Raw genomic sequence first — 115,343 nt, 5'->3', positions numbered from 1 at the left:
CATCACGCGTTCGAACAGGAGAACCAACGCTCCCTCCTCCAGCCCGTAGCGGCTGCCGATGGCGCGCAGCAGCGTGCCGGTCAGCACGGCACCTGCCAGGCCCCATAGCAGGCGTGAAGGAATATGTTTGTCAGCTGGGCTCTTCCTGCTGACGATCACCAGCAAAGCAACACTGCCCCACTGCGACAGCTCGGTAAGCAATTCCGGCGGAGCGACGGCGATCCCGCATGCAGTCAGAAGCGAGGCGAACATGCCGGCCAGCTGCGACTGCCAGTCGAAGCGGGTGATGTAGGCAATCGTGCGCGCCACTGCGCTCCACACCGCCCATAACAGGATGCTTGCAGCAAGCGTGGTCTGGTCGCGCAAGGCCATCGCATCGAAGGCGCGAACGAGTTCGATGTTTGCCAGCATCGGCACCAGCAACGTCGCCAGGCCGAGCATTTCCTGGTTGAGCCGAGACGGCGCCGCGGGGTCGCGGTTGTACAAGCGCATCAGCACCGCGCTGCCGGCCAGCCAGCCGATAAGCAGCATTTCCCGCAGATTCCAGCCGGCCGTGCTTGTATCGCTGAACGGCGCGGTAAACAGCACCAGACCGACCGGCAGCAGCCACAATGCGCTCACGCGCAATTGCAACCAGCGCAATTGACGACCCGCCAGCGTTGCAACAGCCGCCCACGCGAGGAACCACGCCAGCATGCTGGTCGGCTCGTCGGCATCGTGGCGCAGTAGCGCGATGCCGAGGACGATCGGCGCAATGGCGGCATAGAACCAGCCTATCCTGCGCGACCTGTTCACAAAGCCCGCGCCGAGCGCAACCAGTGCCGCGACTGCCAGCGGCAAGGTGCCTGCTTTTCCGCTATCCCAGGCATCGTAGGCCGCAAGCACCGAGACGAACCAATAAAGCGCAGCGCCGATATCCGCGCGTTCGTCGTCGAAGGCATGTGCCGTCAGGACAAGGCTCAGCGCAGAGGCGGAAAGCGCCATCGCTCGGCTGGCCCCATCCATCCCGACACCGATTGCAATCAGGCTCAGGCCGCCGCCGATGCCGAGCAGCCAGCCCTTCCATTCCGGCCGTGCCGATCGCATCGCAAGCAACTGCGCGAGCGCGGTCGCGCCGAGCATGGCCGCACACCACTCCGACGACACGCTCGCCTTCGTGTACAGGAAGCCCGCCATGACAAGCGAGGCGCCGGCAAGCACCGATACGATGGATGCCTTCTGCACGCCAGCCAGATGCTCCTGGCGGCGCGTCCACAGGACGGCAGCGGCGTTATAAGTGAACGCCATGCCGAGAGCAGCGAGGATGGTATAGAGGCGATTCCCGTCAGGAAGATCGAGCGCAACACCGAGCAGCAGCGAGGTACCGGCGAGGGCTACGCTGGCAAGAGAAGGTGCATGCAGGCGTATGCCGACGCCTGCGCTCAGCAGGCTGACCCAAGCCCCATACAGCGTCAGCGCGGCAAAGTTGCCCTCGTTGCTTGCGGCGACGACAGGCGTGAGCAAGGCGCCGGCCAGACCGATGAACGCGAACAGCACGCGCTCGGTGCGCAGCGACCAGGCAAATGCGAGTGTCGACAAACCGGCGAGCAGGACAAATGCTTCTGCCCTATCGATGAGCCGGTATCCCTGATATGCCCAAAGTGCGCACAGGTACTCGAGCGCCAGCGCGCCACCCTGCAGGTTCAAGCCGAGAAAGGTGCGGGAAGGCGCCTGCCGCAATCCCATGATGAACATCACAATGCCGGCCACCGCAACGGACAGCACGCGCACGACCGGCGGCAGGATGTTGTTCGCAGCGAGCAGCGCAAACAGGAAGCCGGCGCCGATCAACATCATCAGGACGCCGGCAGTCGCAAATGGATTCTTTTTGATCAGTTCGAACACCGACGCGGTAGCCTGCTCCCAGGTGCTGAGAGCGGCGTTTGCCTCCTGCTCGACGTCCGCATCCATGGGGTTGGCACGCGGGCGCAGTGTCTCGCTCATGTGTTCCGTTGCTGCCTGCGCGCGCATCGTCCGTTCGGCGTCTAATGCCGGACCGGGCGCTGCGATCCTGCTTTCCTGCGCCTCGGCAGCCACTTCCTGCATCACAGGTGGAGTAGCCGCGTGCGCCTCTTTGGACGATTCCTTGCGGGCTTCCTTCCCCGCTTCGGCAACCACGACCTTTTGCTCCCGCCAGTCCAGCCTTTCTTCCAGCCGGTCTATCCGCTTCTGCAAGCGATTGATTTTGCCGAGGAGCACGAAGTAAACGATCGCAGCGATGAGAAGGAAAAGAAGGAGCATGGTAGCGACGTAGTGCCTGCCTGATAGAAATGATTAACAGAATGCCACATTACCCACTGGAAAAATCAACCTATACAACGTCAGCCTGCTTGCAAGCAACGCTTGCACCAACTAAGCAGTTGCTCTCGCAACCCTGTATGCCGCTTCCGCGCCGATGCTGCACCAGCCGCCCAACCAGGACGCCGGCTGCAAGCGTTGCCAGCAGGTGCTTGAGCGTATGGCCGCTGACGAACCCGAGCGCAGCAAGCAACTCGTGATCATGCAGTTCGGCGAATTTGGCGAGTACATAAAGCAGGAGCGCGACACCGAAAGCGATGCGGTCCCTGCGCGGCGAACTCGCGGCCAGCTGCCAGAGCGGAATCAATATGATCGGCAGGAATTGCAGCAGCAGATAGGGGCGCAAGTCGTCCGTCACGGCCCACCAGCCAACGCTTGCAATGGCGACAAAGCCAAGCCACACGGCGTCGGCCTCCGCATTCCTCCCGCGCTTGGTCTCGGCGCGCACGGCGGCAAGCAGACCGGCGCACACCAAGGCAATCGGCAGCCGATCCCATACCAGCCGCCAGTTATCCGGAGCAAGGTGATAAAACCCGGAGCCAACAGCCGTGAGCATCAGCCCGACGAGAAACAGACGATATCCAGGCCATCCCTCGGCTATTGCGGCGTGGCGTGCATACGGACGCAGGCGCATGAAACCCCATAGCGCCACGAGGCCGAAACCGATATTGGAGATAACGTCCGCAGCATGGGGTATCCCCAGCAGCAGGGACTGATCCGCGAATTCATGGTATTGCGGTGGCTGTGCAATCGGGCCGTGCAGCAGCAATCCTGCACAGGCAGCCAGTGTCAGCAGCAGGGGAAGTATGGCGAGCAAGCGGTTCATGGCGATCCTCCTTTGTCAGACGCTCTTGTTGATATGAGAGCCTCCAGAGTGCCAAAGCGCCGTCCAATGCCAAGCGATCGCCGCCGATGTAGCACAGGGCGGTCTGCGAGGGAGCAGATCGCGATACTTTCTCCGTTGCGCGGCCAGCCCCGCCGCCGGCGCCATCTTTAAAAAGCGAATATGATCACCACCTCGAACATACGCCGGCATCCCGGCCCGTCTCCATCAACGCTTTTCCAGCCATGTCCGACCTGAAGAACGATCACGACCCTGCCCCGATCCCGCCGGTCCCGCCCGGCGATAACGAGTGCTGCAACAGCGGCTGCGATCCCTGCGTGCTGGATCTGTATGCGGAGGAACTCGCGCGCTACCGCGCGGCACGGCAGGCGTGGGAAGAGCGCCAGGCTGCGAAGGACAAAGGACCGCACACTACGTCTTCTTGATCGACTCGGCTTTAAGGTTACTGGCCAATGCGATCAGGTCCCGTAATCAGCAAGTAGCCGGCAAAAAAAAAACGAGGCCCCGGACCATGTCCGGGGCCTCGTTCATTACTACGTCGTTACTGCTTCAGTCTTTACGACTCTTGCGACGTCGATCAGACCTTGACGGTGTCCGCTACTTCACGGAACTCTTCGATCTGGTCAAAGTTCATGTAACGGTAGATGTCGGACGCGTTCTTGTCGATCACGCCGATATTTGCCATGTACTCTTCCTTCGTCGGGATCTTGCCGAGCATTGCACAGACAGCCGCGAGTTCAGCCGAGCCGAGGTAGACGCGGGTATCCAGGCCGAGACGGTTCGGGAAGTTACGGGTCGAGGTCGACATTGCGGTCGCACCCTTCCGGATCTGTGCCTGGTTACCCATGCACAGCGAGCAGCCCGGCATTTCCATACGAGCACCGCTGCGGCCGAGGTTGCCGTAGTGGCCTTCCGCCGTCAGGACTTGCTGGTCCATCTTGGTCGGCGGCGCGATCCACAGGCGGACCGGGATGTCCGACTTACCTTCGAGCAGCTTGGAAGCAGCGCGGAAGTGGCCGATGTTGGTCATGCAGGAACCGACGAACACTTCGTCGATCTTGTCGCCAGCGACTTCGGACAGCATCTTCACATCGTCCGGGTCGTTCGGGCATGCAACGATCGGCTCGTGGATGTCGGCCAGGTCGATTTCGATGACGGCTGCGTACTCGGCGTCGGCATCGGCCTTCATCAGTTCCGGGTTGGCGATCCATGCTTCCATCGCCTTGATGCGGCGCTCGAGCGTGCGCTTGTCTTCGTAGCCGTTGGCGATCATCCACTTCATCAGCGTGATGTTTGAGGTCATGTACTCGATGATCGGCGCCTTGTCGAGGTGCACCGTGCAGCCTGCGGCGGAACGCTCTGCGGACGCGTCGGACAGTTCGAATGCCTGCTCGACCTTCAGATCCGGTAAGCCTTCGATTTCGAGGATGCGGCCGGAGAAGATGTTCTTCTTGCCCTGCTTCTCGACGGTCAGCATGCCTTGACGAATCGCATACAGCGGGATCGCGTTGACCAGGTCACGCAGCGTGACGCCCGGCTGCATTTTGCCCTTGAAGCGGACCAGCACCGATTCCGGCATGTCGAGCGGCATGACGCCGGTTGCAGCAGCAAACGCCACCAGACCGGAACCTGCCGGGAAGGAGATGCCGATCGGGAAACGGGTGTGCGAGTCGCCACCGGTACCAACGGTGTCCGGCAGCAGCAGGCGGTTCAGCCAGGAGTGGATCACGCCGTCGCCCGGACGCAGCGCAACGCCGCCACGGGTGGAGATGAACTTCGGCAGCGACTGGTGCATGCGCACGTCGACCAGCTTCGGATAGGCTGCAGTGTGGCAGAAGGACTGCATCACGAGGTCAGCGGAGAAGCCGAGGCAAGCCAGGTCTTTCAGCTCGTCGCGGGTCATCGGGCCGGTGGTATCCTGGGAGCCGACGGTGGTCATCTTCGGTTCGCAGTAGGTGCCCGGACGGATGCCCTGGCCAGCCGGCAGGCCGCATGCCTTGCCGACCATCTTCTGCGCGAGCGAGAAGCCCTTGCCGGAATCCGACGGATTCTGCGGCAGGCGGAACAGCGTGGATGGCGCCAGGCCGAGCGCTTCGCGTGCCTTGGCGGTGAGGCCACGGCCGATGATCAGCGGAATACGGCCGCCAGCGCGCACTTCGTCGAAGATCACGTCGGACTTGACCTTGAACTCGGCGATGACTGCGCCGTTCTTCAGTGCCTTGCCTTCATACGGACGCAGTTCGATGACGTCGCCCATGTCCATTTTGGACACGTCGAGTTCGATCGGCAGTGCGCCGGCGTCTTCCATCGTGTTGTAGAAAATCGGAGCGATCTTGCTGCCGAGGCAGACGCCGCCGAAGCGCTTGTTCGGGATAAACGGGATGTCTTCGCCGGTGAACCAGAGAACGGAGTTGGTTGCGGACTTGCGGGAAGAACCGGTGCCGACCACGTCGCCGACGTAGGCGACCAGGTTGCCCTTGGCTTTCAGCGCTTCGATCTGCTTGATCGGGCCGACCTTGCCCGGCTCGTCGGGGTTGATTCCCGGACGTGCGTTCTTCAGCATCGCCAGCGCGTGCATCGGGATGTCAGGACGGGTGGTCGCATCCGGAGCGGGCGACAGGTCGTCGGTGTTGGTTTCGCCGGAGACTTTGAACACGGTCAGCGTCATGCTTGCCGGGACTTCCGGACGGGAAGTGAACCACTCGGCATCAGCCCACGATTGCAGCACGGCCTTGGCGTTGGCATTGCCCTTGTCGGCCAGTTCCTTGACGTCGTGGAAGTAATCGAACATCAACAGGGTCTTCTTCAGGCCTTCTGCAGCAACGGTGCCCACAGCGGCGTCGCCCAGCAGGTCGATCATCGGCTTGATGTTGAAACCGCCCAGCATGGTACCCAGCAGCTTGGTCGCGGTCTCGCGGGAGATCAGTGCGCAGGTCTCTTCACCCTTGGCGACCTTCTCCAGGAAGGCAGCCTTGACCTTGGCAGCGTCGTCCACGCCGGCCGGAACACGGTTGGTGATCAGGTCAACAAGGAACTGCTCCTCGCCCTTCGGCGGGTTCTTCAGCAGGCCGATCAGCTCTTCAGTCTGCTTGGCGGACAGCGGCAGCGGAGGAATACCGAGCGCGGCGCGTTCGGCGACGTGTTGGCGATATGCTTGTAGCATGGGTCGTTCTCACATGTTGGTGGGTTTAAGATTCGGTGCGCACTCGCATGAGCTGGCCGGTACTCCACAGCCAATGCGGTAATCGGCAGGCGATTATACCATTGCATGGCATCAAGTCTTCTATATGATATAAGACCAACATTGCATGGAGCTTACGAATTTTTCTTCTGTGCGCACCCTTCCCGGCATGCCCCTTCCGGCTCGATGCGATGCTCCAGAACGCCATCATCGGCCAGCAGCAAGCAACCTCTCCCAAAATTCAGCGATTTGGAGCTATTTCCGTCTGAACCTGCCAAGTGCGCAGATAGGCAATGACTGCATTGGCCGCCTGTTCCCGGATCGCCGTCGAAATCCTGTTTTCGCGGTAATAACCGTGCTTCATGCAGGCGAACGACATTTCGACGACAAGGGTGGCAACGTCCGGATCCTCCGGAAGCAGGAGTGGCAGCTCCTGTTGCCTCAGAAAGAGCCGGATGGCGTGTGCAATGTGGCCGATTGCCGCCTCCTGCGCGAGGTAGGACGCGCGGCTGAACGGGCCGCCCAGAATCAGGATGCCGGCGACAGGATTTGCATCGTAATAACCCGACACCGCGTCAATCAGCTGCCGGACCAGTTCCTCCCAGTCCCTTGATGTTGTTTCTATGAAAGCTTCCGCAATCACCCGTTCCACCCGGGACAGATGGATCTGTGCCAGGTGTGCAAAAAGCACGTATTTGTTCGGATAGAACTGGTACAGGCTGGCGCGCGGCACGCCGGATTCCTTGGCAATTTCCGGGATCGAGGCCTCTTCCGGCCCGACGCGGATCAGCAGGCGCTCGGCCGCTTCCAGTGCGAGAGCAACCCGTTGCCGGGAGCGCTCCTGCAGCGGCGGGCGGGCTGCGGAGCCCAGTTTTATTTCATCGGTTGTGAGAAATCCGATTGCAAGCGAAGCTGACATAAGTTATGTTTTTTGCAAAACCTGACAAATGTTGGATTTTAATCGGCAATGTCGGTTTAACAAAAGACAAGAGCACTGAACAAAATGCCGTTGGCGAGGTGCGCGAGGCAGCCAGTAAGCCTAGGGCTGAAGATCGCAGGCGGCGTTTTGGCAGGTGCTCAAAAAAACGAGGAGACAACAATGAAGGCAAACCAGCGTGTCTGCGTCATCGGCGCAGGCCCGAGCGGCATTACGGCCGCAAAGAACTGCGTGGCGGCCGGGCTCGACGTCGTCGTCTTTGAAAAGAACGACAAGGTCGGCGGCAACTGGGTGTTCAACTCGAAGACGGGCCACTCCAGCGTCTACGAAAACACCCACATCATCAGCTCCAAGGTCTGGTCGGAATACGAAGATTTTCCGATGCCGGACGATTACCCCGATTATCCGAATCACCGCCAGCTGCAGGCCTACTTCGAGTCCTACGCGAAGCATTTCGGCGTGATGGAGCAAATCCGCTTCAACCACACGATCCGGCATGTGACGCGGCTGTCTTCCGGCGACTGGAAGGTCGAATATCTCGATGCCGGCGGCCAAGAATGCGAGGAAACCTTCCCCATCCTGATGGTCGCCAACGGCCACCACTGGGATCCGAAATATCCGGAGTTCAAGGGCAAGTTCAGCGGAAAACTGATGCACTCGCACGACTTCAAGGGTGTGAATGAAGAATGGCGCGGCAAGAACGTGCTGGTGATCGGCGCCGGGAACTCCGCCTGCGACGTTGCGGTGGAAGCGGCGCGGATTGCCGGCAAGGTGTGCATGTCGATGCGCCGCCCGCAGTGGTTTGTGCCCAAGTTCATCTTCGGCCAGCCATCGGACGTGTTTGCCGCCAAGAGCGCATGGCTGCCGAAAAAAGTCCGGCAGGTGGCGATGGGCAAGCTGCTCCGTCTGCTGCAGGGCCCTTACAGTCAGTACGGCTTGCCGACGAATGTGCATCCGCCGCTCAGCCACCACCCCACCCTCAATTCCGACCTGCTGGATTTCATTCGCCACGGTCGCATCCATCCGCGCCCCGGTATCCGCCGGCTCGATGGGGAGATCGTGGAGTTCACCGACGGCACGCGCGAAGCCTTCGACATCATCTGCGCCTGCACCGGTTTCTGGACCACTTTCCCCTTCTTCGACAAGAGCTTCATCGACTTCAAGCATGCGGAAAAGGTGCCGCTGTACCGGAAGATGATGCATGCCGAATATCGCAACCTGTATTTCATCGGCCTGTTCCAGCCGATCGGCTGCATCTGGCCGCTGGCCGACTACCAGGCGCTGCTGGCGTGCATGGAAATCCTCGGAAAGTACCAGCGTCCCGCCGGCATGAAGGCCGCCATCCAGCATGAGATCGAGCATCCGCACTTCGAGTTTGAAGGCGGGCAGCGGCATGCGGTAGAAGTCGATTACCACCTCTTCCGCAAGGAGCTCGGAAGCGACCTGCGCGAAGCCGGCATCGATATCGGCAAGCCACCGGCCGGCATCAAGTCGCGCTACAAGAAAGCGCCGCCGATTCATCTGCGAAAGCAGGTACAGGCGGCCTGAACATGGATGCGACCATCCTGTTCGTGCATGGCATGTGGAGCCAGCCGTGGGTTTGGGACAACTGGATGAGAAGGTTCGAGTCCCGCGGCTACCGATGCATTGCACTCATGCTGCCCGGCCACCGGCCAGGCGACCCGGATGCGGCGCTGGAGCGGCTCGGCATCGAGGAGTATGTGTCGGCAGTGGAGCAGCAGGCGCGACAGTATCCCGCGCCTGTGCTGGTCGGCCATTCGCTCGGCGGGCTGATCGTGCAGCAGGTTGCCACGCGTATGCGGCTGTCGGCCGCGGTGCTGGTGAACACCGCGGTGCCCGCCCCGCTCTTTCCGCTGCGCCCGGCCATGCTGCCCGGGCTGGCGCGGCATTTCATGCGATGGGGATTATGGCGATCCTCCTTCCGGCTGTCGGCATGGGAGGCGAACCACCTGCTGTTCAACGCATTGCCGAAGCATGAGCGCCGCGCATGCCATCGGCGGCTGATTGCCGAATCTGGCCGCGTCGCTTACCAGGTCGGCTTTGGCCCGCTCAACCTTGCCGGATCGAACCGTGTCGATCGTGCCAGCATCCTCTGTCCAATGCTGGCCTTGTCCGGCGGAAAGGACCACATCATCCCGGTCGGGGCAAGCCGCCGCATGGCAGCCTGGTACGGTGCCCGGCTCGATTACCGGGAATACGCGCAGCATGCGCACTGGATGCTGGGCGAACCGGGCTGGGCGCAGCGCGCGGATGAAGTGATGGACTGGCTGGCGCTGTGTCGCGCACGGGGCATTGCCGAAGCAAGAATGCGCACACTCAACAGAAAAGCAGGATAACGGCGGTATCGATAGCCTGACAATCAACCCGCCTGTCATGCGGCTGGCCAAAGGAGGAAGGGCAATGAACAGAAAAACGATTTTCATCACCGGCGCAGCATCCGGCATCGGGCGCGCCACCGCGCTGCTGTTTGCACGCCGTGGCTGGCATGTCGGCATTACCGATCTGAACGAGGATGGCCTGGGATTGCTGGCCCGGGAAATCGGCGCCGGGAATTGTTTCGTTCGACGATTGGATGTCACCGATGCGGAAGGCTACGGCGCCGTTATCGACGACTTTGCGCGCAGCACACACGGCCGCATCGATGTCTTGTTCAACAATGCCGGCATCCTGTACATGGGGCCGTGTACCGAGATCGACCTGCAGCAGCAGTTCCGGCTGGTCGACATCAATATCAAAGGCGTTCTCACCGGCATCCACGTCGCGCTTCCCCACCTCAAGCACACGCCCGGCGCACGCATCCTCACCATGTGCTCTGCCTCCGCCTTTTACGGTACACCGGAGCTTGCCGTCTATTCCGCGACCAAGCATGCGGTGCGCGCGATCACGGAAGCGCTGAGCCTCGAGCTCGAGCGCGACGGCATCGTCGTCAGCGACATCTTTGCGCCGTACGTGAATACGCCGATGGTGACCGGCGCCGCGCGGCAGGCGCACAGCATTTCCGTGATCGGCGTGAATGTAAAAGCAGAGGATGTGGCGGAGACGGCGTGGCGGGCGGCGCATGGCAAGCGGGTTCACTGGCGCGTCCATTACCTCACGCATGCGCAGGCGGCATTCTTCTGGGCCTTCCCTTTCCTGAAACGTCCGCTGATGAAATACCTGTGCCTGCCGCGCAAACCGCAGCAGGCGGACTTGCGCGCTGAGAGCTGACGAGGCAGGTTGTGAAAAGCATTGCGCATTGTGCGGTCCGGATGCTGAGTTCTCCGGCTGCCGCGACAACGCCCGGTCAGCAGGCGAAAACATCGAGGTTAGTTGTTGCTTCGCTGCAAGCAGGTTTAATAAAATCAAATACTGTGTTTTTGTACAGTATAGACTTACTTCATGCCTGCCGATCTGCCTCCTCCCGCGCTTCCTGCTTACGCCGAGCTCCAGTGCGTCAGCAATTTCACCTTCCTGCGCGGCGCCTCCCATGCGGAGGAACTGGCGATGCGCGCCGCCAGGCTCGGCTATTCGGCGCTGGCCATTACCGATGAATGCTCGCTGGCGGGCGTCGTGCGCGCGCATGTGGAAGCGAAGCAGCTCGGGCTACACCTCATCATCGGCAGCCAGTTCGAACTGGTCGACGGCAATGGCAGCCCGGCCTTTTCCCTGATCCTGCTGGCGAAAAATCGCGAAGGCTACGGCAACCTGTCGGAACTGATCACGCTCGCGCGCACCCGCGCGGACAAGGGTTTCTACCGTCTTACGCCGGAGGACTTTACCGAACCGGAATCCGGTTATACCCACCTGCACAGCATGCCGGACTGCCTGGCGATCCTGACGCCGCGGCATGGCATTGCCGCCGATGAACTCGCCACACAGGCTGCGTGGATGCGCAGCAGCTTCCCCGGTCGCGCATGGATCGCGATGACGCTGCTGCACCGGGCCGGCGACGAACAGCATCGCGCGGTGGTCGAACAGGCGGCGCAGGCATCCGGACTGCCCGTTGTGGCAACCGGCGATGTCTGCATGCATGTGCGCTCGCGCAAGCCGATGCAGGACACGCTGACTGCCATCCGGTTGCGCAAGCCGATTGCGGAATGCGGTTACGACCTCGCGCCGAATGCGGAACAGCACCTGCGCTCGCGACTGCGGCTCGGCAACATCTATTCAGCAGAGGCACTGTCGGAAACAGTACGCATCGCGCAGCTGTGCACGTTTTCCCTCGATGAATTGCGCTACGAATATCCGGACGAGCTGGTGCCGCCGGGCGAGACGCCCGCCAGTTACCTGCGCAAGGAAACCTATATCGGAGCGCAATGGCGCTACCCGGCCGGCATTCCGGCCAAGGTGCAGGAACAGGTCGAGCATGAATTGGCGCTGATCACCGAGATGTCCTACGAGCCGTACTTCCTGACGGTGTACGACATCGTGCGCTTTGCGCGCAGCCAGCACATCCTTTGCCAGGGACGCGGCTCGGCCGCCAACTCGGCGGTGTGTTACTGCCTCGGCATTACCGAGGTGGATCCGTCGCGCAGCCATTCGCTGTTCGAGCGCTTCATCTCGAAGGAGCGCAACGAGCCGCCGGACATCGACGTCGACTTCGAGCACCAGCGTCGCGAGGAAGTGATCCAGTATGTGTACAACAAGTACGGCCGGCTGCGCGCCGCGCTGACCGCCGTCGTGATCAGCTACAAGCCGCGCAGCGTGCTGCGCGATGTCGGCAAGGCGCTCGGCGTGGACTTGGCCATCGTGGACAAGATTGCGAAGTCGCATCGCTGGTGGGACGGCAAGACGGGGCTGTCGGAACGCTTTACCGAATGCGGCATGGATCCAGGCTCGCCGATTGCGCAGCTATGGGCGGACATTGCGGAGAAGATGATGCGATTTCCGCGCCACCTGTCGCAGCATCCCGGCGGTTTCGTGATTGCGCGCGGCAAGCTGTCGCGGCTGGTGCCGATCGAAAATGCATCGATGAAAGACCGCAGCGTGGTGCAGTGGGACAAGGACGACCTCGACGCGCTCGGCCTGCTGAAGGTGGACATCCTCGCGCTCGGCATGCTGTCGATGATCCGGCGTGCGCTCGACATGATCACCGAGCAGCGCGGCGAGCCCTTCTCCCTGCAGGACATTCCGGCGGAAGACCGGGCGACCTACGCGATGATCAGCCGTGCCGATACGGTCGGCGTGTTCCAGATCGAAAGCCGCGCGCAGATGACGATGCTGCCGCGCCTCAAGCCCAAGAAGTTCTACGACCTCGTGATCCAGGTCGCGATCGTGCGCCCGGGGCCAATCCAGGGCGGCATGGTGCATCCTTACCTGCGTCGGCGACAAGGTTTGGAGCCGATTATTTATCCGAAGGAAGAGCTCAAGGCAGCGCTGGAGCGCACCTGCGGCGTGCCGCTGTTCCAGGAACAGGTGATGCAGATCGCGATGGTGGCGGCCGACTTCACCGCCGGCGAGGCGGACCAATTGCGGCGCTCGATGGCTGCGTGGCGGCGCAAGGGGGATCTCGGCCGCTTCCAGGAAAAACTGAAGAACGGCATGCGTAAAAAAGGCTACGAGGACGCGTTCATCGACGCCATCGTGCGCCAGATCGAAGGCTTTGCCGAATATGGTTTTCCCGAAAGCCACGCCGCCAGTTTCGCGTTGCTCGCGTATGCCAGTTCCTGGCTGAAATGCCATGAGCCGGAAGCCTTCCTCGCCGCACTGCTCAACAGCCAGCCGATGGGTTTTTATTCGCCATCGCAACTGGTGCAGGATGCGCGACGCCATCGCGTCGAAGTACGTCCGGTGGATATTCTCAGCAGCGCATGGGAAGCCGCACTGGAACCCGGAACCGGAAGCCGCCCGGCGGTGCGCCTCGGCTTCAACATGGTGCGCGGGCTGTCAGCCGATGCCGCGTACCGGATCGAGGAAGCGCGTGCCGTGCGCGTATTTTCCGATCTGTCGGATCTCGCATTGCGCGCGCAACTGACGCGCCACGACCTGCAGATGCTGGCCAATGCCAACGCGCTGGCCGCACTCGCAGGCAACCGGCGCGAGGCGTTGTGGCAGGCGATTGCCGGCCAGCCGGACAAGGGCTTGCTAAAGAAGGCGGTGATACAGGAAGACGCCGTGCAATTGGATGCGCCTTCCGAAGGCGAAGAGATCGTGGCCGATTACCATGCGCTCGGCCTGACGCTGGGCCGCCATCCGCTGGCGCTGCTGCGTAACTTGCTGCTGAAGAAGCGCTTCCTGCCGGCCGAGGTGCTCAATACTTTCGGCGACCGCGCGATTGCGCGCGCCTGCGGCATCGTCACCGTGCGCCAGCGCCCGTCCACCGCCAGTGGCACCATGTTCGTGACCATTGAAGACGAAACCGGGCTGGTCAATGTCATCGTGTGGCCGGCATTGGTCGACAAGTACAGGAAGGAATTGCTCGGCAGCCGCCTGCTTGGCGTGTTCGGCATCTGGCAATGCGAAAGCGGCGTGCGCCACCTGGTCGCGAAAAGGCTGGTGGACATGACGCCCTTGCTGGGAAGCCTCAATACGCACAGCCGGGATTTTGCTTGAATCAATGAAAAGCCCGCTTTGACAACGCCGGTTGACGTCATGACCGCGAATCGCTGTGAACCGCCGCGATCACACTTCCTATTTGGCGAGCTACTGAAAAATGGATAAATTACCGCAATGAAACCGACCCTCGACATCGCCATCCACCTGCTTCACTCGGCCTCCTCCGGCACGCTTGCCACGCATTCGCTGCAACTGCCCGGCTATCCGTTTGCGACTACCCTGCCCTTTGCGCCGGACGAGCATCACCGCCCACTGTTTCTGGTCAGCGGACTGGCCGAGCATACGAAGAACCTTGCCGCTGACGGCCGCGCAAGCTTCCTGGTCAACAGCCCGAACGGCAGCAACGTGCTGACCGGCGCCCGCATGACGCTCGTCGGCGATGCCGAGCGCATCGACGCAGCGCCGGAACTGGTCACGCGCTATCTGCGCTACCAGCCGGATGCGGAGCAGTACCTCAGCCTGGGCGATTTTGCTTTCTTCCGCCTGACACCAAAGCGCGTGCGCTACATTGCCGGCTTCGGCCAGATGGGCTGGATCGAAAGTGCCAACTGGACACAGGCGGCGGTACTGCCGCTCGCCGATGAGGCCACCTGCCTGCGCGAACTGACCGGCAGCCATGCCGTGGGCGTGCGCGTACTCGGACTCGACTGTTATGGCGCGGACATCGAGCATCACGGCAAGCGCGACCGCCTGCGACTGCCACAGCCCGTCGAATCGGCGGAAAAAATCGTCGGCAGCATGCAGCGATTGCTTGCGGCCCTGTAACAACGCCCGTCACTGCACCCGGAACGGGGCAACGCCAGCACGAAAAAATCCGAGAAATTCCGGCCGCACGCATAACTATCTTCCTTGCCCGAGTGTCTAACCCTTGTTGAAAAAAGCAAGGAGCAAGGACTTGGCCAGCATGCTGCATATCAGCGAAGAGTCGATTCGGCCGCTGGCGGATGCCAACCTCATCGGCATGTTTTTCTGGGATATGGAAGGCAACATCCTGGATGCCAATGACGCGTTCTGCCGGATTGCCGGTTATTCCCGGCACGCATTGCTGTCCGGCGAGATCAAGGCTACCGACCTGACCGCCCCGGAGTCGCGGCGGATGGATCTTCAAGCCCTCGACGAACTCAGGCGCACCGGCAGCGTCATGCCGCACGAGAAACAACTCCTCCGTGCGGATGACACACGCGTCACTGTCATGATCGGCGGCACATTTTTCACCGGTTCGCAGGAGCGCGGCGTTGCGTTCGTCGTCGACCTCAGCCAGCGCCGGCGCACGGAGCAACTGCCGCAAGACGAAGAGCGCTACCGCAAGGTGGCAGAGGCGGCAACCGATGCCATTCTCATCCTCGATGAACGCTGCCTCATCACCTATGCCAACCCCTCTTCCGAACGCACATTCGGCTATCGTCCGGAGGAACTCATCGGCCAGGACCTCGCGCTGCTGATGCCGGAATCGCTGCCTGAAAACAGCAGGCAAATGCTCCGGAACTGCATTGCCGACAAGAGTGCACAGGCCGGCTGGAACAGCCTTGAATTAACCGCGCGGAACAAGGATGGCAGTCCAATCCTGGTTGAGGTCTCGCTCGGCAAGTTCCAGCACTCCGGCGCCAACCTGTATGCCGCCATCATGCGCGACATTACCGAGCGCAAGAAATCCCAGCTGCTGTGCACCGGGCAGAACAAGCTTCTGGAAATGATTGCCTTGGGTGCACCGGTGGAAGAAGTGCTCGACAGGCTGATCCAGCTGATCGAGTCGCAATCGCCCGGCATGCTCGGCTCCGTCCTGCTGCTGGACGACGACGGCATCCATGTACGGCACGGCGCGGCACCCAACCTGCCATCCGGATTCATCACCGCCATCAATGGGCGGCCGATCGGCCCCACCGCCGGCTCCTGCGGCACTGCCATGTACACCGGCAAGGCGGTGATCGTGACCGACATCCTCACCGATCCGCTCTGGGCAAACTACCGCGACGTCGCACTACAACATGGACTGCGCGCCTGTTGGTCAACACCCATCCAGTCATCCACCGGCAAGATGCTCGGCTCTTTCGCGATGTATTACCTGGAGCCGCGCCATCCGCGCCCCGACGACTTGCGCCTGGCAGAACTTGCCTCTCATGTTGCCGGCATTGCCATCGAGCGCAAGGAAACCGAAGAGCGCATCCGCCACATGGCCCACCACGACGCGCTGACCGGCCTGCCCAACCGCGCGCTGCTGGAAGAAAACCTGAACCAGGTCATCGCACATGCGGCACGCCACAGGGAACTGGCCGCCGTGCTGTTCATCGATCTCGACAACTTCAAGCGCATCAACGATTCGCTCGGCCATCATGTCGGCGACCTGCTGCTGCAGGGCGTGACACGGCGGCTGCATGCCTGCCTGCGCCAGGATGACATTCTCGCCCGCCTGGGCGGCGATGAATTCGTGATTGTCCTTTCTTCATTGCACCATAGCGAGGAAGCGGCGCTGGTCGCCGGCAAGGCGCTGAAGGCGCTGGAAGCGCCCTTTGAAGCCGAGGGGCACGTGCTGCACGCAGGCGGCAGCATCGGCATCAGCCTCTACCCGGACGACGGGAGAAACGCTGCCGTGCTCATGCGCGCAGCGGACACTGCGATGTACCACGCCAAGGAGAATGGCCGCGGCAACTACCAATTCTTCACGCATGACCTGAATGTCGCTATCCAGCATCGCCTCGCGCTCGAGAACCAGCTGCGCCGCGCCGTGGCGCACGGAGACCTCAAGCTGCATTACCAGCCGCAGGTCGACCTGCAGAGCAGGCGCATCTTCTCCGCCGAAGCGCTGCTGCGCTGGCACCATGCGGACCGCGGCATGGTGCCGCCGGAGCAATTCATTTCCATCGCGGAGGAAAGCGGTCTCATTCTGCAGATCGGCGAATGGGTCCTGCGCGAAGCCTGCGCGCAACTCGCCCGCTGGCGCGAAAACGATCATGAAGACATGCACGTATCGGTCAACCTGTCCGCGCGCCAGATCTTCCAACCCGGTTTCGCGAAACTGGTCGAGCGAACGTTGCGCGAATTTAAGGTCCCGGCAAGGGCATTGGACCTGGAAATCACGGAAACCATCCTGATGCAGCCCAACGGAGAAAACATGGAGACGCTGATGCGCCTGAGCGAGATGGGAATCCGGCTGTCGGTCGACGACTTCGGCATTGGTTACTCCAGCCTGTCCTACCTGAAACGCTTCCCCATCCATGCGCTGAAGATCGACCGCTCTTTCGTCAGCGGCATCGGCCGCGACCAGAACGACATGGCCATCACCAGCGCCATCATGGGCATGGCGCAAGGCCTGCACCTGAGCGTCGTTGCCGAAGGTGTGGAAACCGCGGAACAGGCAGACTTCCTGAAATCCATCGGCTGCACATGCGCGCAAGGCTTCTATTTCGGTAAACCGGTTACGTCGGAAGACTTCTCAGAAATGCTGCATGGCTAAAGTGATGAGGCAGAAATTCGCTGAATGAAACCGTCCCAAACCGGCGAGATGGACGCAATCCATCGCTGCAAACGCTGCACATGGCAAGCCGACACACATCAAAACGACGAGCCGGGCTGCGAAAGGAAAACCACCTCCTCAGGCGTGGAATCCCGCCCGAGAATGCGATTGCGATGCGGGAAGCGCCCGAAGCGCGCAACCACCTCCCGGTGCCGACGTGCAAAGTCCAGAAAACCCTCGAAACCGGGCCTCTGCTGCGGTTCAAGTTCATCGACCAATGCCTGGAAATACGCCACCGCCTGCTCCTGGTCGGGGAGCGATTCCGAGTGCTCCAGCGGCAGGTAGAAAAACACCCGTTCAATCGGGCGCAGCTGTGCGTCGACATGCTGCTGCAAGCCCTCCTTGCACCAGCGCAGCGCGAGCGGATCGGATGCAAATGCACGCGGCGTGTCGCGGTACATGTTCCGTGAAAACTGGTCGGTCAACAGGATCAGTGCGAGACGGCCGGTTGGGGTGTTGTCCCATGCATCCAGCTCATGGTGGACGGCCCTATCCAGCCACGGCGCGAAGCGCTGCCGTATCAGCGCATCGGTATCCGGATGCTTGGTCCACCACAGGCGCGACTGCTCCCGCGCAATGACAACATCATCGGCACTTGTGCCAAACCAGAATTCGCGGATGGTATCGGGGTTTTCCATTCTTTCCTCTCTCGCTGATGCGGAAAGCATGCAGTCCGGGATCGATGCTGTCCAGACCCATCTCTGCATCGTTTGCGATAAAACGAATCGACATGAGACCCGCAAACGGCGTTTAATGAGAACTGTTTCATTCACGAGGAAACAACCCGGGATGTTGCTGAAGCTGCAAATTCCTGCCTCATGACAAGACTTTTCATTTTCGCTTGCCGTACTTCTTGACATCCGGCTTCCGTAAAAAGAATCTTCTCCTATCGCCTTTTTTCCGAGAGTCGAAAACGCAATGACCATCACGTGCAATGAAGATGATCAACAGGTCCGTACTGTCGTCGACCGCGTCGTCAACCAGTATGGCAACGATCCCACCTACATGCTGCAGATCCTGCGCGAGATCCAGGAGCAGACGACGTGGCTCTCGCCGGAAGTCATCGACAGCGTCCAGGCTGCGCTGAAAACGCCCCGCACCAAGGTCGAGGCCGTTGCCGGCTTCTACTCCTTCCTGTATACCGAGCCGTGCGGCAAATACCGGGTGCTATTCAGCGACAACATTACCGACCGCATGCTCGGCAACATGGAGTTGCTCGAACACATGTGCAACAAGCTCGGCATCGAGCGCGGCAAGACGTCAGCCGATGGACTGGTCAGCGTGGACACCACTTCCTGCACCGGCATGTGCGACCAGGGACCGGCGATGCTGGTCAACACACGCGCCATCACGCGTCTGACGACTGCGCGCATTGACCAGATCTGCGACCTGATCCGCAAGGAGGTGCCGGTCACGGACTGGCCGGCGGGCTTCTTCCAGGTGACGGACAACATCCAGCGCGCGGACATCCTGCTGAAAGACGGTTTCAAGCCGGGTGAGGCGATTGCCGCAGCGATCGAACGCGGCCCGGAAGGCATGCTGGAACAGATCAAGATCGCCAACCTGCGCGGCCGCGGCGGCGCGGGCTTCCACACCGGCCTCAAATGGGAGCTGTGTCGCAAAGCGCCCGGCGATGCGCGCTATGTCGTCTGCAATGCGGACGAAGGCGAGCCGGGCACCTTCAAGGACCGCGTGCTGCTGACGTCGTATGCGGACCAGGTGTTCGAAGGCATGACGATTTGCGCGAGCGTGATCGGTGCGAAGCGCGGCTTCCTCTACCTGCGCGGCGAATACCGCTACATGCTGGAACCGCTGACCACCGTGCTGCGCCGCCGCCGTGCGCAGGGTCTGCTGGGAAAGGACATCCTTGGAAGGCAGGGATTCGATTTCGACATCGAGATTCACCTCGGCGCGGGCGCCTACATTTGCGGCGAGGAATCGGCACTGATCGAATCGCTCGAAGGCAAGCGCGGCACACCGCGCAACCGCCCGCCCTTCCCCGTCACCAGCGGCTATCTGAACCAGCCGACGGTCGTGAACAACGTCGAGACGCTGCTCAAGACCTGCATGATCGCGCGCAAGGGCGGCGACTGGTACACGATGATTGGCACGCCGCAGTCCACCGGCACCAAGCTGCTGAGCATTTCCGGCGACTGCGCACGCCCGGGCATCTATGAATACCCGTTCGGCGTGACCGTGGCGCAGGTGCTTGCCGACTGTGGTGCGCATGACGTGCAGGCGGTGCAGATCAGCGGCGCTGCAGGCGTGTGCATCGCACTGGAAGAATTCGATCGCAAGATCGCTTTCGAGGACATCCCAACGGCTGGTTCGTTCATGGTGTTCAACCGCCACCGCGACATGTTCGAAGTGGCGCGCAACTTCACGCATTTCTTCGCGCATGAAAGCTGCGGCTTCTGCACGCCGTGCCGCGTCGGCACCTCGCTGCTGGTGAAGATGATGGACAAGCTCGACGCCGGCAAGGGATCGGTCGCCGACTTCGAGGAAATCAAGGACCTGAACAAGCACCTGTTGAAGCTCAGCCACTGCGGCCTCGGCCACTCGGCATGCAATCCGGTGCTGGAAACCGTCGCCAAGTTCCGACCCGCCTACGAGCGCCGGCTGGTGCAGAAGCATTTCGTGCCGTCCTTCGACCTCGATGGCTCGCTGGCGGAAGCGCGCCGCCTGACGCAGCGCGACGACGCGGCCGCCCATCTCACCCAGGACATCGGTGAAGCTCATGAGTGAACAGACATTTACCCTCGACGGCAAGACGATTCCGTTCAAGCCGGGACAGACCATCCTTCAGGCGGCGAACGACGCCGGCCATTACCTGCCGTACCTCTGCTATCACCCGGACCTGAAGCCGCACGGCTCCTGCAAGGTGTGCTCGGTGAAGATCGGCGAGCGCATCATCGCCTCCTGCACCACGCTGGCGCAGGACGGTATCGTGGTGGAAAGCGACACGGCGATGCTGCACGAAGAGCGGATGGCGCTGATCCAGATGCTGTTTGTCGAAGGCAACCATTTCTGCCCCTCCTGCGAAAAGAGCGGCAACTGCCAGCTGCAGGCGACAGCCTACGACATGAAAATGATGTCGCAGCACTATCCGCAATTTTTCCCGAACCGCGAAGTCGACGCGTCGCACCCCGACTTCCTGCTCGACACCAACCGCTGCATTCTGTGCTCGCTATGCGTGCGCGCGAGTCGCGACGTTGACGGCAAGAATGTATTCGGTCTCTCCGGGCGCGGCATCCACACGCGGCTGATCGTCAACTCCGCATCGGGCAAACTGGGCGACACCGACTTCTCGGCGGACGACAAGGCAGCGCATGTGTGCCCGGTCGGCGCGATCCTGCCCAAGCGCAAGGGCTTTGCGGTGCCGATCGGCGAACGTACCTATGACGAAAAGCCGATCAGCTGTTTCACCGCAATTGAACGAAAGGACAAGCAGTGACTGCTTCCGCAACAGACAAGGTGCAGAAAGTGCAGAAAGTGCAGAAAGTCCGTATTGCGACCACCTCGCTGGCCGGCTGCTTCGGCTGCCACATGTCGTTTCTTGACATCGACGAACGGCTGCTGCAACTGATCGACCTGGTCGAGTTCAATCGCTCGCCGCTGACCGACATCAAGCACTGCGGGCCGTGCGACATCGGCATCATCGAAGGCGGCGTCTGCAATGCAGAGAACGTGCATGTGCTCCGCGAATTCCGCGCCAACTGCAGAACGCTGGTTGCCATCGGCGCCTGCGCCATCAATGGCGGCCTGCCGGCGCAACGCAATTCCTTCCCGCTGGAGAGCTTGCTGTCCTCCGTGTACGTCGACCGGCGCAACCTTGCCAGGAACGGCATTCCGAACGATCCGGAACTGCCGCTATTGCTCGACAAGGTGTACCCGCTACATGAGATCGTGCACATCGACTATGCGATTCCCGGCTGCCCGCCGTCCGGCGACACCATCTGGAAGGTCCTGACCGACCTGCTGTCCGGCCGCGAGCCCAACCTGGATTACCCGCTGATCCGTTACGACTGAGGCGCCTTTTATGATTTCCAAGCTCGAAACAGCGGCCCAACCCGACAACCTGCGCCGCGTCGCCATCGAACCGGTGTCGCGCGTGGAAGGCCACGGCAAGGTCACGATCCTGCTTGACGACAACAACGAAGTGCACCAGGTGCGCCTGCACATCGTCGAGTTCCGCGGATTCGAAAAGTTCATCGAAGGCCGCCCCTACTGGGAAGTGCCGGTCATGGTGCAGCGCCTGTGCGGCATCTGCCCGGTCAGCCACAACCTGGCGGCCTCCAAGGCGCTCGACCTGATCGTCGGTGCCAAGCAGATCACGCCGGCCGCCGAAAAGCTGCGCCGCCTGATGCACTATGGCCAGATGCTGCAGTCCCATGCGCTGCACCTGTACCACCTGTGCTCGCCGGACCTGCTGTTCGGCTTCGACAGTGATGTCACGCTGCGCAACATCGTCGCGGTCGCGCGCCAGTATCCGGATACGGCCAAGCGCGGCATCCTGTTGCGCAAGTATGGGCAGGAAGTGATCCGCATGACGTCCGGCAAGCGCGTGCACGGCACCGGCTGCATCCCCGGCGGCATGAACAAGTCGCTCAGCATCGAGGAACGCAATGCACTGAAGAAGGACATCGACGACATCGTTGCCTGGGGCGTCGAATCGGTGAAGATGGTGAAGGACCTGCACCGCCAGAATCCGGGCCTGTATGACCATTTCGGCACTTTCCGTTCCGGCATGATGTCGCTTTCCGGCAAGGGCGGCGCGCTCGATTTCTATGACGGCGCGTTGCGGGTACGCGACGACAAGGGCGCGATCCTGTTCGACAACGTGAACTTCCAGCAGTATGAAACGCTGATCGAGGAAGAGGTCAGGCCGTGGAGCTACATGAAGTTCCCTTACCTGAAGTCGATCGGCCCGGAGAATGGGTGGTATCGCGTCGGCCCGCTGTCGCGCATCCAGAACTGTGATTTCATTTCCACACCGCTGGCCGAGGCAGAGCGCAAGGAATTCATTGCCTATTCGGAAGGACCGATCCACGCGCCGCTCGGCTACCACTGGACGCGCATGATCGAGCTGCTGCATGCGGCCGAGGTTATCCGCGACCTGCTGGATGACGCGGACCTGCTGAGCCAGGACCTGGTGGTCAAGGGCGAGCGCGCGCATGAGGGCGTCGGCGTCATCGAAGCGCCGCGCGGCACGCTGTTCCATCACTACCAGGTCGACGACAATGACCTGGTCACGATGTGCAACCTGATCGTGTCGACCACCAACAACAACCAGGCAATGAACGAGTCCATCCGCACGGTGGCCCGCCAGTACCTGAACGGCAAGCAGATCACGGAAGGCCTGCTCAACCATATCGAGGTCGCAATCCGCGCCTTCGATCCCTGCCTGTCCTGCGCCACGCATGCGCTTGGCAAGATGTCGCTGACGGCTGAACTGGTCGATGTCGAAGGCAAGCTGGTGCACAGCCTGACACGCGAATAAGGGTTGGCGGTGGAAAACGATACGCGTCCTGCTCCCACCCTCATCATCGGCTACGGCAATCCCAGCCGTGGCGATGATGCGCTCGGACCTATGACCATCGAGGCTGTCGAACGTCTTGCGGCAGAGCATCCCGAATGGGGCGAGGTCGAAGTCCTGACGGACTTCCAGCTGCAGGTCGAATTCGTCACGGACCTCGTGGGGCGCGAGCGCATCGTGTTCATCGATGCGGCGGCAAGCGGTCCTGAGCCGTGCTCCATCGAACCGCTGCAGGCCGAGCGTGATGCCTCGTTCACGTCCCATGCGGTATCCCCGGCCAGCCTGCTGGCGGCCTTCAGTAGTTTTCAGGGTGAGGATGCGCCGCCAAGTTACCTGCTTGGCATCCGGGGCTACGCCTTCGAACTTGGTGCGCCGCTGTCGGCAGGCGCGCAATGCAACCTTGACGCTGCACTCGCGATGCTGGAACAATGGCTGGCCGCACAATGTGCAGCGCCCTACGATGCCTGAATGACAACAATTGGCGCAGCGTACTGCGCGGCGAATTAATCCCCATCTCCACGCAGCTGTTGTCCGACCACGATGATCAACGAGCAATCCCCCGCCGATACCGCGATGCGCTTGCGCGTGCATGTGCGCGGCCAGGTGCAGGGTGTCGGCTTCCGGCCTTTCATCTACCGACTTGCGGCCGGCATGTCATTGAGCGGCTGGGTGCGCAATGTCGGTGCGGGCGTTGAGATCGAAATCGAGGGTGCGCATGTCGATATCGACGCATTCGTGCATCGGCTGCGCAGCGAGGCACCGCGTGCGGCACGGATCGAACACCTTTCCAGCGCCGCGATCGATCCGGAAGGCAGTGGCGAACCGTTCCGCATCATCCTCAGCACCGACGACGCCACCAGCACCTCGATCGCACCGGACAGCGCGCTGTGCGATGACTGCATTGCCGAAATCTGCGATCCAGCCAATCGCCGCTACCGCCATCCGTTCACCCATTGCATTCAGTGCGGCCCGCGCTACACGATTACCGCGCGCCTTCCTTACGACCGCGCCAACACCAGCATGGCGGCCTTTGAGGAATGCCCTGCCTGCCGCGAAGAACGGGAATTGCCGAATGAGCGCCGGTTCCATGCACAGACCAATGCCTGCCGCGATTGCGGGCCGCGCCTGTGGCTCGCCGACAGCAGTGGCAAGGAGCCGCATGAAGGTGACGTGATCGCCGCAGCACTCGCGCGCTTGCTGCGCGGTGAGATCCTCGCGATCAAAGGTCTGGGCGGCTACCACCTCGTGTGCGACGCACGCAATGCCGATGCGGTGCGCATGCTGCGCGAGCGCAAGGCACGCGAGGAGAAGCCCTTCGCCATCATGCTGGCAAGCTTGGTATCGCTGGACGAGTTTGTTACTTGCAACGAGGAGGATGCGGCCCTGCTCAACTCGCCGCAGCGCCCGATCGTGCTGCTGCCGAAGCGTGCCGGCTGTGACGATAAGCTGGCCGGCATTGCGCCCGGCCTTGCCTCGCTGGGCGTCATGCTGCCCTGTACGCCGATCCAGTACCTGCTGTTCCACGAAGCCGCTGGTCGCCCGGACGGCAGCAATTGGCTCGAGAGCCCGCAGCCATTGGCACTGGTAATGACGAGCGCCAATCCGCATGGCGAGCCACTGGTCACTGGCAATGAACAGGCACTGGAACAACTGGCTGACATCGCGGATGCCTTCCTGATGCATGACCGTGACATCCTGATCCGCTGCGACGACAGCGTGATCCGCCCCACGGCTGCCGGACGCGCACCGCAATTCGTGCGGCGTGCGCGCGGTTATGTGCCGACGCCGATTGCACTGGGAATCGAAGGCGCTCCCGGTCTTGCCGTCGGCCCTTACCTGAACAACACGATCTGCGTCGCGCGCGCGGGCGAGGCATTCGTGTCGCAACACATCGGCGATCTCGACACGCGCGCCACCTGCGAGAGCTTTGATGCGACCGTTGCCCATCTGCTCGACATCCTGCAGGTAGAGCCGCAATGGGTGGCTGCCGACCTGCACGAGGATTTCTACAGCACGCGCTTTGCCCGCGCCTTCGCCGCCGAGCGGGGATTGCCGGTGATTGAGGTGCAGCACCATCACGCCCATATCGGTGCCGTGATGGCGGAACATCGCTTGTCCGGTCCCGTGCTTGGCGTTGCACTCGACGGTTTCGGTCTTGGCAGCGACGGTGCTGCGTGGGGCGGCGAATTGCTGCTGGTCGATGGAGCTAGCTCGCAACGTGTCGGGCATCTGCTTCCCCTGCGCCTGCCCGGTGGGGACCGCGCCGCACGCGAGCCGTGGCGCATGGCCGCCGCCGCGTTGTTCGACCTCGGCCGCCATGGCGAAATCGTCGGCCGCTTTGGTGCTCAAGCGGCAATGATCGGCACCATGCTGGAGAAAGGCCTGAACACGCCTGCGACCAGCAGCGCCGGCCGCCTGTTCGATGCAGCTGCCGGCCTGCTCGGCATCAAGCCGGTGACGAGCTTCGAAGGACAGGCTGCAACCATGCTGGAGGGACTGGCGACTGCTTACGGCCCGGTCGATCCCATGCCGCATGGATACAGCGTTGATGGCATGACGCTCAACATGCTGCCCCTGCTCGGGCGTCTCGCGGATATCCGGGATGTCGGCCACGCGGCGGCGCTGTTCCATGCGACCGTCGTTGCGGCGCTTTCCGACTGGATTCAGCGCGCCGTTGCAGCGCATGGCGTTGGCACGATTGCTTTTGGCGGCGGCTGCTTCCTCAATCGCATCCTCAGCAATACCTTGCGCGCGAAGCTGGAAGCGCAGGGCATTCGTGTTATCGAATCGGCACTGGTGCCGCCCGGCGATGGCGGCGTGAGCCTTGGGCAGGCCTGGGTGGCACTGCATTCCGCACGGGCGTAGCACGTTCTTTCGATCGCTATCTGTTCTGAAATTTTTCCACCCGGCTCCAATGCACCGTGGCGACGCTCCACGCATTAGACCAATATCAACAGTACGTTCTGTTGGCGCGTAAGGTTTCAATCAACCGATTGCTTTATCCCCCTGCGCGCGTAGCATCTTTTCAAAATACTCAACAACGAAAAGGTGCGCGATGGAGACTAGCAAACCCTGGGTGAAGGACTATCCGGCCGGTGTGCCCGCCGAGATCAGCACGGGCATTTACCGTTCGGTGAACCAGCTTTTCGAGACGGCGTGCCGCAAGTACAAGGACCTGCCGGCCTTCACCAACATGGGCCAGGCGATGAGCTATGCCGAGCTTGACCAGCAGTCTGCGCATTTCGCGACCTTCCTGCGTTCGCTTCCCGGCATGAGCCAGGGCGAGCGCGTCGCCATCATGCTGCCCAACCTGCTGCAATACCCGGTCGCGCTCTTTGGTGTCCTGCGAGCCGGGCTGGTGGTGGTCAGCGTGAATCCGCTCTATACCGAACGCGAGCTGGAGCACCAGCTGAAGGACTCCGGTGCGCGAGCAATTCTCGTGCTGGAGAACTTTGCGTCAAAGGTGCAGAACGTGATGGCAAGCACCGACCTGCGGCATGTGATCGTGACGCAGGTCGGCGACATGTTTGACCTGCCCAAACGCCTGCTGATGAACATGGCGGTACGCCATGTGAAGAAGATGGTGCCGCCATGGAAGATCGATAAGGCAATGCAGTTCCGCCAGTCGATTCTTCTGGGCCAGAAAATGCGCCGCCCCGACATCAAGGTGAAGTCTTCCGACATCGCCTTCCTGCAGTACACAGGCGGCACCACCGGTGTATCGAAAGGCGTGATGCTCACGCATGCCAATGTCGTCGCCAATGTGCTCCAGTGCAGCGCATGGATCGGCAAGACACTGCGAGTGCGGCAGGAAGTGGTGCTCACGCCGCTGCCGCTGTATCACGTCTTTTCGCTGGTCGCGAATTGCCTCACTTTCATGCCGCTCGGCGGACTGAATGTGCTGATCACCAATCCGAAGGATTTGCCTGCGTTCGTGAAGACGATGCGGACCTATCCGTGGACCGTGATGACCGGAGTCAATACGCTCTATAACGCGCTATCCAATACACCGGGCTTCAACCGCGAGTGCTCGCGCGCGGCAAAGCTCGCCATCGGCGCGGGTGCGGCGATGCTGCGCCCCGTGATGGAGCGCTGGACGGGCATGACCGGCGTGCCGATGGTGGAAGGCTACGGTCTCAGCGAGGCGACGGCGGGCGTGTGCATTAATCCGCTCGACCGCACGCGCATCGGCACGGTCGGCATCCCGCTGCCATCGACGGAAGTGCGGATATGCCGCGACGATGGCAGCAAGTGTCCTCCCGGCGAGCCGGGAGAAATCGTCGTGCGCGGCCCGCAGGTGATGAGAGGTTACTGGCGCCGCCCGGAAGAAACGGCCGAAGTCCTGTCCCATGATGGCTGGTTGAAGACCGGCGACATTGGCACCATGGACGAGAACGGCTGGGTCACGATCACCGACCGCAAGAAGGACATGATCATCGTGTCCGGCTTCAACGTCTATCCCGCAGAAATCGAGGCGGTCGTGTCGACTCATCCCGGCGTGCTGGAAGCTGCCGCTATCGGCATCGCGGATTCGCATTCCGGCGAAGCGGTCAAGCTCTTTGTCGTGCCGCGCGACCCGACGCTGACCGCAGAAGACCTGCTCGCGCATTGCGGAACCAACCTCACGCGTTACAAGATCCCGAAGCACATCGAGTTCCGCGCCGAACTGCCGAAGACGCCGATCGGCAAGATACTGCGCCGGGCATTACGTGATGCTGCGCCGCATTAAGGGCAGCGGACGCCTGCTGCGCAGCCCCCTTTACGCGCGAGCCAATGACGGAAGCAAAGGCCACTTCTTTTCTGGAGCACACAGGTCCGTCAATGAACTGATCGGGAAAATACCCTTGGTAATCAAGCCAGCGGCCAATGCACCGCACATGAAGGCACCGCGCCCTCGCCCGACCTTGCGCTCACCATCCGCGACGACAACCTGATTGCGATGCTCAAGGGAGGGTTAAGGCGACGCTGAAACTCGAAGGCGCCATGATGCTGGCGCAGCGCCTGCCGAATATGTTCGATACAAGCAGGCCGGCATAAATCTTTTCACTGCAATCCGGCTGTTGCGCCGGACTGCAGATCTGCTTCCACACCGCTCCCGCACACGTTGCAACTCTGATACTTTGCCGCCGCCGAAGCGGCTCTCCCATATTTTCGGGATGGCGCTGCGTCGAGGACTGCGCTTACCATCTTGCCTGACAGACATTGACCGTCACGCAGTCAGGCATCCCCGCTGTCAGATGAGAATAGATAGCCTTCACGGAAGGATGGTCCCTGCCTTATGTCGGCTCACATTCAGGATGCCCGTTCCCATACGCGCTGATCACCTCGCTTGCTTTCAGGACGCGGGGGAGCATACGCTCCTTCGTGCCGAGGAGCCCGGCAGGCGCGGACGGGAAGTAATGCCGTCCCGCGTCTGGATAACAAGAAGGAAAACCAATGAACCGCTACGTCTACGAAGGCCTCATCGGCCGGCTCGAAGCACAGGCAGAGCACAGCCCGGCGCTCTTCCGCACCAAGGTCCTGATGATCAGCGGCGCCGCTTATCTCGCGCTTTTCGCTTCGCTGGCCGGGATTGCGGCGTTCATCTACTTTGCCTTCCACTGGGCACGCGAAGGGCATCGCGGCAGCATCATCACCATCGCACTGTTCGGTTTCTCGATGATCCCGATCTTCTTCGTCGTGCTGCGGATGTTCTTCATGCGGCTTCCTCCGCCGGAGGGAAGGACGATCACGCGCGAAGAGGCGCCCCGGCTTTTTGCCGTGCTCGATAAGATGCGGCGCAAACTCAACGGACCGCCGGTACATCATGTGCTGATCGACGACCGGTACAACGCCGCCGTATCGCAGCTTCCGCGCTGGGGCTTCTTTGGCGGCCATACCAACTATCTGATGCTCGGCCTGCCCTACATGCTCGGCGTGCCGGCCAATGAAATGCTTGCGACCGTCGCGCACGAATACGGGCACATTTGCGGCAACCACGGCAAGCTGGGCGCCTGGGTGTATCGGCAACGGCGAACCTTCGGCGCCCTGTACCAGCAGGTTGCGGATGATCGCGACAACAGTGTTGCGCACGGTCTCTTCGCATCGGCGCTCGACTGGTTCATGCCCTACTACAACGCCTATACCTTCGTGCTGTCGCGGCAGAACGAATATGAGGCCGACCGCACTGCCACGCAGCTTGTCGGCGCAGAAGCGAATGCCACCGGACTGATCCGCGATGCGCTGCTGGGGCGCTGGTTTCACGAATCGTTCTGGTCCGCCGTCTACAGAGAAGTCGACACTGCGCCCCGCCCCGCGATGCTGCCGTATGCATCGATGCGCACAGCCTTCCGCATCTCGTATCCGGAGTGGGCAACCAAGGAGCGCCTGTCAGAAGCATGGCGCGAGCAGTCCGGCCTGCTCGATACGCATCCCGCCCTGCGCGACCGGGTCGAAGCGACTGGCGAGGCGCTGAAGATGCCTGACCCGATCACCACTACGGCTGCAGAGGCATTGCTCGGAGCAAGGATGACCAGGCACCTGATCGAGGAATTCGATCAGGCATGGTGGGCAAAAGAGAGCAAGGAATGGGAACGGCGCCATCGCCATGCGGTGCGGTCGAAGCAGCGGCTGCGGGAGCTGTTCACGCCGCAATGGCAAAACCTCCCGCCGCATGAGCTCCAGGAGCTGGCCTTGCTGAAAGCAGAATTCGATGCGCCGCAGGAAGCGAAACCGGTGCTGGAATACCTGATGGCGCAGCCCGGTGGGCCTTTTCCGAAGGCAGCCTATGTGTACGGCCGCATTCTCCTCGACGAGGACGACGAGCGCGGACTGAAGTACCTCAGGACGGCAGCCGAAAAAGATCGCAGCCTGCTGGAAAGCGCGGCAAACGCCGGCTACGACTACCTGCTTGAAAAGTGCGGGGAACCGGCAGCGCAATACTGGTGGGAGGAACTGGTGCCGCTGGAGCGGAAAGCGGCGTGATCGTGGCGTAGAATGCGCGACTTGCCGCCCTGCCCCGTGAATGATGTCCATGCTGACCTGCCGACCAGTCGAGAGCAAAGACCTCCCTTCTATATGCGCCTTTCCGCGCGATGAAGATGAACTGTTCTTCATGTATCCGAAGGCTGTTTTTCCTTTGACGCCGGACCAGCTGCAACAGTCGATCGCCGCACGCCGCGATTCCACCGTAGCGGAACTTGGCGGTGAGCTGGTTGCTTTCGCCAATTTCTATCGTTGGGGTGAAGAAGGCTGCGCCATCGGGAATGTGATCGTTTCACCATCGGCGCGGGGAAAAGGCGTTGCACGCTACCTTGTGGCACACATGGTGGAGCTCGCCTTCTCGACATACAGCGCGAAGGAAGTGAGCGTTTCCTGCTTCAATGAGAACGTGGCGGGGCTCCTGCTCTATCCCAGGCTGGGTTTTGCTCCCTATGCTGTCGAGGAGCGGAAAGACAGGAACGGCAAGCGGGTCGCGCTCATTCACATGCGCATCGGGCGGGACACGCGGAAGCCGGAATAATCAGCGACTGCCAAAGTTGCTATTCCTTTCATATATCGACCGCTGCAGAGCCTCCCTGCCGAACCCGCAACCGCCGCGGCGCCTCCCGTGGCGGGCTCGATACGCGATTCACCACTTGTTCGCAAATTTAAGATTCATCTTAAATGAATCTTATGGTAGAGTTTCCCCTACCGAAATCAGCCCCCTTATCCAGGAAGGATCAATATGAAATCTGAAACTCTCGAATTGACTCAAGCTTTGGACGAAGCCGCCGCGATGGTGATTGCGCGCGTCCTGAAATCGGTGAACGGCGTCAGCAAGGTTGCCATTTCCACGACCAACGCCAGCGTCGCCGTCGATTTTGACGACGAACTCACCTCCACCCAGGAAATCCGCACCGTCCTCAAGCAGGCCGGCGTTGGCCTCAAGAAAGCGGCTGGCGAAGCCGGCATGTGCTGCGGTAGCTGCGGCAGCTAAACACCTTTGGCGTGTGCACCATGTGACGCTGTCATCGTGGTGCATCTGCCGCAATGCTCGCGCAACACGCCGTTTCGGTTGTGCGAGCAATATCCCCACCATGGTTTTTCTCGATATCGAATGACCGTACAACGCCCGTTCTGCGTTGCGAACTTCGACGATGGCGCTTGTCCAAAAGACCTCCATCCGTTTGCAGCAAGGAACAATTCTCTCGGGAGCAAGAAATGAAACGTCTGGAAGGTAAAGTCGCCGTCGTCACCGGCGCAAGCAGCGGCATTGGCCGCACGATCGTTGAACGCTTCGTCGCTGAAGGTGCAAAGGTTGTCGCATTTGCACGCAACAACGATGGGCTGCAATCCCTTGTCGCAGCCAGTCCTGACCATGTCCTCGCCGTCACCGGCGACGTCACCCGGCACGAAGACCTTGAGCGCCTGCTGAAGGCCACCGTCGACAAGTTTGGCGCTATTGACATTCTCGTACCCAATGCGGGAATCGCGCGCGTCGTGTCGTTTGAGGACAGCAACGCCAAGGCATTCATGGAGCAGTTCTCGGTGAACCTGTTCGCTGCGGCCGAAACCGCGCGCCTGTTCGTTCCGCATATCCGCAAAGGCGGCTCGATCCAGTTCATCACCACCTTCCTGACGCAGGTCGGTTTCCCCGGCCTTGCGATCTACAGCGCCAGCAAGGCAGCGCTCAAGTCCCTGTCGCAAACGCTGGCCGCGGAACTGGCGCCCAAGGGCATCCGCGTGAATTCCATCGCGCCGGGACCGATCGCCACGCCGTTGTGGGGAACGGTCGGCCTGCCGCCGGAAACGCTGGCGGCGGTCGGTGAAAAAATCACTTCTCGCCTGCTGCCGGGCGCTTTCGGACAGCCGGAAGACATTGCGGAAACATCGGTTTTCCTCGCATCGGATGCGGCGAAGAACATTTATGGTCAGGAAATCGTGGTGGACGGCGGCTATACCGTCGGATAAGCAGTCGGACAAGCAGTCGGATAAGTCAACAAGACGAATTCTCCGAGCTTATAAATGGAGCAACCGGACGCATCACGCGTTCCGGATTGCTCCATTTTTTCGGCCATCATTTTCTTTCGTGCATGCGGTCAGGAACGCAACTCGACCGTATCGCCAACGGAGATATCGATCAGCAGGCGCCCCGGCGATACCTGGTCACCGACGCAGACGAGCAGCTCCTTCACCTGTCCGTCCACCTGCGCAATCACGCCGTGCTCCATCTTCATCGCCTCGATCACCATCAGCACCTGGCCGATCTTCACCTCGACGCCTTCCTCCACATGCACGGCCACCACCTGCCCGTTCATCGGTGCGGTGATTCGTCCGCTGCCCGCGCCACGCCGGTCGCTCTTGCCTGGGGCATAAGTCGTATCCAGGACCGAATGCTCAACCCCATCCAGGCAAAAGTGCAGGACTGATGCCTCGTGCGCATAAGCGAGTTTTCGGCTCATTCCATTCACAACCATGGTCAGTTCGTGCGAGCGAGCGTCGACGATGTTCATGCAAACGGTCTCGCCGTCCACCTCCGCCTGCCATGTGCTGGCCGGCAGCGTCGTCAACTGTGCCGAGACCGTTTCACCATCCAGCTCGAAGGAGCGTTGTTGCGGATACGGCACGCTGCTTGACCAGCCGCAGAGCTCTGCGGGATAGCGCGGTCTTTCCTGCTCCAGCTGATGAAATGCCAGCAAGGCGGCAGCCATGGCGCGCGTCAGCGCATCTGCCTTCCCGGACGTGCGCTCCGAAGACGGAAACCAGGCGTCGATGAACGCTGTCGTCGCCTGTCCCGCTTCAAACGCCTGATGATTCACGCAACGTGACAGGAATTGCCGATTGCTCTTCACGCCGAGCAGCACGCAATCTTCCAAACCGCGCGCCAGTCTGCGCAAAGCGTCCTCCCTGTCGTGGCCATGTGCAATAAGCTTGGCCACCATCGAATCGTAGTACGGCGGAATCGACAGTCCGTCCTCCAGTGCATGGTCGCAGCGCAACGCAGACGGTGGACGCCAGCATGCAACGACTCCGCTCTGCGGCAGGAATCCCTGCTGCGGGTCTTCCGCGCACAGCCGCACTTCAACGGCATGTCCGCCGCTGGCAAGCCGGGCATCGATTTCCGCTTGCGTCAGCGGAAGACAGCCGCCTTGCGCCACGTGCAATTGCCACTCGACCAGATCCACACCAACGACCGCTTCGGTGACGGCATGCTCCACCTGCAGGCGGGTATTCATCTCCATGAAATAGAAGTTGCCATCGCGGTCCAGCAGGAATTCCAGCGTGCCGGCGCCGATATAACCGATTGCCTTGGCCGCAGCAACCGAGACCTCTCCCATGCGCGCACGCAGGGACGGCGTGATCGCAGGCGACGGCGACTCTTCGATCAGCTTCTGGTGGCGCCGCTGCACCGAGCAATCCCGCTCGCCGAGATGCACGACATTTCCCTGCGTGTCTGCAAACACCTGGATCTCGATATGGCGCGGCTCGACAATGGCCTTTTCGAGGATCACTTCCGCACTGCCAAATGCGCTCTCCGCCTCCGACCGTGCCGAGCGCAGCGCAGCAGGGAAATCCTCCTCCCTATCCACTCTGCGCATGCCGCGCCCGCCGCCACCGGCAGCCGCCTTGATCATGACCGGGTAGCCGATCAGCGCCGCCTCTTCCTGCATGCGCGATTCGGACTGGTCCGACCCCTGATAGCCGGGCACGCAGGGCACACCTGCATCCATCATCAGGCGTTTTGCGCCGGCCTTGTTGCCCATTGCATGGATGGCATCCGCAGGTGGCCCGACAAAGACCAGCCCGGCCTCGGTGCAGGCACGAGCGAACTCCGCATTCTCGGCAAGAAAACCGTAGCCCGGATGAACCGCGTCCGCCCCGGACCGGCGCGCGGCATCGATCAATGCGGGAATGTTCAGATAAGAAGCCGAAGGCTGCGATCCGCCGATATGCACGGCGGCATGCGCAGCGCGGACGTGCAACGCGTTTTTGTCCGCATCCGAATATACGGCGACGGTACGGAATCCAAGCCGGTGCGCCGTGCGCATGATGCGCAGTGCGATTTCCCCGCGGTTGGCAATCAGTACCGTCTGAAAGCGCCGGCCGTTCATTTCTTTTTGCCCGGCAGGATGTTCATGTACTTGCAGATGATGCCAAGCATGACTTCATCCGCACCGCCGCCAATCGACGTCAGTCGGCCGTCACGGAAAAAGCGCGATACCGGGTTTTCCCAGGTATAACCCATGCCGCCCCAGAACTGCAGGCAGCTATCCGGCACGAGGCGCGCAAGACGCCCGGCCTTGAGCTTGGCCATCGAGGCCAGTTCGGTCACGTCCTGCCCCGCGATGTACAGTTCACAGGCGCGGTGCACCAGCGCGCGCAGGCACTCGACCTCCGTCTTGAGCTCCGCCAGCTTGAAATGGATCCACTGGTTGTCGATCAGGCGCATATCGAATGCCTTGCGCTCCTTCGCGTATTCGATGGTGAGGTCGATGCAGTTCATCATCGCCTGTGTCGCATTCGCGGCGCCCCACATGCGCTCTTCCTGGAACTGCAGCATCTGGTAGATGAAGCCCTGCCCTTCTTCGCCGATGCGGTTGCGCTGCGGCACGCGCACTTCGTCAAAGAAGATCAGGCCGGTATCCGACGAATTCATGCCGATCTTCTTGATCTTCTTCGCCACCGACACACCGCGCGTCTTCATCGGCACGATGATCAGCGACTTGTTACGGTAGCGCCCGTCATCGGAGGTATTCGCAAGCAGGCAGATCCAGTCAGCCTGCAGGCTGTTGGTGATCCACATCTTGCTGCCGTTGATGACGTAGTCGTCGCCATCCTTGCGTGCTGTAGTCTTGATTGACGCGACATCGGAGCCCGCACCGGGCTCGGATACGCCGACGCAAGCAACCGCTTCGCCGCTGACTGCCGGCGTCAGGAATTCGTGACGCAAGGCATCCGAGCCGAAGCGCGCCAGTGCCGGCGTTGCCATGTCGGTCTGCACGCCGATCGCCATCGGCACGCCGCCGCAGCGGATATGACCGAGCGCTTCGGCCATCGCTACGGAATAGGAATAATCGAGCCCCATGCCGCCGAACTCCGCCGGTTTCGACACACCGAGAAAGCCCTGCTCGCCCATCTTCCGGAACAATTCCTTCGCAGGGAAGATTTCCGCCGCCTCCCATTCATCGACGAAAGGATTGATCTCGTTGTCGATGAAGCGCTTCACGTTGCGTTGCAGCTCCTGGTGTTCGTGGGTGAATTGCATGCTTGTCTCCTGTGTATTGTTCTTGGCTTGAGAAGTACTTAGGGCCTTGCGATGGCGAACTGGATTGGATTGACGGTGCGCCTGCGCGCCTCGTCGCACACCGACAGCACGAATGCCAGCACCTTGCGCGTATCGCGCGGATCAATCACGCCGTCGTCGAGCAGGCGCGCGGAGATATGCGAGGCGCTGGTCTGTTTTTCGAAGGTGTCGATCACCATCAGGCGCATCGCGTCGATGGAGTTGCGGTCCACCTCCAGCCCCTTGCGGCGCATGCTGCCTTCCATCACGATCGCCATCGTGTTGGCCGCCTGTTCCGGCCCCATTACGGCGGTGCGGGCGTTCGGCCAGGTGAAGCAGAAATCCGGAAAGAATCCGCGCCCCGACATGCCGTAATTGCCCGCGCCGAACGAAGCACCGCAATGGATAGTGATGCGCGGCACTGTCGCATTCGACATCGCCTGGATCATCTTCGAACCGTGCTTGATCATGCCGGCCTGCTCCGATGCCTTGCCGACGATGAAGCCGGTGGTGTTCTGCAGGTACAGCAGCGCCGTGCCGGACTGGCAGCAAGCCTGGATGAAATGCGTTGCCTTGGTCGCGCCGGCCGGATCCAGCGGCCCGTTGTTGGTAATGATCCCCACCGGCATGCCGCAAATGGCCGCATGTCCGGTCAGCGTTGCCGGTCCGTAATCCGGCTTGAATTCAAGGAAGTCCGAACCGTCGACGATGCGTGCGATGACTTCGCGCATGTCGAGCGGCTTCTTGTGGTCCATCGACGCGATGCCGAGCAGCTCTTGCGCGTCATACAGCGGCGGGCTGAATTCGCGCTGCAAGGGCGGCATGTCGCGATTCCATCCGAGTGCGGCGACCAGCTCGCGCGCGATGCGCACCGCATCGGCATCATCTTCGGCAAGGTATTCGGCAAGGCCGGATGTCGTGGCATGCATTTCCGCTCCGCCCAGTTCCTCCTCCGTTGCCACTTCACCGGTTGCCGCCATCAGCAACGGCGGCCCGGCAAGGAAGGCCTTCGCATGCTGGCGCACCATCACAACATAGTCGGACAGGCCGGGCATGTAGGCCCCGCCGGCCGTGCTCGGTCCGTGCACCACGCTGATCACCGGCAGGCCGGCAGCAGACAGGCGCGCCAGCCAGTAGAAGCCGCTGCCGCCGTAGATGAAGGTTTCCACCTTGTAGTTCAGCAGGTTTGCGCCCGCGCTTTCGACGAGGTGAATGAACGGCAGCTTCTGCGCCAGCGCGATCATCTGTGCACGCTGGAACTTCTCGATGCTCATCGCCTGCACCGCGCCCGCATCGATGCCGGCGTCGTCAACCACAATCATCACGCGCACGCCGCTGACGAAGCCGACTCCCGCCACCATGCCGCCGCCGGGAATCGACTTGGCCGGGTCGGGCTTGTCGAGGCAGTAGCCGGCAAGCGTCGACAGTTCAAGGAATGGCGCACCGGGGTCGAGCAGGCGTCCCAAACGATCGCGCGGCAAGAGTTTGCCTTTGCGTTCGAATCGTTCACGCGAGGCGGCGGACTTGTCGCGCGTGCGACGCTCCAGCGCGCGCAACTCTTCCACCTGCGCGAGCAAAGCGTCACGGTTCGACTGGAAGGCCGCACTCTGCGGCACGACGCGGGATTCAATGGCGGGCATCAGCTTCCCTTCCCTTGCTGCAGCACCTTGGGCATGCGCGCCAGGTGAAAGCCGTTGTACGGCGCCGTCTCGCGCTGTATCTCCATGGGGAAACCGGTTCGCACGTTCGGCCGCCCGCCGTCCACGCGCAATACGGTGCCGGTGATGAAGGACGCCGCTTTCGACAGCAGGAAGACGATGGCGGCGGAAATCTCCGCTTCCGTTGCCATGCGCTGCAAGGCCGTTTGTTTGCCGGCCTGCATGATCAGCTGGCGCATCTCCGGCGGATAGGCATCGAGCCCGGATGAGGCGACGTATCCCGGCGCCACGGCATTCACGCGGACACCGTACGTCGCCCATTCGAATGCAGCGGTTTCGGTGAAGTTCACCATGCCGGCGCGTGCGGCACCGGAGTGCCCCATGCCCGGCATGCCGCCCCACATGTCGGCAACAATGTTGACGATGGCGCCGCCGGTGCGCTGCATGGATTGCAGGAGGCATTCGCGCGCCATCAGGAAGCCGCCGGTGAGGTTGGTCTGCACCACGGCTTCCCAGCCCTTCTTCGAGATATCTCTTAACAGTGACGGAAACTGGCCGCCTGCATTGTTCACGAGCGCATCGATGCCGCCATGTGCCGCCACGATCTGCGCGACCGTGGCCTTCACGGCTTCCTCGTCGCGGATATTGCAGGGATGAACGCTGGCGCGGCCGCCGCTCTCGGCGATCTCGACGGCGACGGTCTCCAGCTTTTGCGACGTGCGGCCGACGAGCGCGACTGTCGCGCCAAGCGATGCCAGTTCATGCGCGGTGCAGCGTCCGATGCCGCTGCCCCCGCCGGTGACCACGACCGTCTGCCCATCAAACAGGCCGGGAGTGAATATTGAGCGATACATGGTTGTCTCCGTTATTGTCTGTACTCATTGTTATGCCCAGCTCAGCTGGCGCGCTGCCAGTTCCTTCAGCACGTCCTCGGCGCCGCCGCCGATCATGTTGACCTTTACTTCGCGGTAAATACGCTCGGATTTCGTGCCGCGCATGAAGCCCATTCCGCCGAGCAGTTGCACTGCGTTGTCGGCGCAGAACTGCATGGTTTGTGTGGCGAAGTTCTTCAGCATGCAGATCTGCGCAACCGGCGATTCGCCGCGCTCCAATCGCCCTGTCATGTCTTCGATCATTGCGCGCGTGGCTTCGACCCGCATGGCCATGTCGACCAGCTTGTGCCGTACGACCTGATGTCCGACGAGCGGCTTGCCGAAGGTGGTGCGTGCCTTTGCCCAATCCGACGCTTCATCGAGGCAGACGCGCGCAAAGCCATAGGCCTGCATTGCCAGCGCCAGCCGCTCTCGGTTGAAGTTCAGCATGAAGATCGGGAACGCGCAGTTCTCCGGACCCAGCAGGTTGGCCACCGGCACACGGCAGTGATCGAAATGCAGGTGCGCGGTATCGGAACACCACCAGCCCATCTTCTTCAGCGGCGTGCGCGTCAGTCCCGGCGTGTCGCCATCGACCAGCAGTGCGGATACCCCGGCAGCCCCCGGCCCTCCGGTGCGCGCGGCCACGGTGATGTAATCGGCCCGCATGCCGGACGTGATGAACGTCTTTTCGCCATTCAGTACGTAGAAGTCACCGTCACGCTCCGCGCGCAACCGCAGGCTGGCCACGTCAGATCCGCCCGAAGGTTCCGTCACGGCCAGTGCGCAGATTTTTTGCCCGCTCAGAATCTGCGGCAGCACGCGCGCCTTCAGCTCAGCCGAACCGCCGGCGACAATCGGCGGTGCACCGATCGTATGGCTGAACAAGGAAGCGAGCAGGCCGCCGCTTGCGGTGCGCGCCAGTTCCTCGACCATCACCATGCCGTAATAGAGGTCGCCCGGCGTGCCGCCGTATTCCTCCGGGAAGCCGAGACCGAGCAGTCCCAGTTCCGCGGCGTGGCGGTAGATAACACGCGGGAATTCACCGGCTTCATCCCACGCGTCCACATGAGGCAGCAACTCCTTGTCGACGAACCGGCGCACGGTGTCGCGGAATGCGCGGTGATCTTCGGTGCAGTATTGCGGTGATGGCGGCAGTGCCTGGTACATGGCTTCCCTTGAGGTGAACTGACGCGAGCATTAGCGCCCGGTCCAATTGGGCTTTCGCTTCTGCAGAAAGGAGGAAATCCCTTCCTGAAAATCTTCGGTCAAGGCAAACAGGCCGATCTGACTCTCGGTGAATGCCATGGAGGCCTCGAACGGCATGGCCTCGATCTGCTTGAGCGTGTACAGGCCGCGGCGGATGGCGGACGGCGACTTGTCGAGCATCCGGTTGAGCAGCCAGTTGAGCGTGGCATCGAGATCGTCTTCCGCAAGGTGATTCACAAGTCCGTACGAAAGCGCCTGACGCGCATCGAGCGGCTCGCCGGTGATGCACATTTCTGTCAGCACGCGACGCGGTACCTGGTGCTGCAGCACCGAGAGCACCTGCGCGGGAAACACGCCAACCTTCACTTCCGGCAGTCCGAACACGGCATCCTGGCTCGCCACTGCCAGGTCGCACATTGCGAGCAGGCCCATGCCGCCGGCGAGGCAGGCGCCATTGACTCGCGCAATCAGTGGCACTGTTGAACGCCGCGCCTGCCGCAGCAGGTCAGCCAGCCACTGATACGGTTGCGAATAGTCGAAACGAAAGGAAGGTTCCTGCAAATCCGCGCCGGAGCAGAATGCGCGTTCACCCGCGCCTGTCAGGACTATGGCACGCATGCCCTCTTCCCGGTTGGCGCGTTCCAGCGATTCGCGCAGTCCGTTGAGGACATTGGCGTTGATGGCATTGCGTCGCTCGGGCCGGTTGATCGTCAGCCACATCACACGGTCCCGCACGTCCACCAGCAGATCTTTCTCCAGCTCCTTGCTCATCCGGCCTCCATAGCACTGTCGTCCTGAAGCGATCACATCATCCGAACCCGTCCTCAGCGTTGCACCTCACATAGCGAAAGTGCTGCAGGGTCGAATCGATACTAAGTCAATCGCTTGCTTTACTCCATACGACGCAAGCACCGTTTGTCCTGCGTTTGACCGACTTATGATGTGCATCAATCGACCGCGCAGACATGCCACCCACCACCAATCTCCCGTACCGCGGGCGCATTGAGCGAAAACAAGCATCCGGTTGATTTCGGTTTTTGCGGCAACTTCCAATCAATCGGTTGCTTTACTATCAGCCGCATCAAGGCACACCGCCACATTCCACACGCCGACAGGAAGGACCGACCATGTCTGATAAAGCCATCATCACCTGCGCGCTCACGGGCGTACTGACGGATCCGGCGCAGCACCCCGTGCCCGTCACACCGGAAGAAATGGCGCGCGAAGCAAAAGCGGCGTTCGATGCGGGCGCGACCGTCATGCATGTGCACTTCCGTAGCCAGGAGCCCGGCATGGGCCGCTTTCCGTCATGGGAGCCGCAAGTGGCGCGCGATATTGCACAGGCGATCCGCGAAGCCTGCCCCGGCGTGATCTTCAACCAGTCGACCGGCGTGGTCGGGCCGGACATCAGCGGTCCTGTCGCGTGCATGAATGCGATCCGGCCCGAGATCGCGGCGTGCAATGCGGGCTCGCTCAATTACCTGAAGGCGACCTCTTCCGGAAAATGGGCCTGGCCGCCGATGCTGTTCGATAACAAGGTCGACAAGATCGACGCCTTCCTCGTCGCCATGCGCGAGGCCGGCGCCATGCCGGAGTTCGAATGCTTCGATGTCGGCATCGTGCGCTGCGTCGATATGTATGTGAAGACAGGCATGTACTCCGGCAATCCGCATTACAACTTCGTGATGGGTGTCGAATCCGGAATGCCGTCCGATCCGGCGCTACTACCCATCCTGACCGGGTTGATCCCAGCAGGATGCGACTGGCAGGTCACCGCGATTGGGCGTGCTGAAATCTGGCCGCTGCACCAGCGTGCCGCAGACCTCGGCGGCCATCTGCGCACCGGACTGGAGGACACGTTCTACCTGCCGGATGGCACGCGCGCCACCTCCAATGCGCAGCTCATCGAAGCGATCGCCGCCTGCGCGCGCAAGGCAGGCCGTGACATCGCGGATGTTCACGAGGCGCGGCAGAGGATGGGTCTCGCTGCATATGCGGCGTAAGCATGCAGCGGATAGGTCGCGAGAATCAGGAGACGAAATGAAAGCTGCAAAGGAAGCGCCCGTAACTGCCAAGGCGGCTCGGACGCGCGGGGACAAGAATGCCGTGCCCACACGTGCAAGCAACGGCAACGGACTCACGCAACTGGAGGAAGACAGCCGCCGCAGCGAGCTGATTGCCAAATCAGCGAAGCTGTTCCGCGAGAAAGGTTATGACAGGACCACCGTGCGCGACATTGCCGCCGCAGTCGGTATGCAGGCCGGCAGCTGGTTCTACCACTTCAAGTCTAAGCAGGAAATCCTCGTCGCGGTGATGGAACAGGGCATGGCACGCTCGCTGCAGGAGATCGAGGACATTTCCGCACGATCGCTGCCGCCGCGCGATGCGTTCCGTGCGCTGGTGCTGACGCACCTGAAGACGCTGCTTGCCCCGCACAATGACTTCATACCAGTGCTGCTGTATGAGGCGCGCTCCCTCGATGAGGAATCGCGAGCAAAGATCATCGCGATGACCGACCGCTATGAGGCGGTGTGGGATGAAGTGATCGATGCGCTGCAGCAGTCCGGCGACTGGGTTGCGCCCACGAAACTGGACCGGCTGTTCCTGTTTGGGGCGCTGAACTGGACCGCGCAGTGGTATCGTCCCGGCGCCGGCATTACGCTGGAAGACCTCGCCGACCAGGCAGTGCAGTTCTTGTTGCGCACACCGGAGGCATCGCGCAGCACCAAAATCGAAAGAAAGAAACCAGCCGCGGCTGTCGCCGGAAAGCGGCGCTGACCGGGATCAGCAGCCGAGCTGCTCGGCAAGATCGAGGATGCTCTTCGCGTGCAGTGTATTGGCCGGATCGGGAGAGACGTCTTTGAGACGTGTACTGCCGAACTCCGACGCACGTTCGATATAGCCTGTCTTCAAGCCGCAGGCGCGCGCCCCAGCGAGGTCGTCCTGGTGCGCCGCCGCCAGCATCACCTCTTCCGGTGCGACATCGAAGATCTGTGCCACGCCGAGATAGGCCGCCGGATCGGGTTTGTATGCACGGAACACTTCCGCGGACAGGATGCAGTCCCATGGCAGGCCCGCATGCTTGGCCATGTCGGCCAGCAGGCCGATGTTGCCGTTGGAGAGCGTGCACACCATGTAACGCGATTTCAGGCGCGTCAATCCTTCGACACTGTCCGGCCATGCATCGAGCCGGTGCCAGACCTTGTTCAGGTGCTTTTTCTGTTCCTCAGTCAGCGACGTGATGCCAAACCGCAGGAGGATGTCATCCAGGATCATGCGGTGCAGCTCATCGATTTTCTTCCAACCCAGCTCACCCGACATCACGCGCTGCATCGCCGGCTTGTAACCGTCGCGCCATGCCAATGCAAATGTGCTGCCGTCCACCGGCAAGTCCATGGCGTCGATTTCACGCGCGATGCTGCCGTGCCAGTCCACGACCGTGCCAAACACGTCAAAGGCAATTACCTTGATGGATGCAGCAAGATCAGCGGCCATGTGTCGTCTCCTCTTTGTTGGAATGTGTGCATCATTCTAGGCTGTGTTTGACAAGTGTAGCGAGCGGTTCGGAGTGGTGTCGAGGAGCGCACGCGTACGACTGGTACGCCGAGCACCGCAGACATCAATTCGGGCCGCGCAGTAGCTTGTCAAACACGGCCTAGGCGAACCGGCCACCGCACGACGGCGTGCAGCTCAAATGAAAACAGGCTCCTTCCATCACTGGAAGAAGCCTGCATCAGAACGGCCGTCGGGAATCAGGAAAGCGTTCTGCAGAAGTGCTCAGTGGTCATGACCATGGCCTTTGTCCCTTCCTTTTCCTTCCTTGCCTTTGTCCTTGCCCCTGCCTTTGTTGTCATCCGGGCCATGCCCCTTCTTTCCGTGCTTCGATGGCGCTGCGTGCGAGCCATAGACATAGCCAGGCTCGTACTCTGCGGATTTCACGAAATAGACCGGCCGACCGCATGCATTGTATTTCCCACAATGTTTACCCCAGTTCTTTGCGTGACCGGGAGGCACATGCAGGTAAATCGGTGCCAGCGGCCGTGGTTGCTGCGCAATGATCACCGGCTGTGCATAGACCACCGGTGGCGGCGCATTGCCGATGCTGACACGGCCATAGACACCGGGCGCGACTTCCCCGGAAACGGTGACCCCCACCGCAACATCGGTGGCAAGGGCCGTCCCCTGCATGAAAAAGAAGGCTGCGGTTGCGGCGAATAGAGTGCGCATGAATTCTCCTGTGGCTCCTGTGGTGATGGGCATTTCGCTTCCGTCGCCAGCACGGCACCGTGCGGCGACATTTTCATTATGACAACGCGATGCGCCGGCGTGACGCCTTTGCAATGCCGGGATACTTGTCTTCGCGCAAGCTTCTCAAAAAAGTAAAGGCGAGGCAAACGGGAAGCCCGTTTTGGCGCTATCCGCGTGAAGACTGTGCGACAAAAACGACACCCTGCCGCAGTCGCGAACGCAAAGCAGCCATCGGAGGTGGCCAGAGCTGTAAAGAGGCGGCCGGAGGTGGCGGGCAGACCAACAAAAGATTCATTCGCTCTGCATGTTATGCCACAATGTCGGTCGCCGGGCGCCTGTGCGCCGGCATTGCAGCCCTTACGCGGGATACGTGGCTCAGGCCGACGTTGCCGCGTCAATCAATGCATGGGCTTTTTGTATTTGGATTCAGCGACAAGGAAGAATGATGCAATCAGAAACTTTTCAATTCATCGCCGCGACCACCCCGGACTCCATGGCCGAAGCGGCACGGGTTCTCAGCAGCGTCAATGGCGTCAGCAATGTCACGCCCTCAATCCTGCGCAATGAACTGAATGTGCAATTCGACGCGAACCTGGCGTCGAAGCAAAGCCTGCAGGTTGTGCTGGCCGATGCCGGTTATGCAGTCCAGACCGGCCCGCGCAAGGGTGGTGGTGGATGTGGCGGCGGTGGTGGCTGCACCTGCGGCTGACCATGACAGTCGTGCCGTCTGCGCCGGGGTTCTATCAAGCTGAGAAATCGCGCAACGTGCAGTAACCGTATGATGCGGCCTGCGCACTGCCCCTGCAGCAGCATGACGGCCCGACCGTTGAACATTCCAACATAACCCGCAACGCGCAATCTGTGCGTTGCGGTGTCACACTGCCCCACCCGCTTTCCCGCCCGGGAGAGCCGCTATCTGCGCGTCTATCTGAGCTTCTTGGCGCAGGATCTCCCTACATGTCGGAACTCAGATGCTTGATCGGCTCGCTCCGGTGGTCCTGCAGTTTGTCCTTGTATCGAATGACCTGCCGGTCCAGCTTGTCGAACAGGAGGTCAATGGCCGCGTAGAGATCTTCGGCATATTGGTCCATATGAAAAACCTGCCCCTTCACCCGCAGGTTGACTTCCGCCCTCTGGCGCTTATCCTTCTGCGCAGGCTGCTCGACTCCGAGAATGACCGCAATGTCGATGATCTGATCGAAATGGCGAATGACCCGGTCAGCCTTTTTCTCCACGTAGTCCCGGAGTGCGGGGCTGATATCAACATGATGTCCGCTAAGCAAAAGATTCATCTACGTACCTCCTTCATACGACGTTGTGCCCGCTCTGCAGCAAGGTGAATTGCGCCGCAAGCTGCGTACCGGGCTGGTTAAGATCTGACGCATAAGCATGCATTCGGTTCGCTGTATGCCGGCCGTGCCGGCGCAGGTGCGGGGGTTGATGCCGCGTCCACGCCCGACCATGGCGGTACAGCGCCGGAATGGGTAAATGGAAGAGTGCCAGCCGCCACATCTGGTGCTCCGGCACAGGCTGGCGGGCATGAGGGTGGAAGCGTTCCCTGCACTTTGCATAATTTTCAGTGAAGATTCCCGTGCCGCATTGCATCGAAGCTCATGTCGAACCAGTCGATCTCGTCCCCATTCTCGAAAAACACAGTGCCGAAGGTTTCTTCGTGGATGTACGGGACGACGATGTCATACACGGTGTTTGCCACAGCCAGGGTGGGAGCATAAATGGCCAGCGAACCGATTATCCATCGAGGGTGATTGTTTTCGCCTGACATGTTCGTTACCTCGCGCAGATCAAGATACCGGTCACTCATGATCGATTCGAGAAGCAAGAATGCGGCGAGGTAGCACCCAGTTTCTTTCGAAGTCTTCAGTCCTCCATCCCCTTCCACTTCTACGTGTCCGAAAACGGAGAGACTGCCGGACGAAACCGACTCTCAGCATTACCTGTCTAGCCCCTATTCGTCCTTATAGCGCCCTTATAGAAATTCATGCAGGACCGGCTTCGGTGAATGCATGGTCTTTGGGTCGATACAGAACTTGTTTGGCGGATGTTGCCGTGCTGCTCGATGTCTTCGCGCCCATTTCAACCTCGTGAATGTTTCCGTCTGGTTTAGATAGACGCAGCTCGAGATGGTTTCGCAGGGCTCCGCCTTGGAAAAGGTTTTTGCCGACCATTGAACATGGGGCGCAGTGTTCCCGCGTCGCAGGCGTGCGGGCGTTTCCGCCCCATGCCGCAATCGTCTGTCCCGAGAAATCAAGCACTAGTTACAGGCTGAGTCGCGGCAGTTTTTCCAAAAAGAATGAAATGACCGTGTTCAAGATTGCAGGCGAGTCATGCCGATTTTTTAGGTAACGAATTGACCGGCCTGCAAACGGGGAATGCCGCCGCCAGGCATTCCCCTTTCTCTCCGAACGCGACAGCAAGTGGATCAGAAACTGCGCGAGTAACTGACCGTCATGGTGCGTCCGCGGCCCGCGAAGTAGCTGTCCTGCGTCGTTTGCGACTGCGCATAGTACGCAATGTACTGACGGTCGAACAGGTTCTCGATGCCGAGGCCGAGGTCGCCCCACGCTGTCTTGTACGAGATCGCCAGGTCGGCAACGGTATAGCCGTCGAAGTTCTCTTCCAGGTTCGTGGTGCCGACGGTACGACCCTCATTGATATGACGCGACATGAAGCGTGCTGCCTGCAAGCGTGCCGCACCACGATCCGAGAAAATCCAGTTCACACCCGCAACCAGCTTGTCCGGCCCCTGAGAACGCGCGCCCAGCGACACGTCCAACGGTGCGCCCGTAGCGGTTGCGGTCTTGCCGTCCACCTGCGAGTAGGTGGTAAACGCGCTCCACTGCTTGTTGAGCTTCATGTCAGCGGTCAGTTCCCAGCCCTTGACCACGACCGGCACGCGATCGACATGCCCGATGCCGGTGTTGCGGTCAACACGAATCTGGCTGCCGAGGTCGGAGCGCGAGTCATAGTAGGAAACGGCAACGCTGCCGCGCGCACCGCGCCACGCAAAGCCGACTTCCTTGTTCTCGGTCACCACCGGCTTCAGGTCGAGCAGGCGCTCCACAGAGCTGCCAGAGGTATTAACCGCGCGCAGCACGAGGCCGACATCCGGCAGGCCGAAGCCTTCGTTGTACGACGCAAATACGGACCAGCCGGCAGGCAGGCGCCAGATCGCGCCGAGGTTCTTCACCGTCTCGGAGAAGCGCAGTGTGCCGCCTTCGACATTACGGCTGCCATAAACGGCAAGCGTGGTGTAGGTGTCAACGTCGAGCCGCGCCTTTTCGCGACGCAGTCCGCCGCGTACGGTGACCGGGCCGAGTTCATATTCCAGCTGTGCGAACGGCGCGGTGCTGGTGAAATCCAGCGGCGGCACCCAGGTGCGGCCGGTGGCGGCCAAGTGCTGGCGCGAATTGTCGTTCAGCCAGTCAAGGCCGGTGGTCAGTTCCAGCCCCTGCACGAAAAGGTCAGGGCGCAGGTAAGTTACGCGCATGCCCTTCTTGTCAGCCACGATCTCGGACTGGTCGACCAGGGTACCCGTTGGAGCGATAGTGACGTCCTGGAAGTTCTGGAAGATGCCGGCACCATAGAGCGCAGAGAAATTCTGCTTGTACACTTGGGCGGACAGCAGGCCGCCGGCGATGTCGGCATGGCGCCAGTCCACACTCGCCGTTTCTACCTCGTTGCGCGGCGGCGTGCCGGGGGGCGTGCCGCGCTCGGACGTCGTGGTCAGGCCGGCGGCACGGTTGCCATTGACGGTACGGTAGTCGCCGTCGCCTTCCAGCTTGAATCGGTTGTATGAGAACTGTACGCGCTGCTGGTCGAAATCGGTGCCCATCTTGAGAAAGACGTCATCAGCCTTGGAATCCATCGTGTCGCCTTGCGCCGCATCCATGCCGATCAGGCGGCCGTCCGCGTCATAGGCCATGCCGCGCTTGGTGCGGCCGACGTAGACCAGCGCATCGAACTTCTCGTTCTTGTGCTCCAGCGTGTAGCCGGTCTTCCAGGTCAGGCTGTCATCCTTGAATTGCGTCGTGAGCTTGCCGTCGACGGTGTGTTTGGTGCCGAGTTTTTTCGGCGTCTTCGAGATGTAGTTGATGATGCCGCCGGTCGCACCCAACCCCTGGATGGCAGACGCACCGCTGATGACCTCGATCCGCTCGATGACGGCCGGGTCGGCAAAGTAACCTTCACGCGCGCCGTTGCGCAGTGGATTGGACTGCGGGATGCCGTCAAACAGAATCAGTGCCGTACGGCCGCGCAGGCTTTCGCCAAACTGTGTCAGCTTCTGACGGGAGGGAGCATAACCGGGGACAAAGGTGGCCAGCGCCTGCGAGGGATCTTCCGCAATCAGTAGCTGCGGTCCCAGATCTTTCTTTGAGACGATGCTGACCGCACCGGGAATTTTTTCGACCGCCTTCTCGCTGCGGGTGGCAGTGACGGCGACTTCCTGCATCGTCGCTTCCTGCGGCTCGGCCGGCTCTGCCGCCTGCGCGTTGTTTTCTGCAGCAACGGCTGGGAAAGCGTATGCCAGCGCGAGCGCGGCCACGATCGTTTTGTACGGGGTTTTTATTTGCAGAAGTGATTTCATGATGTCGAGAGTGCTGGATGGTTGTTGGCTGGCGACGCACCTCGGCGTTGGCTGGCTGTGAATTGAATGCCTTGTCTTCGTTATTCCGGTGTGTCTTCCTTTACAGGCAGATTCCTGCCACGAACAAGCCGGGCGCCGCGGCAGCCGCCACTCGGAATACCCGTTCTAGCCATGCGCCGCAGTATGGCAAGCTGCAAATCATTGCCACGCCGACCAGACCCGCCTGACATAGCCAGAGAACGATGCCGAAGGAGAAACCCTGCCCGGCTGTCGCTCCCGCCAGCGAAATGGCGAGCAGCACGATTCCGGCGGAGACGAATCGCAGGCGCTGTGCTCGTGCAAGTTCCGGAAGCCGGTTGCGATGGCGCTGGTTAGGCGACTGGGCACACAGCATCGCCATGCCGCCGAGGGCCCCGAGCAGCGATGCGCCCGCCAGCAAATGCGTTGTCATGCCGTGGCCCTCTCTTGTGTGAGCGCGCCCGTCACGGTAGACGTTTCGCGCGGCGCCATACGCCTTGCGGCAAGGATCGACAGCACGGCAACGAGAAGCAAAACAACATCCGTGCCGGCGACAGCGAACTGATTGCGGGACAAGGACGACAGCAGGTGGTCCCCTGTCATCGCTGCATTGAGCAGCACTGCAACAAGGGCGAGAGAAGCCGCAAGCCATGCCTGCTCGCGCCATGCGGCACGCAGTGAGACGGTTGACGCATCGCGACTGCGGCCATAGAACGCATGCACCAGCGGATGGACGAGGCAGGCAGCCCAGACGAGAAAGAACACGTATTGTTCCGCGCCTGCCCGATGGGGCAGCGTCGCCGGCAACAGCTTGTTGGCGACCAGCATGGCGAGTGTGGAGACGAGCACGCCGGTGCTGGACGCCACGGCGATTGCATTCACCACGCGATAACTGCTACGGCCGTCCTTCATCTGTCGCGCGCGCCGCTTTTCTACCCACAGGAGCAACCCGGTTGCGATCATCACGCAAGAGACAAGGCCCATCATGAAATACATCCAGCGCAGTCCCCAGTGGTCAAACGGGATCATGTGCAGGCCGGAAAAGAAGCGTTGTACCTTCACCGCTGCAGACGGCGCCTGCCTGCCAAGCACCTCGCCTGTCGTGCCGTCAAAGGACACCGTCAGCGTCTCGTAGCCGATCTGGTCGTGCGGGCGGCGCAGCACATCGACGACGGCATTGCGGTCCTGCGGATTGCGGATGTTTATATTGCGCACGCGGCCGCCGCCCCAGCTCTCCTGTGCCTGCGCCACCATGGCATCGACCGAGGCCAGTGCGCCCGGCTCCCCTGCCGGTTTGCGCATCACCTGGCCGAGCGCCTCCTGCTGCACTGTTGCGGCTTCGGCTCCGTAAAGCAGGAATAGGCCGGGCTTCATGTAGATGAACACGAAGATGATGAGACCGGACAAGGTGACCACGAAATGGAATGGCAGCAGCAATACCGACGACACATTGTGCAGGTCGAGCGTCGCGCGCTGCATCGATTTGCCGGGACGGAAGGTAAAGAAGTCGGCGAAGATCTTCTTGTGGATGATCACGCCGGATACGAGCAGCACGAGCATCGTGATCGACACTACTGCCAGGATCCAGTAGCCGACATCATTCGATTTCAGGTGGAACGAGTAGTGGAACGGGAAGAAGAAACCGGTGCCGCCCTTGGTGCCGACTTCCGGCAGCAGCTCTCCGGTGTTGACGTCGACGTGGCGCGTCTTCAGTTCTTTCCCTTCGCGCCAGCCGATGCGCATCGTCTGCTGGCGGTCGAACGGGTATTCCGTGTACCACTGCGTCGCATTGGGAGCGAGCCTTTCCAGGTGCGGGCGTGCAACGGCGTCAAAGGAAACGCTTGCCGGCTGTGCGACGCGTGTAGTCGGCATCATCCATCGGTCGATCTCGCGGTCGAACACCGACAAGGTACCCATGAAAAAGACGAGGAACAGCAGCGTCGAGAACAGCACCCCTGCCCAGGTGTGCAGGTAATCCATGGCATGGCGAAGACCGTGCTTCATCGTCGTTCCTATGCCGCCGCCGAGTGCGTCGTCGCCCAGCCCAGCAGCGCAAATCCCGTGCCGCTGCCGAGCACCCACAGTGCCGCGCGGTGGACGGAGGCGGCACCAAAGGCGAACAACACTGCCGCGGCCCAGAGAACAAAGGCCAGCATGCCGGACATGACGACCGCATCCGCTCGCGTGGCCCAGCGCATGGCAACGAGGCTTGCCGTCGTGCCAGCCATGAAGGACAGCGCGAGCGCAAATCCACCGATGGAGCCGATGGCGGCACGCATCAATGCAGAGGGAAGCGAAAAGCGCGGTTGCGACATGGGATGTGCCCTTATCGTGGCCTTGATGCCGACGGTGCGAGGAATACCGGCCCATGGGCCGGGCAAGAACAGCGCGCAAGGGCTGCAGGGAACCAGGTGTGTTTCAAGATAGCCTCGGAAGCGAACGGTCCGCGTTTAAACAACGACTTGCTGGCTACCTGCCTGGGTCGGAAGGATTGGCTGGCGTGATCAAATGCGCGCCTTCCGCCGCGGGCGGGGTCTGGGAGAGACGAAGGTCTGGGTCCGCAGCTTCAGGCACGCCCGCATTGTAATGAGAATTGTTCGCATTAACAAGACGTAAAACGTGCTTTCATGAAATTCAACGGGTGCCGAAGCTTGTCCTTCTTTTCGGCTGTGCTTTGCTGCTCCCCTACCGAAACAGGATGTGCGGTCCCGCCTCCGCCAGGTTTGCACACCCGCACAGCGCCATCGCGATTTCCAGCTCGTCGCGCAACAGCCGGATCACGTGGGAGACGCCCATCGCACCGGCATTGGCCAAGCCGAAGACGTAAGGACGGCCGATCAGGACGGCATTTGCACCGAGGGCAATGGCTTTCAGCACATCGGTGCCGCGCCGGATGCCGCCATCGATGAGTACCGTGAAGTCGGCGCCGGCTGCGTCCCGAATGCGCGGCAGGACGGCCGCAGTCGGCGGTAGGGTGTCCAGCGTGCGGCCGCCGTGGTTGGAGACGATGATGCCGGCGGCACCGGCACGCATCGCGAGGCGGGCGTCGTCGGGATGCATGATGCCCTTGAGCAAAATGGGAAGCCGGGTGACGCCACGCAGCCATTCAATATCTGCCCATGTCGGTGCGGAAGCCAGCAAGCCATCGAACAGCGGGCTCTGATGCGACCCCAGCGCGGCGGCCTTGGGAACCGGCAGGCCCGCCAGGTTGACGGCGGAAATGCCGGGCGGAAGCTTGAACCCGGCACGGCGTTCCCGGTCACGCACACCGCTGCTGGGCGCATCGACAGTCAGCACCAGCGCTTCATAGCCGGCCCGCTCTGCGCGTTGGGCCAGTTCGCGGGTGAAGCCGCGATCATGCTGGAAATACAGCTGGAACCAGAGCGGGCCGCGCCCTGCCTCGCTGCGTATGGCCTGTGCGACATGTTCCAGCGGCGTGCTGGCCTGGCTGCTCAGCACGATGCCCGCGCCCTGCATGCTCGCCGCGTAGGCAGTTGCCATCTCGCCGTCCCGATGCGCCATGCGCTGGAAAGCAACCGGTGCAAGCAGGATGGGATGTGCCAGCGTGCGCCCCAGCAGCACGGTGCGCGTATGGCCGCCGGTCAGCTTGCGCAACACGCGCGGGGAAAGCTGAATGGCATCCCACGCGCTGCGGTTCGCGCGCAGCGTGATTTCATCCGCAGCGCCGCCTGCGAAATACGCCCACGCGTTGTCGTCAAGACAGATACGCGCATGCGCCTCGTGATCGGCAAGCGACACGACGCCCGGAGGTATGGGCGTGATGGCTGGTATGCCGCTCATGTGTCGGCCCACATGCGCAGGAGGTTGTGGTACGTGCCGGTCAGCTGCACCACCGACGGCTCCTGCTCTCCCAGCACATTGCGCAGCTTCAGCAGCGCCATGTCCATCTCGAACAGCAACTGGCGCTGGTCGCCGCCACGCACCATGCTCTCGATCCAGAAAAAGCTCGCCAACCGGGCACCGCGCGTTACCGGCGTGACCTGATGCAGCGTGGTGCCGGGATACAGCACGGCGTCGCCGGCCGGCAGCTTGACGCGCCGCTCGCCTTGCGGGTCGTGGATCACCAGCTCGCCGCCATCGTATTCATCCGGATCGGCGAGGAACACGGTGCAGGACAGGTCGGTGCGCACCCATTGCGCCGGATTGCGCGAGTGCAGCACGGCGCCGTCGATATGGGCGCCGTAGTAGTTGCTTTCCCCGCTGTAGCGGTTGACCAGGGGATTGAAAATCTTGCGCGGCAACGCCGCGGAAAAGAACAGCGGGTTGCGCTGCACGGCGCCGAGTATCAGCGCCTGCAACTGGCGCAAGGCATCGCTGTCCTGCGCCAGTTGCTCGTTGTTCTTGCGGGCGACCGCCTGGCCGCCCGCGCTGACCCGCCCGTCCACCCACGGGGACTCCGGTCCAAGCAAGGCACGGGCGGTGGCAAGTTCCTCGCGGGTGAGAACGTTTTTCAGATGCAGAAGCATTGCGGGTCCTTGATACAGGTTTTAGAACATCGCCTTGAGCGTCAGTTCGACGCGGCGGGGCGCACCCGGCGCGTAGAAGCCGCGGTACAGCGAATCCGCGTACAGCCTGTCGGTCAGGTTGGTGACGTTCAGCTTGGCCGCCCAGGTTTCGTTGATCGTGTACTCGGCCATGGCGTCGAACACGGTGAAGCTGTCAGCCTCCAGCAGGCGCTGACCATCCGGATTCTGCTTGCCGCGATAGGTCGCGCCCGCACCAACACGCAGCTCGGGCAGGACGCGATAGGTCATCCACAGACTGCTGCTGTGCTTCGGCGTCAGCGCAGGACGGTCGCCCTCAACCTGGGCACCGGTGCCGGTGCCGCTAAGTACGACATTGCTATTGTCGATCTTCGCGCTCGGGATCCAGGTATGGTTGAAGAACACTTCCCACTTCGGCGTGATGCGGCCGGCAAGATTGAACTCCATGCCGGTCGCATGCCGCTTGCCAGAGAGCAGTTCCTGCGCTGCTGCGGTATCCGGGTCGGTGTTGCGCTCGTTGTACTTCTCGCTATAGAAGGCAGCCACGCCCAGCAGTGCCCGGCGTTCAAACAACTCCCACTTGCCGCCGACCTCGAGGTTGCGGCTCTTTTCCGGCCCGGTGTTGGCTGCACGTACCGAATTGTCGTTAAAACCAGGCGTGAACTGATAGGTATCGCCCGAGGTGTTGTACGAAGTACCGTAGGACGCGTAGTACGACGCCGCATCGTTCGGCTGGTACAGCGCGCCGACGCGCGGGCTCCACAGATTGTCGGAGCGCTCGCCGGTGCGCGCCCCCGCGGCGTCGCGGTAGGAAGCTTCGAAGTGGTCAAAGCGCAGCCCGCCGACCAGCTTGACGGTCGGCGTCAGCGCAAATGTGTCTTGCACATACAGGCCGATGTCTTGTGCATCGAAGGTATTGAACGGTGCCGGACCCCGGTTGTCGGCGCGTACCGCACCATCGTTCGGATTGCCGACAGTGGTGTTCGGCGCGAGTCCGAGGCCGGTAGTGAAGTTGTTCACCCGTTTGGCATCTTCGTTATAGAGATCCACGCCGGCGAGCACCTGATGGCGGCCGAACGTGCCGGAGAAATCGCTGGTCAACTGCGTGAGTTCGCTCTCGCCGATGCGGGCCTTGATGTTGCCCGCAGTATTTCGCGTGATGACGGTGGAGCCATTCAGGTTTTGCGCCGTGGTGCCGGGCGCAAAACGCACGACGGTCGCCAGCAGATCGCGGTCGTAGCGGCCATGTCGCAATGTCGTTTTGATCTGGCTGCCGTCATCGAAACGGTGGATGTGTCCCACGGTGCCGTACGTCGCCTCGGTATCGAGATGGTCGCTGGCCAGGCCGTAGTAGTTCTTGGCCGGCAGCGTCTCGATGATCGTGCCGGTACTCGGGGCGGCGCCGGATGTAAACCACGGATGGTTGTACAGCGGACGGCCGTCGATGCGCAGGTGGTACAGCCCGACCAGGAATTCATCCCGCGTGCCGATGCCCCAGCTATAGGTCGGCGCAATACCGAACTTCTTTTGCTTGGCGCCCCAGTTTTCAGCGTCATGCACCATTGCATTCAGGCGCAGCGCCGCATCATCGCCGGTCTTGATGTTGAAGTCGCCGGTGAAACGGTGCAGGTCGCCGCTGCCGACGGTGTAGGTGACTTCGTTCTGGTTGAACAGGAAAGGCGTCTTGTTGACCTGGTTGACCACGCCGCCGGTGGAGCCCTTCCCGAACAACATCGAGGCCGAGCCCTTCAGCACTTCGACCCGGTCGTAGTTGAAGGTGTCGCGCTCATACAGCGCACCGTCGCGCAAGCCGTCGGTGTAAATGTCGCCCGCCTGTCCGAGCGAAAAACCGCGAAGGCGCACATCTTCCTCGCCCGTCTCACCGGCCTGGAAGGTGACGCCGGCAGTATTGCGCAGCACTTCGCGGAAGTCATCAAGGTTGCGGTCGTCCATCAGCCGCTCGGTCATCACCGTGACCGATTGCGGAATGTCGCGCAGTTCCTGCGTGCCCTTGCCGATACCGGTGGTGGTAGCACGCATCGAATCCTTGCTCTGGGTTTCGCGGCTGCCTTTGACCTCGACCGTCGGCATCACCTTGTCGGGCGGGGTCGAAGTCTGTGCCCAGGCGGACACGGAAGCGGCCAGCATCAATGCACCGAGGGGCAAGGCCGCCGGCGCACGCAGGGAGTCCGATTCCTGGCCGGATTGAATGGAGCAGATGGTATCGGGAATAGCCGGTCTTTCGTATTGTTTTTTCATTGCGTTCCTTTAGATAGCGATGGTTGCTCTCCCGGCTGGCTATCTGCAATGAGAATGGCTGGCTACGAAGAAATTCAGAAAGTTGTCATGCGGTGCCGCGCGCGCCGCACCGGGCGCGCCAATCCCCGCCATTGTGTGTATGGGGGTCTGAGCGTCCGGCGGTGCGGAATCGGGGTGCGAACAGTTATTTGTAGCCGGCGCGATCCAGGATCTTCTGTGCAGCGACCTGGTTCTTGCCGATGGCGGAAATCGGGACGTTCTCGGCCTTGAACTTGCCCATGGCCTTCAACGCCGGATTGCCGGTGGCGGCGGACGATACAACCGGCCACTCGTTATTGCCATCGGCGAAATACTGCTGCGCCTCGTCGCTGGCGAGGTACTCCAGGAACTTCACCGCTGCATCGCGATGCGGCGCATTCTTTGCCACTCCGCCGCCGGCGACATTGACATGCGTGCCGGAGCTCTGCTGATTCGGCCAGACGAAGCCGACCTTGTTCATGACTTCACGATCCTCGGATTTGGTGGAGCGCAGCATGCGTGCGTAGTAGTAGGAATTGGCGACCGTCACACCGCACTCGCCGGAGGCGACGCTCTTGATCTGGTCGGTATCGCCACCGCGCGGCGGACGTGCGAAGTTGGCCACCACGCCTTGCGCCCATTTCTCGGTCGCCGCCTCGCCATTGCGCTCGATCATGGAGCCGATCATCGACAGCATGTAGGGATGCGAGCCGGAGCGGGTGCAGACCTTGCCCTTCAGCTTAGGATCGGCCAACGATTCATAGGTCTGCACATCGTCCGGTTTCACGCTGACCTTGTTATAGACGATGATGCGCGCCCGGGTAGAAAAACCGAACCATTCCGCGCCCTTGCCTTCGTCGCTGGCACGCAGATGTGCAGGGATCCGCGCCTCCAGCACCTTCGACTGCACCGGCTGGAACATGCCTTCGACCTGCGCGCGCCACAAGCGCGCCGCGTCCACCAGCAGGATCACGTCGGCCGGACTGTTCTTGCCTTCATTGCGCAGGCGCTCCACCAGCGCCGCGTCGTCGGCCTCGATCCGGTTGATGCGAATGCCGGTCTGCTGCGTGAAGTTGCTGTACAGCTGCTCGTCAGTCTGGTAGTGGCGCGCCGAGTACAGATTCAGCACGTTTTCCTGCGCATGGGCCGGCAGCGCGCCAGCAAAGGTCATCACAGCGGCGGCAAGCTTGAGTCGAAGATGTTTTTTCATGGGCGGTTCGCACTCTTTGTTCAATACCGGCATCGGAAAGGCAGCCGGGGGATGGAAGAAGGAGAAAGAATCTTTACGAGTGCGAATAATAACAATTCTCATTTAAACTAGCAATTTTTTTGAGCTGAATCAATTTATTGCCTATGACGAAACAAGGGTTTCCTGCCCGCTCAAAGGCGATGCAATGGCGATGCAGCGGGTTTTCTGTAGCGCGCAAGCCGCCGGCAAGGAGAAAGAAAGCCTTGCCAGCCATCCCCTCATCCGCAATAATGGTAATGATAATGATTCCCATTAATAAAAATTGCCAGCATGCGTAGCACCTCTTTGCCCATGGCACACTCCCCTTCGCCCGCATTTCGCCAGTTCGCCGAACGCATCGGTCCGCTCGGCGTGATCATCCTGCTGCACGTCGGATTTTTCTATGCGCTGCAGAGCGGCCTGCTGCGCCACGCCGCACAAGTGGTCGTGCCAAAAGCCGTCATGGTCAGCTTCATCATCCCGGAACAGCCGAAACCGGAACCGCCGAAACCGCAGCCCGCACAACCAACGACGGTGCCGGTCGTGAAGAAAGCCGTTACGCCGCCGCCGGTGAAGCGAAAGATCAACAACACGCCGTCGGAGAAAGCGATCAGCGCCCCTCCGGAACCGCCCGCGCCACCCGCACCGCCAGAGCCGGCACCGGAGTTCGTTCCGCCAGCGCCACCGGCAGCCGCCGCGCCCGCCCCGATGGCACCGGTGCTGCCGCGAACCATTTCGTCCGGCATCGAATACATCGAGGCGCCGCAACCCGTCTATCCGCCCGTCGCACGCCGCATGGGCGAGGAAGGCAAGGTCATGCTGCGCGTGCTCGTCAACGAACGAGGTCGCCCGGAGCGCGTGGAGGTGCAGAAAAGCTCCGGCTCGCCCCGCCTCGACGAGGCCGGCAAACAGGCCGCCATGCGCGCCGTGTTCAAGCCCCATATCGAAGACGGCCGCCCGGTTGCCGTCTTCGCCATCATCCCGATCAGGTTTCAATTAGATAGTTAACAGGAGTCAACATGGAAGCAAGTCCGTACGGATTGTCGAATCTCTGGACGCAAGGTGACATGGTCACCAAGGGTGTCGCCTTTCTGCTGGTCGCAATGTCGATCGCCTCGTGGTACGTGATCGTGACCAAGGCGCTGCAGCTGTGGCGCTACGGCCGCGCCGCGCGTGCCGCCGGCCATGAGTTCTGGGATACGACCAACATCAACGACGGTCTCTCGGCGCTCGGCCATGGCAATCCGTTCTCCGAGATTGCGCATGCCGGCGTCGGCGCAATGCGCCACCACAATGCGCACAAGGGACACCTGCACGACCAGCTGACGGTCAGCGACTGGGTCACGCTGTCGCTGCGCCAGGCGATCGACGAGGCGTCCGGCAAGCTGCAGACCGGCATGGCTGTGCTCGCTTCCGTCGGTTCCAGCGCACCTTTCGTCGGTCTGTTCGGCACCGTGTGGGGCATTTATCACGCGCTGGTGGCCATTGGTACTTCCGGCCAGGCCAGCATCGACAAGGTGGCCGGCCCGGTGGGCGAAGCGCTGATCATGACCGCGCTTGGTCTGGCAGTGGCGATCCCGGCCACCTTCGGCTACAACGCGCTCGTGCGTGGCAACAAGGCCGTGATCGCCAAGCTCAACAAGTTCGGTTTCGATCTGCACGCCTTGTTCGTGACCGGCGCACGCGCTGCCCATTCGGGCGACGACACCGCCAACGGCGCGCGCCTCGTCGCCGTGCAGGGCAAGTAAGGAGCTGACCATGGCAATGGGTTCCCTGTCCGAATCGGAAGACGACTTCAACCCCGAGATCAACACCACGCCGCTGGTCGACGTGATGCTGGTGCTGCTGATCATCTTCATCATCACCATTCCGGTGATGAACCACAGCGTCAAGATCGACCTGCCGCGCGCAACCAGCCAGCCGAACGAGACCAAGCCGGAGAACATCAACCTGTCCATCGACGCCGAAGGCAAGCTGTACTGGAACACGGAGAACATCGACGCCGGCCAGATGCAGGCGCGCATCGCGGAAGCGGCAAAGCTGTCGCCGCAACCGGAGCTGCACATCCGGGCAGAACGCACCACGCAGTACGAGAAGGTGGCGCAGGTGATGGCCGCAGCCCAATCGGGCGGGCTGGGCAAGATCGGCTTTGTAACGGATCCGCAGGGACAATAAGATCCGCCTTGACCTGACGGGCACGTCTGCTCAGGCACGCTCGTCAGGACACCTGATAATACGCAACAGCCCTACCTTCCCCATCGGCCGGCACTGCCTTTCATCTGCACTCACGGCCGGCTCGCTCACTACCGGCTTCCGGTATCCCAACATCCCATTTTTCGCACAGCGACTATCCGCGCAAGCCGTTCGTCATCGGATGTCACGCACACAGATCAAGAAACCCGTGAAGAAATTCCGGAAGGCAAGTATCTGATAGATATTTCCGATTACAATCACATCGCTTGTTTTTAAGCAACATTTCACTGCTCCGGCCACGCTCTGACCAAGCCAAGTAATGGACATGCGCCGCAATGCATTTTTGCAGGCACCGGGAGAGGAAATGTTTTTCTGGAAGTTGGTGTGACCACGCAAGGGACTCCAGGCTGACGGCATGGCCGGAGGCCGGCAATACAACGAGGCGGGTTGGCTCCCCGCAGCCTTTGCGGTCACATGACAATCTCCATCAACACCAACCCCTGACTGCCTGTTGCGGTCGGCAGATTCCACCCCGGTGGATGCCGCCGACGGTCAATGTGCAGCCGCGTAGAAGGAAATGCGTTGTGCGCCTGAGCAATCTGAAAATCTGGATCCAGCTAATCGTCACCATCGGTGTCGCCCTTCTGGTCGTATGGACCGGGGTCATCATCTGGCAAGACTATGCGTACCGGAAGACGGCAGTGGATCAGGCAAGCAGCTTTTCCCTCAGCATGCATGACGCCACCATGGCCGGACTGACGGGCATGATGGTAACCGGCACGATACAGCAGCGCGACATCTACCTCGATCAGATCAAGCAGCTCAATGTCATCCGGGACGTACGCGTCATCCGCGGCGAAAACGTAATCAAGGCCTTCGGCGCCGGCGATGCCAAATCGGATGTCCAGCCCGATGCGCTCGAAAAGCAGGTGCTGCAGACCGGCAAGGAAGTCATTCGCGTCGAATCCGACGGCAGCGGCGAATACCTGCGTGCCGTGCGCCCCACCCTCGCGGAGAAAAACTATCTCGGCAAGGATTGCACGACCTGTCACCAGGTGCCGGAGAAGAGCGTGCTCGGCGTGGTCAGCATGAAAATCTCGCTGGAGGAAGCCAATGCCGCAGTCGCCCAGCAGCGGCTCAAATCCATCCTCGCTGCCATACTGACCTGCATACCGGTGCTGCTGGTGATCTATCCCTTTATTCGCAAGGTAGTCACCCAGCCGCTGGAACGCGCAATCGCTGTTGCGCGCGGCATTGCCGAAGGCGACCTGACGCAGCAGATCGACGTCAAAACCACCAACGAAACCGGCAAGCTGCTCCAGGCACTGAAAGACATGAACCAGAGCCTTGTCGGCATCGTCAGCCAGGTGCGCGAAGGGACGGATACGATCTACGACGCATCGGGCGAGATTGCGGCCGGCAACCAGGACCTCTCCGCACGCACCGAATCGCAGGCCAGTGCACTGGAAGAGACCGCATCAGCGATGGACGAACTGACCTCCACCGTAAAGCAGAATGCGGACAACGCCCGTCAGGCCAACCAGAGTGCCTTGTCGGCCTCGGAAGTAGCCGTGCGCGGTGGTGCCGTCGTCTCCGAAGTCGTCACGACGATGGAATCGATCAATGCCTCGTCAAAGAAAATTGCCGACATCATCAGTGTGATTGACGGCATTGCCTTCCAGACCAATATCCTGGCATTGAATGCCGCCGTGGAAGCCGCTCGCGCAGGCGAACAGGGACGCGGCTTCGCGGTGGTCGCATCGGAAGTCCGCAGCCTCGCGCAGCGCTCGGCCACGGCAGCCAAGGAAATCAAGGTACTGATCAGCGGCTCCGTCGACAAGATCGAGGCGGGCACGACGCTGGCGCATCAGGCGGGCGCGACAATGAACGCCGTCGTCGACAGCATTCGCCATGTCACCCAGGTCATGGGTGAGATCACGCAGGCAAGCAGCGAGCAGACGGCCGGCATCGAGCAGGTCAACCAGGCCATTGCGCAGATGGATACCGTCACACAGCAGAACGCCGCGCTCGTGGAAAAGGCAAGCTCTGCGGCACAGTCGCTGCGTGAGCAGGCAGGACAGCTGGAACAGGTCGTGCGGGCCTTCAAGCTGAATGCACATTCAGGCGGGAACGGCCCCGCGATCCTGGCGCGGGACGGTCTTGCCGAGCCGTTCCTGGAATTCGCGGAAGAGTCCGGCGACGAATCTGCAGAAGCGAGCGGAACGCTCAGCGGCCCCGGCCGGAGCCTGCCGTCCGTGTCATACGACGCAGCACGTCGGGCTTGATGGAGGACTGGCCGGGCGGATTCGCACCTTTGCGCACCGCCGGGCCGCATCCGCCGCAACTTCCGCAACCGGAGGCGCAGTCCGCCTCCTCCTGCTTCTTGCGCAGACGGGCCGCGAGCTTGCGCATGCCCATGCTCTCGAACATCTGCGCGCTGATCCTGCGCACCGCACGCCTGGCTGCCTTTGGTGTGTAGCGCACCAGGATCGACCAGGCGGCAAAAGCGACGATCAGGCCGACAACAAATTCCTGCATTTCAACCTCCCAGCAGCGCGCGGCTGACTTGATAGGTGACGAACGACGCCAGGTACGCCAGCGCGAACATGTAGCCTGTCATCACCAGTACCGGCGTCCATGAGTTCGTTTCCCGGCGCACGATCGACAGCGTCGAAATGCACTGCGGCGCGAATACATACCAGGCGAGCAGCGACAAGGCCGTCGGCAGGCTCCAGGTAGCGGCAATCATGGGCGTCAGTGCGGTGGCGAGATCGTCGCCGGTCGTCGACAGCGCATAGACCGTGCCCAGCGCACCGACGGCAACCTCGCGCGCAGCGAGGCCGGGAATCAGCGCGATCACGATCTGCCAATTGAAGCCGATCGGCGCAAACAAGGGCTGGAGCCAATGTCCCAGCTGGCCGGCAAGGCTGTACTGGATCGCCGCACCGGTCGCCCCTTCCGGCGCGGACGGGAAGCTGGACAGGAACCAGATCACGATCATCATCGTCAGGATGATCGTGCCGACGCGGGTGACGAAAGTCTTGGCGCGTTCCCACAGCCCGATGAACAGGTTGCGCATGTTCGGCCAGTGGTAATTCGGCAGCTCCAGCATCAACGGCTGGTAGCGGCCCTTGGCCGTCGTCAGCTTCATCACGTAGGCCACCGCCATCGCCGACACGATGCCGGCAACATAGAGGCCGAACAGCACCAGGCCCTGCAGGTTGAAGAGACCGACCTCGCGGTCCGGGATGAAGGCGCCGATCACCAGTGCGTATACCGGCAGGCGCGCGGAACAGGTCATCAGCGGCGCAATCATGATGGTCGCAAGCCGGTCGCGCGGATTCTGGATCGTGCGCGTGGCCATGATGCCGGGCACCGCGCAGGCAAAGCTCGACAGCAGCGGAATAAAGGCGCGGCCCGACAGGCCGACGCTGCCCATCAGGCGGTCCAGCAGGAAGGCTGCGCGCGGCAGGTAGCCGGAATCCTCCAGCACCAGGATGAAGAAGAACAGGATCAGGATCTGCGGCAGGAAGACCAGCACGCTGCCGGCGCCAGAGACAATGCCGTCCACCAGCAGGCTGCGCAGCACGCCTTCGGGCATGGCGGCGTTGATCGCCTCGCCGATGGCGGTGACGCCACTCTCGATCAGCTCCATCGGCGCTTCCGACCAGCTGAACACCGCCTGGAAGATCAGGAACAGCACGGCGGCAAGGATCGGATAGCCCAGCACCGGGTGCAGCACGACGGCGTCGATGCGATCCCCGGCGACATGCGCATTGCCTTCGTCGGTCACCACCGCGTTCAGGATGCGTCGCACTTCGCGCTGCGTGTCTTCCAGCGTGTCCTGGTTGCCGTCATTGAAGGACTCGGTGCTGCCGGCACTGGCGCGCTGCGGCAATGCCTGGAGCTGGTCGAGGTGCGCAACGAGCGCTTCGCTGCCGCCGGGTTTGACGGCAATCGTCTCGACCACCGGAATGCCCAGTTCGGCCTGCAGCCTTGCCGTATCCACCGTGATGCCGCGCTTCTTCGCGACATCCATCATGTTCAGCGCCAGCACCGTCGGGCGCTTCAGGCGCAGGACCTCGAGCACCAGGCGCAGGTTCAGGCGCAGGTTGCTGGCGTCGACAACCAGAACGATCACGTCCGGAAGCGCCTCGTCCTGCTGCTTGCCGAACAACACGTCGCGCGTGACGGCCTCGTCCGGCGTCATCGCGTTCAGGCTGTAGGCGCCCGGCAGGTCCACCACCTGGTAGGAGCGGCCGGCTGCGGAGGTGAACTGCCCTTCCTTGCGCTCCACCGTCACGCCGGCATAGTTGGCCACTTTCTGGCGGGCGCCGGTGAGGCGGTTGAACAGTGCGGTCTTCCCGCAATTGGGATTGCCCACCAGGGCAAGGTGCAGCGGCCTGGCTGTACTCATGGTTTTCAAATAAATGTGTTATGCGCGCTCGACGTGCTCGACGCGGATGAGCGCAGCTTCGTGGCGCCGCAGCGCAAAGGTTGTGTTGCCGATGCGCACAGCAATCGGGTCGCGTCGCGGAAAAGATTCGGCAACGATGCGGATCCTCTCGCCTTCCACAAAACCCAGTTCCAGCAAGCGGCGACGAGTGGCGACATGTTCTTCGGCTTCGCCGTGCGCCAGGCCGATCACGTTGGCATGGTCGCCTTTGCGCAGGTGGCTGAGGGAAAGTTTGTCCGACTGTGGATGCTGGTGATGCTTAGCGTGCTTGCGGGAGGTAGGGGACATCGCTAATTCTCCAAAAGGAATCCGTTGGCTGCCAGTTGCGACCGGCTTTCGCCTCTGCATGCATTGCTTCGAACGCGTTTCGCGCATATTTCTGGCACATATTTCTGGCACATATTTCGAGCGCGTTTTGAGGCGGCCGATTTGTTGCAATGGCTCAAGACAAGTATACACCTTAATGATAATAATTCTCAATATCGTTTTATCTTCTTAAAACAATTAGCCCTTCCGTATTTCGCAGCAAATTTCCTGTCGCGGCGTCAATCCCGCGGCGGGAGGATGAACATCGCCGGGGCATCCGACCGTATCGCAGGCTCATCCAGCGCAACGAGTTCAAACCGGATCGGATGCGCTCCCGGCTCACTCTTGCCCGCCCCATCCTCGACCCGCACCGGAACCGACCGCGTCGAGGCTGCACCGACTTCCACTGACGCGTCCGACGCCAGCGCCATACCGCGCTCGCCGGAGACGGAAATTCGGTACACATGGGGCTTTTCATCGGTATTCATGACCTGCAGGCGGTAGACGTTTTCCACCCGCCCCTCCTCGGTGAGGCGCGCCATGACGCCGCGGTCGGCGATGACATCAAGCTTGAGCGGGACGCGCATTGCGAGCGAGCCAAGGTAAAGGGCGGCACCTGCGCCAAGCAGGCCGGCATAGGCGAGAACACGCGGGCGCCACAGCCGCCGGCGCATCTGCTGCCGCGACAGCCCCAGTTTCATGGCGTTTTCCGACGTGTAGCGAACCAGTCCGCGCGGCTTGCCGATCTTGTACATCACCGCGTCGCAGGCATCGACGCATGCCGCGCAATCGATGCACTCGTACTGCAGGCCGTTGCGGATGTCGATGCCGGTCGGGCACACCTGCACGCAGACGGAACAGTCGATGCAGTCTCCGAGCACCGGCCCTGCCCCACGCCGCCACGTGCGGCGCACGCCCCGCGGTTCGCCGCGCGCAGGGTCGTAGCTGATCAGCAGCGTATCGCGGTCGAACATCACGCTCTGGAAGCGCGCATAAGCGCAGATGTGCTTGCAGAACTGCTCGCGCATCCACCCGGCATTCAGGTACGCCAGCCCGCCGTAGCACAGGATCCAGAACAGTTGCCAGGGGCCGAGCGACAGCGTGGCGATCTCCCGCAGCAGCGTGCGGACCGGCGTGAAGTAGGCCACCAGCGTGATACCGATCCAGAGGGAGACGATGATCCATGCGACATGCTTTCCCGCTTTCTTCGCCGCCTTCGCCAAGGACCATGCCTGCTTGTCGAGCCGGATACGGGCGCTGCGATTGCCCTCGATGCGATGCTCGATCCACATGAAGATGCCGGTATAGACCGTGTGCGGACAAGCAAAGCCGCACCACACGCGCCCGGCCAGCGCGCTCGACAAGAACAGCAGGCCGGCGCACAGCATCAGCAGGCCGGCAAGGTAGATGAAGTCCTGCGGCCACAGCACCAGTCCGAACACATGGAACTTGCGCACCGCAAGGTCGAACAGTACGGCGGGCCTGCCGTTCCAGCTCAGCCATGGCAGGCCGAAGTACACCAGTTGCGTCAGCCACACCGTCGCCCAGCGCCAGTTCGTGTAAGGGCCGCGGGCTTCGCGCGCATAGATCTTTGCGCCGTACGCTGGTAGTGCAGATACCGGTGCTATCGTCCCCGGGCCTTTTCCTGGCATTGCCTGCTGCATTAACTGCTTTCATCCGTCGAAGGCCGCATGTTAACTGATGGCATTCCCTGCCGGCGCCCGGAATTGACTAATGTCAATTTTCTGCATTGAAATCCGTCCGCAGCGCATAGCCACGAGCGCGCAATCCCGAGGTGTGGTCTGTTTGTCAATTTCTTGACGCTGCTCATTCAGTGGCGATCGGTCGCGGTCCTATTATCAAAGCGGGCGCACAACGAGCCCTTATGCATTGCGAACACTGGAACTGGCAGGGCAGCCAAACCATCAGTATGCAGTCAGCCCGCCAATCCTTTCCGCGCGCCATGCATGTGCGCGTGCGCTGCCGCCCTTCTCCGGCGGTTTTCCTCTTAACCAGAAGACGAAACGAAAGGATTGCGCGATGCGAACAACGACGATTGGAATAACCCTTCTTTCCGGCGCCCTGGCCCTGTCCGGCTGCGCCGGCCCTACCAGTCAGGAGCAGACAGCCATGGTCATCGGTGGCGTGCTCGGCGGCACGCTCGGCTCCCAGGTCGGCGGCGGGCGTGGCCGGACTGCGGCAACCGTGCTCGGTACGATTGTCGGCGCCTCGGTCGGCGGCGCCGTAGGACGCTCCATGGACGAAACCGACCGCCTGAAGGTCGCCCATTCGCTGGAAACAGTGCGGACCGGCGTGCCGTCAACATGGCGCAATCCGGACACGGGCAACCAGTACACCGTCACGCCGACAAGGACGGTCGAAACCTCAGGCGGGCCATGCCGTGAGTACACGGTCGACGGCATGATCGGGGGAAGAAAGGAAAAGATCTACGGCACCGCATGCCGCCAGCCGGACGGCAGCTGGCGCACAACGAACTAGCACGTGCTGGGAGTATGGGAATGCGAGGCTGCCGCAGGCATTGCCGGGCTCGCATTCCATTAACACATTCATTTCACGGCCTGATGCGGCGCTTGCCGTTGCCCGCCGCGCCGCACGCGCACTGAAAAGCCGAGAGCGGCGCACTGCCTCAGGCTGCGCGCATCTTCCGGCTCACTTCATGCACGGTGTCGACCAATACCGTTACCGATTCCGGCGGCGTGAATTGCGAAATGCCGTGCCCGAGATTGAACACATGGCCGCTGCCGTCGGCGTGTGCAGATGGCTTGCCGAACGATTCCAGCAGCTTCGTCGCTTCCGCACGGATCTGCTCCGGTCCGGCAAACAGCACGTTCGGATCGAGGTTGCCCTGCAATGCGACCTTGTGCCCGACACGCTTGCGCGCGTCGCCCAGGTTCACCGTCCAGTCCAGTCCCACTGCATCGGCGCCGATGTCGGCAATCTGCTCCAGCCACAGGCCGCCGCCCTTGGTAAACACGATCGCCGGGATCTTCACGCCGTTGTGCTCGCGCTTTAACTGGCTGACCACGTCGCGCATGTACGCCAGCGAGAACTGCTGGTAGATGCCGTCGGCCAGCACCCCGCCCCAGGTGTCGAAGATCATCACCGCCTGCGCGCCGGCGTCGATCTGCGCATTCAGGTATTGCGCGACCGCCTGTGCATTGGTCTTGAGGATGTGGTGCATCAAATCCGGCCGTGCATAGAGCATCGTCTTCACATGGCGGAAATCCTTGGAGCTGCCGCCTTCGACCATGTAGCAGGCGAGCGTCCACGGACTGCCGGAAAAGCCGATCAGCGGCACACGGCCGTTGAGCTCGGTGCGGATCTGCGTCACCGCATCGAACACATACTGCAGCGAACCAGACGGCGGCAACTGCAAGGCGTTGACGGCCTTTTCATCGCGCAGCGGATGGGCAAATTTCGGCCCCTCGCCTTCCACAAACGACAGGCCCAGTCCCATGGCATCCGGCACGGTGAGGATGTCGGAGAACAGGATCGCCGCGTCCAGCGCATAGCGGTCCAGCGGCTGCAGCGTGACTTCGGTGGCGAAATCGGGGCTCTTGGCCAGTCCCATGAAGGAGCCGGCGCGCTTGCGGGTGGCGCAGTATTCCGGCAAATAGCGGCCGGCCTGGCGCATCAGCCACAGCGGCGTGTATTCAGTCGGCTGGCGCAGCAAGGCGCGCAGGAAGGTGTCGTTCTTCAGGGGAGCAAATTGTGTGGACATGAAAGGGTCTTCTTGGGGTCTTCTTGGGATCTTTTTGATTAGGGCATGTGGTGTGCCGGACATTCCGGCCTGCAGCGCATGCTGCATGACCGGTGGCGCGGCGTAGGCAGTGCAGCGTTAACTGCCCCGCCGGCAACGAAAGCAATAGAAGCAACTGCAGCCATGGAAGCAATCAACGGATATTTCTCGCGTCCTGCGACAGTCAGCGCGATGTCTGGCGCGTCTCACCGTTGTCCTGCACCAAGCCGAGCGCTTCGTATTCTTCGAGCTTGCGATACAGGCTCGACAGGCCGATTCCCAGCTTTTGTGCTGCGGCACGGCGGTCGCCGCCGGCGTCCTGGATCGCCTTGCAGATCACGGCACTTTCGAAGCGGCGCACCTGCTCGCGCAGGCTGTCGCCGGATTCCGCCGGCGCAGCGCCATTCTTGCCGGCAGGCGCAATGCGCGCGATCTGCGGCGGGAGGTCGGCACGCGTAATGCGTCCTTCGTCCGCCAGGATCAATGCGCGGTCCACCACGTTTTCCATCTCCCGCACATTGCCCGGCCAGTCATAGGCAACCAGGATCTCCTCGACATCGGGGTCGATGGAAAGACCGCCGACATTGCCGAGACGCTTCGCGCCTTTCTGCAGCAGGAAGCGCACGAGGCCAGGAATGTCCTGGCGGCGCTCACGCACCGGCGGCGCGTGGACATGGAACACTGAAAGCCGGAAATACAGGTCTTCGCGGAACTTCCCGTCGGCGACCATCTGCGCCAGGTCGCGGTTCGTCGCGGCGACGATGCGCACATCGGCGCGCTTGGCCTGCTCGCCGCCCACCGGGCGCACGGTCTTTTCCTCGATCACGTGCAGCAGCTTGACCTGCAGCGCCAGCGGCAGTTCGCCGATCTCGTCGAGGAAGATGGTGCCCTTGTCCGCCTCCAGGAACAGGCCCTTGCGCGCCTTGTCGGCACCGGTAAAAGAACCCTTGATGTGGCCGAACAGCTCGCTCTCCATCAGGTTCTCGGGAATCGCGCCGCAGTTCACCGGAATGAACGGGCCATCGGCGCGCGTGCTGCTCTGGTGGATCTGGCGTGCGATCACGCCCTTGCCGGTGCCGCTCTCGCCGGTCACCAGCACGGTGCTTTCGGTCGGCGCCACCTTGGCGATCATGCGGTCGAGATCCTTCATCACCGGCGACGAGAAGGTAAACATTTCCTCGCGCGAACCGAGCACGAGGTTGCGCAGCACCCGGTTTTCGGAACTGAGCTTGCGCATGTCGCGCACCTTCATCAGGCGATGCAGCACTTCTTCATTGCGCACCGGCTTGATCATGTAGTCCGACGCGCCGGCCTTGATCGCCTCGATCGCCGTGTCGACCGATGCAAACGCGGTCATCATGATGAAGCTCGTGTCGATGCCCGCGGCGCGCGCGCGGCGCACCAGTTCGATACCGGTGAAATCCGGCATTTTGATATCGCTGATTGCAACGTCGATGTCGCCCTTTGACAGGCGCTCCAGCGCCTCCGTCCCGTTGCAAGCCTGGCTGACGCTGCATCCCGACCTGGACAGGTGGGCCGACAGGATCTGCCGGATGGCAGGTTCGTCGTCGACCACAAGGACTTCAAGCGATTTCATCTGTATGTCGTTAGGTTGTTTCATTGATTGGAAAATAAACTCGTACACGCGTTCCCGCGCCGGGTGCGGAATCGATGTCGATGCTGCCCCCTTGGTTATCCATGATGGAATAGCACAAGGATAAACCGAGCCCGGTTCCTTTGCCTGCCGGCTTGGTGGTAAAGAACGCATCAAAGGCGCGTTCGCGCACCGCCGGCTCCATCCCGGGGCCGTTATCCTCGACAACCATGCAGACGCGGCCGCCATCGTTCCGGGTTGAAATGATAATCTCCGGCTGCCTGTCCTTCACTGTTTCCAGCGCATCCATGGCATTGATCAGCAGGTTCATGACGACCTGCGTGTACTGGTCAGCCACGCCGTAGATTGCCGGCAACGTGGGATCGAGTTCCAGCCTGAGATCGACGCTGTGCGCCCGCTTGTCGTAGCGAATCAGGCTTGCCGTGCTGCGCAGTTGCGCATTCAAATCAAGAAACTGCGGTTCGGCCATCTGCGGCGATGCGAAATCGGAAATCTCGCGAATGATCGCTGCCAGGCGCTCCGTCTGTTCCTGGATCAGGTCTTCCCGGCACGGCTGGTCCTGCGCCCCGGCTTCGCCTTCGGTGCCGGCCTCCATGCCCGCCTCCCGGCGATCCTTCATTTCCTGCGCAATCCCCGAAATCGCCGCAATCGGATTGCCGATTTCATGCGCGACGCCGGCTGCGAGCGCGCCGATGGCCGCCATTTTTTCCTGGTGAAAATACTTCTGGCGTTCGACGATCAGTTCCTTCTCCCGCTTGTCGAGGATCTGCGTCATGTTATTGACCGTCCGCATCACGTCGCCGACCTCGTCATGGCGCCTGATCCTGAGCGGCGCGCCGCGATAGCCGTTGACGATGGCCAGCGCGCGTGCCTGCAGCAGATTCAAGTCCTTCACCAGCCTCTTGAAAAAGATCATCATGATCATGCCGAGCAGCGCAAGGCCGATCACGCCGAGCATCAGGGTGGTTCGCGCCACCGAGTTCGCCTTTTCCTCATAACGCTGGGACATCTGCGTGCGCGCCTCCTGCGACTGATCCGCAAGGCTGGTGAATTCATTCTTTGTCTTGACCAGCGCGGTGATCAGCCGGTTCATGGTCTCCCGCGACGGCGTCAGGCTGGCGTCATGCAGTGCTGCCTCGACATCATCCAGGTTGAGGTCGAATTCCGGCATCTTCGCGTGCAGTTCCGCATGCTTGGCCTTCAGGATCTGATAGTGCATCTGGATGCGCTGCATGCCGGCGGGGTTGACGGCGTCGACGTTGGCGAAGACCCCCATCATCGCGTGGAATGCCGCAGTGTCGGCCTGCTTGAGCAGGCTGTCGATTTCCAGCGATTCCTGGATCTGCTCGAAATCCCGCAGCAGCAGGTTCTTCTGATACGCCACGAACAGTGCAATCATGACGCCATAGACGAACAGCGCCGCCAGTACCAGCCAGCCCTTGGTCCGGACCGAGAAGACATAGCTGCCATTCGGCCTGGCTGCATCTTCGCCGGCCACCTTTGCTGCGGCCACATGCGCTTGCCCGGACGAAGGCCCGGGGTCGACCGCAACGGGCGGCGGCAACGCCGGGCCTTCAAGGTTTTCCATTTTCATCACAATATTCGATTGGATCGTCGCGTGCTGGTCGCGTTCAGCGAATCTCGCACGGAACATGTCGCTCTGCCATGACAGCCTCCACTGAGTGCAAACCCCACGCCTTGCATTCCACTTCCCGTGAGCCGGCCCCCGGATAGCCGGAAGAGCGACATCAGGTGCGCCAGACGAAACCTGAAGCACTTTCATCCTGGCAGCTTCAATCCCGGCGGGAGCGCAACACCTCCTTGTAACTCCGCTACGCGCGCCATTTGGCGGGCTGCGACGCGGTGCGCAACCCGTACGAGCCGTCTTCCCGGCACAAGGTCAGCGTCATTTCAGCACCGGTTTTGACTCTCTCGCCACGGTCTCCGGACAGGTTCGCAGACGGGTGTAGCGCTTTGCTAAAGCAAAATTAGTTCCATGCAAGAAAAACAGCTTCGCGGCGGGCTCGGGCAAGACATCTCGGACAAAAGTTGATTTGAAACAAATCCACCGTCGGCTTTTCCCGCGAATGGGAGCCGCCAAACTTTCCGATTCCCGGTTTTGGGAATACGCGTCATGCAATAAGCCGTGCGCCATGCCCGGTCCACGTCCGTTGAACAAACCGCCATGATTTGCCTGCGCATCCGCATGAGCAAGCCCGCGCTCCGGAGGGCACTCCTTTTCCGCCGCCTGTCTGATTGGCATATTAATTGCACTACAGCAAACCCAAGCCATGCCATGCGCGTTTCCGCGCATTGCTTGAGCGGTGTACCAAACCTTCGCTGCGAAGACTGCGCGATCCCTGCCTCGTCACGACCGCTCCAGGGAAGACCGGCGAAGCAATGTCCAGGGGCACCCGTGCCGTCGGCGGCATCAGCCGTGCATCAACTGTCTTTCCGCCCGACCCGGGTCCGAAGCTGCAGGCTCAACCAGTGCAATACGCCAGCAGGAAGTTCTGAACCAAAAAGGAAGCACCCGATGCACAAGAAGCTCATGTCCAACCTGCTGCTGATCATGTTCCTGGTCGGCGCGGCATCGGGCTTTTTTGTCAGCAGCATCGGCCTGTGGGGCCTGTACCAGAGCGCCCGCAACCTTGACCAGATTTACCAGCGTGGCAGCGAACTGGTCGGCCGTGCTCTTGATGTCGAAACACAGGCATTGCATTCGCAGGCGCTTTTTCTCGACGCATTGCGCAGGCAGCAATTGTCCCAGGCCGACAAGGACGCCCTGATCAGCGCAGACGATCAGTTGCAGCGATTGATTGCCTCGCTCCAGGGTGACGCCATGCAGCGCGCGAACTGGGAGGAGATCACCCGCCTCAGTACGCGCCTTGCGGAGAGCCACCAGCAGGCGTTGAACCTGCTGGAAACCCGCCCGGAAGATGTGTACCGATTCCATACCGGCAGCACCCTTCCCTTGTTCAACGACCTGATGGTCGCATTGCACCAGTCCGTTCCGCACCTCGCGCAGGAAGCCAGGAATGCCTATCTCCAGGCGGCAGACGCCAACCGCGGCACGCGCAACGCGCTGCTGACAATGACCCTGCTGGCATCCGTATTCTTCTGCCTGACCGCCTGGCTGACCTACCGCGAGTCCGCCGAGCGCCGCCGCAAGGAGGCCCAGCTCGACGAGGGGCACACGTTGTTCCGCACGCTGTTCGAAAGCAGCAATGACGGCGTGATCATGCTCAACCGCGGCAGCATCACTGACGCCAACCGCGCCGCGCTCAGGATGTTTGGCGTGCCGTCCCTGCAAACGCTCATGAGCCTTGCGCCCGGCCGGCTGCAGCCGGAGTGCCAGCCGGACGGACAGCCCTCTGCGACGACGTTTGCCGAGCACATCAATGCCAGCCTGCAGCGCGGCCACCAGCGATTTGAATGGCAGTTCCGCACGCTGGACGGCAAGGAGTTTCCCGCTGAAGTCGCGATGGACGTCGCCCACCTGGACAAGCACAGCGTGGTCCAGATCACCATCTGCGATATCACCCGCAGGAAGAAGGCGGAAACCTCCATGCGCCTGGCCAACCAGGCTTTCGAGAACTCCTTGGAAGGCATGGCGATCACCGACGCCAGCGCCAACATCCTGTCCGTCAACCACGCCTTCACCGCCATCACGGGATACCGGGTGGAGGAAGTCGTCGGCCGCAATCCGCGCCTGCTCAGCTCCGGGCGGCAAACGCGGGACTTCTATGAAGCGATGTGGCAATCGATCACCACCACGGGCAAGTGGCAGGGCGAGATCTGGAACATGCGCAAGAACGGCGAGATCTACCCGCAGTGGCTCAATATCAGCAGCGTCAAGGACGAGCATGGTGTCGTGACCAATTACGTCGGCGTGTTCAACGACATTTCCGAGCGCAAGTCGGCCGAGGAGCGCATCCTGCACCAGGTGTACTACGATCAGCTGACCGACCTTCCCAACCGGGCGCTGTTTACGGACCGCCTGCAGCAAGTGCTTGGAGCGGCCAGGCGCAACCCCGGCCGGCATTTCGCGGTGATGTTCCTTGACCTCGACCGCTTCAAGCTGATCAACGACAGCATGGGCCATGACGCCGGCGACAAGCTCTTGCAGCAGGTCTCGCACCGCCTGCGTGGCAGCGTTCGCGAGTCCGATACGGTAGCCCGCATGAGTGGCGACGAGTTCACGATCGTCCTGTCCGAAATCGCCAATCCGCAGCATGCCGCCGGCGTCGCACAAAAGATCCTCGAAGTCTTCCGCCCGCCCTTCCACCTGAACGGTGAAGAGGTATTTGTTTCGGCCAGCATCGGCATCAGCGTCTATCCGGAAGACGGCACCACGATCGAGGCCCTGCTCAAGAATGCGGACATGGCCATGTATCGCGCCAAGGGTGCCGGCGGCGCCTGGTATCAGCTCTACGATGAAGGGCTCGGCAGCCAGGCCACGCAGCGGCTTGCGACGGAGACCGCGCTGCACAAGGCGCTCGAACGCAATGAAATGGTGCTGCACTACCAGCCGCAGTTCGACTGCGGCAGCGGCAGGCTGCTCGGCTTCGAGGCACTGCTGCGCTGGCATCATCCGGAGCGCGGCCTGCTTGGCCCGGAAGCCTTCCTGCCGATTGCGGAAGAAACCGGCCTCATCGTGCCGATCGGCGAATGGGTGCTGCGCACCGCCTGCGCGCAGGCACAGGCATGGCGGCGCGATTTCCCCGGCCACCGCCTGATGGCGGTCAACCTGTCCGCCCGCCAGTTCAACTCGGCCGACCTCGCGCGACAGATTGCGGATGCATTGCGCCAAAGCGGCCTGCCCCATTTCTGCCTCGAGCTGGAAATCACGGAGAGTGTCGTGATGCAGAACCTCGACAGCAGCATCGCCATCATGCACCACCTCGCGGAGCTGGGCATTCAGTTCTCGATCGACAGCTTCGGCACCGGCCACTCCTCATTCGCCTTCCTGCGCAAGCTGCCCGTCCATGCACTGAAGATCAACCGGGCCTTCGTGCGGCACATCGATACCGACCAGGATGACGCTGCCATCGTCGGCGCGATCATCGCCATGGCAAACAAGCTGGGCCTGCGCGTCGTCGCCGAGGGCGTGGAAGAAAATGCACAGCTCGACTACTTCAAGAAGCACAAGAACATCGCCTGCCAGGGTTACCTGCTGGGACGACCGATCGCAGCGGATGCGGCAACGAAGCTGATCGCAGAAGGCAAACCGCAACTCGCCATTGCATGAAACACGAGCAAACAGAAAGGAAAGGGATCGCAGATGCAGATGACTCCGCAAGCAGACGAGGCCTCCATCACGGCATCCGCTGAAAGACGCGACTACCTGACGTTCCGGGTCGGGGAGCGCGAGTACGGAATTGCGCTGGAAAACGTCCGGGAGCTGACCACCTATTGCGCCGTGACGCCGGTTGCCGGCGCGCCGCGCACCGTCGCCGGCATGGTGACCCTGCGCAGCCACCGGCTGCCAGTATTGAACCTGCGCGAAGTGCTTGCCCTCGAGGATAACGATGAAAGCAAGCTCAATGACGTGGTCGTGGTGCAGAACGGCGACCGCATGAGCGGCATTGCCGTCGACTGCGTCCTCGACGTGCAGTCGCTCGGGCAGGAACAGGTCCGCACCCGGCTGCGTGCCTGCGACGCAGAGACAGGCTTGCTTGACGGCATAGCCACACTGGACCGGCGCGTGGTTTCCCTGCTCAATACGCGCAAGCTGATCAGGGACGACCTGACCGCCTCTGCCGGCCGCTTTGCCGCCTGACGCGGCGGCCGCCGATCGGCACCGGCACACTTTCATTCAGACACGAGGAATCGTCATGCATCGATCCCGATTGCGGCTCGCCATCGATTCCATCCTGCTGGCGGCCCAGGCAACTACGACACAACTTCTCCGCCGGAGCAGCAACGCATGAACGGAATGGTCACTGCCCTGATGAGCGGCACGCAGGACGAAGCCCGGCTCGTCCGCCGGCTGCGCCTGGTTACCGGCCTGTCATTCGTCGTCTCGCTGATCATCGCCGGCGCTTTCATGGCGCTGTACGGCAATGTCCACGCCTTGCGCCAGCAAAAGGATGCGGAGCTGGTCGCCGCCCACCAGGTGTCCGCGCTGGAGGGCAACCTCGGCCGCTGGCTGTCCGCCACCTATGCGCTTGCCTCGCTGGTCCGCCATGGCGGCGGCGATATTCGGGACTTCGACACCCTGGGCGCAGAGATGCTGCAAACCTACGACGGCATCCGCAGCCTGCAGCTGGCCAAGGATGGGGTCGTCACGCACGTCGCACCATTCGTCGGCAATTCCAGGGCGCTCGGCCATAACCTGCTGCAGGACACGGCGCGTGCAAAGGAATCGTTACGTGCCATCGAGACCGGAAAGCTGACCCTTGCCGGCCCGTTTGAACTGATGCAACGCGGCTACGCGGTCGTCGGGCGGCTGCCGGTCTTCCTGCCCGATGCCGGGCACGAGAACCGGTTCTGGGGCTTCACGACGGTGGTGATCAGCGTTCCCGACTTGCTGAAAAAGAGCGGCCTTGACCGCCTTGCCGACGCTGGCTATGCCTATGAGCTGGCGCATGTTCCGCCGGAGACCGGAAAACGGACCGTCTTTGCACGTTCCGGGCAGGAACCGCTCGACGCCCCGGTGACAAGGACGATCGAAGTGCCGAATGGAAAATGGTACCTGAGCATCGGCGCCATCGACGGCTGGTTCAACCCTGCCCTTACCTGGTGGGCCTTTGCCGGCATCCTGGCTTTCGCCTCGTTCGTTTCGACGCTGACCTACTCCGCCTTCAAGCGCCCCATCCTGCTGCGGCGCGAGGTGGCGCAGCGCACCCAGGAGCTGGCCGAGGCCAACCGCAACCTCAACGAGGAGATCGTCGAACGCAAGCGCATGCAGCAGGCGCTCGACCGCATGAACCATCTGCACAGCCTGCTCGGGCACGCCAACGCCGCGATCATGCGAATTGCGGAGCCGAAGAAACTGCTCGATGAAATCTGCCGCATTGCGGTCGAACTTGGCAACTTCCCTTTCGTGCGGATCGCACTGTTTGCGCCGGACACAGGTGCCTGGGAATGGGCTGCGAAATGCGGACAGGATGCCTCCATGCCGGATTGCCAGGGCAACATGCAAACATGTTTCTCGCACCTGCGGGAGATGCGTGCCGGGTCGATCCTGACGCTCTGCCCGTGTACTGCTGGCAGTGACGAGCAGCGGCCTGCGGTTTGCCCGCATGCCAGGGCCGCGGGATTTGCCTCGCACGTCTTCCTGCAATTGCGGGTGGAAGGAAAAGTGGCCGGCCTGCTCAGCCTCTATGAGAGAGAGGCCGACTTTTTCGATGCCGAACAGTTGCGGCTGCTGGAGGAACTGGCCGATGACGTGTCCTTCGCGCTTGAGAACATTGCCCGCGAGCAGGCGAGAAAGCACACCGAGAGCCAGTTGCGCAAGCTGTCGCGCGCCGTCGAGCAGAGTGCAAATTCGGTGCTCATTACGGACCGTGATGGCCGCATCGAGTATGTGAATCCGTGGTTTACGAAGATTACCGGCTACACATCGGAGGAAGCCCTCGGCAAGACGCCGCGCATCCTAAAATCCGGCAATACAGCCCCGGAAACCTACCGGGACATGTGGAGCACGCTGTTGTCCGGCAAGGAATGGTCCGGCGAACTGCACAACAGGAAAAAGACCGGTGAAAACTACTGGTGCCAGAAAGTCATCTCGCCATTGAAAGACGAAGCGGGCAACATCACCCATTTCGTGTCGGTTGCCGAGGACATCACCGAGCGCAAGCAGGCAGAGCAGACCATCCTGCATCTCGCATTCCACGACCCGCTGACGGACCTGCCCAACCGGCGCCTGTTCAACGACCGCCTGCACCAGGCGGCGGCGATGCGCCATCGGCGCGACAATTCCTTCGCGCTGATACTGCTCGACCTCGACCGCTTCAAGACTGTCAACGATACCCTCGGCCACGATATCGGCGAGGCCTTGCTCAAGGCCGTGGCAACTCGCCTGCAGTCCTGCACGCGCGAGGGCGATACCCTGGCACGCATCGGCGGCGACGAATTCGCGATGATTGCACTGGACATCGCCCAGCCGGAAGACCTCGCACGCATGGCGGAGAAGCTGATTGGCATTCTGAAGGAGCCGTTCCTGCTCTATGGGCATGAGATCTACATCACCGCCAGCATGGGGCTGACGCTCTATCCGGACGATGCCGCCGATGCCGAAGCGCTGATCAAGAATGCCGACATCGCGCTGTACCGTGCCAAGGATCTGGGACGGGACAATTTCCAGTTCTTTACGCGCGACATGAACGCCGCCATGTTGTACAGGCTGCGCCTGGACACTGCCATGCGATGGGCCATCGAGCGCGGCGAGTTCTCGCTCGTCTACCAGCCGCAGGTCAACGTCGCATCGGGCCGCATCTGCGGCACCGAGGCCCTGATCCGCTGGCGGCATCCGGAACTGGGCATCGTGTCGCCGGCGCAGTTCATCCCGCTGGCGGAAGAGACCGGCATGATCGTGCAGATCGGCGAGTGGATCCTGCGCACCGCCTGCAGGCAGGCAAAAGCGTGGGAAGAGGCCGGAACGCCGATGCGGGTCGCCGTCAATCTCTCCGCCCGGCAGTTCCATCATGGCGATCTGGATATCACCATCACCGAGATCATGAAAGAAGTCGGCCTCGCGCCGGAGCTGTTGGAAGTCGAAATAACCGAAGGAATCCTGATGGAGGATACGTCGCATACCGCGGCGACCCTGGAAAAACTGCATGCCATGGGCGTGCAGGTCTCGATCGACGACTTCGGCACGGGCTACTCGTCCCTGTCCTACCTGAAGCGCCTGCCCATCCAGGTGCTGAAGATCGACCAGTCGTTCGTGCGCGACATCCATACCGATGCCGACGATCGCGCGATTGTGACCGCCGTGATCGCACTGGCACACAGCCTGAAGCTCAAGGTCGTGGCCGAAGGCGTCGAAACCCGTGAACAGCTCGCGTTCCTGCGCGAGCACCGTTGCGACATCATGCAGGGCTACCTGTTCAGCCGGCCTGTTTCCGGCGACGAAGTCCTGGCGCTGTTGACGAAGGACAGCCGGCTTGAAGCGTGACGGAATTACAATGGAAAACCTATGCAAGACGCCCCAATCAGACTGGACGAACAGGAAGACCGCTGCGATCCGCAGTGGATACAGATGAACCACCTGTTTTCGTATTGCGCGAAATCACTGTCTTCTCCGTCTGCACCGCCATCCGGCAGTACGGACAAGCCTTCCGGCGACCGGCGCTGCCGGCGCGGCAGCTGCGTGTTCAGTTTCCGCAGGCACTGATCCGGGAGAAACCCGCATGGGGAGCCCCACAGACGACAGGCAACCGGACGCCGCACCACTGGCTCCAACCCCATCTCCCTCTCCGCCGCACGCCGGGCACACTGAGCATCATTTCCAGGCGGCAGGTGCTTCCGGCGTTTCCGGTGCTTCCGGCGCTTTCAGCGCCTCCCATCATTCGCATCCCCCGTCTTTTCCCTACTGGAGCCGCACTGCCGGCGAACTCTTCGACACCCTGGCCAGCCGCCTTGAAGGGCTGACCACGCAAGAGGCCGAGGTACGCCTGCGCAGGCTGGGGCCGAACGCGGTCGATGAACATGCCAACGGCAAGGTGCTGTCCCTGCTGTGGCGGCAGACGTCCAGTCCGCTGGTCCTGATCCTGGTCTTCGGCGCCATCGTGTCGATCGGCCTGGGCGACTGGACCGATGCCGGCATCATCCTCGCCATTGTCACCGGCAGCATCCTGCTGGGCTTCTCGCAGGAATATCGCGCCTCCAATGCCGTCGCGAAGCTGCGTCAGCAACTTGCGATCACGGCCCGCGTGCTGCGCAACGGCAGGCTGCGCACGTTGCCCGTTGCCTCCATCGTGCCGGGCGACATTGTCCGGCTCTCCGCCGGCAACCTCGTGCCAGCCGACGGGGTGATACTTGAGGCGACCGACTTCCTCGTGAGCGAAGCCAGCCTGACGGGCGAACCCTTCCCCGTCGAGAAACGGCCCGGTGTCGTCGCAGCAGACTCCCCACCGGGCGCTCGCAGCAACTGCGTGTTTGCCGGCACATCGGTACGCAGCGGCACAGCGAGCGTCCTCATCGCCGAAACCGGGCGACGGACGGCTTTCGGCGCCATCGCTGCGAGCCTGAAGGAAAACCCGCCGGAAACCGACTTCAACCGCGGCGTGCGGCACTTCGGCTACCTGCTGGTGCGCATCATGCTCTTCACCATCATTTTCGTGCTGGGCATGAACCAGTTCCTCGACCGGCCGCTGATGGAGTCGCTACTGTTTGCCGTGGCGCTTGCCGTCGGCCTGTCGCCAGAGCTGCTTCCCGCCATCGTCAGCGTGACGCTGTCGCACGGCGCGCGAGCGATGGCCGCATGCGGCGTGATCGTCCGGCATCCCGAGGCGATCGAAAACCTTGGCAGCATGGACGTGCTGTGCACCGACAAAACCGGCACGCTGACCGAAGGTGTGATTTCACTTAACGACGCCGTGGATCCAGCCGGCGTCACCTCTGCCGGCGTGCGCCGGCTGGCCTTCCTCAATGCCGCGCTGGAAACGGGCATCGACAACCCGCTCGACGCGGCACTCGTCGATATGGGCACACGCGAGGGAATGACCGCGGACGGCGTGCGCAAGATCGACGAAATCCCATACGACTTCATCCGCAAGCGACTGACCATCGTCGTCGAACTGCAAGATGCATCCGAACATCACATCATCACCAAGGGTGCTTTCGCATCAGTAATAGGCATCTGCAGCCATGTGCGCAGCGATGAGCAGGAGCAGCCGCTGGACGACGGCTGGCGCGCGCGGCTGGATGCGTATTACCAGCAGCAGGGACGCCAGGGCATGCGCGTGCTGGCGGTGGCAAGCCGCCGTAGCGAGCCGCGGGCCGACTATGGGCACGACGACGAATCGGCGATGTGCTTCGAGGGCTTCCTGCTGTTCTTTGACCCGGTGCGGCGCGGCGTGCGCGAAAACGTGGCGGAACTGGCGGCACTCGGGATCAAGGTCAAGATCATCACCGGCGACAACCGCCATGTCGCCGCGCATGTTGCTGCCGAGCTCGGCCTGGCGCATGAAAACGTGCTGACCGGCGCGGAGATTGCGGGACTCAATGACGAGTCCCTGTGGTATCGCGCCACCGAGACGGATCTGTTTGCCGAAGTCGACCCGCAGCAGAAGGAAAGGATCGTGCGCGCGCTGCAGCACGGCCGCCATGTCGTGGGTTATATCGGCGACGGCATCAACGATGCGCCGCCGCTGCACGCCGCGGATGTCGGCATCTCGGTCAGCAATGCGGTCGACGTGGCGCGCGATACCGCCGACATCGTGCTGCTGCGCCCGGGCCTGGACGTGCTGCGCGAGGGCGTCGTGCAAGGCCGTATGACCTTCGCCAATACCCTGAAATACATCTGCGTCACCACCAGCGCCAACTTCGGCAACATGATGAGCATGGCGCTGGCGACCTCCTTCCTGCCCTTCCTGCCCTTGAGCGCCAAGCAGATCCTGCTCAACAACTTCCTGTCGGACATTCCCTCGATTGCGATCTCCACCGACAAGGTCGATGCCGAGCGGCTGCGCCAATCGCAGGAATGGGACATGCGGGAAGTACGGCGCTTCATGATTGTCTTCGGCCTCATCAGCTCCGCCTTCGATATCCTCACCTTCCTCGTGCTGCGCATGGTGTTCGATGCCAGCGAAACCGTATTCCAGACCAGCTGGTTCCTCGTTTCGCTGCTGACCGAACTGGCCGTCGTGCTCGTGCTGCGCACGACGCGCCCGGCATGGCGCAGCATGCCGGGGCTCCTGCTGCTGACCGCCACCGTTCTCGTTGGGGTCGCCGCACTTGCGATTCCCTATATCCCGGGCGTGGCGGGCGCGTTCGGCCTCACCCCACTCCCGCCGCCGATCATGGCAAGCGCCATTGCCATCGTCATCGCCTACATCCTCACGACCGAAGCCGTGAAGTCGCGTTTTTACAGCCGTACGCGCCGCCGGGTATAGTGGGTCACAAACTTGCCTGTGCTTGCCTGCACTTGCCTTTTCCTCAATACTTTCGCGTTTATGTTTCCGCCAACCTCGCCATGTTTTCGATCCGCGAAGCCCAATTCCCCGCCGACGGCCCGGAGCTGAAAGCCGTTATCCGCGAATATGTCGCCTGGCTGGATATGGATCTCTCCTATCGCGGCTTTGCGCAGGAGATGGCGGAGTTTGATGCAAGGTTTACGCTTCCCTCCGGGATGTTCTTCATCGCCCGGGCCGGCACAGACATCGCCGGTTGCGCGGGCCTGCTCCGCAATTCCGGCGCCGTCGCCGAAGTGAAGCGACTCTATGTCCGCCCGCCTTACCGAGGCCACGCCCTCGGCGAACGGCTGATTGGCTGCGTGATCGCAAAGGCGCGTTCGCTGGGATTCTCAAGGCTCATACTGGATGCCGTGCCGCAGACGGTGGTCGCCCAGGCGCTGTATCGGGCGCTCGGCTTTGTGGAAACGGATCCCTATTACGCCGATCCTGTGCCAGGCACGAAGTTCTTTGCCCTGCCCCTGATGAGCACACCTGGTTACGAAGCCGGGCAAGCTGTCGGGTAGAAGGGACCGTCTGTCGGGCGAGCTTGTACAGGCTCCCTGAACACGGATAGACTTGACGCCCGGAAATATTGCATTAAAGCAATTTCGGCGCATACCGGCTTCTTCCTGCACAGGCGGTCAACGGTCATCGCGCCCTCATGTCTGTGACAAGGACCGCTTGATGGGACTGGCAAACAGGGTACGACGCATGGTTCGCGGGCTTCGCGCGGGGCAGGCACGGTGCCGCCCGTCCTCGCCCCGGCGGCGGCTTCTCTCCCTGCAGCTGGCATTCCTGTTGACGGCCCTGCTCTCTCTTGGCCTGCCCGGCATCGCCGCGGCGCAGGCACTCACGCTGCGCCACGATTCCGACAAATATCCGCTCGGCCATCATCTGGACTACCTCGAAGACCGCACCGGCCATCTTCGCCTTGCTGACGTCTTGGACGAGAAAATGGCGCCAGTCTTTATACGCGCCAAGGCCGATCGCCTCAGCTTTTCGTTCACCGAATCCGCCTACTGGTTCCGCATTCACCTGCGGAACGAGGATGGTCTTGCCAATCGCTGGATGCTCGAGGCGCAATATCCGCTGCTCGACGAGGTCGATGTCTATCTCGTCTATCCGGATAATCGTGTCGTAACGTACAACGGCGGCGATACCGTGCCCTTTCGCCTGCGCGAGGTCAGGCACCATAACTTCACCTTTGGCGTCCCCCTTCCTCGCGGCGAGGAAGTGCATGTGTATTTGCGCGTGAAGACACAGAGCGCGATGCTGATTCCGCTGGTGCTGTGGAGCGAGAAGGCCTTCCTCGCGCAGGACCGGGAGGAACAGCTCTGGCTGGGCGTCTACTACGGCATCCTCGCCGCAATGTTCTTCTACAACCTGATGATCTTCCTGTCGATCAGGGATGTGAGCTATCTCTACTACCTGCAGTACATCGGCGGCTGGATCCTGTTCCAGATGTCGCTCAACGGACTCGCGTTCGAATACCTGTGGCCGGACAACCCATGGTGGGGAAATCGGGCAACCCCGTTCTTCATCGCTTTCGTCGGGCTGGGTGTCATTCAGTTCACACGCGCATTCCTGCAGCTGAAGATCCACCTGCCGCGGCTCGACTTCGTCTTCCGCATCTTCCTGCTGCTGGCGATGGCGATGATGGCAGCGTCCTTCGTGCTGTCGTACGGCGTGGTGATCAGGGCGGCGAACACGCTCGCGCTGATCGGTCTTTGCATCATTCTCGTGACCGGCGTCCTGTGCCTGCGGCTGGGCCTGGCACAGGCGCGCTATTTCATGCTTGCCTGGGCGGTGCTGCTGGCGGGCAGCATGGCCTTCATCCTGCGGCTGATCGATGTGCTGCCGAGCAACGCGCTCACCGACTACGGCATGCAGGTCGGCTCGGCGCTGGAAGTTACGCTGCTGTCGTTCGCGCTGGCGCACCGCATGCGCATTCTGAAGGAAGAGAATGCGCGCATCCAGAAGGAAGCAACCGACATGCTCGAGGCCCGCGTGCAGCAGAGGACGCAGGAGCTCGACACCGCGCTGCGCAACCTGTCGGTGGCAAGCGAAAAGCTGAAGGACTTGAGCCGCACCGACGGCCTCACCGGCTGCAAGAACCGTACGTGCTTCAACGAGATGCTGGAAATCGAATGGCAGCGCGCCGTCCATTCGCGCAACAGCATCGGCCTCTTGATGCTGGATATCGACCACTTCAAGCGCATCAACGACAGCTTCGGGCATCTTGCCGGCGACGCCTGCCTGAAGCAGGTAGCGCAGGAAATCCGCAGCCTGATCCGGCGTCCGCTCGACGAAGCCTTCCGCTATGGCGGCGAGGAGTTTGCCATCCTGCTGCCGAATACCGACCTGACCGGGGCGATCCACATCGCAGAAACCATCCTTTCGCAAATTTCGTCGCTGATGATCGTGCATGAAGGCACGCCGATACCGGTGACGGTCAGTATCGGCGTGGCCTGCACGGTCGCCGAGGCGAACACCAGCAACGAAGTCCTGATTTCAACGGCCGACAAGGCCTTGTATGACGCGAAGCGGCTTGGCAGGAACCAGGTGCAATACCTCGTGCAGGAAGCAACGCAGCAGTCCGCCTGACAGGCAGTTAAGGGAACGGTCTGACGATCTGCACGTGTACTAATGGCGCGCGCCTGCCAGTTTCGACCGGCGCCATCTTTCTTTTCAGACATCCGTACGACGCCCTTTTCTCTTTGGGCAAGTGCCTTGTCTCATGCAAATCAAACACCATTTGTCACGAAACTAAGTCGCACCATCCAACCGGATGGTAAATAGATGGGAACCGGATGGCCTTGAGTGTGTCTGAGCTTTAAGGAGGCACATCATGGCGCACGAACTGGCAACGCAAGACCGCCGGCTGAAACCCGCGGAAACCGAAAAAATCACCATTAACCTGGGTCCGGTCGACCTCGGACAAATCGACCTGCTGGTGCAGGAAGGTTTTTATTCCAACCGCACCGACCTGATCCGCACCGCGATCCGGAACCAGCTCCAAATGCATGGAGATGTCATCCGGCAAACGGTGGCACGCAAGAGCCTCATCCTTGGTTTGCAGCATTACACCCGCGCCGACTTGGAGGCGGTGCGCGATGCGGGACAGATGCTGCAGATTCAGGTGCTGGGGCTGGCCAGCATCGGCACGGACGTTGCACCCGAACTGGCCCTGGCCACGATCGACTCGATCACCGTGCTGGGCGCCTTGCATGCGCCTCCCGCCGTCAAGGCCGCCTTGGCCGGACGGATTCATTAATGACGACGAAGGATATCCATGAAGATCAATGAAGGCTTCCTCGCGCAAATGCGCGAAGCCACCCGATTGCTGCAATCCGAAGGCCCGATGGCCGCCACCGCAGCCATTCAGCGCGCGCTCCACGGCGCAACCACCGCCTCGGATGCCACACCCGAGGCAACACCCCAGGCCGACTGGACGGCGTTCCTGCCCAAGATGCCGGAGATGCACGACATCAATTCGCCCTCCTCCCACGAAGAGGTGCTTGCACGCTTTGCCGAAGCCGGCCGCAAGTGGACTGGGTCCTCCGCACGGCAGCCTGTTGAGGATGTCGAGGTCACCGACATTCCGATTACCACCGAGGATCATGGCGAAAAGGGCCAGTTCATTTCCGGCACCTGCACCAACCGGAACGGGACACGCACGTACAAGCTGTATATACCGAGCGGATACAAGGAAGAACCGCTACCGCTGGTCGTCATGCTGCATGGCTGCACCCAGAACCCGGATGATTTCGCCGCAGGCACTGGCATGAACAAGCTTGCCGAGGAAAACAACTGCTTCGTTGTCTACCCCGCACAAGCCAAGGGTGCAAACGGATCGCATTGCTGGAACTGGTTCCAGCCCACCCACCAGCGGCGGGACCAAGGAGAGCCGTCGATCATTGCCGATATCACGCGCGAGATCATCCGCACACACAAGGTCGACACCAGCCGCATCTACGTCGCCGGCCTGTCTGCCGGTGGCGCCATGGCGGCCGTCATGACGGCGACCTATCCCGATTTGTACACCGCTGCAGGCGTCCATTCCGGCCTGCCCTACGGCGTCGCACAAGATATGCCGTCTGCGTTTGCAGCCATGAAGCACCGCAAGCCAAAAGGCGGCCTGCCGCACCTTCAGCCCCACGTGCCGAAGCCATTTGATACTCCCGTGCCGACTATCGTATTTCACGGCGACCGTGACACGACGGTTCATCCCGTGAACGGCGATCAGGTGGTGTCGCAATGCGTGCCTGCTTCCAGTGAAAGGAATGCGCGCATTGATGTCGAGAAAGGCACCGCAGCAAACGGGCGTACCTATACGAAGACGGTTATCCGCAATGCACAGGGCGGCGTTGTTGGCGAGAAATGGGTGGTGCATGGCGCGGGACACGCATGGTCCGGCGGCAGCACGCGCGGTTCGTATACCGATCCGAAAGGACCGGACGCATCGGCGGAAATGATGCGCTTCTTCCTCGCGCAGCGCCGCGCGAGCTGACAAAGAGCCGGCCCGGAAATGAAGAAAGCCCGTCATTGACGGGCTTTCATTTTCCACAGTGGCTGATATCGAGACCCAGGCTATCTGCTAGGTGCCCCGAAACCGGTGCACGCACCAACCCATGCTATCTGCATGGTGCCGGCGCCGGCTACCGCGTATCAATCCTGACCACCCAGTGCTTGCGCACTTGAAGGCGTGGAGAAAAACGGAGCGATCTCAGATGACTTGAATATTGATCGCCTTGGCACCCTTGGGGCTGGTGCCGCGCTCAAACGACACCCGCTGGTTCTCGGCCAGAGTCTTGAAGCCATTGGCCTGGATGTCACCGAAGTGCGCGAAGAGGTCTTCGCCACCTTCATCGGGTTTGATAAAGCCGAAGCCCTTGGAATCGTTGAACCATTTGACTGTACCGGTTTGCGTACCCATTGAAATTACCTTTCGAAGTGAAAACAAGGCTTGCGCCAAAAAACACTTGGAACCAAGGTACGACTAAGGGGGAATCAGACAGGAATGGCTCTGGAAGGAGCAAGACGGGAACGAGACCAACAAAGAAACAGCAACTTGATGCAAGTGCGAAGCGCCACTATACCCCCTGCGCGTCGAATCACCTAACACTTTCGGAATATATTTTTGACGCTGTCCGACACGAAGCGACCGGCCGGCCTCGATCCGGATGCATACCTTGCCTCCACACAATAACAACGTTGCCCACGCTAATGCCGTTGGCGGAACCCGCTGCGGTTAGGGTTTGGCACCGGCCAGTTTTCGCACGCTGGAAAAAGATCCTCAAGCGAAACCGGCTGTCCCGATTCTTCAATACCGCGGTAATAAATGGCGCCGCCAATCTGGATCAGTTCCGCCAGTTCGTCATCCCGCACGTGGTCGGAGATGGACTCCAGGCATGTGGCTAGCTTGGCCGCAAGCGTGAAGGCATCCACCTCGAACTGGCATTCCTTCCGCATGATCAGTGCCATGATCTCGAACTTGGTCATGATCCCCTTTCAAAAGAGAATCAGTAATGCATCAGACGTGCCAGCACGAAAAGCACAATGAACACCGCAGTGTTCGGGTGAAGAGAGGCAACGAAGAGTGATGGATGCGGATTGGCGTGGCAAGTTGCGTGCAGGACTGTTCACCAGCCGGAAGCTCGATTCCGTCGTATGCCGGGCGGAACCATCGAGACCGGTGCACCGACACCTCTTTGGCGTGGCCAGTTTTTCCGGGCGAAGGAGCTTAATCCTGCTTTCGGTTCGCTGCAGATTTCTTCATGATCGCTGCAACATCCGAACGGGCATCGAACTGTTCCAACCCTTCCTTGTAAAGCACGCCACCGATTCGCACCAAGGTTTCAAACGTTTCCTTGGACAAACGACCGCGAGAGTCTGCAAGTAATTGCGCAAGCTTCAGGATGACAGAATTCGATCGCGGAGAGGCATGCGGCATGCTGTCCGATTGCTGCCTGAACATAGCCAGAATTTCGTCCTGCGTCATGCGCCCTCCCCGGATATCAATGAATCTGCCCAGTGTACTCGTCCTGCAGCAGGGCAGCCATTCATCCTGCAACACCTTGATATTTCTTCCCACCCCGATGCGCTGCAATAGCCTGTGCTGGTCACGCATACCCTGACGATGAGAGCCGCTCCAGCTTCCTCACTTCGCCCATCACAGTTGAAAACGGCGTAAAAAAAACGATGCAGGGACAGCATCCCTGCATCGCCTGGATCCGCAACTTCCTGCGTCAGCCGTTACGCTTGTTGATCAGAATCTTCAGGTTCGTCGCGCCCGGAGCAACCGGTTCGGTCATGCCCTCGAGGTCGCCGGCCGCCGGCGTTGCACTGCCTGTTTTGGATATGCGTGCACCGACTACTACTTTTGGCGCGCCGGACAGCTTTGCTTCCGGCGTCATGCTCATGCTGTCGTCCAGCACAAACTCCAGCGGCAGGTCCTTGACCTGCTTGCGGATCACGGCAAGGGGCACGCGGGGGCCTTCCGCAGGTCGCGCAAAGATGAATACCGTATCGGTGTCAGCTGCCTGCGCACGCAATGCCGGATCGATGTCCACGGTACCGGCAACCTGCTTGCCGCTGGCCGCAGCCTGCTGTGATGCTGCTTGCGGCACCTGTTCTGCCGGTGCCTGCCCCATCAGGCTTTGCATCTCGGCCACATTGCTGGCGATCGCGCGCGCCATGTCAGAGTCCGGCGGTACCAGCGGCATGATCTTTTGCCAGCGTTGCGCCGCGCTCGCATAGTCCTTGCGCTCATAGGCAGCACTCGCATGCAGCGCCAGCGCCTTGACGTTCTTGGGATCGATCTCCAGTGCGCGCTCGATTAATTTCTCCGGCTCGCCCTGCAAGGTACGGTTCTGCGCCATGGCAAGCGAGTCGGCGTAATCGGCGTACACGTCAGCGTTATCCGGCATCAGTTTGACGAGCTTCGCGTAGGCATCGCTCGCCTCCGCGAACCGGCCGAGGGCATTATAGGACCGCGCCAGCATCTGCCAGCCTTCCGCATTGTCCGGGTCGTTCGCCATGCGCCGTGCCAGCTCTGCCACCATGCCTTCGATCTGCTCGGGAGTCACTTCGTGCGAATTCTCCTCCGACGCCACCTGCTGCGCGGGATCAAGACCTGCGGGCGAACCAACGGCAGCGTAGACAACCATCGCGAGAAGCGGCACCAGCACGCCAACAGCGATGGCGCTCTTGCGGCTCCCGGCGGAAGCCGGTAACGCCGCCTCGGGTTTGACCTCCTCTGCCACGCGGCGCTCGAGCTCGTGGCGCGCACTCTCATACGCCGCCTTTTCGATGACGCCCGCTTCCAGGTCGGCATCAAGCTCGCGCAACTGGTCGCGAAGGACCGCCAGGTTCAGCTGGTCGCGGTGCAGGTGTGCTCCGGCGTCCTGCTCCTTGCGCAGTAACGGCGGCAAAACAAATGCCAATGCCGTCGCCATCAACAGCACGGCGCCAATAAAGAATAATGTCATGCTTTTTCCTTCGTTTCGGTGTCGCCTTCAAGCAATGAGGCTGCACGCCGGAGTTCTGTTTCAGGCAAGGCTTCTTCCGCTGCGCGGCGGTTTCTGAGCTTGACCACGAGCGCACCGATGCCGACCACCAGCAACACGAACGGGCCAAACCACAACAGCCATGTGGCTCCCTTGACCGGCGGGCGATAGAGGACGAAGTCGCCGTAGCGTTCCACCATATAGTCGATCACGTCCTGGTTGGACATGCCGCTGGCGAGCTTCTCGCGCACCTGGTTCCTCAGGTCGATGGCGAGCTCCGCATTCGAATCGGCGATCGTCTGGTTCTGGCATACCAGGCAGCGCAGTTCGTGCGACAGATCCATCACCCGCTTTTCCAGCTCGGGATCGGCGGCCGCAGGCGGTGCTTCCTTCGCCTGCGCGCCAAATGCGGCCAGTGCCAGCATCAGGATGAAAAACAGTTTACGCATTCTTCAACTCTTTAATCAGGGGCATGATCTTGTTGGCGATCGCGTCCGGTGTCAGCGGGCCAATATGCTTCATGCGGATCACACCCTTCTTGTCGATGATGAATGTCTCCGGAACGCCGTATACGCCATAGTCGATGCCGACGCGGCCATCGTTGTCGAACGCCGACGTCAGGTATGGATTGCCGAAATCGCGCAGCCACTTGATGCCGTCGTCACGGCCATCCTTGTAGTTGAGACCGACGACCGGAATCGTGTTGGTCTTCACGAAATCCATCAGGACCGGGTGCTCGGCACGGCAGGACACGCACCAGGAAGCCCACACATTGAGCATCCACACCTGTCCCGCCATGTCCTGCGGCGAGATCGTCTTGTCCGGCTCGTGCAGCTGCGCCAGCTTGAAGGACGGCGCCGGCTTGCCGATGAAGGGTGACGGAATTTCACGCGGATTCAGGCGCAACCCGATGCCGAGGAAAACCAGCAGGGCAAGGAAAATACCGAGCGGCAGTAGGAATCTTTTCATGGTCCTTGACGATGTTTATGCGTTTGCAGTCTTGAGCGCGGCAGCCTGTTGCGCGGCCAGTTTCGCCTGACGCGCAGCAACCCGGTAGCGGCGGTCCGTTGCGGCCAGCAGCCCGCCGAAGGACATGATCAGGCAACCGCCCCAGATCCAGCCGACAAACGGTTTGTGCTGCACACGAACGATCCAGGCGCCGTCCTTCGTCGACTCGCCCAGCGAGACGTACAGGTCGCGAGTAAAGCCGCGGTCGATTCCGGCTTCCGTCATCGGCATCTGCTGCACGACGTACATGCGCTTTTCCGGATGCAGCGTGGTCAGCTTCTTGCCCTCGTAGGTGATGTCAAAGGTGCCGCGTGCAGCGACATAGTTCGGGCCCTTCACTTCCTGCAGGTCAGAGAAGGCAAAGGTGTAGCCATTGACACTCGTCGTGTCGCCGGGACGCATGTGGACGTCCTTGGCGTCATCGAAGCCATTGACCATGGTTACGCCAACCACGAACACGCCGATGCCGGCATGGGCAATCAGCATGGCCCAGTAGCTGCGCGGCTCACGCGACAAGCGCTTGGACAGCGGCATGCCGGCCGGCGCATGCCGTGCGCGCTCGACGATGTGCGAGATGGAGGTGAAAACGATCCAGACGGCGAACGAGATGCCGACCGTTACCATTGGCGATGCGGCAAGGACCACGGCAATCGCAATCGCCAGGCCGACCGATGCCAACGCCACCCAGCGCAAGCGACGCAGCAGATCCGACAGGGAATGCTCTTTCCAGCGTGCGAACGGGCCGACGCCAACCAGCAGCAATACCGGAATCATCAGCGGAACAAACACTGCCTCGAAATAAGGTGGACCGACGGAGATCTTGCCCAGGCCGAGCGCGTCGAGGAACAGCGGATACAGCGTGCCCAGCAGCACAGTGCCGCAAGCCACCAGAAGCAGCACGTTGTTGACCAGCAGCATAGACTCGCGTGAGATCAGCGCAAAGCGGCCGCCGAGGCCGACGCTCGGCGCGCGCCACGCATACAGCAGCAGCGAGCCGCCGATGACGATGGCGAGGAAGATCAGGATGAACGTGCCGCGCTCCGGATCGGTAGCGAATGCGTGTACCGAAGTCAGCACACCGGAACGGACCAGGAAGGTGCCCAGCAGCGACAGCGAGAAGGCGATGATGGCCAGCAGCACGGTCCAGTTCTTGAAGCTGCCGCGCTTTTCCGTCACGGCGAGCGAGTGGATCAGCGCAGTGCCGACCAGCCACGGCATGAAGGAAGCATTTTCGACCGGATCCCAGAACCACCAGCCGCCCCAGCCCAGCTCGTAATAGGCCCAGAAGCTGCCCATGAAGATGCCCAGCGTCAGGAACATCCACGCGATCGTGGTCCACGGACGCGACCAGCGCGCCCAGGCCGCATCCAGCTGTCCGCCCATCAGCGCCGCGATCGCAAACGCGAAGGCCACCGAGAAACCGACATAGCCCATGTACAGCAGCGGCGGATGGATGATCATGCCGAAGTCCTGCAGCAGCGGGTTCAGGTCGCGGCCATCCGGCGCGGCCGGCAGCAGCCGGTCAAACGGATTGGAGGTGAACAACAGGAAGGCAAGGAAGCCGACACTGACCAGCCCCAGCACGCCGAGTACGCGCGCCACGGTTTCGTCCGGCAACTGGCGGCTCAGCGCGGCGACTGCAAAGCTCCAGCCGGCCAGCATGTAGGCCCACAGCAGCAATGAACCTTCATGGCTGCCCCAGGAGGCGGCGATACGGTAATAGATCGGCAGGTTGGAGTTGGAGTTGGAGGCGACGTTATGCACTGAAAAATCGTTCGTGATGAACGAATACACCAGGCAAGCGAAGGCAAAGGTAATCAGTACGAACTGCCCGGCCGTTGCAGGCCGTGCGACCGCCATCCATTGGCGGTTTCCGTTGAACGATCCGGCGATCGGAAGGATGCCCTGTGCGAGCGCGATTGCCAGCGCCAGCATCAGTGCAAAATTGCCAAGTTCAGGAATCATTTATTTCACATCCTTTGCGGTTTCGGTGCCTGCCGCAGCGCTTGCAGGGGCGACCGCGCCTGCCGGCGACGCTGCGCCGTCTTTCGCTTCAGCGGCATTTTTGTGCGCCTGCTCGACCGCATAGGCAGCCTCGGGCGGCATATAGTTTTCATCATGCTTGGCAAGCACTTCGTCCGCCGTGAACTTGCCGTCTTCGCTCAGCTTGCCCTGCGCCACCACGCCTTTGCCTTCCTTGAACAGGTCAGGCAGGATGCCCTTGTACGTCACGGGAATCTGCTTCGCGGAGTCGGTCACGATAAAGCTGACGGTCACGCCATCGGCCTGGCGCTTGATGCTGCCCTCTTCGACCATGCCGCCGATACGGAAGCTGCGGCCCTTCGGCGCCTCACCGGAAAATACCTGCGTCGGCGTGAAGAAGAACACCATGTTCTGCTGAAATGCCGACAGTACCAGCCATGCGGCCAAGCCCAGGGTGCCAAGACCTGCAGCGACCAGAACCAGGCGCTTATGCCTTGTCTTCATTACGTTCCCTCCGAGAATTGCGAATCCAGCGTCCATACATCTTCAGCAGGGCGCTGCGGCGCATGCGCAGCGCCACAACCTCGCCTGCGATCAGGACGATCGTCATTAAAACCGAGCCCCATACGTAGAGCGCATAACCGCCCATCGCAAAGAAGTCGCTCCAGCTATTCCAGTTCATGCGTTTTTCTCCACATATTCCTTGACCCAGTCGGTATGCTTTTCGCGTTCGAGCATGATGCAGCGCACGCGCATCAAAGCCACCGCAATCGTGTAGGCCCAGGAGGCCAGCGCCATGATCAGCATGCCAAGCAGCATCGTCATCGCCATGCTCGGCGCCTTCGTCATACTGACAGACGAGCCCTGGTGCAATGTGTTCCACCACTGCACGGAAAAATAAATGATCGGTACGTTCACCACACCCACCAGCGCCAGCACCGCGCCTGCCTTGTCCGCGCGGCGCGCATCGTCGATCGATGCCTGCAGCGCCATGAAGCCGATGTACAGGAACAGCAGGATCAGTTCGGACGTCAGGCGCGCATCCCATACCCACCAGGTACCCCAGGTCGGCTTGCCCCACAGCGCCCCCGTCCAGAGCGCAACGAAAGTGAACATGGCTCCGGTCGGCGCCAGCGCGGTCGCCATCATCGATGACAGACGTGTATTGAGCACCAGCCCGACGCCTGCCCAGAATGCCATCACGATGTAAATGAACATCGACATCCAGGCGGCCGGCACATGCAGGAAGATGATGCGGTAGGACTCGCCCTGCTGGTGATCAGTCGGAGCAACGAAGAAACCGATATAGAAACCGATGATGGTCAGGATGACCGCTGCTGCCGCAAACCAGGGAATCATTTTTCCCGCAAGAGGGAAAAACGTTTGGGGCGATGCATATTTAAAGAATCCTGCGCCGCTGGATTCCAGCCTGCCGGACACAATTTGGTTGGTCGTAGACACTACTGCAATACTCCAATAAGTTTTCTTGCCACTTTCAGGCGCTAACCTGCGGAAATCCTGACTAAGCCATTCCCACTTCCGGGAAAAACCCACCACCGACTCTGGCCTACTGCGGCATCGGATTCGCACCTACAGCATTTCCGGCACAACATCCACTGCCACTCGCACAACGATGTACCACTCGGTCACCCCAAAAGCAATCGACATGCCATAAGGTTGCAACCTGTCACTTCTGCATTACTACATTGCTGCTATGCCAGCCACGCTGCACCGATATATCACATGTCCGTGCGTCGCCCGTATTGTCGGACAATTTCCGAAATTCATTGCAGCGGATTTCCGGAAGCAATCGACAGCATTTTCCGACAGGCGCTATCAGGCACATGCCATTTACTCCAATGCGATGCGCAAGCCCGCCGCAGTCGCCCAGGGCGTCAGTGCCACCGCGCCGGCCAGCGCACCGCCGAGCAGCAGGAGGTGCGCGGTCGCGCCTACACCGGAGGCTTCGGCCCCAACGGCACCGGCACCGAAGATCAGTACCGGCACATACAGCGGCAGCACCAGCAGCGACACCAGCACGCCTCCACCGCGCACGCCGAGCGTCAATGCGGCACCGATGGAGCCGACCAGGCTCAGCACCGGCGTCCCCAGCAGGAGGCTGACAAACAGCACTGCCACTGACGCTGCCGGCAAGTCAAACTGTACTGCCAGAACCGGCGCCAGCAGCACCAGCGGGAAGCCGGATACCAGCCAGTGCGCGATGACCTTCCCCACCACGATCACGGTCAGCGGTTCCGAGGACAGCACCATCTGTTCCAGCGTGCCGTCGGCATAGTCAAGTGCAAACAGGCGGCCGAGCGCGAGCATGGATGCCAGCAGCGCCGCGACCCAGAGGATGCCGGGCGCCATGGTGCGCAACAGCTGCTGTTCCGGCCCGACCCCAAGCGGGAACAGGCTGGCGACGATAATAAAAAAGAACAACGTCGTCAGCACATCGGAACGGCGACGGAATGCCAGCAGCAAGTCACGCCGGATCACGCACAACAATGCCTTCAGCATACCTGCCCCTCATTCAAGTCCAGCCGCAATGCGCGCCTGGCGTGCAGGTCGATTTCCTGGTGGGTTGTATAGACAACCATGCCGCCGCCGGCGAGATGCTTGCTGATCGTGCCGCACAAGGCAGTAACAGCACTCTTGTCGAGCGCAGTGAACGGCTCGTCGAGGATCCAGAGCGGTGCGGCCATGCCGAGCGACAGGCGAGCCAGCGCCACGCGCTTGCGCTGTCCCTGCGACAGTGCCCGCGTCGGCAGGTCCGCAGCACGGCCGAGGCCGAGCTGATCCAGCGCCTCATGCGCCGCGTCATCGGTGACAGAATGCCCCGCCAGCGTGGCCGAAACGACCAGGTTTTCCCATGCGAGCAGATCGTCCTTCACACCGTTGGCATGTCCCAGGTAAATCAGGTTGCTGCAGAATTCCTCACGCAGGCGGCGAATGTCGCGGCCGTTCCAGCGCACTTCGCCGGCGGCAGGCACCGACAGTCCGCACAGCATGCGCAGCAGGCTGGTCTTGCCGCTACCGTTGGTCCCTGCGACCCACATGGCGTCGCCCGGCTGGATTTCAAAGCTAAGATCGGAAAAAAGCTGGAGGTCGCCGCGGATGCAAGTAAGTTGATGAGCCTGCAGTGTCATTCGGGCCTTTTTTCGGGCTTGCCGGGCAAGGCCAGGCAAGAGCGGATGGAGTCCGCTGGAGATGATGATAGTGATTGCGCCATAAGATGATTCATTTGCAACAAATGTCTTTTTTGCGAAGCACAAAATTGCCTCACAGCACATATTCTATCTGTCGCGACGCCCCCATGTAGGAAGAATTGCAACTCCGCGAGCGGCATCACCGTTCTGAAACGCAATGCATCTCAGGCGCCGGTAAGATTTCCTGGTGTTCATGAAGTTCCTTCCTGCGCATGCAGCCGTTTTACTGGCCGGACGGAATGCATGCTTACGACGTCATCAGTGCGCCCATCTTTTCGAAATCGAGAATCTTGATGCGCCGCCCGGTCATCGAAATGATCCCGTCCGAGGAGAAATCATGCAGCAGGCGCGACAAGGTCTCCGGAGTTAGGCTCAGGCGCGAGGCAATCAAGGTCTTGCTGGCCACCAGTTCGATGGAATCCGAGCCCTGTTGCTGACTCTGGCGCAAAAGGTAACCACCGACGCGCTGTTTCGCAGTCTGCAAGGAGTAGCTCTCGATATCGCGCGTCAGCGTATAGAGCTGCCTGCCGACGCAGACCATCAGCTCCTGCGCAAATGTGAAATTGTTCTTTGCCACTTCCAGCACCCTCTCGCGCGTGGTATGCAGCAGCATCGAGTCGGTCGTGGTTTTCACGAAGGCCAGATGGGGCCGTTCAAGCAGCATTTCCCCGAGTCCGAAGCATTTGTTCTGGCCGAGAATGCAGAGCGTCTTTTCGCTGCCGTCCTTGCGGTCGAATCCGACTTTCACTTGCCCGTACACGACTAGGAAGACGCCGTTCGGCATATCGCCCGGATTAACCACGCAGGTGTTCGTCGCAGCGCGGATCGGATGGGTAGCAGCGGTGATCTCGTCAAGCTGCTGCTCATTGAGCGAGTGAAACAGCGAGGTGTTTGCCAGAATCCTCTTCAAATTCTGCACGGAGTCATCTCTCATCGACCTGGTGCGCTCTATTCTCATCTTGGAAACCTCGTCCTGATTCTGGGGCAATACTATTCAGTTCCGACGACGGCGCATTCTGTTGAATGTCTGTCATCGTCCATTCCTTGAGACCAGGCGCCTATTGCGAAACACCCTGGTGTCGGGTTTGCCGGGAAAAGCCGGCATCACCTTGCCGACTGAAGCAAAACCCTTTGAGGAACATCAATATCGTACGCAAGGATAGCGTTCTACACCGCAATTTGAATGATTTAGATCAAGTTGGCCCGAAGTGTGGAAAAGGAGTGGCCCAAACTGTCCAAAATATTTGTAAAGACTTGCAACGATGTGCCGGAAGCGCCGCAGGCCGCCAACTACTCCCCAACCGGGCCTCTTTTCGCGACTTGTCGCATCTTCATAACCTGGGTCAAAGATCTTTACCGGAAGAGTAATCAAAATTGCAATACCTCCTGAGGGCGACGTCATGGAAACAATTTGTGACCGGTTATTGCTCGATCATCAGCACTGCGATGCCTTGTTCATGCGCGCGACAGGTGCAGTCATTGACAGGAACTGGCAGGACGGCGAAACCAGCTTCTGCCTGTTCGCTGCCGCCCTCGAGCGTCACATGAGCATGGAAGAAGGAATACTGTTTCCTGCATTCGAGCAAGCGTTTCGCCACCCTGAAGGACCGCTCGCGATTCTGCGTAACGAACACGGCGAGATACGCGGTATGGTCGACCGCATGTCAGGTTCCATCGCTCATAGGGATGCTGTCGAGTTCCTGATTCATGCCGAAACATATACTCTTCTACTGCAGCAGCACGAAATGAAAGAAGGACAAATGCTGTATCCGCTACTGGACAAAGTCCTGCACCTGTCCGCAAAGCGCCAGCAGATCCTCCATGCGATGAACACGTTCCGGGAACCCGGCGCGCGCGTCTAAGTCAAGAAGCAGACTCTGTCTTTCGCTGCCGGCATGCGTTACATAACGCAGAACGATGCAGAACGTTCGTGCCTGCTCCCATCGGGCGCTGAGGCACACCGGGCGAGAGGCATGCTACTTGCTTGAGGCGCGACCTGGATTTTCTGCACCTGGGTCGGACGTTATCGCCTCCCCTATCGGACAACAAACATACCAATACGTTTGCCATGAACAACCCCACATCCAGCTACATTGAAAACGTCACGTACGACGAACTGTCGATCGGCCAGTCACAGCGCCTCGTGCGCACCCTGGCACTGTCGGACATACAGGCTTTCGCGGCAGTCTCCGGCGATTACAACCCGACCCACATGGATGCCGAGTTTGCGGTCCAGACCCTGTTCAACGGTGTCGTCGCACACGGCATGTGGGGCGCAACGCTGATCTCCAGCCTGCTCGGCACTACTTTTCCCGGCGCGGGCACCGTCTATGTCGACCAGACGCTGCACTTCGCCTTGCCGGTGCGCGTCGGCGACACCCTAACCGTCATCGCCACCGTCACGGCAAAGGACGACGCCACCAGGCGCGTGACGCTCGACTGCCAGGTCGTCAACCAGACCGGCAAGCTGGTCCTGTCCGGTACCGCCGTGGTGCTGGCGCCGACGGAAAAGGTCCGCCGCCATGCGATCCACGTGCCGCAGATCCGCACCTTCGATCCGCAAGCCCGCCTCGATGCGCTGCTGGCCAGCATGGCGCACCTGACGGCAGTGCGCTGCGGCGTCGTGCATCCCTGCGATCCGGAGTCGCTGCGCGGTGCCGTCAATGCAGCGCACTTCGGCCTCATCGTCCCGGTGCTGATCGCGCCAGAGGCGAAGCTGCGCGCCGTGGCGGAAGCCGCCGGCGTGGACCTCAAGGGCATGGACGTCCTGAACGTCGAGCACAGCGTCGCTGCTGCCCAGCGCGCTGCAGAGATGGCGGCCAACGGCGAGGTCGAGGCGCTGATGAAGGGCAGCCTGCATACCGACGAACTGATGAGCGCGGTGGTCACCACCCGCGCGCTGCGCACCAAGCGCCGCCTGTCGCACGTGTTCCGCTTCGACGTGCCGATGTATGACAAGCCGCTGCTGATCACCGACGCCGCCATCAACATCAAGCCGACGCTCGAAGAGAAGGCGGACATCATCCAGAACGCGATCAACCTGTCGCACGCGCTCGGCAACGAGCTTCCCAACGTGGCAATCCTGTCCGCGGTGGAAACCGTCAACGTGAAGATGCAGTCGACACTGGACGCGGCCGCGCTGTGCAAGATGGCCGACCGCGGCCAGATCACCGGCGCCAACCTTGACGGCCCGCTGGCCTTCGACAATGCGGTGTCAATGGAAGCCGTGCGCATCAAGGGCATCAAGTCCAAGGTCGCCGGCAATGCCGACATCCTTGCGGTGCCGGATCTTGAGTCCGGCAACATGCTGGCCAAGCAGCTTGAATACCTCGCCGGTGCGACCACCTGCGGCATCGTGCTCGGCGCGCGCATTCCGATCGCGCTGACCAGCCGTGCCGACAGCGCCAATGCGCGCGTGGCCTCCGCCGCGCTGGCCCTGCTGCTCGCCCATAAAAACCGCGAGGTCAAGCCATGAGGTCGGGCCTGGACGCCATCCTCGCGGTCAACGCCGGTTCATCCTCGCTGAAGTTCGCGCTTTATCCGCAGAACGGCCACGACATCGGCACGGCTCGCCTGTCGGGCAACATCGAGGGACTCGAAGCCGGCGGATCGCCCGTTATCAAGATCGCCGGCAAGGACGGCGACAGCACCGAGACGCTGGAGGCCGGTGAAGGCAGCCCGCACGAGCGCGCGCTGGTCGCGCTCGAGGCGGTGCTCGACAAGCATGCGCACGGCATCCGCGTCACCGCGATTGCGCACCGCATCGTGCATGGCGGCGAGCGCTTCGCAGAATCGGTGGTGCTCAACGAGGAAACGCTCGCCTACCTGACTTCGCTGTCATCACTGGCGCCGTTGCACCAGCCGCACAACCTTGCGGGCGTCCGCGCATTCAGGAAGAGCTATCCCGAGCTGCCGCAGATCGGCTGCTTCGACACCGCCTTCCATGCGACGCTGCCGCAGGCGGAGTATCTGTTCGCATTGCCGCAGGCGCTGCATGACGCCGGCATCCGCCGTTACGGCTTCCACGGGCTGTCGTACCGTTATGTAACCGACCGCATGCTGGAACGAACGCCGCGTGCGCAGGGGCGCATGGTGATCGCCCACCTCGGCAATGGCGCCAGCGCGTGCGCCGTGGCCAACGGCAAGAGTGTGGCGACCACGATGGGATTCTCCGCGCTGGACGGCCTGATGATGGGCACGCGCAGCGGCGCAATCGATCCGGGCGTGCTGCTGCACCTGCTGCGCCAGGGATGGACATGGGAGCAGCTGGAGCGCACGCTGTACCGCGAGTCGGGGCTGCGCGGCGTGTCCGGCATATCAGCCGACATGCGCACCCTTCAGACGAGCAATGCGCCCGGCGCCCGGCTCGCGATCGACATGTTCACGCATCGCCTGGTGCGCGAATGCGGCGCATTGACGGCCTGCCTGAACGGCGTGGATGCCATCGCCTTTACCGGCGGCATCGGCGAGCATGACACGGCGCTGCGAAAAAATGCCTGCGACGCCCTGTCCTACCTCGGACTCCACATCGATGACGAGGCGAATCGGACAGCCACGAAGGACGAGATCATGCCGATCCATGCGAAGGACAGCAGCGTCGAGATCTGGGTGGTGCCGACGGATGAAGGCCGCGTGGCTGCGCAAGATGCGGCGCGCTTGATCAGCTAGCTACAAACCTTTAAGAGCAACAACGGCGGCCTCGGCCGCCGTTTTTTCATTTGTCGCCGCCACCAGTCCGGAGTCTTATCCGCGATGGGCGTTGATGAACGCGTTGACCTGCGGGCAGATGCTCTCGCGCCAGCGGCGGCCCGAGAAAATACCGTAGTGGCCGCTGTCGGGTTCCTGGTAATGCAGTTTCTTCGAAGCCGGGATCGACTTGCACAGACCGTGCGCCGCCTTGGTCTGTCCCGGTCCGCAGATGTCGTCGCGGCCACCTTCCACCGTCAGCAATGCGACATCCTTGATGTCGTGCGGACGCACCAGCTTGCCGCACACCTCCCAGGCGCCCTTGGGGAGCGCGAAGTCCTGGAACACCACCTTGATCGTTTCGAGGTAGAACTCGGCGGCCATGTCGAGCACCGCGTTGTATTCATCGTAAAACTTCAGGTGCGCATCTGCCGCATGGCCGTGCAGGCGCTCCTCGTAGAAATGCAGGTAGCTTTCCATGTGCTTTTCCGGGTTCATCGCAATGAACCCGGCATGCTGCAGGAAACCCGGATATACGCGGCGCCCGGCGCCGGGATAGTTGAACGGCACGACGTCGATCACGGTCGTCTCGAACCAGGAATACGGCTTTTCCATCGCCAGCTTGTTGACCTCGGTCGGCGATATGCGCCCGTCGATCGGGCCGCCCATCAGGATCATCGTGCGCGGCTGGATGTCGCCCTCCGATGCCATGAGCGATACCGCCCCCAGCACGGGAACGGTCGGCTGGCAGATTGCCATCACATGCACGTCGGGGCCGAGCATGCGGATGTAATCCTGCACGTAGAACACATAGTCGTGCAGGTGGAACGGCCCTTGGGACACCGGCACCATGCGTGCGTCGATCCAGTCGGTGATGTAGACATCATGCTCGTGCAGCAGTACCCGTACGGTGTCACGCAGCAGCGTCGCGTGATGCCCGGACAGCGGCGCGACCAGCAGCAGCTTCGGCTGGTCGAGCTCCGCATGCTGCTTCTCGGTCAGGCGCTTCCTGAAATGGAGCAGGTTGCAGAACGGCTTGCTGCTGACCGTTTCTTCGTCAATGCCGATCACCTGCCCGCGGACGGTGGTCGAATCGATATTGAAGGCGGGTTTTTTATAGTCCTTGCCGAGCCGGTACATCAGTTCCGCACCAGCAGCGATGTTCTGTGCAAAAGGCGTGTAGGCAAGCGGGGAAACGGAACTGCTGAACAAGTGGGAAACCGCGTCTGCCCATTGCGCGAACGGGTTGATGGCGGCATGTTGGAGCTCATGTATTTGATAAAGCATCGCGTCGTCGCCTTGTTTGTCGATTCAATGTTCCGGCAGCCGGCACCTCGCCCTTCATCGCATGCAAATACGGAAGAGTTGGGGCTCTGCCTGCCGGCTACGGAGCACACGGTGGAGCACCGGAAAAGAGTACGTGCGCCCAAGATTCCTTTCGGAATTATTTCCAACAGGAATTGGCTTACAAGTTACATGCCAGCCTTCTGTAGGCGGATTGCGGAAAAAAAAGACCGCCTGCGAACAGGCGGTCAAGGAGGCTCCCAATTTCTTGGAAGGAGACAACACGGTTAAAACCATTACGGCCGGACGATCTGCTCTGCGCTTGCGCCATCAAAAGCGATCCTGCGCATTGACCGCATCTCGATCCGGAAGCGTCCGTCGCGAACAAAGGACGCAAGAATTCGGTGGATGTCGTTCCTCGGGCAAGCCAATACCCGGGGTGCGGCGTCATAGCCTGCGTACTGCATGCAAGCCATTTCACTTAAGCAAATTGCAGGCCAGCATCGAAATGTGGCTTGCGCCGCTGATTTATCGCGGGATTTCGTCGCCACGCGATGCAAAGCGAGTTTTTGCGACTATTTCCTTCCCGGAAATGAGAAGGCAGTCTTGTTTGCGAGAACAACCGTATCTGCGGGGCGCGTGCAAAACAAAGGCAGGCTGCGAATGCCTTCGTCATGGACGCCGCCATGCTCAACGCGAGCGACAACAAGGCAGTGACGGCAAGGCACGCCTTTGACCTATGCAGCAGCCCTACACGGTCGACAGTCGGAGATGGGTGACAGGAATTGTGATGCAGAAGGTGCCAAACAGAAGAACAGCTGAATCGTCGACGAGCAGATCAGGCGCGCTAGACGCCGGCTTGCGACCGATAGGCGCCCGGATTTACGCCGGTCCATTCCTTGAAGGCGTGGGTAAAGGAGCTCTGCTCCTGATAGCCGAGCATGAAAGCGATTTCCGCCAGGCTCAGCTTGTTTTGCCGCAGGTAGTCCACGGCCAGCTCGTGGCGTGTACGGTCCAGCAGTTGCTGGAAGTTGATCCCCGCCTCCGCCAGCTTCCTCTGCAGCGTGCGCGGGGTTATGCCCATCTCCTGCGCGATCAGTGACAGGCGGGCACAATCCTGCGACAGGTTGCGCAGGATCGCCGCACGCACGATCGCGACGATGCCTCCGTCGGCCTGGGCCCGCATCTTTTCCTGCAGCAGGCGCTCCGCATGCTGCTGCAGCACCGGATACAGGCTGACATCGGCATTGCGCACCGGCCAAGCCAGCAGTGCCGCATCAAAGCGCGCTGTGTGCGCGGCGGCACCGAAGGTGACGGCCTCGCCGAGAATTCGCCGATGCTCGCTGCAGTCCTCCGGCGCAGCATGTGCAAAAGCGACTTGCGCGGGCGGCAGTGTCGTTCCTGCCAGCCAGTTGCCGAACACCTTGATGCCGGCGAACACGCTTTCCACCAGATGCCGGCTGGCGGAAGGAATCGCACTGGTCCAGCCGTACTCCGCGATACCGTCCTCCAACCGCAATGCAGAGCGACCGAGGTCGTGCGCCAGCCCCTCGAAGCGCAGCGTCTGCTGGAACGCCTGGCCGAAGTCGCGGCAGCTGAGAAGGATCAGGCCGTACACGTTGTAGGTGCCGAGCTTGACGCATTCGCCCACATGCAGGCCGAAATGGGGGTCGCGCGCCAGCTCCGCGCCCTTGTCCAGGAGGCGCACATAGTCGATGGCGGCCAGCGACTGCGGCAAGGGATCGAGCGCGTCTTCCCGCAGACCGGCCGCCTGCGCCAGCTCCTTCACGGAAACGCCGCGCGCTTGCGCCGCCTCCAGCAACGGCTGCAGGTACGGACCGGAGACCCGGCCGCTTTTTCCGTCAATGTGATCGGGAGCAGGCATTGGCATATTTGAACAAGTCGGGTGTCATGAATCCGCAATACGTAGCGGTGAACGCTTCGCTAAGCTTCGATGCAGTATAAACAACAACCAAATGGTGGAGAAGGAGCAACATGGCACGACGCTGGAATGGTTGGGGAGACGACACAATCGACGTGGCGGTCAACGAGGATGCACTGGCCTTCCTTGAAAGCCGCCTTGGTCCCGGCGCCCCGCCGGACGATGCAACGCTGGAACAGGCCTGCGCCGGTATCCCGCCGGGCCGCCTGCCACATCACCCGTTAATTGATGCATCGCCGCAAACCCGCCTGCGCAACGGTTTCGGCCAGAGTCTGCCGGACTGGCTGAAACTTCGTTACGCCAAGCTCGGCCCCCTGCCCGACGGCGTTGCTTTCCCGGAGAGCAGCGAACAGGTACGCGAGTTGCTGACCTTTGCTGCCCGTCACAATATCGCCATCATTCCGTACGGCGGCGGCACCAGCGTGGTCGGCCACCTGACCGCACAGGCGGGCGACCGCGCCGTGCTCACCATCAACCTGTCGCGGCTGTCGCGACTGATCGATATCGATACCGAAGCGCAGCTCGCCACCTTCGGCGCCGGCGTGGCCGGACCGGACCTCGAAGCGCAGCTGCGGGCCCGCGGCTACACGCTCGGCCATTTCCCGCAATCCTTCGAATACTCGACGCTGGGCGGCTGGATCGTCACCCGCTCCTCCGGCCAGCAATCCTTGCGCTACGGCCGCATCGAACAGCTGTTCGCTGGCGGCAAGGTGGAAACGCCGCGCGGCACATTGACCATACCGACCTTCCCTGCTTCCGCCGCCGGCACCGACCTGCGCGAAATGGTGCTCGGCTCGGAAGGCCGCCTTGGCATCCTGACCGAGGCCACGGTGCGGGTCACGCCGCTGCCGAAGCATGAAGAATTCCACGCCGTGTTCTTCCCCGACTGGACACAGGCCGAGGCCGCCGTGCGCAGCCTTGCCCAAGCCAAGCTACCGCTGTCGTTGCTGCGCCTGTCCAATGCCATTGAAACACTGACGACGCTCACGCTCGCCGGCCACAAGCGGCTGATCGGCGCACTGGAAAGCTACCTGCGCTGGCGCGGCTGTGGAGAAGGAAAATGCCTGCTGCTGATCGGCGTCACGCGCCACCACGATGCGGGCAGCTCCACGTTGGCGGACGCGCTGCGCCTCGTACGCGCGCACCGCGGCATCCATATCGGCCAGTCCATCGGCAAGAAATGGAAACAGAACCGCTTCCGCAACGTGTACCTGCGCAATGCGCTGTGGCAGCACGGTTACGCGGTCGACACCGTGGAAACCGCCGTCGACTGGCCCCGCATTCGCACCATGATGCATGCTGTCGAACAGGCTGCCGCCATGGCGCTCGACGCCGACGGCGAACGCGTGCATACCTATACCCACCTGTCGCATGTGTACGCACAGGGCGCGAGCGTCTATACCACCTTCGCCTACCGCCTCGCCGGCGATTACGAGCGCGACCTCGCGCGCTGGCGCCGGCTCAAGTCCGCCGTCAGCCAGGCCATCGTCGCCAACGGCGGCACGATCAGCCACCAGCATGGCGTCGGCACCGACCATGCGCCCTATCTCGGCGCGGAGAAAGGCGAACTCGGCCTGTCCGCCATGCGCGAATTGTTCCGCCATTTCGATCCGCAGGGACTGATGAACCCCGGCAAGCTTGTTCTCGATACCAATCACACCGATGCGGAGGCAGTCCATCATGTGGCAAGAAAACTGGCGTGAAATGCTGCCGGCCGCGCTGCTGCGGCGCGACTGGGACATCGTCATTGTCGGCGGCGGCATCACCGGCGCCGGCATCCTGCTGGAAGCGGCACGGCGCGGCCTGAAGGCGCTACTGGTGGAGCAGCGCGACTTTGCCTGGGGCACGTCGAGCCGCTCCTCCAAGCTGGTCCATGGGGGACTGCGCTACATCAAGGAAGGCAAGCTGATGTTGACGCGCGACTCCGTGCGCGAGCGGCAGAACCTGCTGAAGGAAGCGGCCGGGCTGGTCGATGTGCAGAGTTTCGCCTTTGCCGACTATGAGGGGCGCAAGCCAGGCCGCCACCTTTTTTCCGCCGGCCTGGCGCTGTATGACCTGATGGCCGGCACGCGCTCACGGCACTACCATGCGCCGGACGACTTCCTGATGCTCGCGCCGCACATTCGCCAGCAGGAGCTGAACGGCGGCCTGTGCTACCAAGACGCCAAGACCGACGATGCGCGTCTGGTGCTGCGCATCCTGCAGGAAGCCAGCGAAGCCGGCGGCATTGCCGTCAACTACATGACCGCACGGCAGGTACTGCGCAAGGACGGCGTTGCCTGCGGCGTCGAACTGTTCGACGAAGTTGCTGGTGTCAGCTACGCAGTCAAGGCGACGCTGGTCATCAACGCCACTGGCGCGTGGGCCGGACGGTTGAGGCAGGACAGTGATGCAAAACACAAGCTGCGCCCCTTGCGCGGCAGCCACCTGCTGCTGCCTGCATGGCGCCTGCCGGTCGCGCAGGCGGTCAGCCTGATGCACCCGCGCGACGGCCGCCCGGTCTTCATGTTCCCGTGGGAAGGCGTCACCCTCGTCGGCACGACCGACGTCGACCACACTGCCGACCTGCAGAAGGAAGCTGCCATCACGCCGGACGAAGTGGCCTACCTGATGGAAGCGATCGCCTTTCAGTTTCCCCGGCTCGGCATCACGCTCGATGACATCGTCGCCACCTATGCCGGCGTGCGCCCGGTCATCGACACCGGCAAGGCCGACCCGTCCAAGGAAGGACGCGACCATGCGGTGTGGCTGGAAAATGGCCTGCTGACCGTCACTGGCGGCAAGCTGACGACCTTCCGCCTGATTGCGCTGGATGCACTCAAGCATGCGGCAACGATGCTCCCCGGCTGGAATGTCGACCTGCAGCCGAAACCGATCTTCAGCCACCATTCCCCCCTCAACACTTCCATCCCGCTGACGCGCCTGCAACGGCAGCGCCTGCAGGGCCGCTATGGCCGCCACGCGCAGGCATTGCTCGCCGCAGCATCGAAAGGCGAAAGCGAAGCCATCGCCGGCACAGAGACTCTGTGGGCAGAGCTGCGCTGGGCCGCCCGCAATGAGGCTGTCGTCCGGCTGGAAGACCTGTTGCTGCGGCGCACCCGGCTCGGCCTGCAGTTGCGCAACGGTGGTGCCGACCTGCTGCCGCGTATTCGCACGATCTGCCAGCCGGAGCTGGGCTGGGATGATGAGCGCTGGATGAGCGAGCAGGACGCCTACCTTGCGCTCTGGCAGCGCAACTACAGCGTGCCGCCGAGCCACTTGGTGCCGCAATGGCAGGCACAACATTGATCCGGGGAGCGAACATGTCCAACGAATACCTGCTCGCCATCGACAACGGCACGCAAAGCATCCGCGCCATCCTGTTCGACCTGCAAGGCCACATCGTCGCCAAATCGCAGGTGCATCTGGAGGCTTATTTTTCCGAACAGCCCGGCTGGGCCGAGCATCATGCGGAAGACTACTGGCAGGCACTATGTACTGCCTGCCAACGGCTGTGGGCGCAGTCTGAGATCCCGAAATCCGCCGTCAAGGGCGTGGCCGTCACCACCCAGCGCGGCACCGTGATCAATCTCGACAAGCATGGCAAGCCGCTGCGCCCGGCCATCGTCTGGCTCGACCAGCGCCGCACTACCGAGGTGCCGCCGATCGGTCCGCTGTGGCGCGCCGCGTTCAAGCTCGCACGCGTTGAGAATACGATCAACTTTTTCCGCGGGGAAGCAGAAGCCAACTGGATCAAGGCGCACCAGCCGGAGATCTGGGACATGACGGACAAGTACCTGCTGCTGTCGGGCTACCTCAACTACCGGCTGTGCGGCAGTTTCATCGATTCCGTCGGCTCGCAGGTCGCCTACCTGCCCTTCGACTACAAACGGCTGAAATGGGCCGGCGCGCACGACTGGAAGTGGCAGGCGCTCGCGGTGCGGCGTGACATGCTGCCGGAGCTGGTCCCGCCTGGCACCGTGATCGGCAAGATCACTGGCGCGGCCGCAGCCGACACCGGCATCCTGCCCGGCACGCCACTGATCGCCGCGGCCGCCGACAAGGCTTGCGAGGTGATCGGCGCCGGCTGCCTCGAGCAGAACATCGGTTGTCTCTCCTACGGCACGACCGCAACGATTAACACCACAAGCAGAAAGTATCTCGAGGTCACGCCCTTCATCCCGCCCTACCCGGCGGCGGTGCCGAATGCATACAGCACCGAGGTGCAGATCTTCCGCGGCTATTGGATGGTGAACTGGTTCAAGGAGCAGTTCGGCCATCAGGAGAAATCCATGGCGGCAGAACAAGGCGTCGCGCCCGAAGACCTGTTCGACAACCTCGTCAACGCCGTGCCACCCGGTGCGATGGGGCTGATGCTGCAACCCTACTGGACCCCCGGCATCAAGCAACCAGGGCCGGAAGCCAAAGGCGCGGTGATCGGTTTCGGCGATGTGCATAATCGCGCCCACCTGTACCGCGCGATTCTCGAAGGCCTTGCGTATGCGCTGCGCGAGGGCAAGGAACGCATTGAAAAACGCAGCGGCGTGCCGATCACGTCATTGCGCGTCTCCGGCGGCGGCTCGCAAAGCGACGCGGCGATGCAGCTCACCGCCGACATCTTCGGCCTGCCCACCGCGCGCCCGCATGTGTACGAAACCTCCGGTCTCGGCGCGGCGATCAACGCGGCGGTCGGCTTGCGCCTGCATCCGGACTTCGGCACCGCGATCGGCGCGATGACGCGCATCGGCCGTGTGTTCGAGCCGCAGGCGCATCACAAGCAGACCTACGACGCGCTGTACCACCGCGTGTACAAGAAGATGTATTCGCGCCTGCAGCCGCTGTACCAGCAGATCCAGGAAATCACCGGTTACCCGAGCCCGACATGAATCCGCACATTCGCCCTGCCAGCACAGCCTCGGCCCTGCCGCCCGCTCCCGCATCCATCCTGCATGAGGACGGCACACCTCGCTTCGGCCGCTACGCGGGCCACGTTGACAAGATCGACTGGACGAAGCTCGCGATGCCGTTCGCGCGCAGTGGCCTGTGGCGCCGTTTCCATCACAAGCGCTGGCAATACGTCGCGCTGGCAACAGAAGAACTGTTCTGCGGCATCGCGATCGTCGACATCGGCTGGACCAACACCGCGTTCGCCTATGCCTTCGATCGCCGCCAGAAGCGTGAAGTCGGCAGCTTCTCGCAGGACGGCATCAGCGGGCTGACGGCGCGCGTCAGTGACCGACCCGTTAACGGCACGGCGAGCCGTTTCCGCTTCCTGCAGAACCGCATCGCGTATTCGCAGGTAGACGGCCGCTACCGCCTTGCGCTGCGCTGCAGCAACTTCCAGATCGATGCCGAGTTCGATGCAGCGACGGCGGCGCCGCAGTTGCTCGCTGTCGGCCCGATTGCCGGCGGTGCCGTCCACGCAACGCAAAAATCTTCCGGCATGCCGCTCACCGGCGAAGTGCGCGCGGGTGGCAAGCGTTATGCGCTTGACGGCGGTGTCGCCAGCCTCGACTACTCCAACGGCCTGCTCGCACGCGAAACGTCATGGCGCTGGGCGTCAGCACACAGTCTGACGGTGGGATTCAACCTGCAGAACGGCTACTTCGGCGGACATGAGAATGCGCTCTGGCTCGACGGCGAGGTATTCCCGCTCGGCGCAGCGAGTTTTGACTACAACGCCGCCGACCCGATGGCACCGTGGCACATCCATACCGACGACGGCCTGCTCGACCTGCAGTTCCATCCGGAAGGCATGCGCAGGCAGGACAAGAACCTGCTGGTCGCCGCCAGCCGCTATGCGCAACCGATCGGTATCTTCCGCGGCTGGGTGCGTTCGGCACAGGGTGACGCGCCACGCCGGGTTGAACTGGTGGGCGTGACGGAGGACCACTATTCGCGATGGTGACACCGGGTTGAGACGGTGGTGAGGCCCTCGGCCACAGTGACCACTGTCACGGCTCGGCCTGTCCGTTGGTTCCTTACGCGCGGCAAAGGGCCCCTCAACAAGCGGTCCTGCTAACGCACCTTCTTCAGCAGCGACGTCCGCACCCCGGATGCCGACGTGCCGGGCTTCAGTACCGCAACGATATCCTTGCGCTCGTCGACGATCTCCACCTTGGTAATGGTGTTGAAGTCGTTGCGGTGGTAGCGCAGTGTCCCGATATAGACCGCAGCCGCATCCTTCGGCACATCGAAGTAATAGCCGCCCGGGAACCACAGCTTCGCACCCTCGCGCAGATCGAGGTGCGCCAGGCCGCCGTTGAGGAAGGTGCGCTGGCGCGGTGTCTTGACCATGAATGGCACGCCCCACTCCGCTTCGACGCTGTTCTGGAACTCGGACGCATTGAGCTGCGCCGTGTTGACCGGCTGGTATTCGCCTCCAGTTGCTATCCAGATGCGGCCGAGCATCCGCTTTTCACCAATGACGTTCCAGTGCGTTTTCTGCTCGAAGCGCGTATTGATCGGCGGGACCAGTTCAATCTTTCCGATGACAACCACCTCGGATGCATCGGATTTCAGATCGGTCGCCTCGGGCAGGATGCGCGGTAGCGTGCATGCCTGGAGCGCGAGGCAGAACAGGAGCAAAAGGACTTTTTTCATCGCAACTGGGCCAGTTCGTTTCGGATCCGCTCGGCCATGATGGGAACGTCCACGTCCTTCAGGATTTCCTCGAGCATTTCGCGCCTGGATGGCGCATTGGTGGCAGGCACGACGCCGAATTTCCCTTGTTCGAAAAAGCCGGTCTTCACGTTATTCAGGTTGTACGAACCCATGTGATAGACGCCGGGCTTCTTGATGATGATCGCGCCCACGTCATCGCCCTGCTTGCCGAAGGAATAGTTGTAAATGGTGTTACTGCAAAGGAAAGCCAGGCAGCGCTGGCCGGAGGCCGATACCGTCTTGTGCGAACCATTGGCAAGCGCATAGGAATAGTAGAGATAGCCGCCCTTGAATTCCTTGAGCGCTGCGTGATAGTAAGGCTCACTGGTGTGCGGACGGAATTGGTAGATTTCCACCGCATGCAAGCGGTTGGCATCCACGTCCTTGATGTTCAGCCAGCCGTAACCCAGCGACCGGTCGGTGAAATCCGTTATTTCAGTACTGCTGGCGCAACCGACCAGCAGCACCACAGACAGAACAAGCATGAAGCGTTTCAGCATCGCGTCCCCCCCCCTCAGAATCGGTTTGTTGACATGGTCGCGATCCTGAAGAACGGTGCCGAGAAGGCACGTAAGCCGATTCAGCTCGTCTACGAGGCCGCTTGAGATATGCTTAATGTTTCCATAAAGAAATTGTTGTAATTCTAATTTTGATAGAAAGAAAATCAAACCGAACATCGGCGATATCCCGGCGAATGGTGCAAAGAACCAACAGGTAACGCGCAAATGAAGAGTGCTCACCAGCTTTCGTTGTCCCGGATCGCATCAGATGTGAAAGAGGTTCAGCCTGCCCCCGCGTCTCGCTGCCGCTTCTCGCTGTATTAGCCTGCAAACCAGCTTAATCGTTGTGGCGGCGGTTGCAGCGCATTGCGTCAGCTCTGCACGGGTCCCGATTCACCGGGCGTGCTGGGAAAACCGGCGAGGCGGGATCAATGTTTCCTGTACACCCGCCACCAGAACCAGATGACGCTGAATGCTCCAATGCCCATTAACAACGATAAGGCCAGGATGCCGGTATTGATGGAGTGGCCTTCCGTCACCGGGGTGACTAGATTCTTGGCAAGAATAAAGCCGCCGGCAAAGAACGCCACCATGTAGGCAAAGATCGCCCTGGAACCGACGGTCTTCCTAATCCATTGGTCATAAGCGAGGATGAATTCAACCGGGATCAGCAAGACAAGGACGGCACCGCCAACAAGCAGAACCAGCGGAATGAGGTGGGAGAATTCCATCGATCTGTGCCTCGCGATTTCTTGTTGTGAACCGCCCTGCATTCAATCTGCACGTCATCAGGAGGAATGGCTGCTGATGCATCACAAACCGCCGTCCTTCCTAATTACAAACGGCAAGGATACGTTGCGCTGCAACGATGCCGGATGCGCCAATCCCGGGTTGATGGTTTTTGATCTTAGCGGAATGCTCAGGCAAAAGGAAAGTTTGCCCGTTTTGCGAGCCATTTCCGTTGCGCTAACGCACGTCAGGCTCCCGCGGAGGGAATTCCGGTACGAAGTAGCCAGCAAAGCCGGCCATTCACTTTTTCGCAGCCTTCGACGCAGTTTTCTTGGGGCTGACGGGCTTCTCCTTCTCGCCCGGATCGAGCGCCAGCAAGGTATCGGCGTAGGAGATAAACCGGTTGAGATAGTCGGGGGAGATGTCGCGCATCAGTACCAGCGAGCGCAGCACCAGCATGTGGGAATTGATAGGTCCGGCATTCTTCGGTGCTTGCTCGAGCGCCTGCGCGACCTGCCTGTCGATGCTGAGCTTCGACCAGGTGTCCCTGAATTTCCGTATGGTCTTGAGTTCGGAACGCGGTCCGGCGTTTCCTCCAGAAGGTGCGCCGTCAAGCGTCACAGCGTCTGCATTCTCGGGAGAATGCTGTTCAAGCTGACGGACCAGCGCGCCCAGTGATAAGCGCTGTTCGTTCGCTTGCAGGGTGGCGGCCAGTCGGCGCACTCCCTTGAAATCACCCGCAGCGGAAAGCTGCTCGAGTTCCTTGGCCGCATGCGGATGTTGCGGCGCACTCCGGGCGACGGTGTCACGGGCCTCGTGTTGCGCGCCTTCAAAGCGTTCCTTCAACACGGCCAGCGCCTGCGCCAGCCTGGCGTCGAGCAAGCGTTTGACGCTTCCCTGGTGGTCGGCCGCACGTTTGGCGAGCGCTTCGATATAACTCATGCGCACGGGATCAAACCGGCCCGCACCCGCCTCGCGCAGGGACGCGATCAGCGTGTTGGCGTCAGGGGCTGCATCGGACGGGAGGTCCGCAGCGTCCCTGCAATCCGGCTCACTCATGGCGCGGTGTTCCTGACGCGGCGTTGCCGGCATTGGACGTTTTCGGCACCGGCGCCATTTCCACCCGCCGGTTGAGCGCCCGTGCGGCGTCATCGATATTGGGGCTGACCGGCTGCTCGGAACCGAAGGCAGCCGCGAATACCATCGAGGACGGCATGCCCTCCTCGATCAAGGTACGCGTAACTGTCAGCGCACGCTGCGCCGACAGTTCCCAGTTGTCGGTGAAGGGGCCGCCGCGAATGGGTTTGTCGTCGGTGAATCCGCTCACCATCAGCAGTTCATTGCGCGATGCCAGGTACGCCTGCAGCGGCGCGACCAGGCTCTTCAGCAATTGCCGGCCGTCCGGCTGCAACTGGTCCGAATTGAGCGCGAACAGCACCTGGCCGCTGATGCCGATGCGCCCGTTGTTCAGGGTGATGCGGCCGGAGGCGAGCGGGACGGCGAGTGCCTTCTCCAGGCTCATGCGGCGCTGCTCTTCGAGCTGCCGCTTTTTCACTTCTTCCTGCAGGTCCTTGGTCAGTTCCATCTGGACCGCGACCACGCCGACCAGCACCAGCACGAATGCGCCGAGGAGGCTCGACATCAGGTCGCCAAAGACGGCCCAGACCGGTGCGGTGTCCTCGACACCTGCTTCCCTGTCGATCATTACCTGCCCTCTTCGGCCAACGTGGCCTGCCGGTTCGACAACTGGCGCAGCTCTTCAACCACTTCCTTCTGCGACGTCATGGAGAGGTCGATGATCTCGCGCGCCTGTGCCACGTAGTACGCGAGCTGTTCATCGCTGCGCGACATGGATTTGTCCATTGCGCCTTCGATGCGTTCCAGGTTCGCGATCAGCTTGTCATTGGCGTCATTGAAGGACTGTACTGCGACACCGAATGCTTCCGAAAGGCTTGCGACGTCGACCGCGCTGGTCGTGACACTTGCCGCAATATCCGTCAGTTTTGAGGCTTCCGCAGTCACATGCTCCGCAAACGCATTGGCAGTCGCATTGAGCGCCTTCTCCGAGGAAGCAACCAGCGAATCGATCACGCCTCGCTGCTCCTGCGATGCATGGTTAATGGCATCAAGCAGCGCGTTGAGCGTTTCCATGATGCGGCTGCGCTCTTCCAGCAGTGCGTTGTCGCGAGCTACGCTATGCGAGATTTCCTGGCGCAGTTGTCCGATCACTTCTGCCGCAGCGCGCGGCGCTTCCGAGGCGGTCTCAATGAGGCGCGTGATCGGTCCTTCCAGCGCCGTGCCCAGCGTCGTCAAATGCGTTGTCACCGCAGCCTGCAACTCGCCAAGACGTTCGACGGCGGCATTGCCGCGCGCGGCTTCGTCGTCCTTCAGCGCGCCCAGCTCGGCGCGCAACAGGCCGGCCAGCTGATCCATGCGCTCGCGGTGCTGTTCCACCCATTGTGCTTCGGACGCGATACGCGAACGCAGCAGTTCCTCGGCGGTGCCCACTAGGCGGCTCGTTTCCGCAAGCGACTTCTCTGTGCTGGCCTGCACATGGCCGGTGATGTCCCGCGCGGTCTGGCTCAAGGTGTCGCAAATCTCACGCTGCTGCGAAAGCGTCTGCGCGCCCGTCTGCTGCAATTCGTGCGTGAGCGCCGAGGCCGTGGCTTCCAGCGACTGCGCCCATGCCTGCTGGCGCTGCTTGTCGCGCTCCGCTTCTTCCTCCCTGAGCGCGCCGAACTGCGAGCGCAACAGGCCGGCGAGTTGTTCCATGCGTTCGTTGTGCTGTTCCATCCACTGCGCTTCGGAAGCGATGCGCGAACTCAGCAGCTCTTCCGCGGACGATACCAGGCGCGTTGTCTCGGCCAGCGTCGTGCGGGTGCTGGCCTGCGCGTGTTCCGTCATGTCGTGCGCGGTCTGTTTCAGTGTGTCGAGGATATGCTCCTGCTGGGAACGCGCCTGTGCGCCGCTCTGCTGCAATTCGTTTGCTAGCGCCTTCGCCGTGGCTTCCAGCGATTGCGTCCATGCCTGCTGCTGTTGCTTGTCACGCTCGGCCTGACCGGCCTGCAGGCTGGCGAATGTGTCACCGACTTGCGCCACCAGTGCGCCTGATCGCTGCTCGAATGTCGCGTTGAAATTTTCCAGTGTGCGGCCCATCTCAGCGACGACGGCGGCGCCCGCCTGTTCGTGATTCGTCAGTGCCGCCTTCCACGTGCCGGCCACGGCCGCCGCGGTGTCGTTGAACTGCGCAGAAAGCCCGTCGAGCTGCTTCTGCACCGTTTCCGCCATGCGCTCGTGCATGGTCCGCGCTTCTCGCGCGATCCCGTCCATTGCCGCTTCGACCACGGGTTTGATACTTTCACCCGCGGCATGCGCGCCCTGTTTCAGGCTTTCGCGCAGGGACTGGTCGACGGCGGACGCCAGGCCGGTATAGACGTCCTTGATATTGCGATGAAAATCTTCCTGGTTGCTGAGCAGGCGCTGGCTGAGCTGCTGCCCCAGCTGCTGGTTCATGCTCTCCATCTGCGTCATCATCGCCTGCAATTGCGCGGCCACCGCGGGCAAGGCTTGCGACTGCAACTGCAATGCCTTGAAGGTTTCCTGACGCTGATGGGTGAGCGAGAACGGGCGCAATGCCGTGGCGATCTTCGTATCGAGCAGCTGCGCCGTCTGCATGCGCTCGCGCCGGCTGAACGCGGACATCAAACCGAGCATCGCGGAGGCGGCAACGCCAGCGACCGACGTGCCGAACGCCAGCCCCAGTCCCGAAATGGGCAGCGCCAATGCAGAACGGATCGCCTGCAGGTCCGTGGTTTTTTCCAGCGCGAAGACCGCGCCCTTGAGCGTGACGACCATGCCCAGGAAGGTGCCGAGCATGCCCAGCATTACCAGCAGACCGACCAGATAAGGCGTCAGCGCAGGTCCGGGCAAGGCGACGCGTTCACCCTCGATGCGCAGGCGGACCGGATTCTGCAGCGAGGGATGCAGGCGGGACAGCCATTCGCCGAGGTCCGTCAGGTTGTCGGGAATCGCCGCCAGTGCGGATGCCAATGTGGATGTCGCGCGGCGAAACTGGCGCAATTCCAGTGCGCCGAAAACATAGACTGCACCGATGATGGCTGTCATCGCCAGTGCCAGCAGGCTGGAGTCGATAAAGGCTGCGCCAACCCAGATGATCGCGAGCGCGCCTACGATGAAGGCGACAGTAAATAGGTGTTTATTCATTGCGTATCTTGTTTGAATGCTTCAATGAGCCCCAGTGCCGGTTGCAGGCGAAGCTCCAGTTCGGCCAGCAGCAGTGTTTGCACGTCACTGTGAAAGCGCGCAAGCCAGCCGCCGGTTTGCGTCCAACGGACGGGGTTGTCAGTTTGCTTCGCTTCAGCAAGTTGCTGCTGGTGTTCCTTGAACAATTGTTCAAACCGTTTCTTTAGCAGCAGCGAAATCCTCGACAGCGATTTGCTCTCGCGTTCGCGCAGTATTCTCTCGAACGCCGCGTCCAGTTCCGCCAGTTTCCGGAGCCGCGGTGACGCCTTGGCAACCGTTTCGCGCACATTTACCCTCAGCGGCTGGATGCCCAGTTCCATGTCGCGTTGATGCGCTTCATAAAACCGGCGGTACGGTGCGTATGCTGCCGCCACGTCCATCGACAGCTCCAGGATTGGCTCCGGCAGCTTGATGTGCGCCCTGCCGGGGTTGGGCGAACAGCTCTTCCGGATGGAATTGGCGAGCAGCGCCTGTATCCGGTCATACTCGGCGCACGCGGCGTCGAGCGCGACATCACGCGCGGCGGCGCGCGCCTCCGGTTGCATTTTTCGCAGCGCTGCCGCGCTGTCACCGTGCACGGAAGACAAGTTGATGGCATCCGCAAAGTGAATCCATTGCCCCAGCTGTTCTGCGAATGCCTGCCCCGCATCGGCCGTCTCCGCAATGGCGAGGTCAGCGAGACAACGAATCAGTTTCGAGCTATGAAAGTTGGTACGCGGCAATACTCGCGTCATAGGCAGGTGCGATCAACATCGAAAAACGCAGGTGGAAACAACTTTTCGCACCGAGATCCGCGCGAACACTTGTCCTGCTTGGCAAATTCGCGCCATGTTTTGCAACATTTCATGGCGGACATGAGGCGGCGATTATATCGCGGAGGCATCACGACCTCCAATAAGCACGCGCCGAAAGTCAGATCGGCACATTTGTGAATCTGATCATTCGCGCTCGGGAGCGGGCTTCGTCCCGGCATTGGCGCGCACGCTTGTGCACCGGTTCTTTCGCACAGTGCCGAAGAAGACATGGCCATGGAAGGTCGGGCTGCAGTGCTCGCGCCCCAAAAGACAAAGCCCAGTCAAAAGACTGGGCTTCATTATTTTGGCTCCCCGACCTGGACTCGAACCAGGGACCTGCGGATTAACAGTCCGTCGCTCTACCGACTGAGCTATCAGGGAATGGAGCCGCGCATTATAGAGAGGTGTTGAATCGGCGTCAAAAAATGTTGATGTACCAAAGGCAAGAGCAGTGCCTCATCGCGTTCGCCGGCGCCGCGTTGCCGTCGTCGGGGTTGCCAGTCGTGCCAGATGCTTGACCTCCTCGTAGCGCGCCATGAACATCAGGAACGCCTGTTCCGGCCCGGCCGGGATG

97 protein-coding genes and 1 tRNA gene (2 of these 98 only partly in view) are annotated in these 115,343 nt (G+C 61.6%); 42 read left to right on the top strand and 56 right to left on the bottom strand.

The features are described 5' to 3' along the window. Together ACYVIA_RS02190 and ACYVIA_RS02185 are read right to left on the bottom strand one after the other, a co-directional pair. Window positions 1-2,280, bottom strand: partial view of a DUF2339 domain-containing protein gene (locus tag ACYVIA_RS02190; protein WP_460837450.1) — the 5' portion only. It extends 255 nt beyond the left edge of the window; only the first 2,280 of its 2,535 coding nucleotides appear in the window; it begins with the start codon at window positions 2,278-2,280; the stop codon falls past the left edge of the window. 70 nt (window positions 2,281-2,350) lie between these two features. Then, on the bottom strand, window positions 2,351-3,163 hold the full coding sequence (locus tag ACYVIA_RS02185; protein ID WP_460837447.1) for a hypothetical protein: 813 nt from the start codon (window positions 3,161-3,163) through the stop codon (window positions 2,351-2,353). 242 nt (window positions 3,164-3,405) lie between these two features. Here ACYVIA_RS02185 and ACYVIA_RS02180 point away from each other — a divergent pair, with 242 nt between their 5' ends. Next, complete coding sequence (locus ACYVIA_RS02180) at window positions 3,406-3,606, top strand: oxidoreductase-like domain-containing protein (RefSeq protein ID WP_460837445.1); 201 nt, start codon at window positions 3,406-3,408, stop codon at window positions 3,604-3,606. A 152-nt stretch (window positions 3,607-3,758) separates the two neighbouring features. Here ACYVIA_RS02180 and acnB read toward each other — a convergent pair whose 3' ends face one another. Both acnB and ACYVIA_RS02170 read right to left on the bottom strand, forming a co-directional pair. After that, window positions 3,759-6,344, bottom strand: a complete 2,586-nt coding sequence (gene acnB, locus ACYVIA_RS02175) for a bifunctional aconitate hydratase 2/2-methylisocitrate dehydratase (protein ID WP_460837443.1) — start codon at window positions 6,342-6,344, stop codon at window positions 3,759-3,761. 259 nt (window positions 6,345-6,603) lie between these two features. Beyond that, window positions 6,604-7,281 carry a TetR/AcrR family transcriptional regulator gene (locus tag ACYVIA_RS02170; RefSeq protein ID WP_460837441.1) on the bottom strand — a complete coding sequence of 226 codons (678 nt, stop codon included), beginning with the start codon at window positions 7,279-7,281 and terminating at the stop codon, window positions 6,604-6,606. A gap of 180 nt (window positions 7,282-7,461) precedes the next feature. On the opposite strand from ACYVIA_RS02170, the gene ACYVIA_RS02165 reads away from it, so the two are divergent. The 6 genes from ACYVIA_RS02165 (at window position 7,462) to ACYVIA_RS02140 (ending at window position 17,305) form a co-directional block, all read left to right on the top strand. After that, complete coding sequence (locus ACYVIA_RS02165; RefSeq protein WP_460837440.1) at window positions 7,462-8,847, top strand: flavin-containing monooxygenase; 1,386 nt, start codon at window positions 7,462-7,464, stop codon at window positions 8,845-8,847. Between the two features lie 2 nt (window positions 8,848-8,849). Further along, entirely contained in the window at window positions 8,850-9,656 is an 807-nt protein-coding gene (locus ACYVIA_RS02160) for an alpha/beta hydrolase (RefSeq protein WP_460837438.1), read from the top strand. 64 nt (window positions 9,657-9,720) lie between these two features. Beyond that, on the top strand, window positions 9,721-10,527 hold the full coding sequence (locus ACYVIA_RS02155) for an SDR family oxidoreductase (RefSeq protein ID WP_460837436.1): 807 nt from the start codon (window positions 9,721-9,723) through the stop codon (window positions 10,525-10,527). A gap of 171 nt (window positions 10,528-10,698) precedes the next feature. After that, a complete protein-coding gene (locus ACYVIA_RS02150; RefSeq protein ID WP_460837435.1) occupies window positions 10,699-13,851 on the top strand; it encodes an error-prone DNA polymerase in 3,153 nt (1,050 codons plus the stop codon). Window positions 13,852-13,968: 117 nt separating this feature from the next. Continuing rightward, window positions 13,969-14,619, top strand: a complete 651-nt coding sequence (locus tag ACYVIA_RS02145; RefSeq protein WP_460837433.1) for a HugZ family pyridoxamine 5'-phosphate oxidase — start codon at window positions 13,969-13,971, stop codon at window positions 14,617-14,619. 139 nt (window positions 14,620-14,758) lie between these two features. Continuing rightward, the gene (locus ACYVIA_RS02140) at window positions 14,759-17,305 is read left to right on the top strand and encodes a sensor domain-containing protein (protein ID WP_460837629.1); all 2,547 of its coding nucleotides are present in this window, start codon (window positions 14,759-14,761) and stop codon (window positions 17,303-17,305) included. A gap of 98 nt (window positions 17,306-17,403) precedes the next feature. Here ACYVIA_RS02140 and ACYVIA_RS02135 read toward each other — a convergent pair whose 3' ends face one another. Beyond that, window positions 17,404-18,003: a DUF924 family protein gene (locus ACYVIA_RS02135; RefSeq protein WP_460837431.1), complete on the bottom strand. Its 600-nt coding sequence runs from the start codon at window positions 18,001-18,003 to the stop codon at window positions 17,404-17,406. A gap of 280 nt (window positions 18,004-18,283) precedes the next feature. On the opposite strand from ACYVIA_RS02135, the gene ACYVIA_RS02130 reads away from it, so the two are divergent. The 11 genes from ACYVIA_RS02130 (at window position 18,284) to ACYVIA_RS02080 (ending at window position 31,832) form a co-directional block, all read left to right on the top strand. Continuing rightward, the gene (locus ACYVIA_RS02130) at window positions 18,284-20,110 is read left to right on the top strand and encodes an NAD(P)H-dependent oxidoreductase subunit E (RefSeq protein ID WP_460837429.1); all 1,827 of its coding nucleotides are present in this window, start codon (window positions 18,284-18,286) and stop codon (window positions 20,108-20,110) included. After that, a complete protein-coding gene (locus tag ACYVIA_RS02125) occupies window positions 20,103-20,819 on the top strand; it encodes a 2Fe-2S iron-sulfur cluster-binding protein (protein ID WP_460837426.1) in 717 nt (238 codons plus the stop codon). The genes ACYVIA_RS02130 and ACYVIA_RS02125 overlap by 8 nt, the downstream gene beginning before the upstream one ends. Then, on the top strand, window positions 20,816-21,394 hold the full coding sequence (locus ACYVIA_RS02120) for an NADH-quinone oxidoreductase subunit B family protein (protein ID WP_460837424.1): 579 nt from the start codon (window positions 20,816-20,818) through the stop codon (window positions 21,392-21,394). Before ACYVIA_RS02125 ends, ACYVIA_RS02120 begins: the two co-directional genes overlap by 4 nt. A 10-nt stretch (window positions 21,395-21,404) precedes the next feature. Beyond that, window positions 21,405-22,865, top strand: a complete 1,461-nt coding sequence (locus ACYVIA_RS02115) for a Ni/Fe hydrogenase subunit alpha (RefSeq protein ID WP_460837423.1) — start codon at window positions 21,405-21,407, stop codon at window positions 22,863-22,865. 9 nt (window positions 22,866-22,874) lie between these two features. Next, window positions 22,875-23,369 carry a hydrogenase maturation protease gene (locus ACYVIA_RS02110; RefSeq protein ID WP_460837420.1) on the top strand — a complete coding sequence of 165 codons (495 nt, stop codon included), beginning with the start codon at window positions 22,875-22,877 and terminating at the stop codon, window positions 23,367-23,369. Window positions 23,370-23,441: 72 nt separating this feature from the next. Further along, on the top strand, window positions 23,442-25,766 hold the full coding sequence (hypF, locus tag ACYVIA_RS02105; protein ID WP_460837418.1) for a carbamoyltransferase HypF: 2,325 nt from the start codon (window positions 23,442-23,444) through the stop codon (window positions 25,764-25,766). 190 nt (window positions 25,767-25,956) lie between these two features. Further along, the gene (locus tag ACYVIA_RS02100; protein WP_460837417.1) at window positions 25,957-27,630 is read left to right on the top strand and encodes an AMP-binding protein; all 1,674 of its coding nucleotides are present in this window, start codon (window positions 25,957-25,959) and stop codon (window positions 27,628-27,630) included. Between the two features lie 707 nt (window positions 27,631-28,337). After that, on the top strand, window positions 28,338-29,864 hold the full coding sequence (locus ACYVIA_RS02095) for a M48 family metallopeptidase (protein WP_460837415.1): 1,527 nt from the start codon (window positions 28,338-28,340) through the stop codon (window positions 29,862-29,864). A gap of 49 nt (window positions 29,865-29,913) precedes the next feature. Beyond that, the gene (locus ACYVIA_RS02090) at window positions 29,914-30,402 is read left to right on the top strand and encodes a GNAT family N-acetyltransferase (RefSeq protein ID WP_460837413.1); all 489 of its coding nucleotides are present in this window, start codon (window positions 29,914-29,916) and stop codon (window positions 30,400-30,402) included. Between the two features lie 204 nt (window positions 30,403-30,606). Then, window positions 30,607-30,858: a hypothetical protein gene (locus ACYVIA_RS02085; protein ID WP_460837412.1), complete on the top strand. Its 252-nt coding sequence runs from the start codon at window positions 30,607-30,609 to the stop codon at window positions 30,856-30,858. 224 nt (window positions 30,859-31,082) lie between these two features. Beyond that, window positions 31,083-31,832, top strand: a complete 750-nt coding sequence (locus ACYVIA_RS02080; protein WP_460837410.1) for an SDR family NAD(P)-dependent oxidoreductase — start codon at window positions 31,083-31,085, stop codon at window positions 31,830-31,832. Window positions 31,833-31,960: 128 nt separating this feature from the next. Here ACYVIA_RS02080 and ACYVIA_RS02075 read toward each other — a convergent pair whose 3' ends face one another. The 6 genes from ACYVIA_RS02075 to ACYVIA_RS02050 are packed head-to-tail and all read right to left on the bottom strand — an operon-like array spanning window position 31,961 to window position 39,655. After that, window positions 31,961-33,973 carry an acetyl/propionyl/methylcrotonyl-CoA carboxylase subunit alpha gene (locus ACYVIA_RS02075; RefSeq protein ID WP_460837409.1) on the bottom strand — a complete coding sequence of 671 codons (2,013 nt, stop codon included), beginning with the start codon at window positions 33,971-33,973 and terminating at the stop codon, window positions 31,961-31,963. Beyond that, window positions 33,970-35,127 (bottom strand): acyl-CoA dehydrogenase family protein, encoded by a 1,158-nt coding sequence (locus ACYVIA_RS02070; protein ID WP_460837407.1) that lies wholly within the window; start codon window positions 35,125-35,127, stop codon window positions 33,970-33,972. Before ACYVIA_RS02070 ends, ACYVIA_RS02075 begins: the two co-directional genes overlap by 4 nt. A gap of 38 nt (window positions 35,128-35,165) precedes the next feature. Then, a complete protein-coding gene (locus tag ACYVIA_RS02065; protein WP_460837406.1) occupies window positions 35,166-36,785 on the bottom strand; it encodes an acyl-CoA carboxylase subunit beta in 1,620 nt (539 codons plus the stop codon). Continuing rightward, complete coding sequence (locus ACYVIA_RS02060; RefSeq protein WP_460837404.1) at window positions 36,785-37,657, bottom strand: SDR family oxidoreductase; 873 nt, start codon at window positions 37,655-37,657, stop codon at window positions 36,785-36,787. Before ACYVIA_RS02060 ends, ACYVIA_RS02065 begins: the two co-directional genes overlap by 1 nt. A gap of 30 nt (window positions 37,658-37,687) precedes the next feature. Beyond that, window positions 37,688-38,845 carry an acyl-CoA dehydrogenase family protein gene (locus ACYVIA_RS02055; protein ID WP_460837403.1) on the bottom strand — a complete coding sequence of 386 codons (1,158 nt, stop codon included), beginning with the start codon at window positions 38,843-38,845 and terminating at the stop codon, window positions 37,688-37,690. 30 nt (window positions 38,846-38,875) lie between these two features. Next, entirely contained in the window at window positions 38,876-39,655 is a 780-nt protein-coding gene (locus ACYVIA_RS02050; protein ID WP_460837401.1) for an enoyl-CoA hydratase/isomerase family protein, read from the bottom strand. Between the two features lie 356 nt (window positions 39,656-40,011). Here ACYVIA_RS02050 and ACYVIA_RS02045 point away from each other — a divergent pair, with 356 nt between their 5' ends. Together ACYVIA_RS02045 and ACYVIA_RS02040 are read left to right on the top strand one after the other, a co-directional pair. Next, window positions 40,012-40,887, top strand: coding sequence for a beta-keto acid cleavage family enzyme (locus ACYVIA_RS02045; protein ID WP_460837399.1), 876 nt, complete (start codon window positions 40,012-40,014; stop codon window positions 40,885-40,887). A 37-nt stretch (window positions 40,888-40,924) separates the two neighbouring features. Further along, window positions 40,925-41,662 carry a TetR/AcrR family transcriptional regulator gene (locus ACYVIA_RS02040; RefSeq protein ID WP_460837397.1) on the top strand — a complete coding sequence of 246 codons (738 nt, stop codon included), beginning with the start codon at window positions 40,925-40,927 and terminating at the stop codon, window positions 41,660-41,662. A 6-nt stretch (window positions 41,663-41,668) separates the two neighbouring features. Here ACYVIA_RS02040 and ACYVIA_RS02035 read toward each other — a convergent pair whose 3' ends face one another. Then, window positions 41,669-42,379, bottom strand: coding sequence for a haloacid dehalogenase type II (locus ACYVIA_RS02035; RefSeq protein ID WP_460837395.1), 711 nt, complete (start codon window positions 42,377-42,379; stop codon window positions 41,669-41,671). 282 nt (window positions 42,380-42,661) lie between these two features. Beyond that, window positions 42,662-43,111 (bottom strand): hypothetical protein, encoded by a 450-nt coding sequence (locus tag ACYVIA_RS02030; RefSeq protein ID WP_460837394.1) that lies wholly within the window; start codon window positions 43,109-43,111, stop codon window positions 42,662-42,664. Between the two features lie 463 nt (window positions 43,112-43,574). On the opposite strand from ACYVIA_RS02030, the gene ACYVIA_RS02025 reads away from it, so the two are divergent. Next, complete coding sequence (locus ACYVIA_RS02025) at window positions 43,575-43,841, top strand: hypothetical protein (protein WP_460837393.1); 267 nt, start codon at window positions 43,575-43,577, stop codon at window positions 43,839-43,841. Between the two features lie 244 nt (window positions 43,842-44,085). Here the strand turns inward: ACYVIA_RS02025 and hpf are convergent, their stop codons facing one another. From hpf to ACYVIA_RS01970, 11 genes are all read right to left on the bottom strand, one after another. Next, window positions 44,086-44,424 carry a ribosome hibernation-promoting factor, HPF/YfiA family gene (gene hpf, locus ACYVIA_RS02020; protein WP_460837391.1) on the bottom strand — a complete coding sequence of 113 codons (339 nt, stop codon included), beginning with the start codon at window positions 44,422-44,424 and terminating at the stop codon, window positions 44,086-44,088. Between the two features lie 284 nt (window positions 44,425-44,708). Further along, complete coding sequence (locus ACYVIA_RS02015) at window positions 44,709-44,954, bottom strand: hypothetical protein (RefSeq protein WP_460837389.1); 246 nt, start codon at window positions 44,952-44,954, stop codon at window positions 44,709-44,711. Between the two features lie 618 nt (window positions 44,955-45,572). Next, window positions 45,573-47,738 carry a TonB-dependent receptor gene (locus tag ACYVIA_RS02010; protein ID WP_460837387.1) on the bottom strand — a complete coding sequence of 722 codons (2,166 nt, stop codon included), beginning with the start codon at window positions 47,736-47,738 and terminating at the stop codon, window positions 45,573-45,575. A gap of 100 nt (window positions 47,739-47,838) precedes the next feature. Further along, window positions 47,839-48,189, bottom strand: a complete 351-nt coding sequence (locus ACYVIA_RS02005) for a DUF3325 family protein (RefSeq protein ID WP_460837384.1) — start codon at window positions 48,187-48,189, stop codon at window positions 47,839-47,841. Beyond that, window positions 48,186-49,760 (bottom strand): PepSY-associated TM helix domain-containing protein, encoded by a 1,575-nt coding sequence (locus tag ACYVIA_RS02000; RefSeq protein WP_460837383.1) that lies wholly within the window; start codon window positions 49,758-49,760, stop codon window positions 48,186-48,188. Before ACYVIA_RS02000 ends, ACYVIA_RS02005 begins: the two co-directional genes overlap by 4 nt. Before the next feature lie 8 nt (window positions 49,761-49,768). Then, window positions 49,769-50,071, bottom strand: coding sequence for a hypothetical protein (locus ACYVIA_RS01995; RefSeq protein ID WP_460837381.1), 303 nt, complete (start codon window positions 50,069-50,071; stop codon window positions 49,769-49,771). A 370-nt stretch (window positions 50,072-50,441) separates the two neighbouring features. Further along, complete coding sequence (locus ACYVIA_RS01990; protein WP_460837380.1) at window positions 50,442-51,557, bottom strand: alpha-hydroxy acid oxidase; 1,116 nt, start codon at window positions 51,555-51,557, stop codon at window positions 50,442-50,444. Then, on the bottom strand, window positions 51,554-52,243 hold the full coding sequence (locus ACYVIA_RS01985; RefSeq protein WP_460837378.1) for a Fe2+-dependent dioxygenase: 690 nt from the start codon (window positions 52,241-52,243) through the stop codon (window positions 51,554-51,556). Before ACYVIA_RS01985 ends, ACYVIA_RS01990 begins: the two co-directional genes overlap by 4 nt. A 21-nt stretch (window positions 52,244-52,264) precedes the next feature. Further along, the gene (locus ACYVIA_RS01980; RefSeq protein WP_460837376.1) at window positions 52,265-54,520 is read right to left on the bottom strand and encodes a TonB-dependent receptor; all 2,256 of its coding nucleotides are present in this window, start codon (window positions 54,518-54,520) and stop codon (window positions 52,265-52,267) included. Between the two features lie 184 nt (window positions 54,521-54,704). After that, window positions 54,705-55,748 carry a Fe(3+) ABC transporter substrate-binding protein gene (locus ACYVIA_RS01975; RefSeq protein ID WP_460837373.1) on the bottom strand — a complete coding sequence of 348 codons (1,044 nt, stop codon included), beginning with the start codon at window positions 55,746-55,748 and terminating at the stop codon, window positions 54,705-54,707. Between the two features lie 73 nt (window positions 55,749-55,821). Further along, the gene (locus ACYVIA_RS01970) at window positions 55,822-56,040 is read right to left on the bottom strand and encodes a hypothetical protein (protein ID WP_460837371.1); all 219 of its coding nucleotides are present in this window, start codon (window positions 56,038-56,040) and stop codon (window positions 55,822-55,824) included. A gap of 38 nt (window positions 56,041-56,078) precedes the next feature. Between ACYVIA_RS01970 and ACYVIA_RS01965 the strand changes: the two genes are divergently transcribed. The 4 genes from ACYVIA_RS01965 (at window position 56,079) to ACYVIA_RS01950 (ending at window position 60,244) form a co-directional block, all read left to right on the top strand. Then, a complete protein-coding gene (locus tag ACYVIA_RS01965; RefSeq protein WP_460837368.1) occupies window positions 56,079-56,774 on the top strand; it encodes an energy transducer TonB in 696 nt (231 codons plus the stop codon). 11 nt (window positions 56,775-56,785) lie between these two features. Next, window positions 56,786-57,514: a MotA/TolQ/ExbB proton channel family protein gene (locus tag ACYVIA_RS01960; RefSeq protein WP_460837365.1), complete on the top strand. Its 729-nt coding sequence runs from the start codon at window positions 56,786-56,788 to the stop codon at window positions 57,512-57,514. A gap of 10 nt (window positions 57,515-57,524) precedes the next feature. After that, window positions 57,525-57,941: an ExbD/TolR family protein gene (locus ACYVIA_RS01955; RefSeq protein WP_460837364.1), complete on the top strand. Its 417-nt coding sequence runs from the start codon at window positions 57,525-57,527 to the stop codon at window positions 57,939-57,941. Window positions 57,942-58,543: 602 nt separating this feature from the next. Next, window positions 58,544-60,244: a methyl-accepting chemotaxis protein gene (locus tag ACYVIA_RS01950; RefSeq protein ID WP_460837362.1), complete on the top strand. Its 1,701-nt coding sequence runs from the start codon at window positions 58,544-58,546 to the stop codon at window positions 60,242-60,244. On the opposite strand, the gene ACYVIA_RS01945 is transcribed toward ACYVIA_RS01950, so the two are convergent. The 4 genes from ACYVIA_RS01945 to ccoG form a co-directional block, all read right to left on the bottom strand. After that, window positions 60,186-60,497, bottom strand: a complete 312-nt coding sequence (locus tag ACYVIA_RS01945; protein WP_460837360.1) for a DUF6587 family protein — start codon at window positions 60,495-60,497, stop codon at window positions 60,186-60,188. The two genes, ACYVIA_RS01950 and ACYVIA_RS01945, sit on opposite strands and share 59 nt — an antisense overlap. Before the next feature lies 1 nt (window position 60,498). Further along, window positions 60,499-62,376 carry a ferrous iron transport protein B gene (gene feoB, locus ACYVIA_RS01940; RefSeq protein ID WP_460837359.1) on the bottom strand — a complete coding sequence of 626 codons (1,878 nt, stop codon included), beginning with the start codon at window positions 62,374-62,376 and terminating at the stop codon, window positions 60,499-60,501. 18 nt (window positions 62,377-62,394) lie between these two features. Continuing rightward, window positions 62,395-62,703, bottom strand: coding sequence for a FeoA family protein (locus ACYVIA_RS01935; protein ID WP_460837357.1), 309 nt, complete (start codon window positions 62,701-62,703; stop codon window positions 62,395-62,397). Window positions 62,704-62,960: 257 nt separating this feature from the next. After that, on the bottom strand, window positions 62,961-64,373 hold the full coding sequence (ccoG, locus tag ACYVIA_RS01930; RefSeq protein WP_460837356.1) for a cytochrome c oxidase accessory protein CcoG: 1,413 nt from the start codon (window positions 64,371-64,373) through the stop codon (window positions 62,961-62,963). Between the two features lie 388 nt (window positions 64,374-64,761). Between ccoG and ACYVIA_RS01925 the strand changes: the two genes are divergently transcribed. Further along, window positions 64,762-65,220 (top strand): RT0821/Lpp0805 family surface protein, encoded by a 459-nt coding sequence (locus tag ACYVIA_RS01925; protein WP_460837354.1) that lies wholly within the window; start codon window positions 64,762-64,764, stop codon window positions 65,218-65,220. Between the two features lie 148 nt (window positions 65,221-65,368). Here the strand turns inward: ACYVIA_RS01925 and hemE are convergent, their stop codons facing one another. The 4 genes from hemE to ACYVIA_RS01905 all read right to left on the bottom strand — a co-directional run bounded on the left by hemE (window position 65,369) and on the right by ACYVIA_RS01905 (window position 70,359). After that, window positions 65,369-66,463 carry a uroporphyrinogen decarboxylase gene (gene hemE, locus ACYVIA_RS01920; protein ID WP_460837353.1) on the bottom strand — a complete coding sequence of 365 codons (1,095 nt, stop codon included), beginning with the start codon at window positions 66,461-66,463 and terminating at the stop codon, window positions 65,369-65,371. A gap of 202 nt (window positions 66,464-66,665) precedes the next feature. Next, complete coding sequence (locus tag ACYVIA_RS01915; protein ID WP_460837351.1) at window positions 66,666-68,078, bottom strand: sigma-54-dependent transcriptional regulator; 1,413 nt, start codon at window positions 68,076-68,078, stop codon at window positions 66,666-66,668. A 10-nt stretch (window positions 68,079-68,088) separates the two neighbouring features. After that, a complete protein-coding gene (locus ACYVIA_RS01910; protein WP_460837349.1) occupies window positions 68,089-69,750 on the bottom strand; it encodes an ATP-binding protein in 1,662 nt (553 codons plus the stop codon). Between the two features lie 252 nt (window positions 69,751-70,002). Then, window positions 70,003-70,359 carry a hypothetical protein gene (locus ACYVIA_RS01905; RefSeq protein WP_460837347.1) on the bottom strand — a complete coding sequence of 119 codons (357 nt, stop codon included), beginning with the start codon at window positions 70,357-70,359 and terminating at the stop codon, window positions 70,003-70,005. Window positions 70,360-70,632: 273 nt separating this feature from the next. Between ACYVIA_RS01905 and ACYVIA_RS01900 the strand changes: the two genes are divergently transcribed. The 9 genes from ACYVIA_RS01900 to ACYVIA_RS01860 all read left to right on the top strand — a co-directional run bounded on the left by ACYVIA_RS01900 (window position 70,633) and on the right by ACYVIA_RS01860 (window position 84,731). After that, entirely contained in the window at window positions 70,633-73,347 is a 2,715-nt protein-coding gene (locus ACYVIA_RS01900) for an EAL domain-containing protein (RefSeq protein ID WP_460837344.1), read from the top strand. Between the two features lie 39 nt (window positions 73,348-73,386). Further along, the gene (locus tag ACYVIA_RS01895) at window positions 73,387-73,878 is read left to right on the top strand and encodes a chemotaxis protein CheW (protein WP_460837341.1); all 492 of its coding nucleotides are present in this window, start codon (window positions 73,387-73,389) and stop codon (window positions 73,876-73,878) included. A 147-nt stretch (window positions 73,879-74,025) separates the two neighbouring features. Further along, window positions 74,026-77,220 carry an EAL domain-containing protein gene (locus ACYVIA_RS01890; protein ID WP_460837339.1) on the top strand — a complete coding sequence of 1,065 codons (3,195 nt, stop codon included), beginning with the start codon at window positions 74,026-74,028 and terminating at the stop codon, window positions 77,218-77,220. A 21-nt stretch (window positions 77,221-77,241) separates the two neighbouring features. Further along, window positions 77,242-77,439: a hypothetical protein gene (locus ACYVIA_RS01885; protein WP_460837337.1), complete on the top strand. Its 198-nt coding sequence runs from the start codon at window positions 77,242-77,244 to the stop codon at window positions 77,437-77,439. Window positions 77,440-77,455: 16 nt separating this feature from the next. Next, window positions 77,456-80,161 carry a magnesium-translocating P-type ATPase gene (mgtA, locus tag ACYVIA_RS01880; protein WP_460837336.1) on the top strand — a complete coding sequence of 902 codons (2,706 nt, stop codon included), beginning with the start codon at window positions 77,456-77,458 and terminating at the stop codon, window positions 80,159-80,161. Between the two features lie 80 nt (window positions 80,162-80,241). Continuing rightward, window positions 80,242-80,745, top strand: coding sequence for a GNAT family N-acetyltransferase (locus tag ACYVIA_RS01875; RefSeq protein WP_460837334.1), 504 nt, complete (start codon window positions 80,242-80,244; stop codon window positions 80,743-80,745). 160 nt (window positions 80,746-80,905) lie between these two features. Next, a complete protein-coding gene (locus tag ACYVIA_RS01870) occupies window positions 80,906-82,825 on the top strand; it encodes a diguanylate cyclase (RefSeq protein WP_460837331.1) in 1,920 nt (639 codons plus the stop codon). Between the two features lie 244 nt (window positions 82,826-83,069). Continuing rightward, window positions 83,070-83,495 carry a CopG family transcriptional regulator gene (locus tag ACYVIA_RS01865; protein ID WP_460837329.1) on the top strand — a complete coding sequence of 142 codons (426 nt, stop codon included), beginning with the start codon at window positions 83,070-83,072 and terminating at the stop codon, window positions 83,493-83,495. Window positions 83,496-83,513: 18 nt separating this feature from the next. Continuing rightward, window positions 83,514-84,731 carry an extracellular catalytic domain type 1 short-chain-length polyhydroxyalkanoate depolymerase gene (locus ACYVIA_RS01860; RefSeq protein ID WP_460837327.1) on the top strand — a complete coding sequence of 406 codons (1,218 nt, stop codon included), beginning with the start codon at window positions 83,514-83,516 and terminating at the stop codon, window positions 84,729-84,731. 216 nt (window positions 84,732-84,947) lie between these two features. Here the strand turns inward: ACYVIA_RS01860 and ACYVIA_RS01855 are convergent, their stop codons facing one another. The 13 genes from ACYVIA_RS01855 to ACYVIA_RS01795 all read right to left on the bottom strand — a co-directional run bounded on the left by ACYVIA_RS01855 (window position 84,948) and on the right by ACYVIA_RS01795 (window position 94,839). Next, on the bottom strand, window positions 84,948-85,157 hold the full coding sequence (locus tag ACYVIA_RS01855; protein ID WP_460837325.1) for a cold-shock protein: 210 nt from the start codon (window positions 85,155-85,157) through the stop codon (window positions 84,948-84,950). 287 nt (window positions 85,158-85,444) lie between these two features. Beyond that, on the bottom strand, window positions 85,445-85,723 hold the full coding sequence (locus tag ACYVIA_RS01850; RefSeq protein WP_460837323.1) for a hypothetical protein: 279 nt from the start codon (window positions 85,721-85,723) through the stop codon (window positions 85,445-85,447). Between the two features lie 241 nt (window positions 85,724-85,964). Then, window positions 85,965-86,222: a hypothetical protein gene (locus tag ACYVIA_RS01845; RefSeq protein ID WP_460837321.1), complete on the bottom strand. Its 258-nt coding sequence runs from the start codon at window positions 86,220-86,222 to the stop codon at window positions 85,965-85,967. A gap of 247 nt (window positions 86,223-86,469) precedes the next feature. Further along, window positions 86,470-87,711, bottom strand: coding sequence for a c-type cytochrome biogenesis protein CcmI (gene ccmI / locus ACYVIA_RS01840; RefSeq protein WP_460837319.1), 1,242 nt, complete (start codon window positions 87,709-87,711; stop codon window positions 86,470-86,472). Further along, window positions 87,708-88,178, bottom strand: coding sequence for a cytochrome c-type biogenesis protein (locus ACYVIA_RS01835; protein ID WP_460837317.1), 471 nt, complete (start codon window positions 88,176-88,178; stop codon window positions 87,708-87,710). Before ACYVIA_RS01835 ends, ccmI begins: the two co-directional genes overlap by 4 nt. Beyond that, complete coding sequence (locus ACYVIA_RS01830; protein ID WP_460837315.1) at window positions 88,171-88,698, bottom strand: DsbE family thiol:disulfide interchange protein; 528 nt, start codon at window positions 88,696-88,698, stop codon at window positions 88,171-88,173. The genes ACYVIA_RS01835 and ACYVIA_RS01830 overlap by 8 nt, the downstream gene beginning before the upstream one ends. A gap of 15 nt (window positions 88,699-88,713) precedes the next feature. Continuing rightward, the gene (locus tag ACYVIA_RS01825) at window positions 88,714-90,702 is read right to left on the bottom strand and encodes a heme lyase CcmF/NrfE family subunit (protein ID WP_460837313.1); all 1,989 of its coding nucleotides are present in this window, start codon (window positions 90,700-90,702) and stop codon (window positions 88,714-88,716) included. Further along, window positions 90,703-91,224 (bottom strand): cytochrome c maturation protein CcmE, encoded by a 522-nt coding sequence (gene ccmE / locus ACYVIA_RS01820; protein WP_460837311.1) that lies wholly within the window; start codon window positions 91,222-91,224, stop codon window positions 90,703-90,705. Beyond that, window positions 91,208-91,402, bottom strand: coding sequence for a heme exporter protein CcmD (gene ccmD, locus ACYVIA_RS01815; protein ID WP_460837309.1), 195 nt, complete (start codon window positions 91,400-91,402; stop codon window positions 91,208-91,210). Before ccmD ends, ccmE begins: the two co-directional genes overlap by 17 nt. Beyond that, window positions 91,399-92,163 carry a heme ABC transporter permease gene (locus tag ACYVIA_RS01810; protein ID WP_460837628.1) on the bottom strand — a complete coding sequence of 255 codons (765 nt, stop codon included), beginning with the start codon at window positions 92,161-92,163 and terminating at the stop codon, window positions 91,399-91,401. The genes ccmD and ACYVIA_RS01810 overlap by 4 nt, the downstream gene beginning before the upstream one ends. Before the next feature lie 408 nt (window positions 92,164-92,571). Beyond that, window positions 92,572-93,240 carry a heme exporter protein CcmB gene (ccmB, locus tag ACYVIA_RS01805; RefSeq protein ID WP_460837308.1) on the bottom strand — a complete coding sequence of 223 codons (669 nt, stop codon included), beginning with the start codon at window positions 93,238-93,240 and terminating at the stop codon, window positions 92,572-92,574. Then, window positions 93,234-93,869 (bottom strand): cytochrome c biogenesis heme-transporting ATPase CcmA, encoded by a 636-nt coding sequence (gene ccmA / locus ACYVIA_RS01800; RefSeq protein ID WP_460837307.1) that lies wholly within the window; start codon window positions 93,867-93,869, stop codon window positions 93,234-93,236. The genes ccmB and ccmA overlap by 7 nt, the downstream gene beginning before the upstream one ends. A gap of 307 nt (window positions 93,870-94,176) precedes the next feature. Further along, on the bottom strand, window positions 94,177-94,839 hold the full coding sequence (locus ACYVIA_RS01795; protein ID WP_460837305.1) for a Crp/Fnr family transcriptional regulator: 663 nt from the start codon (window positions 94,837-94,839) through the stop codon (window positions 94,177-94,179). Window positions 94,840-95,329: 490 nt separating this feature from the next. Between ACYVIA_RS01795 and ACYVIA_RS01790 the strand changes: the two genes are divergently transcribed. From ACYVIA_RS01790 to ACYVIA_RS01780, 3 genes are all read left to right on the top strand, one after another. Next, window positions 95,330-95,791, top strand: a complete 462-nt coding sequence (locus tag ACYVIA_RS01790) for a hemerythrin domain-containing protein (RefSeq protein WP_460837303.1) — start codon at window positions 95,330-95,332, stop codon at window positions 95,789-95,791. Window positions 95,792-95,997: 206 nt separating this feature from the next. Next, window positions 95,998-97,404 carry a bifunctional enoyl-CoA hydratase/phosphate acetyltransferase gene (locus ACYVIA_RS01785; protein WP_460837300.1) on the top strand — a complete coding sequence of 469 codons (1,407 nt, stop codon included), beginning with the start codon at window positions 95,998-96,000 and terminating at the stop codon, window positions 97,402-97,404. Further along, complete coding sequence (locus ACYVIA_RS01780) at window positions 97,401-98,597, top strand: acetate/propionate family kinase (protein WP_460837299.1); 1,197 nt, start codon at window positions 97,401-97,403, stop codon at window positions 98,595-98,597. Before ACYVIA_RS01785 ends, ACYVIA_RS01780 begins: the two co-directional genes overlap by 4 nt. 75 nt (window positions 98,598-98,672) lie before the next feature. On the opposite strand, the gene ACYVIA_RS01775 is transcribed toward ACYVIA_RS01780, so the two are convergent. Both ACYVIA_RS01775 and ACYVIA_RS01770 read right to left on the bottom strand, forming a co-directional pair. After that, complete coding sequence (locus ACYVIA_RS01775) at window positions 98,673-99,902, bottom strand: polyhydroxyalkanoate depolymerase (RefSeq protein WP_460837297.1); 1,230 nt, start codon at window positions 99,900-99,902, stop codon at window positions 98,673-98,675. 844 nt (window positions 99,903-100,746) lie between these two features. Further along, on the bottom strand, window positions 100,747-101,784 hold the full coding sequence (locus tag ACYVIA_RS01770) for an AraC family transcriptional regulator (protein ID WP_460837294.1): 1,038 nt from the start codon (window positions 101,782-101,784) through the stop codon (window positions 100,747-100,749). 110 nt (window positions 101,785-101,894) lie between these two features. Here ACYVIA_RS01770 and ACYVIA_RS01765 point away from each other — a divergent pair, with 110 nt between their 5' ends. The 4 genes from ACYVIA_RS01765 to ACYVIA_RS01750 are packed head-to-tail and all read left to right on the top strand — an operon-like array spanning window position 101,895 to window position 107,728. Further along, on the top strand, window positions 101,895-103,544 hold the full coding sequence (locus tag ACYVIA_RS01765) for an FAD-binding oxidoreductase (protein WP_460837292.1): 1,650 nt from the start codon (window positions 101,895-101,897) through the stop codon (window positions 103,542-103,544). After that, on the top strand, window positions 103,522-105,129 hold the full coding sequence (locus ACYVIA_RS01760; RefSeq protein ID WP_460837289.1) for a glycerol-3-phosphate dehydrogenase/oxidase: 1,608 nt from the start codon (window positions 103,522-103,524) through the stop codon (window positions 105,127-105,129). The genes ACYVIA_RS01765 and ACYVIA_RS01760 overlap by 23 nt, the downstream gene beginning before the upstream one ends. Window positions 105,130-105,143: 14 nt before the next feature. Next, window positions 105,144-106,706, top strand: a complete 1,563-nt coding sequence (locus ACYVIA_RS01755) for an FGGY-family carbohydrate kinase (protein WP_460837288.1) — start codon at window positions 105,144-105,146, stop codon at window positions 106,704-106,706. Beyond that, window positions 106,703-107,728 (top strand): DUF2804 domain-containing protein, encoded by a 1,026-nt coding sequence (locus ACYVIA_RS01750; protein ID WP_460837287.1) that lies wholly within the window; start codon window positions 106,703-106,705, stop codon window positions 107,726-107,728. Before ACYVIA_RS01755 ends, ACYVIA_RS01750 begins: the two co-directional genes overlap by 4 nt. A gap of 110 nt (window positions 107,729-107,838) precedes the next feature. Here the strand turns inward: ACYVIA_RS01750 and ACYVIA_RS01745 are convergent, their stop codons facing one another. The 9 genes from ACYVIA_RS01745 to ACYVIA_RS01705 form a co-directional block, all read right to left on the bottom strand. After that, on the bottom strand, window positions 107,839-108,423 hold the full coding sequence (locus ACYVIA_RS01745) for a hypothetical protein (protein WP_460837285.1): 585 nt from the start codon (window positions 108,421-108,423) through the stop codon (window positions 107,839-107,841). Beyond that, window positions 108,420-109,223: a hypothetical protein gene (locus ACYVIA_RS01740; RefSeq protein WP_460837284.1), complete on the bottom strand. Its 804-nt coding sequence runs from the start codon at window positions 109,221-109,223 to the stop codon at window positions 108,420-108,422. The genes ACYVIA_RS01745 and ACYVIA_RS01740 overlap by 4 nt, the downstream gene beginning before the upstream one ends. Before the next feature lie 188 nt (window positions 109,224-109,411). Continuing rightward, entirely contained in the window at window positions 109,412-109,714 is a 303-nt protein-coding gene (locus ACYVIA_RS01735; protein WP_460837282.1) for a hypothetical protein, read from the bottom strand. Between the two features lie 298 nt (window positions 109,715-110,012). Further along, window positions 110,013-110,771, bottom strand: coding sequence for a DUF2894 domain-containing protein (locus ACYVIA_RS01730; RefSeq protein WP_460837281.1), 759 nt, complete (start codon window positions 110,769-110,771; stop codon window positions 110,013-110,015). After that, a complete protein-coding gene (locus ACYVIA_RS01725; RefSeq protein WP_460837279.1) occupies window positions 110,764-111,417 on the bottom strand; it encodes an OmpA family protein in 654 nt (217 codons plus the stop codon). Before ACYVIA_RS01725 ends, ACYVIA_RS01730 begins: the two co-directional genes overlap by 8 nt. Further along, entirely contained in the window at window positions 111,417-113,936 is a 2,520-nt protein-coding gene (locus tag ACYVIA_RS01720) for a DUF802 domain-containing protein (RefSeq protein ID WP_460837276.1), read from the bottom strand. Before ACYVIA_RS01720 ends, ACYVIA_RS01725 begins: the two co-directional genes overlap by 1 nt. Then, window positions 113,933-114,709 (bottom strand): DUF3348 family protein, encoded by a 777-nt coding sequence (locus ACYVIA_RS01715; protein ID WP_460837274.1) that lies wholly within the window; start codon window positions 114,707-114,709, stop codon window positions 113,933-113,935. The genes ACYVIA_RS01720 and ACYVIA_RS01715 overlap by 4 nt, the downstream gene beginning before the upstream one ends. Window positions 114,710-115,074: 365 nt before the next feature. Continuing rightward, a tRNA-Asn gene (locus tag ACYVIA_RS01710) sits at window positions 115,075-115,150 on the bottom strand. Window positions 115,151-115,225: 75 nt separating this feature from the next. Next, window positions 115,226-115,343, bottom strand: the 3' end of a protein-coding gene (locus ACYVIA_RS01705) for a hydrolase (RefSeq protein WP_460837272.1). Its footprint extends 584 nt past the window's final position; 118 of the gene's 702 nt are visible here — the last part of the coding sequence; its start codon lies off the right edge, out of view; it ends in the stop codon at window positions 115,226-115,228.

The sequence above is a fragment of the Noviherbaspirillum agri genome (assembly GCF_054780595.1).
The sequence above is the reverse complement of the archived record's forward strand: the minus strand, read 5'-3'. Positions and strand labels throughout refer to the sequence as shown.

What these genes read in the sequence shown, in the direction of transcription:
- ACYVIA_RS01985 (WP_460837378.1), bottom strand. Translation starts at nt 52,243, where the DNA reads ATGCTTCTGCATCTGAAAAACGTTCTCACCCGCGAGGAACTTGCCACC.
- ACYVIA_RS01935 (WP_460837357.1), bottom strand. Translation starts at nt 62,703, where the DNA reads ATGTCCCCTACCTCCCGCAAGCACGCTAAGCATCACCAGCATCCACAG.
- ACYVIA_RS01715 (WP_460837274.1), bottom strand. Translation starts at nt 114,709, where the DNA reads ATGACGCGAGTATTGCCGCGTACCAACTTTCATAGCTCGAAACTGATT.
- ACYVIA_RS02100 (WP_460837417.1), top strand. Translation starts at nt 25,957, where the DNA reads ATGGAGACTAGCAAACCCTGGGTGAAGGACTATCCGGCCGGTGTGCCC.
- ACYVIA_RS02140 (WP_460837629.1), top strand. Translation starts at nt 14,759, where the DNA reads ATGCTGCATATCAGCGAAGAGTCGATTCGGCCGCTGGCGGATGCCAAC.
- ACYVIA_RS01825 (WP_460837313.1), bottom strand. Translation starts at nt 90,702, where the DNA reads ATGATTCCTGAACTTGGCAATTTTGCACTGATGCTGGCGCTGGCAATC.
- feoB (WP_460837359.1), bottom strand. Translation starts at nt 62,376, where the DNA reads ATGAGTACAGCCAGGCCGCTGCACCTTGCCCTGGTGGGCAATCCCAAT.
- ACYVIA_RS01870 (WP_460837331.1), top strand. Translation starts at nt 80,906, where the DNA reads ATGGGACTGGCAAACAGGGTACGACGCATGGTTCGCGGGCTTCGCGCG.
- ACYVIA_RS01925 (WP_460837354.1), top strand. Translation starts at nt 64,762, where the DNA reads ATGCGAACAACGACGATTGGAATAACCCTTCTTTCCGGCGCCCTGGCC.
- ACYVIA_RS01760 (WP_460837289.1), top strand. Translation starts at nt 103,522, where the DNA reads ATGTGGCAAGAAAACTGGCGTGAAATGCTGCCGGCCGCGCTGCTGCGG.
- ACYVIA_RS02125 (WP_460837426.1), top strand. Translation starts at nt 20,103, where the DNA reads ATGAGTGAACAGACATTTACCCTCGACGGCAAGACGATTCCGTTCAAG.
- ccoG (WP_460837356.1), bottom strand. Translation starts at nt 64,373, where the DNA reads ATGCCAGGAAAAGGCCCGGGGACGATAGCACCGGTATCTGCACTACCA.
- ACYVIA_RS02185 (WP_460837447.1), bottom strand. Translation starts at nt 3,163, where the DNA reads ATGAACCGCTTGCTCGCCATACTTCCCCTGCTGCTGACACTGGCTGCC.
- ACYVIA_RS01945 (WP_460837360.1), bottom strand. Translation starts at nt 60,497, where the DNA reads ATGCAGGAATTTGTTGTCGGCCTGATCGTCGCTTTTGCCGCCTGGTCG.
- ACYVIA_RS01830 (WP_460837315.1), bottom strand. Translation starts at nt 88,698, where the DNA reads ATGAAAAGATTCCTACTGCCGCTCGGTATTTTCCTTGCCCTGCTGGTT.
- ACYVIA_RS02135 (WP_460837431.1), bottom strand. Translation starts at nt 18,003, where the DNA reads ATGGAAAACCCCGATACCATCCGCGAATTCTGGTTTGGCACAAGTGCC.
- ACYVIA_RS02075 (WP_460837409.1), bottom strand. Translation starts at nt 33,973, where the DNA reads ATGAACGGCCGGCGCTTTCAGACGGTACTGATTGCCAACCGCGGGGAA.
- ACYVIA_RS01965 (WP_460837368.1), top strand. Translation starts at nt 56,079, where the DNA reads ATGGCACACTCCCCTTCGCCCGCATTTCGCCAGTTCGCCGAACGCATC.
- ACYVIA_RS02035 (WP_460837395.1), bottom strand. Translation starts at nt 42,379, where the DNA reads ATGGCCGCTGATCTTGCTGCATCCATCAAGGTAATTGCCTTTGACGTG.
- ACYVIA_RS02155 (WP_460837436.1), top strand. Translation starts at nt 9,721, where the DNA reads ATGAACAGAAAAACGATTTTCATCACCGGCGCAGCATCCGGCATCGGG.
- ACYVIA_RS02025 (WP_460837393.1), top strand. Translation starts at nt 43,575, where the DNA reads ATGATGCAATCAGAAACTTTTCAATTCATCGCCGCGACCACCCCGGAC.
- hemE (WP_460837353.1), bottom strand. Translation starts at nt 66,463, where the DNA reads ATGTCCACACAATTTGCTCCCCTGAAGAACGACACCTTCCTGCGCGCC.
- ACYVIA_RS02045 (WP_460837399.1), top strand. Translation starts at nt 40,012, where the DNA reads ATGTCTGATAAAGCCATCATCACCTGCGCGCTCACGGGCGTACTGACG.
- ACYVIA_RS02050 (WP_460837401.1), bottom strand. Translation starts at nt 39,655, where the DNA reads ATGAGCAAGGAGCTGGAGAAAGATCTGCTGGTGGACGTGCGGGACCGT.
- hpf (WP_460837391.1), bottom strand. Translation starts at nt 44,424, where the DNA reads ATGAATCTTTTGCTTAGCGGACATCATGTTGATATCAGCCCCGCACTC.
- ACYVIA_RS01895 (WP_460837341.1), top strand. Translation starts at nt 73,387, where the DNA reads ATGACTCCGCAAGCAGACGAGGCCTCCATCACGGCATCCGCTGAAAGA.
- ACYVIA_RS01875 (WP_460837334.1), top strand. Translation starts at nt 80,242, where the DNA reads ATGTTTTCGATCCGCGAAGCCCAATTCCCCGCCGACGGCCCGGAGCTG.
- ACYVIA_RS01790 (WP_460837303.1), top strand. Translation starts at nt 95,330, where the DNA reads ATGGAAACAATTTGTGACCGGTTATTGCTCGATCATCAGCACTGCGAT.
- ACYVIA_RS01770 (WP_460837294.1), bottom strand. Translation starts at nt 101,784, where the DNA reads ATGCCTGCTCCCGATCACATTGACGGAAAAAGCGGCCGGGTCTCCGGT.
- ACYVIA_RS01730 (WP_460837281.1), bottom strand. Translation starts at nt 110,771, where the DNA reads ATGAGTGAGCCGGATTGCAGGGACGCTGCGGACCTCCCGTCCGATGCA.
- ACYVIA_RS02085 (WP_460837412.1), top strand. Translation starts at nt 30,607, where the DNA reads ATGAAATCTGAAACTCTCGAATTGACTCAAGCTTTGGACGAAGCCGCC.
- ACYVIA_RS01845 (WP_460837321.1), bottom strand. Translation starts at nt 86,222, where the DNA reads ATGACGCAGGACGAAATTCTGGCTATGTTCAGGCAGCAATCGGACAGC.
- ACYVIA_RS01850 (WP_460837323.1), bottom strand. Translation starts at nt 85,723, where the DNA reads ATGACCAAGTTCGAGATCATGGCACTGATCATGCGGAAGGAATGCCAG.
- hypF (WP_460837418.1), top strand. Translation starts at nt 23,442, where the DNA reads ATGATCAACGAGCAATCCCCCGCCGATACCGCGATGCGCTTGCGCGTG.
- ACYVIA_RS01755 (WP_460837288.1), top strand. Translation starts at nt 105,144, where the DNA reads ATGTCCAACGAATACCTGCTCGCCATCGACAACGGCACGCAAAGCATC.
- ACYVIA_RS02000 (WP_460837383.1), bottom strand. Translation starts at nt 49,760, where the DNA reads ATGAAGCACGGTCTTCGCCATGCCATGGATTACCTGCACACCTGGGCA.
- ACYVIA_RS02055 (WP_460837403.1), bottom strand. Translation starts at nt 38,845, where the DNA reads ATGTACCAGGCACTGCCGCCATCACCGCAATACTGCACCGAAGATCAC.
- ACYVIA_RS01860 (WP_460837327.1), top strand. Translation starts at nt 83,514, where the DNA reads ATGAAGATCAATGAAGGCTTCCTCGCGCAAATGCGCGAAGCCACCCGA.
- ACYVIA_RS02095 (WP_460837415.1), top strand. Translation starts at nt 28,338, where the DNA reads ATGAACCGCTACGTCTACGAAGGCCTCATCGGCCGGCTCGAAGCACAG.
- ACYVIA_RS01905 (WP_460837347.1), bottom strand. Translation starts at nt 70,359, where the DNA reads ATGCCAATCAGACAGGCGGCGGAAAAGGAGTGCCCTCCGGAGCGCGGG.
- ccmE (WP_460837311.1), bottom strand. Translation starts at nt 91,224, where the DNA reads ATGAAGACAAGGCATAAGCGCCTGGTTCTGGTCGCTGCAGGTCTTGGC.
- ACYVIA_RS01780 (WP_460837299.1), top strand. Translation starts at nt 97,401, where the DNA reads ATGAGGTCGGGCCTGGACGCCATCCTCGCGGTCAACGCCGGTTCATCC.
- ACYVIA_RS01735 (WP_460837282.1), bottom strand. Translation starts at nt 109,714, where the DNA reads ATGGAATTCTCCCACCTCATTCCGCTGGTTCTGCTTGTTGGCGGTGCC.
- ACYVIA_RS02090 (WP_460837413.1), top strand. Translation starts at nt 29,914, where the DNA reads ATGCTGACCTGCCGACCAGTCGAGAGCAAAGACCTCCCTTCTATATGC.
- ccmA (WP_460837307.1), bottom strand. Translation starts at nt 93,869, where the DNA reads ATGACACTGCAGGCTCATCAACTTACTTGCATCCGCGGCGACCTCCAG.
- ACYVIA_RS02165 (WP_460837440.1), top strand. Translation starts at nt 7,462, where the DNA reads ATGAAGGCAAACCAGCGTGTCTGCGTCATCGGCGCAGGCCCGAGCGGC.
- ACYVIA_RS01900 (WP_460837344.1), top strand. Translation starts at nt 70,633, where the DNA reads ATGCACAAGAAGCTCATGTCCAACCTGCTGCTGATCATGTTCCTGGTC.
- ACYVIA_RS01970 (WP_460837371.1), bottom strand. Translation starts at nt 56,040, where the DNA reads ATGGGAATCATTATCATTACCATTATTGCGGATGAGGGGATGGCTGGC.
- ccmI (WP_460837319.1), bottom strand. Translation starts at nt 87,711, where the DNA reads ATGACATTATTCTTTATTGGCGCCGTGCTGTTGATGGCGACGGCATTG.
- ACYVIA_RS02005 (WP_460837384.1), bottom strand. Translation starts at nt 48,189, where the DNA reads ATGACAACGCATTTGCTGGCGGGCGCATCGCTGCTCGGGGCCCTCGGC.
- ACYVIA_RS01960 (WP_460837365.1), top strand. Translation starts at nt 56,786, where the DNA reads ATGGAAGCAAGTCCGTACGGATTGTCGAATCTCTGGACGCAAGGTGAC.
- ACYVIA_RS01745 (WP_460837285.1), bottom strand. Translation starts at nt 108,423, where the DNA reads ATGAAAAAAGTCCTTTTGCTCCTGTTCTGCCTCGCGCTCCAGGCATGC.
- ACYVIA_RS02070 (WP_460837407.1), bottom strand. Translation starts at nt 35,127, where the DNA reads ATGCAATTCACCCACGAACACCAGGAGCTGCAACGCAACGTGAAGCGC.
- ACYVIA_RS02150 (WP_460837435.1), top strand. Translation starts at nt 10,699, where the DNA reads ATGCCTGCCGATCTGCCTCCTCCCGCGCTTCCTGCTTACGCCGAGCTC.
- ccmB (WP_460837308.1), bottom strand. Translation starts at nt 93,240, where the DNA reads ATGCTGAAGGCATTGTTGTGCGTGATCCGGCGTGACTTGCTGCTGGCA.
- ACYVIA_RS02145 (WP_460837433.1), top strand. Translation starts at nt 13,969, where the DNA reads ATGAAACCGACCCTCGACATCGCCATCCACCTGCTTCACTCGGCCTCC.
- ACYVIA_RS02015 (WP_460837389.1), bottom strand. Translation starts at nt 44,954, where the DNA reads ATGAGTGACCGGTATCTTGATCTGCGCGAGGTAACGAACATGTCAGGC.
- ACYVIA_RS02170 (WP_460837441.1), bottom strand. Translation starts at nt 7,281, where the DNA reads ATGTCAGCTTCGCTTGCAATCGGATTTCTCACAACCGATGAAATAAAA.
- ACYVIA_RS01995 (WP_460837381.1), bottom strand. Translation starts at nt 50,071, where the DNA reads ATGTCGCAACCGCGCTTTTCGCTTCCCTCTGCATTGATGCGTGCCGCC.
- ACYVIA_RS01955 (WP_460837364.1), top strand. Translation starts at nt 57,525, where the DNA reads ATGGCAATGGGTTCCCTGTCCGAATCGGAAGACGACTTCAACCCCGAG.
- ACYVIA_RS01990 (WP_460837380.1), bottom strand. Translation starts at nt 51,557, where the DNA reads ATGAGCGGCATACCAGCCATCACGCCCATACCTCCGGGCGTCGTGTCG.
- ACYVIA_RS01775 (WP_460837297.1), bottom strand. Translation starts at nt 99,902, where the DNA reads ATGCTTTATCAAATACATGAGCTCCAACATGCCGCCATCAACCCGTTC.
- ACYVIA_RS01980 (WP_460837376.1), bottom strand. Translation starts at nt 54,520, where the DNA reads ATGAAAAAACAATACGAAAGACCGGCTATTCCCGATACCATCTGCTCC.
- ccmD (WP_460837309.1), bottom strand. Translation starts at nt 91,402, where the DNA reads ATGAACTGGAATAGCTGGAGCGACTTCTTTGCGATGGGCGGTTATGCG.
- ACYVIA_RS02040 (WP_460837397.1), top strand. Translation starts at nt 40,925, where the DNA reads ATGAAAGCTGCAAAGGAAGCGCCCGTAACTGCCAAGGCGGCTCGGACG.
- ACYVIA_RS02130 (WP_460837429.1), top strand. Translation starts at nt 18,284, where the DNA reads ATGACCATCACGTGCAATGAAGATGATCAACAGGTCCGTACTGTCGTC.
- ACYVIA_RS01910 (WP_460837349.1), bottom strand. Translation starts at nt 69,750, where the DNA reads ATGTTCCGTGCGAGATTCGCTGAACGCGACCAGCACGCGACGATCCAA.
- ACYVIA_RS02115 (WP_460837423.1), top strand. Translation starts at nt 21,405, where the DNA reads ATGATTTCCAAGCTCGAAACAGCGGCCCAACCCGACAACCTGCGCCGC.
- ACYVIA_RS01915 (WP_460837351.1), bottom strand. Translation starts at nt 68,078, where the DNA reads ATGAAATCGCTTGAAGTCCTTGTGGTCGACGACGAACCTGCCATCCGG.
- ACYVIA_RS01785 (WP_460837300.1), top strand. Translation starts at nt 95,998, where the DNA reads ATGAACAACCCCACATCCAGCTACATTGAAAACGTCACGTACGACGAA.
- ACYVIA_RS01750 (WP_460837287.1), top strand. Translation starts at nt 106,703, where the DNA reads ATGAATCCGCACATTCGCCCTGCCAGCACAGCCTCGGCCCTGCCGCCC.
- ACYVIA_RS01835 (WP_460837317.1), bottom strand. Translation starts at nt 88,178, where the DNA reads ATGCGTAAACTGTTTTTCATCCTGATGCTGGCACTGGCCGCATTTGGC.
- ACYVIA_RS01975 (WP_460837373.1), bottom strand. Translation starts at nt 55,748, where the DNA reads ATGAAAAAACATCTTCGACTCAAGCTTGCCGCCGCTGTGATGACCTTT.
- ACYVIA_RS02060 (WP_460837404.1), bottom strand. Translation starts at nt 37,657, where the DNA reads ATGTATCGCTCAATATTCACTCCCGGCCTGTTTGATGGGCAGACGGTC.
- ACYVIA_RS02180 (WP_460837445.1), top strand. Translation starts at nt 3,406, where the DNA reads ATGTCCGACCTGAAGAACGATCACGACCCTGCCCCGATCCCGCCGGTC.
- ACYVIA_RS01855 (WP_460837325.1), bottom strand. Translation starts at nt 85,157, where the DNA reads ATGGGTACGCAAACCGGTACAGTCAAATGGTTCAACGATTCCAAGGGC.
- ACYVIA_RS01865 (WP_460837329.1), top strand. Translation starts at nt 83,070, where the DNA reads ATGGCGCACGAACTGGCAACGCAAGACCGCCGGCTGAAACCCGCGGAA.
- ACYVIA_RS02010 (WP_460837387.1), bottom strand. Translation starts at nt 47,738, where the DNA reads ATGAAATCACTTCTGCAAATAAAAACCCCGTACAAAACGATCGTGGCC.
- ACYVIA_RS01890 (WP_460837339.1), top strand. Translation starts at nt 74,026, where the DNA reads ATGAACGGAATGGTCACTGCCCTGATGAGCGGCACGCAGGACGAAGCC.
- mgtA (WP_460837336.1), top strand. Translation starts at nt 77,456, where the DNA reads ATGGGGAGCCCCACAGACGACAGGCAACCGGACGCCGCACCACTGGCT.
- ACYVIA_RS01885 (WP_460837337.1), top strand. Translation starts at nt 77,242, where the DNA reads ATGCAAGACGCCCCAATCAGACTGGACGAACAGGAAGACCGCTGCGAT.
- ACYVIA_RS02065 (WP_460837406.1), bottom strand. Translation starts at nt 36,785, where the DNA reads ATGCCCGCCATTGAATCCCGCGTCGTGCCGCAGAGTGCGGCCTTCCAG.
- acnB (WP_460837443.1), bottom strand. Translation starts at nt 6,344, where the DNA reads ATGCTACAAGCATATCGCCAACACGTCGCCGAACGCGCCGCGCTCGGT.
- ACYVIA_RS01720 (WP_460837276.1), bottom strand. Translation starts at nt 113,936, where the DNA reads ATGAATAAACACCTATTTACTGTCGCCTTCATCGTAGGCGCGCTCGCG.
- ACYVIA_RS01725 (WP_460837279.1), bottom strand. Translation starts at nt 111,417, where the DNA reads ATGATCGACAGGGAAGCAGGTGTCGAGGACACCGCACCGGTCTGGGCC.
- ACYVIA_RS01765 (WP_460837292.1), top strand. Translation starts at nt 101,895, where the DNA reads ATGGCACGACGCTGGAATGGTTGGGGAGACGACACAATCGACGTGGCG.
- ACYVIA_RS02160 (WP_460837438.1), top strand. Translation starts at nt 8,850, where the DNA reads ATGGATGCGACCATCCTGTTCGTGCATGGCATGTGGAGCCAGCCGTGG.
- ACYVIA_RS02080 (WP_460837410.1), top strand. Translation starts at nt 31,083, where the DNA reads ATGAAACGTCTGGAAGGTAAAGTCGCCGTCGTCACCGGCGCAAGCAGC.
- ACYVIA_RS02030 (WP_460837394.1), bottom strand. Translation starts at nt 43,111, where the DNA reads ATGCGCACTCTATTCGCCGCAACCGCAGCCTTCTTTTTCATGCAGGGG.